A 110460-nucleotide genomic window follows, 5' to 3' on the forward strand; every position below is an offset into this window, starting at 1 on the left:
TGCTGAGGTCGCGCAGGGCGTGATAGATCTGCTGCTTGAGCCCCAGGCTGGACAGACTCATGGCCTTCAGGCTGGCCTGCACATCGGCCACCGAGGCCGATGCCCAGTCGCTTGCCAGGCCGGTCAGCGAGAAGCGCCCGCCGCTGCTGGTGAGCAGGGACAGCAGCTGCGAAAGCTCGCCGCGCAGATGCGGGGGGAAGCCGGCGATATTGGCGTCCAGCTGGTCCAGGTGCACGGCCAGCCGGGCCTCGCGCGCCGCCGCCTCGGCGGGCAGCAGGCCGTCGAACACCGCCAGCGCCACGGCGCGCATCAGCTGGCGCGCGGCCGGGCTGAGCTTGCCGTCGGCAACAAGGCCGGGTTTGAGCAGGGCCAGGCCGCCGCCGGCCACCGCCAGCACCACGCCGGAGGCGATGCCGAGCTTGAGAAGGCTGCGTCTTTTCATGGCGTCATCACATCAATCAGACAATCTTTTTCAACAGGCCCAGCAGGCGCTCGAAGGTCTTGCCGTAGGGAGGATAGAACAGCTTGGTGCCGGCGAAGGCCGACTGGATGAAGACGGGCTTTTCCTTGCTGAAGGTGCGGAAACCCCATTCGCCGTGGTAGGCGCCGATGCCGCTGGCGCCGACGCCGCCGAAGGGCTGGTCTTCCTGGCCCAGATGCCAGATGCAGTCGTTGATGGTGACGCCGCCGGCATGGGTCTGCTCCAGCACGCGTTGCTGGGCGGCGCCGTCGCGCCCGAACCAGTAGAGCGCCAGTGGGCGATCGTGGCGCCTGATATAGGCCAGCGCCTCGTCCACCGAGTCGTAGGGCACGATGGGCAGCAGCGGGCCGAAGATCTCCTCGCGCATTACCGCCATCTCGTCGCTGACGTTGAGCAGGATGTGCGGCACCAGCTTGCGCCCGCTCACCGCCTCCTCGTGGGTGGCGATCAGCTGCGCACCGCGCTCCTGCGCGTCGCGCAGCAGGCCCTGCAGGCGCGCATGGTGGCGGCTGGCGGCGATGCTGGTGTAGTCGGGGTTGGCGTCCAGCGTCGGGTACATGCCGCGCACCGCGGCCTTGAGCTCGGCCACCAGGGGCTGCACCAGCTCGCGCGGCACCAGGGCGTAGTCGGGCGCCACGCAGGTCTGGCCGGCGTTCAGCAGCTTGCCGAAGGCCAGGCGCCGGGCGCTGAGTTTCAAGTCGCAGCTGCGGTCGAACAGGGCGGGCGACTTGCCGCCCAGCTCCAGCGTCACCGGGGTCAGGTGTTGCGCGGCGGCCTGCGCCACCAGCCGGCCCACGGCGGTGGAGCCGGTGAAGAACAGGTGGTCGAAGGGCAGATTGGTGAAGGCGCGGCCGACCTCGGCATCACCGGTGATGACCTGCATCTCCTCGGGCGCAAAGAACTCGGCCACCATTCGGGCCATCAGTGCCGAGGTGGCGGGCGTCAGCTCCGAGGGCTTGATCATCACGCGGTTGCCGGCTGCCAGCGCCGCCAGGGCCGGCGCCATGGCCAGGTAATAGGGGTAGTTCCAGGGCGAGACCACGCCCACCACGCCCAGGGGCTGGGGCAGCAGGCGGTTGCTTGAGGGCAGGTATTGCAGGGCGGTGGGCACGCGCCTGGCCTTCATCCAGCCGCGCAGGTGACGCAGCGCGTGCTTGACGCCGGACTCCACCGTGAACACATCGGCCAGCAAGGTCTCCTGGCGCGCCCGGTGGCCGAAGTCCTGCGAGATCGCCGCCGCCAGTTCCTCGGCGTACTTGGCCGTCATGGCCTGCACGCGCTGCAGGCGATCGCGGCGCACCGCCAGGCTGGGCATCATCTCGGCCTGGTACGCCGCGCGCTGCTGCTCCAGCGCCAGGTGCAGGCGTTCTTGCAGGGACTGGTCCATCTCGTCTCTCCTTGGGTTCGCCCGAGGCTAACCGCAGAAGAGGGATGCAACCAGCGTGTAGTCCCTGAGATAGAGGGGGGCGTCTAGTCGCGCGGGTGACAGAGGCGCCTGTATTCCCCAGCGGAGCCCGAGGATCCGGCTCTGCCGGTCCTGCGGGCTCGCCCCCTTGAGGGGGCGCGCGAAGCGCGTAGGGGGTGGGGCATTAATGCCTGAAATGCCGCACGCCGGTGAAGACCATGGCGATGCCGCGCTCGTTGGCTGCGGCGATGACCTCGTCGTCGCGCATCGAGCCACCCGGCTGGATCACGCTGGTGGCGCCCGCGTCGACCACCACGTCCAGGCCGTCACGGAAGGGGAAGAAGGCGTCGCTGGCGACGGCCGAGCCCTTTAGCGTGAGGCCGGCGTTCTCGGCCTTGATGCTGGCGATGCGGGCCGAGTCGATGCGGCTCATCTGGCCCGCGCCCACGCCCAGCGTCATGCCAGCGGCGCAGAACACGATCGCATTGCTCTTCACGTACTGGGCCACGGTCCAGGCGAACAGCAGGTCCTGCAGTTCCTGCGCGCTCGGCTGCTTGGTGCTCACCACCTTCAGGTCGCTGGCCTTGAGGAAGTGGTTGTCGGCGCTCTGCAGCAGGATGCCCGAGCCCACGCGCTTGCTGTCCATCGCGTTGCGGCCCTGCATCCAGGGGGTCTCGCCACCCGGGGGCAGGGCGATCTCGAGCAGGCGCACATTCACCTTGCCGCCGAAGATGGCACGGGCTTCCGCGCTGAAGGCGGGGGCCATCAGCACCTCGACGAACTGCTTGGACACCAGCTGCGCGGCCGCGCCGTCCACCGGGCGGTTGAAGGCGATGATGCCGCCGAAGGCGCTGGTGGGGTCGGTCTTGAAGGCCTTGCTATAGGCCTCGGCCGCATCCGCGCCCACCGCCACGCCGCAGGGGTTGGCATGCTTGATGATGACGCAGGCGGGGGCCTCGAAGGCCTTCACACATTCCCAGGCCGCGTCGGCGTCGGCGATGTTGTTGTAGCTCAGCTCCTTGCCCTGCAGCTGCTTGGCCGTCACCAGCGAGCCGGGGGCGGGGAAGAGGTCGCGGTAGAGCGCGGCGCTCTGGTGCGAGTTCTCGCCGTAGCGCAGGTCCTGCACCTTCACGAAGCAGCTGTTCATCTGGCCGGGGTACTCGGCCAGCGAGCCGTCGTCCTGGCGCGCGCTCAGGTAGTTGCTGATGGCGGCGTCGTACTGGGCGATGCGGTTGAAGGCGGCCACGCTGCAGGCGAAACGGGTCTTGTCGCTTGTCTTGCCCGCGGCCTTCAGCTCCTCGAGCACGCCGGCGTACTGGCTGGCGTCGGTCAGCACGGTCACGTCCTTCCAGTTCTTGGCGGCGCTGCGCACCATCGCCGGGCCGCCGATGTCGATGTTCTCGATCGCGTCCTCCAGCGTACAGCCGGGCTTGGCCACGGTGGCCTCGAAGGGATAGAGGTTGACCGCCAGGATGTCGATCATGGCGATGCCGTGCAGGGCCGCGGCGGCCATGTGCTCGGGCAGATCGCGGCGCGCCAGCAGGCCGCCATGGATCTTGGGGTGCAGGGTCTTGACGCGGCCGTCCAGCATCTCGGGGAAGCTGGTGTGCTCGGCCACCTCGGTGACCGGCAGACCGGCCTCAAGCAACAACTTGGCGGTGCCGCCGGTGGAGAGCAGGCGCACATTCAGGGCGTGCAGGGCCTGGGCGAATTCGAGGATGCCGGTCTTGTCGGAGACGGAGATCAGGGCGGTGAGTTGCGTCATGGTGATGGACTCGCTAGCTAATGATTTGGTTCGGTGCGTCGGGCCTAGCTACAGCATCTGGTGGTCGCTGAGCTTGCGGCGCAAGGTGTTGCGGTTGATGCCCAGCCATTCGGCGGCCTTGCTCTGGTTGCCATCGGCGTGCTGCATCACCACCTCCAGCAAGGGCTTCTCCACCAGCTTGATCAGCATCTCGTGCATGGAATGCGGGGCCTCGCCATCGAGGTCGCGGAAATAGGCTTCCAGGTTCTCGCGTACGCAGGCGTCGATCGGTTTGGGCGTCATGCTTGTTCTTCTGAGGTTTCGTCGTTGGCCGCATTGCCAAGGGGCAGATAGGGCAAGCGTTCATGCCGCTCGGCGAGGGCGCCGAACCAGTCGCTCAAGGCGGCGATCTGCGCCTCGCAACTCTGCAGCGTGTTCATGTGCTGGCGAAAGGCCTCGCCGCCGGGCAGGCCGCGCAGCGCCCAGCCGATGTGCTTGCGCGCGGTGCGCATGCCGGTCAGCTCGCCATAGAGGCTGTAATGGTCGTGCAGGTGCTCGATCAGCCAGGACCGGGCGTCCCGCACGCGCGGCGCGGCCAGCTCCGCGCCGGTGGCCAGGTAATGGGCGATTTCGGCAAAGATCCAGGGCCGGCCCTGGGCCGCGCGACCCACCATGATGGCGTCGGCACCGGTATGGGCCAGCACCTGGGCGGCCTTGGCGGGCGAATCGATGTCGCCGTTGGCCACCACCGGGATCGTCAGCGCGGCCTTCACCGCGGCCACCGTGTCGTACTCGGCCAGGCCCTTGTAGCCCTGCTCGCGGGTGCGGCCATGCACCGTCACCATGGCCACGCCGGCGGACTCGGCGGCACGCGCCAGCAGCAGCGCGTTCTTCTCGGCCTCGCACCAGCCGGTGCGCATCTTCAAGGTCACCGGTACGCCATGCGGCTGGGCGGCGCGCACCACCGCCTCGATGATTTCAAGCGCCAGCGGCTCGTTCTGCATCAGGGCCGAGCCGGCCCATTTGTTGCACACCTTCTTGGCCGGGCAGCCCATATTGATGTCGATGATCTGGGCACCGCGGGCAATGTTGTAGGCCGCGGCCTCGGCCATCATGGCCGCGTCGGTGCCGGCGATCTGCACCGCGATCGGCGCCGCCTCGCCCTCATGGTTGGCGCGGCGCGAGGTCTTCAGGCTCGCCCACAAGTCCTTGCGCGAGGTCACCATCTCGCTCACCGCATAGCCCGCGCCCATGCGGCGGCACAGCTGGCGAAACGGCCTGTCGGTCACGCCCGCCATGGGGGCGACGAAGAGCCGGTTCGGCAACACATGGGGGCCGATGCGAAGGGGGGCGGACATGGGGGAGGGCCTGCACGAGCAATCGGCGAGATTGCTCAAAAATGAGGCAGGAGTATACCTCCCCGCGTCCTAGGGCCTGAACAGATCCTAGGGCGCCTGGTTCTGCTTGCGCCAGAGTTGGATGCTCTTGTCGATCAGTCCGTTCATCAGCTTGGGGTCGCGCGCGAGCTTGTAGAGCGCGCGCGCCAGCCGGCCGCGCAGCTCGGGCGTGTTGCAGGCCGACTTGTGCGAGAGCGTCAGATAGAGGTTCTCGTTGGCCACCGGGGGGCTCAGTTGCTGGATGTCGGCGATGCCCATCTTGGCCAGAAAGGCCTCGCCGGGGCTGTCTTCGTAGACCAGATAGTCGGCGCGGCCACGCTGCAGGATCTGGATCGCCTGCTCCAGGCTGGCCACCTGGGTGATCTTGAGCGTCTCGCGGGCGTAGCGGTCGAACTCCTCGCCAAAGCTGTTGTTGATCACCGTCACGCCCTGCTTGCCGACCAGATCGCCCCAGCGGCGGTAGTTGATCTTGGCGCCCTTGCGAGTCCAGATCACCGAGCGGGTCTCGCGGAAGGCCGGGTGGAAATAGTCCATGTACTCGGTGCGCGGCTGGGTGAAGAAGGCGCCGGCGATCAGGTCCAGCCGCCCGGCGCGCGTCTCCTCCTGCACGCGCCCCCAGGGGCCGACGTAGCGCACCTCGATGGGGATGGCGATCTCCTTGGCCAGCCACTGCATCAGCTCGGTATTGGCGCCGATCAGGCGACCCTCGTCCTCCGGATCGCGCCACAGATAGGGCGGGTACTGCGGATTGCCCGAGGCCTGCAAGACCTTGCAGTTTTCGATCGCTTGCGCCGCCACCGGCGCCTGCGCCAGCGCGGCAGCCGCGGCCAGGGCCAGCCTCGACAGCCAGTGCGCACCCGACACTTTGAACCCCAACATACCGACCTCACAGTCCACGTCGCTCTTGTTGTTTGTTGCGCCGCATATCGCGGCGCCCTGGGCGCGTTCGGTTTGACTCCCCTCGCCCTAGGTCCTCGACTCTGTCCGCTTGCGAGGCGCGACACAAGTGCAAGGTCTTACAGGCCTGGCTGCCACCCATAATCTTAGGGATGGAAGCTTGGTTGGAACAGCTGGTTTTCGCGATGTTGACAGCGCTGGCGCTGCCGCGCCTGGGGCTGGCAGCGATCTTCATCGTGTCCTTCATCTCCGCGACCCTGCTGCCGCTGGGCTCGGAGCCGGCGGTGTTCGGCCTGGTCAAGCTCAACCCCAGCCTGTTGTGGCCGGCCATTGCGGTGGCGACGCTGGGCAACACCCTGGGTGGTGCGCTCACCTGGGCGATGGGCTATGGCGCCGAGCGCGCCTACGAGCACCGCGCCCACCACGCGCCACCGCATGCGCGCGCGCTGCGCTGGCTGGAACGCTTCGGGCCCAAGGCCTGCCTGCTGAGCTGGCTGCCGCTGGTGGGGGACCCGCTGTGCGCGGTGGCGGGCTGGCTGCGCATGCCCTTCTGGCCCAGCCTGGGCTATATGGCGCTGGGCAAGTTGCTGCGCTATGTGGTGATGACGGTGGGCCTGCTGTGGTTTTTCCCGGGGCAGATCCACGCCTGAGCCCGGGCTGCGACATCCCCCGCATGGGTGGCCTTTGTCTGCGCTGGCGCCAGGCGACACAATGCCGCCACCTTCAATGCCCTCACCATCATGAGCACCACCACCGCTTACGACGACCTGTGCCGCCGCCACCAGCGCCAGCACCGCCTCGCCCATCTGCAGTCCATCGCCTCCTGGGACCAGTCCGCCAATATGCCCGCCAAGGGCAACGAGGCACGCTCGCTGGCGTTGGCCGAGATGGGCGGCCTGCTGCACCAGCTGGCCACCGACGATGCCCTCAAGGAATTGCTGGCGCGTGCCGAGGGCGAGCCCCTGGACGAGGTGCAGCGTGCCAATCTGCGCGAAATGAAGCGCGCCTGGCGCGCCTCCAACGCCTTGCCGCAGGCCCTGGTGGAGGCCAAGTCGCTGGCCAACTCGCGCTGCGAACATGCCTGGCGCAGCCAGCGCCCCGCCAACGACTGGGCCGGCTATGTGGAAAACCTGCGCGAGGTGGTGCGCCTGCAGCGCGAGGAGGCCAAGTGCCTGGCCGACAGCAGCGGCCTGGGTCTGTACGACGCGCTGATGGACCAGTACGAGCCCGGCATGCGCGCCGCCGAGGTGGATCGCGTGTTCGGCGATCTGCGCGGCTGGCTGCCCGGCCTGATCAGGGAGGTGCAGGTCAAGCAGGCCCAGGAAGTGACGCTGCAGCCGGTGGGGCCCTTCTCCAAGGCCGCGCAGCGCGCGCTGGGCCACGACGCGATGCAGCTGATGGGTTTCGATTTCGAGGCCGGCCGCCTGGATGAGAGCGCCCATCCCTTCTGCGGCGGCGTGCCCGAGGACGTGCGCATGACCACGCGCTACCGTGAAGACAGCTTCATGCAGAGCCTGATGGGCACCATCCACGAGACCGGCCATGGCCGCTACGAGCAGAACCTGCGCCGCGACTGGCTGGGCCAGCCGATCGCGAATGCGCGCTCGATGGGCTTGCACGAGAGCCAGAGCCTGTCCTTCGAGATGCAGCTGGGCAGCCACCCGGCCTTTGCCAGCCTGCTGCGCCCTCTGCTGGTCAAGCATCTGGGCGACCAGCCGGCCTTCGAGGAAGGCAATCTGCACCGCCTGCTGACGCGTGTGCACCCGGGCTATATCCGCGTCGACGCCGACGAGGTGACCTACCCGGCGCATGTGATCCTGCGCTACGAGATCGAACGCCCGCTCATCGAGGGCCAGATCGAGGTGGACGACATCCCGGCGCTGTGGGACGCCAAGATGAGTGAGCTGCTGGGCATAGACACGCGCGGCAACTACAAGGACGGCTGCATGCAGGACGTGCATTGGGGCTGCGGCCTCTACGGCTACTTCCCCTGCTACACCCTGGGCGCCATGTATGCGGCGCAATGGTTCGCGGCCATGCGCCGCGAGATGCCGGACCTGGACGCGCGCATTGCGCGCGGCGAGCTGAGCGCCGTGTTCGACTGGCTGCAAGCCAAGATCTGGAGCCAGGGCAGCCGCTGGGAGACGCCCGAGCTGGTGCAGCGCGCCAGCGGCGAGGCGATGCTCAACCCGGCGCATTTCAAGGCCCATCTGCAGAGCCGCTATCTCTGACGCCCTGAAAGCAAACAAGGCACCGAGGGCTCTCGCCCTGGTGCCTTGTGCAGCGCTCTTGGTCTCTACTCCTCGAGTGCCTTCTCTTCTTCCTCAACGACGGCCTTGTTGCTTCGGCTGCCTTGGTCTGAATTCTGGTCGCGCGCAGGGCGCGTGCCAGCCCCTCAGTTGCTGGGGCTTCGGTGCGCATTCGTGATCTGCGTCACGCTGGCGACTGGGGCAGGTAGCGTGCCTCCAGGCTGCTGAGTGCACGATCCAGCCGCACCAGGGCGCGTGCGGTGCGGCCGGCGCCGGGCAGCTCGGCCGGCAGCAGGCGGCGTTCGTTGTCCAGCAGCATGGCGGTGCGCAGGCGCAGGCCATGGCCGGCCAGGGTTTCGCTCAGCTCGGGCGCGCGCTCCAGCAGCTTGGCGCGTGTGGTCTGGTAGGCATGCTCGGCCAGATGGCGGCGTTGCGCGTAGCTGAAGGTATTGGCCAGGAACAGCTCGGCATCGCGATGGTCGGGCTCGAACAGCAGGATGTCGGTGTCGGGGTGGCTGCGCGCATAGCCCTTCATGCCCAGTTCCAGGCGCGAGTGGATCAGCGAGCGCAGGGTCTGGCTCAGCACCACCGGCAGGCCACCGTCCACCAGGCGCGGAATCCGGGCCCTCTTGGCAAAACCTGAGCCCGGCCCCTGCGGGTCGGATTCGTAGGGCACCAGCGGATTCAGGCAGATCAGCAGATCCAGGCCCTGCTCCAGCAGGACCGAGGCATGGATGGTCTTCTTGAGCGCACCGTCCACATAGTGGCGCCCGTCGATCTCGACCGGCGGAAACAGCCCCGGCAGGGCGGCGCTGGCCTGCACCGCGCGCGAGATCGGCACATGGTCGAAACCCGGCATGCCGAAGGGCACCGAATCGCCGCTGTCCAGGTCGGTGGCCACCAGCACCAGGCGGCGCTTGAGCGTGCGGAAATCGTCGCTGCGGCCGGGCAGGCTGAATTGCTGGTGCAACTGCGCGGCCAGCGCGTCGCCGGAGAGCAGGCCGGTGGGCAGGGCGCGTGCCAGGCGCTCGCAGGCGCCCAGCAGCGAGCGCCCCTGCACGGCGGTCTGCCAGATCGCGCCGCCCACCAGACGCGGCAGCTTGCGCAGGCGCATCAGGTATTCGTCCCAGGCCGGGTGCAGCAGCACCGTGGGGTCGAAGCTGTCGGGCGGTTCCAGGCTGTTTTCGATGAAGGCTGCGCAGAGCTGCTGCGGCGTCAGGCCATTGATCAGCCCGGCCGCGATGAAGCCGCCGGCGCTGACGCCGATGTAGCTGTCGCAGGCGGTGAAGTCCAGGCCCTCGACCGCCTCCTCGATGGCGCAGAGCGCGCCGATCTCGTAGATCGCCCCCAGCGGCCCGCCACCCGCCAATGCCAGACCGATGCGTGCCTTGGAAGCGTTAGGCGGGCGGGCAGAGCGGCGGCTGGGCATGCGGTACTACGGGAGCTGGAAGGTTCTGACTTCAGGCTTGCGGGCTGGCGGTTTCGGCGGCGGGCGCGGCAGGGGCGGCTTTCTTGGCGACAGCCTTCTTGGCGGGCGCCTTGGGAGCCACCTTGGGAGCCGCCTTTGGAGCCACCTTCTTGGCAGCGGCCTTCACGGCTGTCTTCTTGGCAGGGGCCTTGGGCTCTGCCTTGGCGGGCGCGGCCTTCGTCGCCACCTTCTTGGCCGCGGGCTTGGCGGCCACGGCCTGCTCGGTCTTCTTCTTGGCAGGGGCCTTGGCCGGTGCCACGCCGACCGCCACGCTGAGCGCGTCGATGCGGGCGATCAGCGAGTCGATGTCCTTGGCGCTGGGCACGCCCAGGCGATTCAGCGCGCGCGCCACGCGCTCCTCGAAGATGGACTCGAGCTTGTCCCAGTGCTGGCCGGCCTTGGCGCCGACATCGCCGGCCATGCCGGTGACCTTGCTGGCCACGGCGCTGAGCTTGGTCTCGGCGGCGGATTGAGTTTTCTTCTGCAAGTTCAGGCCCTCCTTGACGAGCGCTTCGAACACCTTGCCGCCTTCACCCTGCGCCTTGGAGAACGCGCCCAGGCCCGCGGCCCAGATCTGTTGCGCCGAATCCTTCACCGCCTGCGCGAGGTGGTTGTCCAGCAGGCCAGCGGGCAGGGCACCGCCCAGGGCATCGGCGAAGCCATTGCCGACGGCAGGCTTCTTCTTGGCGGCGAGTTTTTGCAGCTTCTTGACCATGAGTGAGTCCTTTGATGGGGTGGCGCCACCGGGCGCCTGATGCGCGGTGTGCAGGCTTCACTATAGGGCCGGCGCCCGCGGATTGGGTGCGCAAAGCTAGTGCGTGACCTCTATCCAGGGCGGGCCTGGGGAAAGCGCGCAGCAGGGGCGCGCAAGGAATCGACAAGAATCCGAGCGATCATCCAGGCTAAGAATCGTCCAACTTCAGGAGACAGCATGCAGTACTTCGTCACGGGGGCCACCGGCTTCATCGGCAAGCGTTTGGTCAAGAAATTGCTCACACGCCGCGGCAGCACGGTGTATTTCCTGCTGCGCCAGGAGAGCGCCGGCAAGCTGCCCGAACTGTTGGAGTACTGGGGCGTGGCCAAGACCCGCGCGATTCCGGTCTATGGCGATCTCACCGCCAAGAAGCTGGGCGTGAGCGCCGAGCAGATCAAGGCGCTGAAGGGCAGCATCGACCATGTCTACCACCTCGCCGCGGTCTACGACCTCAAGGCCGATGAGGAAAGCCAGATCCGCGCCAATATCGACGGCACGCGCAGCATGGTCGAGTTCGCGCAGGCCATCGACGCCGGCCATGTGCACCATGTGAGCTCGATCGCCGCCGCCGGCCTGTACGAGGGCGTGTTCCGCGAGGACATGTTCGACGAGGCCGAGAACCTCGATCACCCCTACTTCAGCACCAAGCACGAGAGCGAGAAAATCGTGCGCAAGGAGTGCAAGAAGCCCTGGACGGTGTACCGCCCCGCGATGGTGGTGGGCGACTCCAGCACCGGCCAGATGGACAAGATCGACGGGCCCTACTACTTCTTCAAACCGATCCAGCGCCTGCGCCAGATCCTGCCGCCCTGGATGCCCTCGATCGGCCTTGAGGGCGGGCGCGTCAACATCGTGCCGGTGGACTTCGTGGTCGATGCGCTGGACCACATCAGCCACCAGCAGAAGAAGAGTGGCGGCTGCTTCCATCTGGTGGATCCGGTGGGCTACCGCGTTGGCGACGTGCTGGACATCTTCTCCAAGGCCGCGCATGCGCCGAAGATGAATCTGTTCGTCAACGCCGCGCTGCTGGGCTTCATTCCAAAAAGCGTCAAGAAGGGCCTGATGGCGCTGGCGCCGGTGCGGCGCATCCGCCATGCGGTGATGAAGGACCTGGGCCTGCCCGATGACATGCTCACCTTCATCAACTACCCGACCCGTTTCGACTGCCGCGAGACCGAGGCGGCACTCAAGGGCTCGGGCGTGGCCTGCCCGAACCTGAAGGACTACGCCTGGCGGCTGTGGGACTACTGGGAGCGCCACCTCGACCCGGACCTGTTGATCGACCGCAGCCTCAAGGGCACGGTGGCCGGCAAGGTGGTGCTGGTGACGGGCGGCTCCTCGGGCATAGGCCTGGCGGCGGCGATCAAGTTCGCCGAGGCCGGCGCCATCACCCTGATCTGCGCGCGCGACGAGGTCAAGCTGGCCGAGGCGGTCAAGGAGATCAAGGCCGCCGCCGGCAAGGACGCCCAGGTGCACAGTTATTCGGCCGACATCGCCAACGAGGAAAGCTGCGCCGCCATGGTGGCCTGGATCAACGAGAACTTCGGCAGCGTCGACTTCCTGATCAACAACGCCGGCCGCTCGATCCGCCGCGCCATCGAGAGCAGCTACGACCGTTTCCACGACTTCGAGCGCACCATGCAGCTGAACTATTTTGGTTGCCTGCGCGTCACCATGGGCCTGCTGCCGGGCATGGTGGCCAAGAAGCGCGGCCATGTGGTGAACATCAGCTCGATCGGCGTGCTCACCAATGCGCCGCGCTTCTCGGCCTATGTGGCCTCGAAGGCGGCGCTGGACGCCTGGACGCGCTGTGCCTCCAGCGAATACGCCGATCTGGGCATCACCTTCACCACCATCAATATGCCGCTGGTGCGCACGCCCATGATCGCGCCCACCAAGATCTACAACAATGTGCCGACGCTGGCGCCCGAGGAGGCGGCCGACATGATCGCCCAGGCCTGCATCGGCAAGCCGGTGCGCATCGCCACGCGGCTGGGCATCACCGGCGAGCTGATGCATGCGCTGATGCCGCGCGTGGCCCAGATCGTCATGAACACCAGCTTCCGCATGTTCCCCGACAGCGACGCCGCCAAGGGCGAGAAGGATGCCAAGCCCAAGCTCTCGCCCGAGGCCATCGCGATGCAGCAGATGATGCGGGGCATTCACTTCTAAGACCCCTAGAGTGCAGGGGCGCGGCACTGGTTGCTGCGCCGGCCTGGGCGTAGCATCGGCTCCCCATGTCGCGGGCGCGGCATGGCGAACCGACTGGAACGCAAGGGGGTTCACCATGGCTTACCACCTCGAAGGGCGTTTGCTGGAGGTCTGCAACTGCAAGGTGCTGTGCCCTTGCTGGATCGGCGAGGACCCCGATTTCGGTACCTGCGACACCATCGTTGCCTGGCGTGTCGACAAGGGGCTGATCGAGGGCGTGGATGTCAGCGGCCTCACCATCGCCGCCGTGGCCCATGTGCCCGGCAACATCCTGCAGGGCAACTGGACGGCGGCCATCTTCGTCGATCAGAACGCGAGCAAGGCCCAGGAAGACGCCCTGCTGAAGGTCTACACCGGCCAGGCCGGCGGGCCGGTGGCCGACCTTGCCAAGCTGATCGGCAAGGTGGTGTCGGTGGAGCGCGCCGACATCAAGTTCACCGTGCAGGGCGGCAGCGGCAAGCTGGAGATCGGCAGCGACTACTACGCCGAGCTCGAGCCCTATGTGGGCGCCAGCGGCGCCAAGACCACCTTGGCCGAGACGGTGTTCTCCACCGTGCCGGGCGCACCGGTGTTCGTGGGAAAGGCGCCCAGCTACCGTTCCAAGAACGCGGCTCTGGGCATAGACCTGAACCTGAAGAACCACAACGCCCTGCAGAGCACCTTCGTGTTCGATGCCTGATGACGCTCGGGCCGCGCAGCACCGGCGCGTCCTCTTGCCCCTGCTGCTTGCCCTGGCCGCGCTGGCCTGGGCGGCGCTGTGGGCCTGGGTGGCCAGCCCTTATGGCCGTTATCTCGAGCATGGCGAGTGGAGCGGCGCGGGGCCGCTGGCGCAGCTCTGCCGCGCCGTGCCCGGCGCCACCTGGTTGTTGCATGGCCTGGCCTGGGTGCTGATGATCACGGCGATGATGTTGCCCACCACCTTGCCGCTGTTCAATGCCTTCGCGCGCGTCAGCAGCGGGCGCAGCGACCAGCCGCGCCTGCTGGCGCTGCTGGGCCTGGGCTATCTGGCCGTCTGGGGCCTGTTCGGCCTCGCTGCACATGGCCTGCAGGAGCTGCTGCTGGCCGGGGTGGATCGCCTGCCCTGGCTGGCCTGGAATGCCTGGGCCATTGGCGCGCTGGGCTTTGCCCTGGCTGGCGCCTTCCAGTTCAGCGCGCTCAAGCAGCGCTGCCTGGACAAATGTCGCACGCCGCTGAGCTTCGTGATCGAGCATTGGCGCGGCCGCCACCCTGCGCGCCAGGCCTTTGTGCTGGGCGCCCACCATGGGCTGTTCTGCGTCGGTTGCTGCTGGGCCCTGATGCTGCTGATGTTCGTGGTGGGCATGGGCAATCTGGGCTGGATGCTGCTGCTGGCCCTGCTGATGGCGATCGAGAAGAACCTGCCCTGGGGGCGCCGCATCAGCGCGCCGTTGGGCCTGGCGCTGCTGGGCGGGGCGCTGTGGATGCTGCTGGCGCATCTGTGATGCCGTCATGATCGAGCGCCGCACCTTTGTACTCACCGCCCTGGCCATGCTGGCCTTTGCCGCCAACTCGCTGCTGTGCCGGGCCGCGCTGCAGCAGGCCAGCATCGACCCGGCCAGCTTCGCCAGCGTGCGCCTGGCCTCGGGCGCGGCCATGCTGTCCCTGCTGATGCGCTGGCGCAGCACCGATGCCGGGGCGCAGGCCACCGACTGGCTGGCGGTGCTGATGCTGTGGCTCTATGTGGCCGGTTTTTCGTTCGCCTATCTGACGCTCAGTGCCGGCACGGGCGCGTTGATCCTGTTCGGCGCGGTGCAGCTGACCATGTTCGGTGCCGGCCTGCGGGCCGGCGAACGCTTCGCGCCGCAGGCCTGGATAGGCCTGGGCCTGGCCCTGGCAGGCCTGCTCTATCTGGTGGCGCCGGGGGTGGCCGCGCCGGCGCCGCTGGGCGCGCTGCTGATGGGGGTGGCCGGGGCTGCCTGGGGCGTCTATTCCCTGCGTGGGCGGCGCGCCAGCGGCAACCCGCTGGCCAGCACCGCGCGCAACTTCCTGTACGCCACACCACTGGCGCTCTTGATGAGCCTGCTGCTGCAGGGCCAGCTGCAGCTGCAGGCACAGGGCCTGCTGCTGGGCATGGCCTCGGGGGCGCTCAGCTCGGGCCTGGGCTATGTGCTCTGGTACGCGGCCCTGCCGGGGCTGGGCGCGCTGCGCGCCGCCAGCGTGCAGTTGCTGGTGCCGCCATTGGCGGCGCTGGGCGGCGCGCTGCTGCTGGCCGAGCTGCCCACGCTGCGCCTGGCCCTGGCCTCGCTGGCCATCCTGGGCGGCGTGGCCCTGGTGCTGCTGAGTCGTGCACGGCTGGCCTAGAAGCCCTGCAACACCAGCTTGCCGCGCGTGTGCTGCCCCTCCAGCAGCGCATGCGCGCGCTTCAGCGTGGCGGCGTCGATGCGGCCCAGCACCTCACTGAGGGTGCTGCGCAGCTCGCCGGCATCGGCCATGCGCGCCACCTCGGCGAGCAGCTTGCCCACCTCGGCGAGGTCGTGCGTGGCGTGCAGCGGGCGCACAAACATCATTTCCCAGTGCAGGGACAGGCTCTTGCCCTTCAGCGCCATCACGTTCAGCGCGTCGGGCGCGAAGTCGTCGATCATGGCGATGCGCCCCTGCGGCTCGATGGCGGCGACGATGTCGTTGAAGTGGACGGGCGTGTGGGTAAGGCTGGCGACATGGCGCAGCGGTGCCGCACCCAGGGCAGCGATCTGGGGCGCCAGCGCCTGGCTGTGATCGATCACATGGTGGGCACCCAGCTCGCGCAGCCAGGCCGCCGACTCTGGGCGCGAGGCGGTGGCGATCACCGTCAGATGCGGGGCCAGGCGGCGCGCCAGCTGCACCAGGATGGAGCCCACGCCGCCGGCCGCACCGGTGACCAGCAGGCTCACCGGCCGCGCCGGCTTGTCCTGTTGCACCTGCAGGCGTTCGAACAGCAGCTCCCAGGCGGTGATGGCGGTCAGCGGCAGGGCGGCGGCCTCGGCATCGCTGAGGGTCTTGGGCGCGAGCGCGGCGATGCGGTGATCCACGCATTGCAGCTGCGCATAGCTGCCGGGGCGGTTGATCTCGCCGGCATACCAGACGCGGTCGCCGACGGCAAAGCCGCTCACCTCGGCGCCGATGGCACGCACGATGCCCACCGCGTCCCAGCCCAGCAGCACCGGACTCTGCGCGTCGGGTGCAGGGCGGCTGGCGCGCACCTTCACATCCACCGGGTTGACGGCGATGGCGCGCACCTCCACCAGCAGGTCGCGCGCGCCTGGCGCGGGGGCGGGCAGCTCCAGGTCCAGCAGGGACTCGGCGGCGTTGATGGGCAGGGTTTGGTAGTAGGCGACAGCTTTCATGGCAGGTCCTTGAGTAAGAAAAGGTGTTTGCGATGGCCGCTATCTTGATGCTTCAATGCTTTCTGAAAAACAGCCTAGAGCGACAATCAGTTTCAAATGAAAATTGAAAATACCGATGAACTGAGGTTGCTCGTGGAATGCGCCCGCGGTGGCAGCCTGACGGCCGCCTCGCGGGTCATGCAGATCACGCCGGCGGCCGCCAGCGCCATGCTCAAGAAGCTGGAGGCGCGCCTGGGCGTGCGCCTGGTGGAGCGCAGCACGCGTGCGTTGCGCCTGTCTGCCGCGGGCGAGCAATTGCGCGACTACGGCCAGCGCGCGCTGGAGCTGCTGGACGAGGGGGTGGCCCTGGTCAGCGAGGGCCAGGGCATGGCCAAGGGCCGGCGCACCGAGGAGCGCCTGCGCGGCCGCATCCGGCTGAGCGCCTCCAGCGACCTGACGCGCCGTCAGCTGCTGCCGCTGCTCGATGCCTTCATGCATGAGCACCCCGGCGTGGAGCTGCATCTGAGCGTGAGCGATTCGCTCTTGGACATCTACAAGGACGAGGTCGACGTGGCGATACGCTACGGCCTGCTGGCCGACTCCGGCCTGGTGGCGCGCAAGCTCACCGAGGTGAACCGGCTGGCCGTCGCCAGCCCGGCCTTTCTGAAGCGCCATGGCCGGCCCGCGCATCCCAGCGAACTCAGCGCTTGCGAATGCCTGACCTTCAAGATCCGCAACCGCCACGAGCGCCAATGGCGTTTTCGGCTGAGCGAGGCGTCCACGCCGCTGGCCGTGCCGGTGCAGGGGCGGCGCAGCACCGACGACGGCGAGATCGCCCATGGCTGGGCGCTGGCGGGTCTGGGCGTGGTCTACAAGAGCGAGCTGGACGTGCGCGCCAGCCTCGCCCAGGGCCTGCTGGTGAACCTCTTCCCCGACTGGATCGGCGACCGCCTGCCCCTGCACGCGGTGATGCCCAGCCAGCGCTTCATGCCGCAGCGGGTGAGGGCCTTGGTCGAACATCTGGCGCAGGGGCTGCAGGCGCAGCCTTCCGATACAGTGGCCGCACGTCCTCAGCACCGCTAGCCATGCACTTCATTCCCGCCGTTCAAGCCGCCGAGCCCGCCAGCGCCCAGGCCTGGTACTTCGTGTTCTTCGAGGGTCAGGTCTTGCTACCCGCCGATCTGCCGCTGGAAGCCGGGCTGCGCGTGGACCCTGGAGACCTGCCGGTGCCGCGCCACTACCTGGGCCGGCTCGATGGCCTGGACTGCTGGACCTTGGCGCTGGAGGTCGCCCCGGCCGACCGTCAGCCCATGTCGCTGCGCGCCGCCATGATGGCCCTGCCCGAGCCCCTGATGGCGCTGGCTGGCCGCGCCGCCCAGGTGCTGGAATGGGATCGGGCCCACCGTTTCTGCGGCGCCTGCGGCACACCCACCGAGCGCCTGGCGCATGAGCGCGCGCGCCGCTGCCCGGCCTGCGCGCAGGTGGCCTATCCGCGCCTGAGCCCGGCCATGATGGCCCTGGTGTGGCGCCGCCCGGCTGGGCGAAGCCCAGAGCTGCTGCTGGCGCGCGGCCCGCAGTTCAAGCCGGGTTTCTTCAGCGCCCTGGCCGGCTTTGTGGAGCCGGGCGAATCGCTCGAGCAATGCCTGCACCGCGAGGTGGCCGAGGAGGTGGGTGTGCAGGTGAAGAACCTGCGCTACTACGGCAGCCAGAGCTGGCCCTTCCCGCACAGCCTGATGGTGGCCTACACGGCCGAGTGGGCGGGCGGCGAGATCGTGCCGCAGCCCGGCGAGATCGAGGATGCGGGCTGGTTTCCCATCGATGCCCTGCCCGGCGTGCCGCCGCGCTTCAGCATCTCCGGCCATCTGATCGAGGACCAGGTGCGCTGGCTCAGTTCGGCAGGATCCCCAACTCCCTGAGCATGGCCCTGGCAATCGCCTCGCGCTGCGGCGCCAGCGCGTCGCGGCGCATCTCGAGGTTGAGTGCGAAGCTGCACGCCGTGCCATCTGCGCGCTCCAGCCAGCCCACATACCAGCCCACCGCGGGTTTCACATCATTGGCCCAGCCGGTCTTGGCGTAGAGCCGCCAGGCGCCATCCTTGGCCTGTTCGCGCAGCATCACGCGCTTGCCCAGCTCCAGCGTGCGTGCCGCGATCGGCAGGCGGCCCTCGCCCAGGCGGCGCAGGAAGTCCACCTGCTCCACCGCCGAGATGCGCAGATCGCCGTCCAGCCAGAAACTGTCGAGCCGCGGGCCGATGCGCGCATTGCCATAGCGCATGGCCTGCAGATAGCGCAGCATGCGCGCTGCGCCCACATGGCGTGCGATGTCCTGGTAGACCCACACGGCCGAGGCGTGGAAGGCGCTGGTAAGCGTCTGGTCGCGGTTCCAGGCCTCGGCCCAGCGCTTGACGCCGTCCCACAGGTAGGGGTGGCGCTCGTCGATGGCCTCGCCGCTGTCCAGGGCGATCAGGGTATTGGGGATTTTGAAGGTGGAAGCCGGGATGAAGCGCTCGAAGGCGCGCGCGGCGTTCACCACCTGCCAGCGGCGCGTGGCGGAGTCGAACAGCACCAGCGTGCCCACGGTGTTGTGCTGGCCGAACAGCGCCTGCAGCTCGGGCCGCTCCTGCCAGGATTCGGCGGGTGCGTCCGGCTCGGCCAGGGCGGGGGCGGCCCAAAGGCTGCAGAGGGCGAGAAGCGTGCGACGTTGCATAGACCAGCGATTCTGCCCGGGCCTGCGGCCACAATGCGGTTCTCAGCGACGCGCGAACCCATCATGCAGAACCAAGCACCGCCCGAACTCGAATACGTAGGCTTCTGGCTGCGACTCTGGGCCTCGCTGATCGACACCGCCATCATCGCCGCGCTGATCTATCCGGCCCTGCAGCTCATCTATGGCAAGGCCTATTGGAGTGGCGCCAGCCTGGTCCAGGGGCCGGCGGACTTTCTGCTTTCCTTCGTGCTGCCGGCTGTCGCCGTTGTCTGCTTCTGGCTGGCGCGCCAGGCCACGCCCGGCAAGCTGGCGATCGGCGCGCGCATCGTCGATGCCCGCAGCGGCGGCAAGCCCGGCACCGGCCAGCTGCTGCTGCGCTACCTGGGCTATTACCTGGCCGCCATGCCGCTGTTCCTGGGCTTGATCTGGGTCGGCCTGGATGCGCGCAAACAGGGCTGGCACGACAAGCTGGCCGGCACGGTGGTGGTGCGCAACAAGCCGCGCGTGAGCTTCGAAGAACAACAAGGGAAGCAAGCATGAGCTATGACCTGATCGTCTTCGGTGCCAGCGGCTTCACTGGCCGGCTGGTGGCGGACTACCTGAACCGGCGCTACGGCGTGGGTGGCGAACTGGCCTGGGCCATGGCCGGGCGCAACGCCGCCAAGCTGGCCGAGCTGCGCGCCCAGATCGGCGCGCCTGCCACCCTGCCGCTGCTGGTGGCCGATGCGGCGGACCCGCAGGCCCTCAGGGCTTTGGTGGCCCAGGCCAAGGTGGTCATCACCACCGTGGGCCCCTACCAGCGCCATGGCGAGGCCCTGGTGCGGGCCTGCGCCGAGGCGGGCACCGACTATGTGGACCTGTGCGGCGAGCCCGGCTGGATGGCCACCATGATCCCGCAGCTGCAGGGCCCGGCCGAGCGCAGCGGCGCGCGCATCGTCTTTTCCTGCGGCTTCGACTCCATCCCCTTCGACCTGGGCGTTCTGTTCCTGCAGGACGAGGCGCTGCGCCGCTACGGCCAGCCGCTCATGCGCGTGGCCGGCCGCGTGGTGGCGCTCAAGGGCGGGGCTTTGAGTGGAATGTCTGGTGGCACGATTGCCAGCGCGTTGGCCAGTTATGAGGCGATGGGACGCGACCCCGAGCAGGCGCGCCTGATGGCCGATCCGTTTGCGCTGACTGCGGTGATGCCGGGCTTTCGCGGCCCGGCCCAGCCCGATGGCGAGCATGCCGCGTTTGACGAGCACGCCCAGGCCTGGTCGGGCCCCTTCGTGATGGCCGCCATCAATACCAAGAATGTGCACCGCACCAATGCCTTGCGCGGCCTTCCCTGGGGCAAGAACTTTTGCTATGACGAGCGCCTGCTCACCGGCCGTGGCCGCCAGGGCGAGCGCCGCGCGCGCGGGCTGGCGCGCTTGGCCTGGCTGCAGGATCGGCTGCTGGGCTTTGCACCCACGCGCGCCTTGCTGCGCCGCTTTGTGCTGCCCAAGCCGGGCGAAGGCCCCAGCCAGGCGCAGCGTGAAAAAGGCCGCTACGAGATCGTGTTCTACGGCCAGACGGCCGACGGCCGGCGCCTGGCGGCGCGCGTCAAGGGCCAGGGCGACCCGGGCTATGGTTCGACCTGCAAGCTCATCAGCGAGGCCGCGCTATGCCTCTTGCAAGACATCAGCCGCGAGATGACGGCCGGCGGTGTATGGACGCCCGGCGCCGCCATGGGCATGGCCCTGGTGCGGCGCCTGCAGGAGCGCGCCGATCTAGGCTTTGCCATCGAGGAATAGGGAGCCCAGCGATCAATGAGGCAGCTCCTGCTCACCATCACGCTGCGCCTCCTGGCCTGCGCGGCCGTGATCTATCTGCAATGGCGCTGGCTGGGCGCGGTTGGCCTGGTGCTGGGTGCGCCGCTGGTGGGCGTGGCGCTCGCCAGGCCGATCCTGGATCTGCTGGGCATGGCGCGCCACAAGACCACCGAGCTGGTCTATCGCGATGTGAGCGGCCGCCATTTCGTGCACCGCGGCCAGATGCTCGACATTGCCGACGACGCGGCGCAGTTCCGCTGGCTGCGCATCAGCGATGTGCGCAAGGTGCTGGCAGGCCTGCCCGCCGATCTGACGCTGCGACAGCTGCGCCCCGACGGCGTGCAGCTGGGCGAAATAAGTAAGGGCCAGCCCGCCCGCATCCAGGCCGAGGCCCTGCTCGAACTGCTGGCCAAGGCCCAGGACCCGGACACACTGAAGTTCAAGCAATGGCTGGCGCAGGAGGTGGTGTTCCCGGCGGCGCAGCAACGCGCGCGCCGCCGGCACTGAGTGCCGCCCGGGCGAAGCCTAGAAGAACCCCAGCTTGTTCGGCGAATAGCTCACCAGCAGGTTCTTGGTCTGCTGGTAATGGTCCAGCATCATCTTGTGGGTCTCGCGGCCGATGCCGGATTCCTTGTAGCCGCCGAAAGTCGCATGCGCGGGGTAGGCGTGGTAGCAGTTGGTCCAGACGCGGCCGGCCTTGATGGCGCGGCCCATGCGGTAGGCGCGGCTGCCGTCGCGGCTCCACACGCCGGCGCCCAGGCCGTAGCGCGTGTCGTTGGCGATCTGCAGGGCCTCGGCCTCGGTCTTGAAGGTGGTCACCGCCAGCACCGGGCCGAAAATTTCCTCGCGGAAGATGCGCATCTGGTTGTGGCCCTTGAACAGCGTGGGCTGGATGTAATAGCCGCCGGCCAGCTCACCGCCCAGCTCGGCCCGGCCGCCGCCGATCAGGCATTCGGCACCCTCGGCCCGGCCGAGTTCGAGATAAGACATGATCTTGTCCATCTGCAGGGCCGAGGCCTGGGCGCCCATCATGGTCTCGGTGTCCAGCGGGCTGCCCTGCTTGATGGCCCGGATGCGCGCGAGCGCGCGCGCCATGAATTTGTCGTAGATCGATTCCTGGATCAGCGCGCGCGAGGGGCAGGTGCAGACCTCGCCCTGGTTGAAGGCAAACAGCACCAGGCCCTCGATGGCCTTGTCGAAGAAAGCGTCGTCGGCGTCGGCGATGTCCTCGAAGAAGATGTTGGGGCTCTTGCCGCCCAGCTCCAGCGTGGCCGGGATCAGGTTGCCGGCGGCGGCCTGGGCGATCACGCGGCCGGTGGCGGTGCTGCCGGTGAAGGCGATCTTGGCGATGCGGCGGCTCTCGGCCAGCGGCATGCCGGCCTCGCGGCCATAGCCGTTGACGATGTTGAGCACGCCCGGCGGCAGCAGATCGGCGATCAGCTCGGCCATCACCATGATGCTGATGGGCGTCGATTCGGCCGGCTTGAGCACCACGCAGTTGCCCGCGCCTATGGCCGGCGCGAGCTTCCAGGCCGCCATCAGGATGGGAAAGTTCCAGGGAATGATCTGGCCCACCACGCCCAGCGGCTCGTGGAAGTGGTAGGCGATGGTGTGCTCGTCGATCTCGCTCAGCGCGCCCTCCTGCGCGCGCAGGCAGCCGGCGAAGTAACGGAAATGGTCGATGGTCAGCGGGATGTCGGCATTCAGCGTCTCGCGCATCGGCTTGCCGTTGTCCACCGTTTCGGCATAGGCCAGCTGCTCCAGATGCTGCTCCAGCCGGTCGGCGATCTTCAGCAGGATGTTGGCGCGCTCGGCCGGCGCGGTGCGGCCCCAGGCGTCGGCGGCGGCGTGCGCCGCGTCCAGCGCCAGGGCTATGTCCTCGGCGCCCGAGCGTGCGGCCTGGGTGTAGGGCTTGCCGGTGATGGGCGTGATGACCTCGAAGTACTGACCCTTGAGCGGAGGCACGAACTTGCCGCCGATGAAGTTGTCGTAGCGGGGCTTGAATTCGACCGGCGCGCCGGCGGTGTTCGGGGCTGCGTACAGCATGGTTGGTCTCCTGATTGATTGATTGCTTGCTTGACTGAACCGAATGGGCTGAACCCGCTGCTGCCATTGCACGGCCCGTGCCAGGCCCGCTTTGAGCGGCCGGAGCGGGCTTTGGCGCAAGTCCGGGGTCAGTTGCGGCGCGCAGACTGCGCTGCATGGTTCGCGTGGGCTGAACAAGCGTCACGAAACGGCACAGCCGGCGGCGCGGATCTGCCGAAACGCTTGCCGGCGCGGCGCGTCCCGCTAGGCTCGCGGGCGAGGTCCCTCAGAGGCCAAACGATGGAGACAAACCAGCATGCAGCTCTCGCCATCCCGAACCCCGGCCGCCAGGCTGCGCCAGGCGCGACGCACGCTGCTGGACGCCGGCAGCGTGGCCGAGGGGCTGATCGCCCCGGCGCTCTTGAACAGCTGGCAGCGCAGCCGCGCCTTTGGCTTGAAGCCCGAGGGCCGCATGCCGGGCGCGCCGCATGCGTCGGCGGCCCAGCTGCTGCGGGCACTGGAGCAGCAGCGCGAGCTGGTGGCGCATGCACGGCCGGTGATGGAGTTCCTCGTCAAGCAGACCATGGATAGCGACAGCATGGTGATACTGGCCGATGCCGAAGGCATGCTCTTGCAGGCGCTGGGTGACGCCACGTTTCTGGACCGCGCTCAGCGCGTGGCCCTGCGCCCCGGCGCCAGCTGGCATGAGCAATGGCGCGGCACGAATGCGATAGGCACGGCGCTGGCCGATGCCGCGCCGGTGGTGGTGCATGGCGCCGAGCATTATCTGGAGCGCAACGGCTTCCTCACCTGCACCGCCGCGCCGATACGCGATCCCGCCGGCGCCGTGCTGGGTGCGCTGGACATCTCGGGCGAGCGGCGCAGCTATCACCGCCACACCCTGGCCCTGGTGCGCACCGCGGCCGGCATGATCGAGCAGCGCCTGTTCGAGCATCGCCATGGCGCCGGCCTGCGCCTGCGCCTGCATGCCCAGCCCGAGGGCATAGGCTCCTGCGCCGAGGGCCTGCTGGCGCTCTCTGACGACGGCTGGCTTTGCGGCGCCAATGCCGCCGGCTTGCAGATGCTGGGCCTGGACTGGACGGCGATCGCCGCCTGCCGCATCGAGCGGCTGCTGCAGCTGGACATGGACACCCTGGCCGACTGGTGCCGCCGCCCCAGCGCCGCCGCGCGCCTGGTGCGCCGCCATGACGGCAGCCCCTTGTGGCTGCGGCTGGAGCCGGGGCGCAGCCTGGTGGCGGCCACGCGGCTTGCTTGCGCGCCACACGCGTCGTTACAGGCGTCGTCACACGCGCCGCCACGGGATGCGCTGGCGCGCCTGGACAGCGGCGACCCGGCCCTGCGCGTCGCGCTGGAGCGCGCCCGCCGCGTCATGGACAAGCCCATCGCGCTGCTGCTGCAGGGCGAGTCCGGCGTCGGCAAGGAGCTGTTCGTGCGCGCCCTGCATGCCAGCTCGGCGCGTGCCGAGAGGCCGCTGGTGGCGCTGAACTGCGCGGCCCTGCCCGAGGCGCTGATCGAGGCCGAGCTGTTTGGCTACCGGCCGGGTGCCTACACCGGCGCGGCGCGCGAGGGCGCACCCGGGCGCATCCGCGAGGCCGCCGGCGGCACCTTGTTTCTCGACGAAATCGGCGACATGCCGCTGAACCTGCAGGGCCGGCTGCTGCGCGTGCTGCAGGAGCATGAGGTGCTGCCGCTGGGTGGCGGCGCGCCGGTGGCGGTGGACTTCCGCCTGGTCTCGGCCAGCCACCGCGAGCTCGCCGACGAGGTGGCACAGGGCCGCTTCCGCGCCGACCTCTACTACCGCATCAACGGCCTGGCCCTGCGGCTGCCGCCGCTGCGCGAGCGCCAGGACCTGCCGGCCCTGATCGCGGCCATGCTGGCCGAGCTGCAGCCCGGGCGCGAGCTGGCCGTGCAGCCGGAGCTGCTGGCCGCCCTGCGCGCCTATGCCTGGCCCGGCAATCTGCGCCAGCTGCACAACGCGCTGCGCACCGCCTGCGCGCTGCTGGACGAGCATGAGCAGCTCATAGACTGGCCGCATCTGCCCGACGACTTAGCCCTGGCGCTGCGCCAGGCAAGACCCGACCCTGGCGGGGACGAGGCGCCCGGCGGCCTGCGCGAGCAGGCGCGCCTGAGCGTGCGCCAGACCGTGGTGGCCTGCGCGGGCAATCTGTCCGAGGCGGCGCGGCGCCTGGGCATCAGCCGCAACACCCTGTATCGCAAGCTCAGGGATGCGCAGGTGACGAGCTAGAGCAGCTGGCGCAGCGCCTGCTCGGCCTTGACGTCCTCGATCTCGCGCAGCACCTCGCCCACATTGACCGCCTTGCGGCTGTGCTCGAAGCGGCCCGTCAGCACGCTGTCAGGCTTGAGCAGGCCGCGCTCGAACAGGGCCCAGATCTCGTGGCCGTAGTCGCTGCTCAGCAGCTCGGGCGCGCTGGCGCCGAAGAACTGGCGCAGGTTCTCCACATCGCGCAGCAGCATGCGCTTGGCGTGGTTGTTGCCAGCGGCGTCCACCGCCTGGGGCAGGTCGATGATGACCGGGCCGTCCTCGGCCAGGAGGATGTTGAACTCCGAGAGGTCGCCGTGCACGATGCCGGCGCAGAGCATGCGCACCACCTCGGCGATCAGCGTGGCGTGGTGGCGGCGCGCCTCGTCGGGCGTGAAGCTGGCGTCGTTCAGGCGCGGTGCGGCGCCACCCTCGGCATCGGCCACCAGCTCCATCAGCAGCACGCCCTCGTAGAAATTGAAGGGCTTCGGCACGCGCACGCCGGCGGCGGCGAGGCGGTAGAGCGCGTCCACCTCGGCGCTCTGCCAGGCCTCTTCCTGCATGGCGCGGCCAAAGCGTGTGCCCTTGGCCATGGCGCGCGCCTGGCGGCTGTTCTTGACGCGCCGGTTTTCGGTGTAGTCCACCGCCTGGCGAAAGCTGCGCTGGGTCGCTTCCTTGTAGACCTTGGCGCAGCGCGTTTCATCGCCGCAGCGCACCACATAGACCTGCGCTTCCTTGCCGCTCATCAGCTGGCGCAGCACGCCGTCGATCAGGCCTTCTTCCATCAAGGCTTGCAGCCTGGGGGGTGTTTTCATGCCCCCATTGTCCGCTGCGCGCTCAGGCGCCCGCGGCGAGCCTGCCTTCGCGCGCCGCCTGCGCGGCGGCGGCGCGACGCCTGGCCTCGGGATAGATATAGCCTTCCTCCAGCGAAATATGCTCGTGGTAGAGCGCAGCGAACACCTCCAGCGCGTGGCGCAGGCTCTCCAGCTCCACGCCCACCTGGCCGTCGGCGATCTCGGCCAGCATCGGGCCCAGCTCCAGCCAGTCCTCCTCCAGCCAGCCATGGTCCTGCTGCAGGCGCAGCACCTGCTGGCGCAGGGCCTCGTCGCCGCTGCCCAGCAGATCGGGGAAGACGCGCTTTTCCTCGTCGGCATGGTGTTGGCGCGCATGGTGGCCGAAGAAGTCCACCGCGGCGCGGGCGATCGCGCGCGCGGCTTCGTCGACCTTGTAGCCCTCCAGCCGCGGCATCAGCCCCTGCAGCGCCTGCAGCTGGGCCAGCACCTCGCGGTGGGTCTGGTCGAGCACCGCGAACGGGTCCAGTAGTTCGACGCGATCGCGAGCGGGGCGCGACTTGCCCTTCACCAATGCAGCCATGACAGCACTCCAGCGGGTTGATCCGGAGCTTGATTCTTCGCCTGTGCGGCCGGTGCGGGTTGCGCTGGGTCAAGTCAGCGCATCGACCTGGCTCAAGGCATGAGGTACTTGTCGAACCAGGCCCGGAAGCGCGCCGACATGTCGCGCTCGTAGCTGGGCTTGCTGATGCTGTGGAACTCACCGGGGTAGATCACCAGCTGGGTCTCCACACCCAGGGTCTTGAGCGCCAGGTACATCTGCTCGCTGCCCGAGATCGGCACATTGAAGTCGAGCTCGCCGCCCATGAAGAGCGTGGGGGTCTTGATGCGATCGGCCTTGAAGAAGGGCGCCGACAGCTTCAGCCACAGCGCCGGATTGCGCCAGGGCGGGCCCAGCTCGTGCTCGTACTGCACCGCGTACTGGTCGGTGCCGAACATGGCCAGCTGGTTGGCGCTGCCGGCGCCGGCCACGGCGGCCTTGAAGCGCGTGTCGGCGGCGATCAGCGCGTTGGTGAGGATGCCGCCATAGCTCCAGCCGCCCACGCCCAGGCGCGCCGGGTCGGCGATGCCCTGGGCGACGGCCCAGTCCACCGCGCCCTGCAGGTCCAGCACCTCCTTGTTGAGCCAGTCGGCATGGATGGCGCGCTGGTAGGCGTCGCCACGGCCGCTGCTGCCCCGGTAGTTCACCTGCAGCACCACATAGCCGGCGGTGCAGAGTTCCTCGCGCAGCAGCTCGTGGCCCACCAGGCTGTGGCTGTCCTGGCCGTTGGGCCCGCCATGGATCAGCAGCAGGGTGGGGTAGCGCCGCCCGGGCAGGTAATCGGGCGGGTAGCTGATCAGGCCATGCACCTCGGTGCCGTCGGCGCTGCGCGAGGCGAAGTCCTCGCTGCGCCCCCAGCGCACCTCGGCGGCCCAGGCGTTGTGCCGGGTGATGGGCAGCAGCCTGCCCGGCGCGGCCGGCCGCAGCAGCTGCAGCTCGGGCGGCTGCTTGGCCGTGCTGGCGAGCAGGGCGATCTGGTCCTTGGCGGCCAGGCTCAGGCCGCTCACGCTGCGGCGCCCGTCGCTGAGTTTCTCGACGCGGCCGTCCAGGCCGATGCGCGCCAGCCAGACGGCGCCGTCGTCGTCCACGCTGGCGTAGAGGCTGGCGCCGTCGCTCGCCCAGGCAAAGCGCGCCTGCAGGCCGCGGTCCAGCGCCTGCGTCAGGATGCGCGGCGCGCCGCCCGCGGCCGCCACGGTGGCAAGGCGCCAGCGCTGGTAGGCCGACCAGCGCAGCTCGTCGCCCATCAGCACGGCGAGCTGGCGTCCATCCGGGCTCCAGGCCGGGTAGGCGTCCTCGTCGGTGGTGAAGCTGGCGAGCAGCTCACGTGCGGGCGCGTCGGGCCGGGCCTCCATCACATAGAGGCCGGTGGCCTCGCTGCGCTCGCGCTCGGCCATGCGCGGGCTGAGGAAGGCGATCTGCCGGCCGTCGGGCGACCAGGCCGGTTTGGACTCGCCGAACTCGCCGCGCGTCAGCTGCGTGAGCTTGGCGCCGGCCAGCTCGAACAGGTAGAGGTGCTGGCGCTGCGGCCCCAGATAGCCCTCGCGGTCCTGCTTGAAGTGGAAGCGGTCGATCACGATGGGCGGGCGGGTCTTGCGCTTCCAGCCCTCCAGTAGCTCGGGCTCGTCGGCCGGGTCGGCATCGTCGAGCACCAGCAGCAGGCGCCGGCCGTCGGGCGCCCATTGGAAATCGGCCACCCCGGTCTTCTGGCTGGTGAGCTGCTGGGCCTCGCCGCCCTCCAGCGCGATCTGCCAGAGTTGGGCATGCTTGCGTGCCGCCTCGTCGGCGCCGCGCTTGGCCAGGAAGGCGATGCGGCGCGCGTCCGGGCTCCAGCGCGGCTTGCCCTCGACGTCGCCGCCCTGCGTCAGCTGCAGGCTGCGGCCGCCGTCGCTGCGGCTGATCCACAGATCGGTGAGCGGCTGGTCCTTGTCGAGGTCCTGCCGGCGCAGCGTGTAGGCCACCCAGGCGCCGTCTGGCGAGATCTGGGCATCGCCGATATCGCGCAACTGCGCGATGTCGGCCGGCCCCAGGATGTGGGGATCGGCCCGGGCGGGCAGCTGGGGAAGCAGCAGGCAGGCGGCGAGGAGCAGGCGTTGGATCATGCCGGCATGCTAAGCCAGCCTGCGGCGCGCCTCTCAGTCGCTGTAGCGCTGCAGCACATAACTGCCCGGTGCGTCGGCCAGGCGGGCCTCGGCCGGGATGGGCGTAGCGGCCTGCTTGCGTCCGCCATGCCGGCCCAGCCATTGCGCCCAGGCGGGCCACCAGGAGCCCTCGTGCGGGCGCGCCTGGGCCAGCCAGTCGTCGGCATCCAGCCAGGCGCCGTGGGCGGGGCGGCTGGCGATGCGATAGCTGCGCTGTGGGTGGCCGGGTTCGGCGACGATGCCGGCGTTGTGACCGCCGCTGGCGAGCGCAAAGGTGATCTCGGCCTCGCAGAGGTGGTGCAGCTTGTAGACCGAGCGCCAGGGCGAGACATGGTCGCGCTCGGTGCCCACCAGGAAGATGGGCAGGCGCAGCTCGCTCAGCGAGACCGCATGGCTGTTGACGCGGTAGCTGCTGGCGGCGAGCGCGTTGTTCAGGTAGAGCGAGGTCAGGTACTCGTGGTGCATGCGCGCGGGCATGCGGGTGGCGTCGGCATTCCAGGCCATCAGGTCGCTGGGCTGCTCGCGTTCGCCCATCAGGTACTCGCGCATGCGCCGCGTCCAGACCAGGTCGCGCGAATGCAGGAACTGGAAGGAGGCGGCCATCTGCTTGCCGCTCAGATAGCCCTTGCCGCGCGTCAGGTTGTCGAGCAGGCCGATCTGGCTCTCGTCGATGAACAGGCCCAGCTCGCCGGGCTCGGAGAAATCGGTCTGCGCGGCCAGCAGCGTCAGGGTCTTGAGCGGGGGCAGGTCTTGAAAACCGAGCAGGGGCGCGCTGCCGGCGCGCGCCAGCGCCGCCGCGGCGATCGCCAGCAGGGTGCCGCCCAGGCAATAACCCGCGGCCTGCACGGCCGTGCCCTTGGGGCTGAGTGCGCCTATCGCCCGCAGCGCATCCAGCACGCCCAGGCTCAGGTAGTCGTCCATGCTGAGATCGTGGTCGCTGGCGTCCGGGTTGCGCCAGGACACCATGTAGACGGTATGCCCCTGCCCGACCAGGTAGCGCACCAGCGAGTTATGCGGCGAGAGGTCGAGGATGTAGTACTTCATGATCCACGAGGGCAGGATGAAGACCGGCGCGGCATGCACCTTGTCGGTCTGCGCCTCGTAGCGGATCAGCTCGATGAGACGGTTGCGGTGCACCACCTGGCCGGGTGTGACGGCCACGTCCTGGCCGACCCGCCCCACCTGGCCGGCGGGCGGCGACGCGGCCGCTCCGCTGGCATCCGCCAGCCAATGCCGCAGGCCCTGGGCCAGGTGCGCGCCCTGCGACTCGATCGCATCGTTCAGCACCACCGGGTTGCTGAGCAGCCAGTTGGCCGGCGCCAGCATGGCGAGCCATTGCTTGGCGAAGAACTGCGTCATCTCGGCATGGTGGGCGCTCATGCCCGGCACGCGCGCGGCCTCGCGCCAGAAGGCCTCGGCATTGCGAAAGCCCGCGCGCAGCTGGCTGTAGGGCCAGGCGGCCCAGGCCTGGTGGCGAAAGCGCGGGTCGTCGTCATGGGCGCCGGCGCCGCCCTCGGCCGTGCCATCGTGCTGGCGCAGGGTGTCGGCGCCCAGCTGCGCGGCCAGCGCGGCCAGCTCCAGCTGGCGGCCCGGCGAGACCCCCAGATGCCAGCCCCAGTCGGCCATGGCCAGCGCCAGCGAGACCGGCGAAAGCCCGCCGGTGAGCGGGGCGGCGGCCGCATGCAGCACGCGGTCTAGGCGTTGGGTGGGGGTTTCGGTCATGGGCGTTCACCAAGTGACGACCACCCATTCTTGAACGCCCGGTCTCAGCCGGGCTTGTGCTCCATCAAGCCGAGCGCGGGCGCTCGAAGCCGCTCTCAGCCCAAGCCGCGGCACTCGCCTGGCTGAGCTTGAAGCCGGGCGCCACGCGCACCTGGGCCAGGCGCTCGCCGGCGGCGTCGAAGGCCGCCAGCAGCGCATGCGGCGCCTCCTCGTCGGGCACGATGTCCAGGGTGACGAGCAGGCGGCCGGCCTCGCTGTCCAGCCTGAGCTCGCGGTGCAGCTGGGCATGCAGGGCCTGCTCGTGGCGGCGTATCACCTCGCTGGCGGTCTTCACCAGGGTGTTGAAGGCGTTCACGTCAAGCGGCTTGGGGTTCTTCTTGTCGCGCCCCATGGTCCAGGGGCCCACCAGGGCCGGCTCGGCCTCGCCGGCCTTGTACATGGCCACGGCCCAGCCTTCGTCGTCCTCGTTCTTGATGACGCGCGCGGTCCAGCCGCGGTCGCGCCAGAGGCGGGGTTCAAAGATGGCGGCGTCGGGGTCCTGCGGGAAATCGGTTTTTTCTTCACTCATGCCCACAGTGTAGGTAGGCGCCGCCGCGCGGCCCGGCGCTCAGTGCGAGGCGCTGAGCTGGGCCGTCACGATGGGCGCCGCGCAGTCCGCCGCGGCGCCGGTGCCGCGCACCACAAAGGGCTGCTCGGCCCAGGGGCCGCTCTTGGCGCCGGTGGCCTTGCCGCCGCAGCCCTTGCTCTTGACGATCTCGTCCACCGCGGCGGCCTGCTTGGGCGCCAGGCGGGGCAGCTTGGCGGCGAACACCAGCTGCATGGCCTCGGTGGGGGTGGCCGAGTCGGGCGCGGGCAGGGGGCCGAACAAGGTGTTGATGCCCTGCGTGTCCTTGATGGCGTTGCTGGACTTGGTGCTAGCGCGCAGGCGCCGCACATAGGACAGTGCCACTTCCATGGCTGCATAGCCGCGCGCCACCGAGACGGTGAAGGGCTTGAGGAAGCCGGCGCTGTAGGTGGCGGCCACCTGGTCCCAGCGCGCCTTGTCGATCGCCAGCACCGGGCACAGCACGGCGTCGTACTTGTCGGAGATGCTGGGCTCGAAATCCATCCAGCAGCTGGTGCGTGCGCTCACGCGCAGGCCGGTGTCCGAGCGCAGCTTGGCGGCCAGCTTCTCGGCCGCGAACAGCTCCACCCGGCCGAGCTGCAGCTGGCTGCTCTCCAGGCCCTTGATGCGTTCGGCATTGCTGGAGACGAAGCCGATGCCGGCGCTCCTGAGCAGCTCGGCACCGCCACCGATTTCGCACCAGTTGCCCAGCACCACATCCACCTTGGCCTCGATCAGCGCCTTGGTGGCGGCCTCGGCCTTTTTGGGGTCGCAGCCGCTGTCCTTGACGATCAGGGTGGGCAGGGGCTGCGAGGGCCAGGTCTTGAGCGCCAGCTGCATGCCGTTGCGGATCTCCTCGGCCTGCTCCTTGCTGGGCCAGCTCTCGGGCAGGATGACGCCGATGCTGCCGCCGCCGGCCTGCGCGCACATGGACGAGGCCATGGCCAGCAGGCCAATGCCAAACAGGGCTGCGCGCTTGAATTCCGTCGTCATCATCTGGTGCTCCTCGGTCGATCGGCGGGCGTTGCGGATTTCGCCCGAGCCGGTGTATCGCCCGGACTTCGGCCGGCGGCAATCGCCGTTTACCCTGGAGCTGGGGTTTGCCGTGCCTGCGCGGCGGCAAGCTGTCACGAAATTGCCACGTTCAGCCCAGCGCGAGGGCGGCCACGCCCAGCGCGATGCAGCCGGCGCCCAGCAGGCGCAGCAGGCGATCGCCCTCGCCCAGCAGGCTGCCGCCGGCGATGGCCGCGAACAGCATCGAGAGCTCGCGCGCCGGCGCCACATGGCTCACCGGTGCCATGCGCATCGCATGCAGCACCAGCACATAGCTGACCGGGCTGAGCAGCGCGATGGCCAGCGCCGCCCGCCAGCGCGTGCGCCAGACCGCCAGCGTGGCGGCGCGCCGGGCCGGCGCCAGCAGGGGCAGCTGCAGCGGCACGCGCAGGAGGTTGTTGGCGAAATAGGCCAGCGCCGGCGCGATCGCCAGCACCTTGACCGCATAGCCATCGACCAGGGTGTAGCCGGCAATGCAGGCGCCGGTGAGCGCGCCCCACAGCAGGCCCTGGCGCACGCGCCGACGCTGCTCGCTCGGCTGCGCGCGGCCGCCGCCCAGCATGGCCGGGCCGCCCGCGATCAGGAACACCCCGCCCACCACGCCCAGCGCGCCCAAGGCGCCCAGCAGGCTCAGGCGCTCGGACAGCAGCAGCAGGGCGCCGGCCGAACTCAGCAAGGGCCCGCTGCCGCGCGCCACCGGGTAGACCACGCTGAGGTCGGCCACCGCATAGCCATGCATCAGGCAGTGGTAGTAGACGACGTGCAGCCCGGCGCTGGCGGCCAGCACCAGCAACTCCTTCCAGCCCCAGTTCACGACCTGTTCCAGCTCCAGCCAGGGCAGCAGCGGCGCCCACAGCACGACGACGAGCAGGGCGATCAGCAGCACCAGGGCCTGGCCGCCGCCGGCCTTCTTGGCGATCAGGTTCCAGGCGGCGTGGCAGAGGGCGGCGGTGACGACGAGGGCGAGGGCGAGCGGGCTCATCGGCTGGCAGCGCCGCCACCGCCCTGGACCTGGCGGCGCAGCAAGGCCAGGGCCTGCTGCAGTTCTTCCTGCGCGGTGGCCGCTTCCAGCGGCAGGTCCGGCTGCAGGCCCACGCCGTGCAGGCGCTTGCCCTTGGGCGTTTCCCAGTAGGCGCTGGTGTACTTGATGGCGTCGCCACGTTCGCTCAGCAGTTGCAGCTTCTGGATGCTGCCGCGGCCTTCGGTCTTGTGGCCGGCCAGACGCGCGCGGCCATGTTCTTGCAAGGCAGCTGCGAGCATTTCGGCACCGGAGGCGCTGCCTTCGTCCACCAGCACCAGCAGCGGCAGGGACTTCAGCGCCGGCGGCAGGCCTTGCAGCGGGTCGGCCGTCGCACGCGCGGCCTCGGCACGGTACTCTTGCAGGCTGTCGGGGCTGCTGCCCACGGTGCGGCCGATCAGCTCGCCCTTGGGCAGCAGCATGGTCGCCAGGCCCATGGCGGCACTCAGCAGGCCGCCCGGGTTGCCGCGCAGGTCCATCAGCATGCCGCGCACCGGCTGGGCCTGCCATTGCGCGCGCAGCAGGGTGGCGCTCTCCTGCACGGTCTTGTCGTTCAGCATGGGCACGCGCAGCAGCAGCAGGCCGGGTTCGGGCATGCGCAGCGTAACGCCGGCGTTCTGCAGCACGGCACGCTGCAGGCGGAGCTCGCGCGGCGCGGGCTCCTGGCCGCGTTGCAGCAGCAGCTGCAGCTCGCTGCCGGCGGCGCCGCGCAGCTGCCGGGTGATCGTGTCGCTGCGCAAGCCGGCGACGCTCTGGCCGTCCAGCGCCAGCAGCACATCGCCCCGGCGCACGCCGGCCAGTTCGGCCGGCCCGCCTTCCACCGTGGCGGCGACCACCAGGCGCTGCTGGCGCTCGGCCAAGCTCAGCCCAACGCCGACGGCCTGGGCCGTGCTGCGCTCGCGCAGGTTCTTGACTTCCTCGGGGCTCAGGTAGGCGCCGTCGGGATCGGCCTCGCGCAGCACACCGCGCAGGGCAGCCTGCAGCATCTGCTCCTGGCTTGGCGGCGTGGCCAGGCCCTCGCGCAGCAGATTGAGCGCGGCCGCCAGCGGTTTCAGATCGGCCGGGGTGATGGGTTTGCCGGGTTCGACCTTGGCGACAGGGGCTGGTTGCGCCAGACCGGTGGGCGCAGCGCCGGCCAGCAGCAGGGCCAGGCAGATGGGGGGCAGTAATTTCATCGCATGGACTCGGAAGGCCGTGTAGTTTCCCAGAGTTCGCCGGCAGCCTCTGGTCCTCTGGTCCAATGTGCGGCATGTCGCTGCGGCTCAGAGGGTGTCTGCTCACGGTTCTGCTGCTCGGCCCGCCCTTGCTGCGGGCCGCGCCGGCCAGCCTGCGCGACGAGGAGATCGCCGAATGCCGCCCCGGCGAGATCAGCACCTGGGGCGACGGTGCGGACCGCCCCGCCATCGCCACCCCGCTGCTGTTCGTCTACACGCACCGCAAGGCACCTTACTGGTTCAGTGCGGCGCAGGTGGAACGGGCGCTGGAGCAGGCGCTGCAGGGCTGGGCCGGCTGCGGCGTGCCGGCGCGGCTGTTGCGCGGCGAACACCCGCAGAACGCCTGGCGCCAGGGTGCGGTGCTGGTGCAGTGGAACGAGCAGGGCGCGGCGCGCAACTTCGGCCTGGCGAACCTGAGCCAGCGCACACTCGCGCTGGGCCCGGCGGCCTTCGAGTTGCTGCACGAGCGCAACCCCGGCCACCCGGCCGAGCAAACCCTGCAGATGGTGATCTCGCACGAGATGGGCCATCTGTTCGGCGTGATGGCGCATTCAAAGCGCTGCGTGGACGTGATGTCCTACTACACCGGCGCGCAGGGCGAGCAATGCAGCATCCGCGACGGCGCGCGCCTGGCCAAGGGGGTGGAGTACCGCGCGCTTTTGCCTACCGCCTGCGATGTGCAGCGTTGCCGGGCGGCGAATGCGGGGGCACGGCCTTAAGAGGAAGACCTCAGCGGAAATCCCGGCTCCCCACCCCCAGCCGCCCCAGCCAGGGCGTGAGGTCCTCGAAACGCTGGGCGATCAGGTTGCGTACGCCGTTCTCGTGCTGCCAGCGGCCATGCACCACCAGCAGGCGCGCGGCCAGGATGGTGGCGCGGTGGGCCTTGTAGATGTCGGGCCAGACGATCACCTGCACGCTGCCGGCCTCGTCTTCCAGGCTGATGAAGAGCGTGCCCTTGGCGGTCTGCGGGCGCTGGCGCACCGTCACCAGGCCGCAGGTATGCGCGCTGCGGCCGCTCTTGCAGTCCTGCAGCTCGGCCGAGCTCTGCAGCCCGCGCCGGGCCAGGCGTGCGCGCAGCAGCGCCAGCGGATGGCTGCGCAGGGTCAGGCCCAGCGACGCATAGTCCCACAGCACCTCCTCGCCCTCGGGCGCGGCGGGCAAGGCCAGCTCGTCCTCGGCCGGCAGGCTGCCGCGCAACAGTGGCGGCAGGCGGTGCAGCGCCGAGGCCTGCCAGACCTGCTGGCGGCGGTGGCCGCTGAGCGAGGCGAGCGCATCGGCGGCGGCCAGCAGCTGCATCTCGCGCTGGTCCAGCGCGGCGCGCAGGGCCAGGTCTTGCGCATGGCTGAAGGGTGCTCCTCCCTGGGCCGGATCGCGCGCCGCCACGATGCGCTCGGCCGCCGCATCCGCCAGCCCATGCACCAGGCGCAGGCCCAGGCGCACGGCGGGCTGGGCCAGTGCGGCATCGTCGCCCAGCACCTCGGGCGTCAGATGGCTGTCCACCCCGCTGAAGCTCACATCCGCCGGCAGCACCTCGACGCCATGGCGGCGCGCGTCCTGCACCAGCTGGGCCGGGGTGTAGAAGCCCAGCGGCTGCGAGTTCAAGAGCGCGCACAGAAAGGCCGCCGGCTCGTGCTTTTTCAGCCAGCAGCTCACATAGGTGAGCAGGGCAAAGCTGGCGGCATGCGATTCGGGGAAGCCGTAGGAGGCAAAGCCCTTGATCTGCTTGAAGATGGATTCGGCGAACTCGTCGCGGTAGCCGCGCGCGCGCATGCCGTCAAGGATCTTGGCGTGGAAGCGCCCCAGGTCGCCGGGGCGTTTCCAGGCGGCCATGGCGCGGCGCAGCTGGTCGGCCTCGCCGGGCGTGAAGCCGGCCGCGATCATCGCCACCTGCATCACCTGCTCCTGGAAGATCGGGATGCCGCAGGTGCGCTGCAGTGCTGCCTTCAAGGCCTCGCTGGGGTAGATGACATCGTCCGGATGCTTGGCGCGGTTCTCCAGATAGGGATGCACCATGCCGCCCTCGATCGGGCCGGGGCGCACGATCGCCACCTCGATCACCAGGTCGTAGAACTTGCGCGGCTTGAGGCGCGGCAGCATCGACATCTGCGCGCGGCTCTCGATCTGGAAGGTGCCCACGGTGTCGGCGGCGCAGATCATGTCGTAGGTGGGCGCGTCGTCCTGCGGCGTGGTGGCCAGATCGAGCGTGCTGCCGCGCAGGCGGTTCACCATCTCGTAGCAGCGCCGCAGCGCGCTGAGCATGCCCAGGGCCAGCACGTCGACCTTGAGCAGATTGAGGGCGTCGAGATCGTCCTTGTCCCACTCGATCACGCTGCGTTCCTTCATGGTGGCGTTCTCGATCGGCACCAGGCGCGAGAGCGGCCCCTCGGTAAGCACGAAGCCGCCCACATGCTGGCTGAGGTGGCGCGGCATGCCCATCAGCTGGCGCGAGAGGGTGATGAGCTGCTGCAGCTTCACATCCTCGGCATCGAAGCCATGCTGGGCCTGCAGCTGCGCGAAGCGCTCGGGCGGCAGGATGTCCTCGCTCCAGCCCGAATGATCCTTGGCAAGCTTTTCCAGCAAGGCCTCGTCGAAGTCCAGCGCGCGGCCCACGTCGCGCAGCGCGCTGCGCGCGCGGTAGGCGATCACCACGGCGGTGAGGGCGGCGCGGTGGCGGCCGTAGCGCTGGTAGAGGTACTGGATCACCTGCTCGCGGCGCTCATGCTCGAAGTCCACGTCGATATCGGGCGGCTCGTTGCGTTCGCGGCTGATGAAGCGCTCGAACAGCAGGGTGCTCTCGGCCGGGTTCACCGCGGTGATCTCCAGGCAGTAGCAGACCACCGAGTTGGCGGCCGAGCCGCGCCCCTGGCAGAGGATGCCCTGCGCGCGCGCGAAGCGCACGATGTCGGCCACGGTGAGGAAGTAATGCTCGTAGCGCAGCTCGGCGATCAGCGCCAGCTCATGCTCGACGCGCGCCAGCCAGGCGGCGCCGCCATCCGCGGGCCAGCGCCTGGCCATGCCCTCGAAGGTGAGGCGGCGCAGATAGCTGCTGGGCGTTTCGCCGGCGGGGATGACCTCGCTGGGGTATTGGTAGCGCAGTTCGTCGAGCGTGAAATGGCAGCGCGCGGCGATCTTCAGGGTCTCGGCCAGCAAGTCGGGCGGGTAGACCTGGGCCAGGCGCAGGCGGCTGCGCAGATGGCGTTCGGCATTGGGCTGCAGCTCCAGGCCGCAGGCGTGGATGGGTTTGCCCAGGCGCGTGGCTGTCATCACATCCTGCAGCGGCTTGCGCGAGCGCACATGCATGTGGACATCGCCCGTGGCCACCAGTGGAATCTCGGTGGCTTGCGAGAGCGCGCGCAGGCGTTGCAACCAGCGCTCGTCGGAGAGTTCGCTGAGCAGCTCCACGCCTATCCAGGCACGGCCTGCGAAGGCGCCCAGCAGCCAGCGCGCCTGTTCCAGCAGCGCCGCATCGCTGCTGGTGCGCAGCGGCAGCAGGATCAGCAGCAAGCCGTCCAGCCCACCCTCCTGGCTGGCGGCGCGCAGCTGCGGCCAATGCAGCCGGTACTGGCCCTTGGTGGGGGAGGCGCGGCGCAGATCGGTGATGAACTGGCTCAGGTTGCCATAGGCCTCGCGCTGCGGGGCCAAGAGCACCAGCTTGAAGAGCGGCGCCTCGCCGTCATCATCTTCATCATCACCGTCGCGCACCAGGAACTCGCTGCCGATGATGAGCTGGGGCAGCTCCAGCTCGGGGTCCAGCTCGGGCCGCTCGCCCATCAGGCGCTTCAGGCCCATATGCGCGCGTACCACCCCGGCCAGCGAGCATTCGTCGGTGATGGCGATGGCGGCATAACCCTGATCGTGGGCGCGCCGCACCAGCTCCTCGGGGTCGGAGGCGCCGCGCAGAAAGCTGAAGTTGCTCAAGCAGTGGAGTTCAGCGTAGCCCCCCGGTCCGCGCGTTGGGCTGTTCATGCGAACACCCCATGCAGAAACCAGCGCTGCTCGTCGACGGACAGGCGTTCCTGGTAAATCCACAGCAGGCCGCTCTGGCCGCTGCTGGGGCTGCGGGCGAGGAAATAGTCGCGCTGCACCTGTTGCGGATCCGCGGCGCGCCCGCCCCACCAGCCGCCCTCGATGCGCTGCGGCCCGGCCAGCAGCTGCAGCGGCCGGCCCTGGTGCAGCGGTTGATGATCGCGGCGCGTCTTGAGCGCCAGCGGCGGCTCTAGCAGCCAGCTGGGCTGGGGCTGCAGGGCCGGCCGCACCTTGTCCGGGGGCAAGACCTGGCCCCAGGCCAGCCAGTCCTGCATGCACTCGGGCCTATGGTCCTCGCGCAGGCGGACGCGGCGCACGCGCTCGGGGCCCAGGCGCACCGCCATGCGTTCCAGCAGCTGGTTGAGCGGCTCCCTGGCCTGTTCGGGCGCGTCCGGCAGCAGCGAGGCGCTCAGCTCCTGCAGGGCCAGCACCTCGTCGGCGCGCAGCTGCAGCTCGCCCACCGGGGCCTGCAGCGTCAGCTGGGCCAGATGCTCGCGCATCAGGCGAGAAAGGTGAGCGAAATCGCGCGTGGTGTCGGCCGTGCCCAGGCTCAGCGCGCCGCCGCTGCCGGCCTCGCGCGCGCGCATCGCGTCGTGCTGCCAGGCGAGCGTGAGCCGCTTGACGCCGGCATGCCGCGCCGCCAGCCAGGCGCAGAGCTGGCGCAGCAGCAGCTCGACGTAATGGCTCAGCGCCGGCGCGTTATCGATGCGCCAGGGCAGCTCCAACCGCGCCTGGAACTGCTCGGGCGCCACCACCCAGGCATGGGCCTCGGGGGCCCGGCCATAGGCCTGGTCCAGCGCCTGCAGCAGGGCCGCGCCAAAGCGCCGCGCCATGGGCCCGCGCGGCAGCGCGCGCACCTGCCCCAGGCGCTGGCAGCCCAGCCGCGCCAGCATGGGCGCGTGCGCGGCCACCGCGCTGAGACTGTCCAGCGGCAGGCCGTCCAGCAGCGGGGTCAGGTCTTGCGTGAGGCCGGCGAGGGCCTGCAAGTCGTTCGCCGGGCCGCTCCCAAGAACGACTTGGCCCCCTCGGGGGGCCGCTCGCGTACCCGCGGGCGAGGGGCTGACGGTACGCGCCAGCGCCAGCGCGGCCAGGCTGGTAGGGGCCCAGGCCAGGGCCTGCACGCCGTAGGCCGGGCCTTCCTGCAGCACGCGCCGGTGCAGGGCGCGCAGGCCGCCGAACAGGCGCAGGCTGGCGCCCAGCTCCAGCAGCACCGCATGGTCCTCCAGCAGGGCCACGCGCGGCGTGAACTGCAGGCACCACCAGGCCAGGGTCTGCCGCGCGGCCGGGTCACTGCAGGCTGCTGGCGGCGCGAGCAGCAGGGCGAGCCAGTACAGCGGGGGTGGGCTCATGGTGGGGCTCCTTGGGAGCGGTGACAGGGGTGGCGGGCCGCAGATGTCGAGGGGCCAGCAGCCCGGCCAGCTCGGCCGGCAGGGCGTCCAGCCGCAGCGCCTGGGCGTGCGCCGGCCCGCGGCGCTTGAGGATCAGCAACTCCAGACTCCAGTCGGCGCCGGGCTTGAGGATCAGGCGCAGCGGCGCGGCCGAGGACTGGGCTTGCACCGCCAGCGGCCGGAACAGGAACACCGGCGCCGCCGAGCCCAGGGCCGCGGCCTGCAGGCGGCGTATCTGCGCCGGCCCGGCCTCGGGCAGCCAGGCCAGCACGGCGCCGGCGGCATTCGCCTTGATGGCCTGCTCGGTGGCCCAGAGCGCCTGCAAGGCATTGGCGGGCGCGACCCAGACCAGTTGCTGCGGCGCGATGCCATGCGCGCGCAAGCCCGGCAGATGGGGCTGCTGCGGCGGGTTCACCAGCAAGAGCGGGGGGCGCGCCGCGGGTGCCGGCGTGGCGGGCCGGCGGCGCGTGGGCTGCGGGGCTTGTTGTTGTTGTTGTTGCTGCAGCAGCAGCCGGCCCAGTGCCGGCCCCAGCAAGCGCCATTCGCACAGCCCGGCCTGGGGCTGCAGGATCTCGCTGAGCATGCGCGTGGGCCAGCCACCGCCGGGCAGCTGGGCGTCCAGGGCAGCGAAGCCGCTGGCGATGCAGGGGTTGGCGCTGGCGCCCAGGCTGGTGGCGCGCCACAGCCGCGCATCGGCCAGCAGGGCGGCGTGGCCGGGATCGGCGGCGGGAGCGGTGGTTGGCATGATAGCTGTACAAAAACACAGTATATGCAATCGACAGCCGCTCGCCAGCATCTGAACGCGGCATCCGCTGCGCGCACAGGCCCCCAAGGCCAGGGGGGCTGACCCGGCTCGGGCTGCCGTCATAATCAGGGAAAACCCCGAACCCAAAGGCTTTGGCAAGGCATGAGTTGGCAAACAGGTCCTGTTGCGAATGCGCATCCCATGGCAGCACCGCTGCTGCTGGAAACCGAGCGCCTGCTGCTGCGCGCACCCGCCGATGCCGACCTGGACACGCTGTTCGAGGTGCATGCCGACCCGGTCACCAACCATCACAGCCCGCACGGGCCCCTGCATGAACGGGAGGAAGCGCAGGAGCTGTTGCAGCAGTGGCAGGCCCATTGGCAGCAGCGCGGCTTTGGCTACTGGGTGATTGCCCTGCGCGAACTGCCCGGCGAGGTGCTGGGCTTCGGCGGCATCATGGCCAAGCCCATCGATGGCCAGGAGGGGCTGAACCTCTACTTCCGCTTCCGCCCCCAGGCCTGGGGCCAGGGCTATGCCTCGGAGATGGCGCTCACCGCCCTGGGCCTGGCCTTCACTCATTTGCAGGCCCCCGCCGTGCTGGCGGTGGTGCGCCCGGCCAACACGCCCTCGCGCAAGACCCTGGAGCGCATCGGCATGCGCCTCAAGGGCTCGCTGGCCGACGTGCCCGGTCAGGCCCCCAGCCTGCTCTATGAGCTGACCGCGGCGCAATACGCCAGCAGCCCCCGCCAAAAACCCGAACCGACGCCGTTTGGTGCTTGAGCAGGATCGAGGCAAGGCTGCTGCGCTTGCAAGCGCAGCAGCCTTCGCCAGGCATGGGCAGCACGCTGCCCAAGTCCGGGCTCAGCACCTGCGTGCTGTCCGACGCCTGCGAAAGGATTGGGCACCTGCCCGCACCCACTCAGCAGCCCTGCCGTCTTGCACCCAGCTCCAGCAGGGCGCGCGCCGCCTCCAGACCTTCGGGCCTGCGCAGCGCGCCGCCATGGCCGACCTCGGGCCCCTCCACCAGGCGCAGGCAGCTGTCGCGGTGGCGCATGGCCTGGGCCAGGCCGTGGCTGAAGCGGGGCGAGGCGGTCTGGTCTGGTCCTGCTTGCCCACCAGCGGCAGGGCGTCCTCCTGCATGCCTGCGACGCCGCCGCTGCCCTCCGACAGGCCCATGTCGCGATAGTCCCAGACCAAGACATTCATCAGCGGCAGCCTGGCGCTGTGGCGCAGCAGGGCCGCTTAGCGCGGCAAGGTCAGCGGCGTCTCGACCCAGGACGACCAGTAACTGCTGCCGGCTGGCTTGCTGCGGGTGGCGCCGGCATACCAGTTGGGCTCGGGCGCGGTATCGCTGTCTTCGCCGTAGCTCACGGTCACCTGGGCACCGTATTTGAAGTACCAGCGCGGGTTCCAGCCCAGACCGGCCAGGTCCGGGAAGCTGTATTCAAGCGTCTTGGCGCCCTTGGTCCAGCCGGCCGAGAACCTGAAGTACCAGAACGGGTCCTGCCCGCTCGGGTCCGGGTTGTCAAAGGTGTCGACGCGCAGCGTGCTGATCAGGCTGCCTGCCAGCGGCGACCACTTGACGAGCGGACGCGGATAGGCGCTGTTGGGCACCAGCCCGACGGCGACGGGATTGACATTGGGCGGCAATTGCACCGTTTGCCCCGCGCCATCGAGCGAGCGGTAGCCGGCCTGCCGGAACGCTCTGCCATCGCCCTGCGCCAGGCTGGCGGTCACGGCCGTTGAGTAATAGCCATTGGGAAGCGCGGTGCCGGCCGGCAGCGTCGGGTAGGCGCCCGAGCTCGTCGAGCGGTTCAGGGCAATCGAGCCCTGCGCCGAACGCCAGGTGACCGAGTACGACAGCGATTCGCCCGCACGCGCGGCGTCCGCGGCCAGGCCGATGCGCTGCGTCGCCGTGAGCGCTGTGCCACGGGCAAGGTCGAAGCTGATCGGCAGATCGGTGCTGGTCTTCAGATCGCGCAGGTAGACGAACAGATCCGCCACATTGCTGCTGTCAAAACGGCTCAGCGAGGCATCGAAGGCCGCGTCGCCGACCATGAAGGCATGGCGGTCCGCCTGCCAGCTGTTGCACGCCTCATTGGCCGTATAAGCCTGTACCCGGACATGGCAGCGCGCGCTGCTGCCGGCATTCAACACACTGGCACGGATGGTGTGATTCGCATCGCGCGAGGACTCGGACGCCGAGAGGTCGACCACCGCCGCTTCCTCGCGGGTGAGGTGGAGCGCGTTGACGGTCGCGGCTTCGTTGGGCTGCTCGGCTACCACCAGCACCGCATAGCGCCCCTCGGCGTTGTCGACCTGGAAGCTGTAGTTCCCGCCCGATGGCTGCGCCAGCTTCCAGGGCCCATCGCCATCCTGGTAGGCGACCCAGACCTGCAGATTGCGGGCCTTGGGGGGCAGCACGGTCACGCTGCCTGCATGGCTGGTCGAACTTGGCCCGCCGGTGCTCGGCGCCACTGGCGTCGAGCCGGCGCCGCCCCCACCGCCGCAGCCCACCAAACCCGTCGCGGCCAGCAGTGCCGCCAGTGCCGTCACGGGCGCCAGCGCGCCCTTGCTTCGAATCATCAGTGCCTCCTCGTTCACTTGCTGCCCAGTGCAGCTGGGCGAATGGCGCGCGATTCTGTCACAGCCCTTTTGGGGCGCGCTCAGCGCTCGGCGCCGGGCGGAAGCTGACGCAGCGGCTCGCTGGCCTGCAGCGCCAGCGGCTGGTCGAACTGCAGGCGCAGATAGCGCGGCAGCGGCGCCATGTCGGTGGGCCGGTCAAGCGTCTTGAGGCTGGGGGGCGCTGTGACGCTGCCAGCGCGCGCTTCAGTTCACGAGGGAGAAGGTGATGAAGCCGCTACCTGCCTCGGCCAAGGTCTTGATTCCCACTGTGCCGGCACTGATCGCAATGAACTTGACGTGCCGTTGGGTTTCCTTGGCATGCTTCGCAAGCGCCAAGGCCGCAGCCATCCTGTCGCTGGCATGAGGGGCCAGGTCGTTGTACGAAAGTTCAAGGTTCGCTCCGGCACTCATGAGCGAATTCAGGAATGCGGCTTGGAGCGTGTTGCTGTGCATGTGATATCTCCATTGGGATGGGACAGCATAGTCCTGCCCCGGCAGCTTCCTCTGCTGGGGAAACTCTAGGGCTGCGGATAGCGCCTCAAGCCGTTCAGCTCCAGCACCCGCACTCCGCCATATTCCACGCTGATCAGCCCGCGTTCCTGCAGATGGCTCAAGGCCTCGTTGACACGCTGGCGCGACAGGCCGACCAATTTGGCCAGTTCCTGCTGGGTGATGCGCAGGATGCCGCCCACGCCGGGGTAGAGCTGGGGGTGGAAGAGGGCGGCGAGATTGCGTGCCACGCGCAGGTCGGGGTCGGAGATGCGGTCGATCTCGCGCGCGGCGATGAACTGGCCGAGGCGCTCGTTGAGCTGGTTCAGCACGAAGCGGTTGAAGCCTATGCTGTGCTCCAGCAGGTCGTGGAAGGTCTCGATCGGCAGGCCCGCCACCACGCTGCGGCGCAGCGGCTGGATGTTGTAGCGGTAGACCTCGCGCTTGAGCAGGGTGCCCTCGCCGAACCAGCCGCCCGGCGGCACGCCGGTGAAGGTGATGGACTGGGCGGCGGCATCGTCGTTGCTCATCTTCAGGAGGCCGTCGATCACGCCGAACCAGAAGTTGGCGGGCTTGCCGATGCGGCAGATGCGCTCGCCCACCTCGGCGTCGGCCACCTGCAGCTGGGCGACCGCGGCCTCGCGCTGCTCGGGCGCCAGCACCGCCAGCCAGGGAATGGCCGCCAGCTCGGCGGCACTGGGTGCGCGCGCGCGCTGGCGCAGGGTCAGGTGTTGCGTCTTGTTCATACCCCGTTCATCGCCGTTCAGCATGACGTGACGCTGACATGCGGTCTCAGGGAAAACTCCCCCTGTGATTTTGATCAAATGTCGTCGCAACGACAACACGGCGTCAAAGTAAAAGCCTAGGATTGCACCGCAACAAGGCATGCACCGCCTTACCTGCCCGCTGGTGGGGCGCCGTGCACCGAGGAGACACAAGGTGACCAGCACGACTTTTCCCAGGCTCTTGCTTGACCATGCGGCGCAGCGTCCGAACGACGCCGCGCTGCGCGAGAAGGAATACGGCATCTGGCAGGCGCTCAGCTGGGCGCAGCTGGCCGAGCTGGTGTGCGCGCTGGCCCATGGCCTGCACCAGGCCGGCGTGCAGCGCGGCCAGCATCTCATCGTGGTGGGCGAGAACCGTCCGCGCCTGGCGGCCAGCATGCTGGCGGCCCAGGTGCTGGGCGCGATTCCGGTGCCGCTCTACCAGGACGCGGTGGGTGCCGAGTTCGTGTTCCCCATCAACAACGCCGAGGTGGCCTTCGCGATCGTGGAGGACCAGGAGCAGGTCGACAAGCTGATCGAGATCCGCGGCCAATGCCCGCAGCTGGCCCATATCTGGTACGACGACCCGCGCGGCCTGCGCAATTACGACGAGCCCGGCGTGGCGCCGCTGGACAGCCTGATCGCCGCCGGCGCGGCCGCCGCGAAGACGCAGCCGCAGCTGTTTGGCGAGTGGGCCGAGGCCGTCAAGCCCGATGATGTGGCGGCGATGTTCTTCACCTCGGGAACCACCGGCAACCCCAAGGGCGTGGTGCACAGCCATGCCACCTTGATCGACCGCGCGCAGGCCGGCGCGCGCTTCGACAAGCTGGGCAGCCACGAGGAGGTGCTGGCCTATCTGCCGCCCGCCTGGATTGGCCAGAACATCTTCAGTTATGCCCAGTGGCTGGCCTGTGGCTACGTGGTGAACTGCCCCGAGTCGGCCAGCACCGTCTCCATCGACCTCAAGGAGATCGGGCCCACCTACTACTTCGCGCCGCCGCGCGTGTTCGAGGGCCTGCTCACCAGCGTGATGATCCGCATGGAGGATGCCGGCACCTTCAAGCGCTGGCTGTTTGCGCGCTGCATGGCGCTGGCGCAGCGCGTCGGCCCGGCGCTGATGGACGGCAAGCCGGTGGCCGCGCTCGACAAGCTGAAGTACGCGCTGGGCAATCTGTTCATCTACGGGCCGCTGCGCAACACCCTGGGCTTTTCGCGCGTGCGGGTGGCCTATACCGCGGGCGAGGCGATCGGCCCCGACCTGTTCAGCTTCTACCGCGCCATCGGCATCAACCTCAAGCAGCTCTACGGCTCCACCGAGACGGCCGTGTTCGTGTGCCTGCAGCCCGACAACGAGGCGCGTGCCGATACCGTGGGCGTGCCGATCGACGGCGTCGAGATCAAGCTGGACCAGAGCGGCGAGATCCTGGTGAAGTCGCCCGGCCTTTTGAAAGGTTATTACAAGAACGAGGCCGCCACCAACGAGGTGCTCACGCCCGAGGGCTGGTACCACACCGGCGATGCCGGCTTCATCGACGCCAGCGGCCACCTCAAGATCATCGACCGCGCCAAGGACGTGGGCCGCCTGCTGGGCGGCCCCTTTGATGGCGCCATGTTCGCGCCCAAGTATGTGGAGAACAAGCTCAAGTTCTTTGCCCACATCAAGGAGGCGGTGGCGCTGGGCGACCGGCGCGAGCGCGTCTGCGCCTTCATCAACATCGACTTCGAGGCGGTGGGCAACTGGGCCGAGCGCCGCAACCTGCCCTATGCCGGCTACACCGATCTGGCGCAAAAGCCCGAGGTCTACGAGCTGATCCGCGAATGCGTGGAGAAGGTCAATGCCGACCTGGCGCAGGACGAGCTGCTGGCCGGCAGCCAGATCACGCGCTTCCTGATACTGCACAAGGAGCTGGACGCCGACGACGGCGAGCTGACGCGCACCCGCAAGGTCAGGCGCGGCGCGATTGCCGAGAAGTACGCGGTGCTGATTGATGCGCTCTACGGCGGCAAGAGCTCGCAGTTCATCGAGACGGCGGTGAAGTTCGAGGACGGTCGCACGGGCTCGGTCTCGGCCGATTTGCGGATCATGGACACCAAAACATTCCCGGCTGTCAGGAGGGCTGCTTGATGGCCAAGAAGATTGGCGAGGTCATCCTCGAGGTCAAGAACATCTCGCTGAGCTTCGGCGGCGTGAAGGCGCTCACCGACATCAGCTTCGATGTGCGCGAGCATGAGATCCGCTCCATCATCGGCCCCAACGGCGCGGGCAAGAGCTCGATGCTCAACTGCATCAACGGCGTCTACCAGCCGCAGCAGGGGCAGATCAGCTTCAAGGGCCAGACCTTCAAGCACATGAATTCGCGCCAGGTGGCCGAGATGGGGGTGGCGCGCACCTTCCAGAACCTGGCGCTGTTCAAGGGCATGAGCGTGCTGGACAACATCATGACCGGCCGCAACCTGCACATGAAGAGCAATCTGCTGCTGCAGGCCCTGCGCTGGGGCCCGGCCGAGCGCGAGGAGATCGCGCAGCGCGAGAAGGTCGAGCGCATCATCGATTTCCTCGAGATCCAGGCCTATCGCAAGACCCCGGTGGGCCGCCTGCCCTACGGCCTGCAAAAGCGCGTGGACCTGGGCCGTGCGCTGGCCATGGAGCCCAAGGTGCTGCTGCTGGACGAACCGATGGCCGGCATGAATGTGGAGGAGAAGCAGGACATGTGCCGCTTCATCCTCGACGTGAACGACGAGTTCGGCACCACCATCGTGCTGATCGAGCACGACATGGGCGTGGTGATGGACATCTCCGACCGCGTGGTGGTGCTGGACTACGGCAAGAAGATCGGCGACGGCGAACCCGATGCGGTGCGCCAGAACGAAGACGTGATCCGTGCCTACCTCGGCACTTCACATTGAGATGGAGCAGTGATGGGATTCGTCATCGAAACAATCTTCGGCGGCCTGATGACGGGCATGCTGTATTCGCTCATCGCCTTGGGCTTTGTGCTGATCTACAAGGCCTCGGGCGTGTTCAATTTCGCCCAGGGCGCGATGGTGCTGTTCGCCGCGCTGGCGATGGCGCGCTTTGCCGAATGGATTCCGCAGTGGACCGGCATCAGCAACCCCATCGCCGCGAATGTGCTGGGCTTTGCCGCGGCCTTCGCGGTGATGATCGCGGTGGCCTGGCTGATCGAGCGGCTGGCGCTCTCCAAGCTGGTGAACCAGGAGGGCATCACGCTCTTGATGGCCACGCTGGGCATCACCTACTTTCTTGAAGGCGCGGGCCAGATGCTGTTCGGCTCGGACATCTACAAGATCGACGTGGGCATGCCCAAGGACCCGATCTTCCTGTTCGAGCAGGCCTTCCAGGGCGGCGTGCTGGTCAACAAGGAAGACCTCTATGCGGCGCTGATCGCCGCCGCCATGGTGGCGCTGCTGGCGCTGTTCTTCCAGAAGACCGCCACCGGCCGCGCGCTGCGCGCGGTGGCCGATGACCACCAGGCCGCGCAGTCGATCGGCATTCCGCTGTCCACCATCTGGGTGATCGTGTGGAGCGTGGCGGGCTTCGTGGCCCTGGTGGCCGGCATCATCTGGGGCAGCAAGCTGGGCGTGCAGTTCTCGCTCTCGCTGGTGGCGCTGAAGGCGCTGCCGGTGGTGATACTGGGCGGCCTCACCTCGGTGCCGGGCGCCATCATCGGCGGCCTCCTGATCGGGGTGGGCGAAAAGGTCTCCGAGGTCTATCTGGGCCCCATGCTGGGCGGTGGCATCGAGATCTGGTTTGCCTATGTGTTGGCGCTGATGTTCCTGCTGGTACGGCCGCAAGGGCTGTTCGGCGAGAAGATCATTGACCGCGTCTGAGGGAGTGACAGAGCATGCTTTACCGTGAGAACGGCCAGTTCAAGACCTCCTACCGGGCCGACAACCAGATCTTTCCGATCCGGCAGGACCAGATCGCCATCGGGATGATCCTGGTGCTGGCCTATGTGGTCATGCCGCTGCTGGCCTCGGAGTATTTCTTCCGCGCCATCCTGATCCCCTTTTTGATCCTGTCGCTGGCGGCTCTGGGGCTGAACGTGCTGGTGGGTTATTGCGGCCAGATCTCGCTGGGCACCGGTGCCTTCATGGCGGTGGGCGCCTATGCGGCCTACAACTTCCAGGTGCGCATCGAGGGCATGCCGCTGATCGCCGCGCTGCTGCTGGGCGGGCTGTGTTCCACCGTGGTGGGCGTGCTGTTCGGCATCCCGTCGCTGCGCATCAAGGGCCTGTACCTGGCGGTGGCCACGCTGGCCGCGCAGTTCTTCTGCGACTGGGCGTTTCTGCGCATCCAGTGGTTCACCAACGATTCGCCCTCGGGCAATGTCTCGGTCTCGAATCTGCAGGTCTTTGGTCTGGCGGTCGAATCGCCGGTGCAGAAGTATTTGTTCTGCCTGGCCCTGGTGAGCGTGTTCGCGCTGCTGACCAAGAACCTGGTGCGCTCGTCGATCGGCCGCGAGTGGATGGCGATGCGCGACATGGACGTGGCCGCCGCGGTGATAGGTATTAGGCCTGTGTATGCCAAGCTCACCGCCTTTGCCGTGAGCAGTTTCATCGTCGGCGTGGCGGGCGCGCTGTGGGGCTTTGTGCACCTGGGCTCCTGGGAGCCGGCGGCGTTCTCGATCGACCGCAGCTTCCAGCTGCTCTTCATGGTCATCATCGGCGGCCTGGGTTCGGTGATGGGCAGCTTCTTCGGCGCCGCCTTCATCATCTTCCTGCCGATCTTGCTGAATCAGGTGCCGCATTGGCTGGGCATCCCGATCGGCACCGAAACCGCCTCGCACCTGGAGCTGATGGTGTTCGGCGCCCTGATCGTGTTCTTCCTCATCAAGGAGCCGCACGGGCTGGCGCGCCTGTGGTCCACGGCCAAGGAAAAGCTGCGCCTGTGGCCCTTCCCTCATTGATTAAAACCGCACCACGAGTGCATCCAACTGGAGACGAAGCATGAGCGACAAGAGACTCAAGTCCTTTGCATTGGCGATTACCCTGGCCGCCGGGCTGGCCGGCGTGGCCGGGCAGGCGCAGGCGGCGGCCGAGCAGTTCTTCCCGGTGCTGGTCTACCGCACCGGCGCCTTTGCCCCCAATGGCACGCCCTGGGCGAATGGCTATGTCGACTACCTCAAGCTGGTGAATGCGCGTGGCGGCATGAACGGCGTGAAGATCACCTACGAGGAATGCGAAACCGGCTATGCGACCGACCGCTCGGTGGAATGCTATGAGCGCCTCAAGGGCAAGGGCGCCACGCTGTTCCAGCCGCTCTCCACCGGCGCCACCTTTGCGCTCACCGAGAAGGCCCCGGTCGACAAGATCCCGCTGGTGACCGCCGGCTATGGCCGCAGCGAGAGCGCCGACGGCAGCGTGTTCAAGTGGAACTTCCCGCTCTTGGGCACCTACTGGGTGGCCGCCGACGTGCTGCTGCAGCATGTGGTCAAGAAGGAGGGCGGCTGGGACAAGCTCAAGGGAAAGAAGTTCGCCCTGGTCTACCACGACAGCCCCTATGGCAAGGAACCGATCCCGCTGCTGCAGGAGCGCGCCAAGCTGCATGGCTTCGAGCTGCAGCTGCTGCCGGTGACCTCGCCTGGCGTCGAGCAGAAGGCCACCTGGCTGCAGGTGCGCCAGAGCCGCCCCGACTATGTGTTTCTGTGGGGCTGGGGCGTGATGAACTCCACCGCGCTGAAGGAGGCCCAGGCCACCGGCTACCCGCGCGAGAAGATGTTCGGCGTGTGGTGGGCCGGTGCCGAGCCCGATGTCAAGGACGTCGGCGATGGCGCCAAGGGCTATAGCGCCGTCACCATCCAGCATGGCGCCGAGCCCAACTCCAAGGTGGTGCAGGATGTGCTGAAGGAGCTGCATGCCAAGGGCCAGGGCACGGGCCCCAAGGAAGAGGTGGGTCAGGTGCTCTATATGCGCGGCATGTTGTCGGCGATGCTGGGCGTGGAGGGCGTCAAGCGTGCGCAGGAGCGCTTCGGCAAGGGCAAGGTCATGAGCGGCGAGCAGACCCGCTGGGGCCTGGAGAACCTGGCGCTGGACCAGAAGAAGCTCGACGCGCTGGGCTTTGCCGGCGTGATGCGCCCGGTCTCGACCTCCTGCGTCGACCACATGGGCTCCAGCTGGGCGCGCGTGCATACCTGGGACGGCAAGGCCTGGAAGTTCGCCTCCGACTGGTACCAGGCCGACGAGCAGATCATCAAGCCGATGGTGAAGAGCACGGCCGACAAGTACGCGGCCGAGAAGAAGCTCGAACGCCGCACGCCGGCTGACTGTCAGTCCTGACGGACTGACAGTCCCCGGCGCGGCAGGCAGAGCCTGCCGCCGGTGACCCTGGGGCTCCCACCCCCATCCCCGCCCTCCGAGAGGGCGGGGCGTCCTAACGAGGCAAGTCATGAGTAATGTGCTTCTGAACGTCAACGGCATCGAGGTCATCTACAACCATGTGATCCTGGTGCTCAAGGGCGTGTCCCTGCAGGTGCAGGAGGGCAGCGTGGTGGCCCTCCTGGGCGGCAACGGCGCGGGCAAGACCACCACGCTGCGCGCCGTCTCCAATCTGCTGGCGGGTGAGCGCGGCGAGGTCACCAAGGGTTCCATCGAGCTGCGCGGCGAGCGCATCGAGAAGCTCTCCACCGCCGAGATGGTGAACCGCGGCGTGATCCAGGTGATGGAGGGGCGGCATTGCTTTGCTCACCTCAGCATCGAGGAGAATCTGATGACCGGCGCCTACACGCGCGGCGACGGCAAGGCCGCGGTGGCGGCCACGCTGGAGAAGGTCTACAACTACTTCCCGCGCCTGAAGACGCGGCGTAGCTCGCAGGCCGCCTACACCTCGGGTGGCGAGCAGCAGATGTGCGCGATCGGCCGCGCGCTGATGGCCAACCCCAAGATGGTCTTGCTGGACGAGCCCTCGATGGGCCTGGCGCCGCAGATCGTCGAGGAGGTGTTTGAGATCGTCAAGGACCTGAACGCCAAGGAGGGCACCACCTTCCTGCTCGCCGAGCAGAACACCAATATGGCGCTGCGCTATGCCGACTACGGCTACATCCTGGAGAACGGCCGCGTCGTCATGGATGGCGAGGCCAAGGCCTTGCGCGAGAACGAGGACGTCAAGGAGTTCTATCTCGGCATGGGCGGCGGCGACCGCAAGAGTTTCAAGGACGTGAAGAGCTACAAGCGCCGCAAACGCTGGTTGGCCTAAGGAAGGTGCACGGCCATGTCGGACGAATTCTTCGCCCCACCCCCCTTCAATCCCGAGCAGGCCCTCTTGCAGTTGAAGCGCCATCTGCGCGACCAGCGCCCGCTGGCCGAGCGCGGCAACAGCTTCACCCTGCAGGGGCAGCCGGTGATCGAGCTGGCGGCTGATGCCGAGCATCTGAATGTGCGCCTGGCCAAGAAGCCGGCGCGTGCGCCCGAATGGGAGCTGCGCGCCTGCCGCAACAGCGCCGACGTGCGCGCCCTGCAAGAAGAGATCAAGCGGCGCCTGGCGCGCTGGACGGACGAGACATGAGCCACACCTTCCACGATGCCCTGGAAACCCGCGACCCGGCCGAGCGCGAGGCCGCGCTGCTGGCGGCGCTGCCGCGGCAGATCGCTCATGCGCAGCGGCAGGCGCCGGCATTCGCCGAGTTGCTGGCGGGGGTGGACGCCGCCAGCATCGCCAGCCGCGCCGCCCTGGCGCGCCTGCCGGTGACGCGCAAGCATGAGCTGCTGGAGCGCCAACAGGCCCGGCGCGCCAGCGATCCCTTCGGCGGCTACTCGACCATCGGCTGGGCCGGCTGCGTGCGTGCCGGCGGCGCCAAGCGGGTGTTCCAGTCGCCCGGCACGATTTACGAGCCCGAGGGCCATGCCCCCGACTATTGGCGGGTGGCGCGTGCCATCCATGCGGCCGGATTCCGCCCCGGCGAGCTGGTGCACAACAGCTTCAGCTACCACCTCACGCCGGCCGGCTCGATGATGGAAACCGGCGCCCATGCGCTGGGCTGCACGGTGTTTCCTGGCGGCGTGGGCAATACCGAGATGCAGCTGCAGGCGGTGGCCGAGCTGCGCCCGCAGGGCTATATCGGCACGCCCAGCTTTCTGAAGATCCTGCTCGACAAGGCGGCGGAGCAGGGCCAGCGCCTTTCATTTGCCAAGGCGCTGCTGAGCGGCGAGGCCTTCCCACCCTCGCTGCGCGACTGGCTCGCCGAGCGCGGCGTGCAGGGCTATCAATGCTATGCCACCGCCGACATCGGCCTGATCGCCTACGAGACCGCGGCGCGCGAGGGCCTGGTGCTGGACGAGGGCGTGATCGTCGAGATCGTGCGCCCCGGCACCGGCGACCCGGTGGTCGAGGGCGAGGTGGGCGAGCTGGTGGTCACCACCCTCAACCCCGACTACCCGCTGGTGCGTTTCGGCACCGGCGACCTCTCGGCGGTGCTGCCGGGCCGCTGCCCCACCGGCCGCAGCAATCAACGCATCAAGGGCTGGATGGGCCGGGCCGACCAGAGCGCCAAGGTGCGCGGCATGTTTGTGCATGCCTCGCAACTGGGCGAGCTGCTCAAGCGCTTTCCCGAGCTGGGGCGTGCCCGCCTGGTGGTGGAGGGCGAGATGGCCAGCGACCGCATGAGCCTGCTGCTGGAGCTGGCCGGTGCGCCCGAGGCGGTGCCCGAGGGCCTGGCCGAGCGCGTGGCCGGCGCGGTGCGCGACATCACCAAGCTGCGCGCCGAGCTTCGCTTCGTGGCGCCCGGCAGCCTGCCCAATGATGGGCGCGTGATCGAGGATGCGCGCAAGTACGAGTAAGGCCTCTCAGCCGCGACCCTGACGCTCGCGATCCTCGCGCGTCAGGATGAAGGCCTGCACCAGGCCGCCCAGGCGCAGCGACTGATCCTTCAGCGATTCCGCCGCGGCGGCCGATTCTTCCACCAGCGCGGCGTTCTGCTGCGTCATCTGGTCCAGCTGGGCCACCGCCTGGTTCACGCGCGTCAGGCCCTGGCTCTGTTCGCCGGAAGAGGCGGTGACCTCGCCGATGATGTCGGCCACGCGCTGCACGCTGCTGACAATCTCCTGCATGGTGCTGCCGGCGTCGCCCACCAGGCGTGCGCCGGCGTCGACGTTCTCCAGGCTGTGGCCGATCAGGGTCTTGATCTCCTTGGCCGCCTCGGCCGAGCGCTGCGCCAGCGAGCGCACCTCGCTGGCCACCACCGCGAAGCCGCGGCCCTGCTCGCCGGCGCGCGCCGCCTCCACCGCGGCATTCAGCGCCAGGATATTGGTCTGGAAGGCAATGCCGTCGATCACGCCGATGATGTCGCCGATCTTGCGCGCGCTGTGGCTGATGCCATCCATGGTGCTGACCACCTCGCCCACCACCTGGCCGCCGCGCGTGGCCACCTGGGCGGCCGAATGCGCGAGCTGGTTGGCCTGGGCGGCCGAGTCGGCCGACTGGCGCACCGTGCCGGTCAGCTGCTCCATCTGCGAGGCCGAGGTCTGCAGGCTGCTGGCGGTCTGCTCGGTGCGCTGCGACAGATCCAGATTGCCACTGGCCACCTCCTGGCTGGCGGTCTGGATCGATTCCGCGCTGTGGCGGATCTCGCCCACCAGCTCGCGCAGCTTGTCCTGCATCGCGGCCAGGCCGGCCAGCAGCTGGCCCAACTCGTCGTCCGATTCGGGTACGAAGCTGGACGACAGATCGCCCTGGGCGATGCGCTCGGCCACCACGATGGCGCGGTCCACCGGGCGCTTGATGCTGCGCGTGATGCGCCAGGCCAGCAGGGCACCCAGCGCGAGCGCGACCAGGCTGAGCACGCCGAGCACCCAAATGGCCCGGCTGGCAGCCGCCGCAACCTCCAGGCTGGCGTCTTGGCTCAGGCGTTCCTGTGCCTCGATCACTTCACTCACGCCGCGCCGCCACTGGCTTTCCACCGGCTTGACGGCCTGGGTCAGGGTTATGGTGGCCTCGACGTTGGAACCATCCGCGCCTTCCTTGGCCGCACGCAGCAGCAAGGGGATGGTTTTCTGGGCGCCATCCAGCACGGCCTTCATCAAGGTCTGCTCATCGGCGCTGCCATGCCGGGCCATCAGTTCCGCCAGCTTCTGCTCGTGCCCCTTGTAGCGTTCGAGCGCGGCGTTCAGCACCTTGACCTCGGCGTCGATTTCCTTGACCTCGGTGAGCAGGGTCACCGAGCGGGCCTGGATGGCCATCTCGTTGATGGCGTGCAGCATGCTGTTGGCCTGGGCACTCTTGGCATTGTTGATCTGCACCAGCTGTTCGACCCTGGCGCCTACCGAGCGCATCTGCGTTGCCGCGAGCAGCGCCAGCAGCAGCAGCAGGGCCAGCACGGCCCCAAAGCTCAAGCCCAGCCTGCGGCCTACCGACATCTTCAACCTGTGCATGCCCATGTCTCATCACCCCAGCCGATGTTTTGTGGATTGCATCCGGACGGACGCTTATCCAAGGTCTTATCGGCAGGGCGGGCGGGAAGTTGAGCTTACGTAGTTTCCGTAACATCAGTCCCGGTGGGCGGGCCTAGCATGCGGCATCACCCCATCCTTCGACGAGGCAATATGAACAAGCTGCTGCTCGCCTGCCTGATGGCCCTGGGCGCCACCGCTGCCTGGGCCGACTATCCGGAAAAGCCCATCACCATCGTCGTGCCCTTCGCTGCCGGCGGCCCCACCGACAAGGTGGCACGTGATCTGGCCGAGGCCCTGCGCAAGCCCCTGGCCGCCACCCTGGTGATTGAAAACGTGGGCGGCGCCGGCGGCACCCTGGGGGCGACCAAGGTGGCCAAGGCGGCGCCGGATGGCTACACCATCCTCTTGCACCATATCGGCATGTCGACCTCGCCGGCCCTGTACCGCAATATGCAGTACAAGACCCTGGAAGATTTCGAATACCTGGGCATGGTCAACGAAGTGCCTATGACCCTGATCGCCAGGCCGAGCATGGCGGCGAGCAGCTACGCCGAGCTGAGCAAGTGGATCGCGGCCAACCAGGGCAAGATCAATCTCGCCAATGCCGGCCTGGGCTCGGCCTCGCATCTGTGCGGGCTGCTGTTCCAGAGCACCCTCAAGGTGGACATGACCACCGTGCCCTACAAGGGCACCGGCCCGGCCATGACCGACCTGATCGGCGGCCAGGTGGACCTGATGTGCGACCAGACCACCAACACCACGAGCCAGATCGAAAGCGGCAAGGTCAAGGCCTATGCGGTCACCACCAGCAAGCGCCTCAGCGCGCCCGCATTGGCCAAGCTGCCGACGCTGGACGAGGTGGGCCTGAAGGGCTTCAACGTCTCGATCTGGCATGGCGTCTATGCGCCCAAGGGCACGCCCAAACCGGTGCTGGACAAGCTCAATAACGCCTTGAAGATCGCCCTCAAGGACGCCGATTTCCACAAGCGCCAGGAAGCCCTGGGCGCGGTGATCGTCAACGACGCCCGCAACAACCCGGCCGATCACAAAAAGTTCGTCGAGGCCGAGATCAACAAATGGGGCCCGGTCATCAAGGCGGCGGGGCAGTACGCCGACTAGGGACAGGCAAGCCGCCTGCGCGGCTTGACTCGCCCTAGGAGGGGCCCGACCAGTCGCCTGCATGCGACTGGTCCTTCGCCAGCCCTGAAGCAGCCTGCTGCTTCAGGCGCGGGCTCAGAGCTCTGCGAGGGCGCGGCCTGCAAGGCGTTTGATGCTGGCTCAGCCCGCCAACTCCACCACCACAAACTGCTTGCGCACCGGCGTCACGACCTCGAACTCACCCTCGAAGCCTGGCGGTATCACCGCACCCTGGCCGGCCCGCACGTCCTGCACCTGGCCAGCGGGTCCATGCAGGCGCGCATGGCCTTCGAGTACGAAGAAGTACTCCTGCTCGGTGGCCGGGAAGGCGATGCGCCAGCGGCCCGGCTCGCATTCCCACACGCCCGCGCTCACCGGGCCGCTCTCGTGCAGCAGCCAGGTCTTGCGCCAGGGCGCGCCGACCACGCGGCGCTCCTCGCGCGGCTGGTCCAGGCTGGGGGTGAGGGCGGCGGTGTCGTCAATCAGCACGATCTTGGGCATGGCGTCTCAACCCTCGGCACGGCACACCAGCGCCAGCTTGTTGCCGTCCAGGTCGCGAAAGTAGGCGGCGTAGAAGTTGGGGGCGTATTGCTCGCGCAGGCCGGGGGCGCCCTCATCGCGCCCACCCTGGGCCAGGGCGGCGGCGTGTACCGCGTCCACCTGGGCGCGGCTGGCGGCCTCCAGGGCCAGCATGCTGCCATTGCCCACCGTGGCGTCCAGGCCGTTGTAGGGCTTGCAGATCCACAGCTGGGTCTTGGCATCGGGCGCGTCGGGGCCATAACCCACAAAATCGTCGTCCGCATAGCTGGCTTTCAGGCCCAGGGGTTGCAACACGGCGTCGTAAAAGGTCTTGGCAGCCTGGCGGTTGTTGCTGCCAAGGGTGGCGTAGCTGATCATGGTGCGGCTCTCCTTATTGCTTGATGCGCATCGGGATGGTGACAGGTCCGTCGTTGACGAGGCTTACTTGCATGTCTGCCCCGAACTCTCCGCCTTGTACCAAGCCATGCCGGGCGCGGGCAAAAGTCAGGCAATGCTCGTAGAGCTTGCGCCCGAGTTCGGGTCCGGCCGCGCCACTGAAGCTGGGTCGGTTGCCGCCGGACAGGTCGGCCGCCAGGGTGAACTGCGACACGATCAGGAGGCCGCCGTCAACATCCTGCAGGCTCAGGTTCATCTTGCCGGCCGCGTCGCTGAAGATGCGCAGCTTGAGCAGCTTGGCGATGAGCTTCTCGGCCTGCGCCTCGCCGTCGCCCGGCTCGGCACAGACCAGCAGCAGTAGGCCGGGGCCGATCTCGCCCACGGTCTGGCCGGCCACCTCCACCTTGGCGTGCTTCACGCGCTGAATCAGTCCAATCACAGCAAGTCTTTCGGATCGTCAAAGTGCGCTTCCACATCCATGGGCAGCAGCTGGATGGTGGCACGCAGGCCGGGCACGGCGCTCATCAGCGCCTGCTCGACCGAGGCGCGCACCGCGGCGGCGCGCCCCAGGCTCCAGGCCGCGGGCATGTGCATATGCAGATCGACGAAGCGGCGCTGGCCGGCGCAGCGCGTGGCGATATGGTCGAAGCGTATGGTTTGGTGGGCGAAGTCATCCAGCACCTGCTGGATGGCGGCGCGCGACGCGGCGTCCAGCGCCTGGTCCATCAGGCCGTCGGCCGATTTCCAGATCAGCAGCGCACCCTCGCGCATGATGTTGAGCGCCACCATCACGGCCAGCAGCGGGTCCAGCCAGAGCCAGCCGGTGGCCATCACGCCCAGCAGGCCGGCGACCACGCCGGCCGAGGTCCAGACGTCGGTGAAGAGATGGCGCGCGTCGGCCTCCAGTGCCATCGAGCGGTGCTCGCGCGCCTTGCGCAGCATCGCCCAGGCCAGGCCACCGTTGAGCGCCGAACTCAGCACGGAGAGGGCAATGCCCAAGCCGAGTGCCTGCACCGGTTGCGGGTCCAACAGCCGGTGCACGGCGGCCCAGATGATGCCGGCGGCGGCGGCAAAGATCAGCACGCCCTCGAAGCCACTGGAGAAGTACTCGGCCTTGTGATGGCCGAAGGGGTGGTCTTCGTCGGGCGGGCGCTGCGCCACCGTCACCATCGCGAGAGCGAAGATCGCACCGGCCAGATTGACCAGTGATTCCATCGCGTCGGACAAGAGGCTGACCGAATCGGTCCACCACCAGGCGCCGGTCTTGAGCGCGATGGTCACCAGGGCCACGCCCACCGAGATGCGCAGATAGGAGCTGACTTGCATGGCTGTCATTGTCGCCGCGGCCGTGGCCGGGAAGGGCCGATGCAGGAGGGGGCGGGTCCTACAATCTCCGGCAGCCCGAACTCCTCTTGATCCAGCGCAGCACCATGAACCAAGAAGCACAGCACCAGACGGACGTCTCCCACATCGCCCCGCGCGAGAAGGCCGAGATCCTCTCGCAGGCCCTGCCCTATATCCGCAAATACCATGGCAAGACCATCGTCATCAAATACGGCGGCAACGCGATGACCGACCCGGCGCTGCAGCAGGACTTTGCCGAGGACGTGGTGCTGCTCAAGCTGGTGGGCCTGAACCCGGTGGTGGTGCATGGCGGCGGCCCGCAGATCGAGGGCGCGCTGAGCCGCCTGGGCAAGAAGGGCCAGTTCATCCAGGGCATGCGCGTCACCGACGAGGAGACCATGGAAGTGGTCGAGTGGGTGCTGGCCGGCCAGGTGCAGCAGGACATCGTGGGCCTAATCAATGTGGCCGGCGGCAAGGCCGTGGGCTTGACCGGCCGCGACGGCGGCATGATACGAGCCAGGAAGCTCAAGATGGTGGACAAGGACGACCCCGCCAAGGAGCACGATGTGGGCCAGGTGGGCGATATCGTCAGCATCGACCCCAGCGTGGTGAAGGCCCTGCAGGATGACCAGTTCATTCCGGTGATCAGCCCGATCGGCTTTGGCGAGCACAACGAGAGCTACAACATCAATGCCGATGTGGTGGCCGGCAAGCTGGCCGAGGTGCTGAGGGCCGAGAAGCTGGTGCTCCTGACCAACACCCCCGGCGTGCTGGACAAGGCCGGAAACCTGCTCACCGACCTGTCGGCGCGCGAGATCGACGGCCTGTTCGCCGACGGCACGCTTTCCGGCGGCATGCTGCCCAAGATCGCCTCGGCGCTGGACGCGGCCAGGAGCGGCGTGAACGCGGTGCACATCATCGACGGCCGCGTGCCGCATGCGATGCTGCTGGAGATTCTGTCGGACCAAGCCTACGGCACCATGATTAGGTCGCACTGAGACCGGAGGCAGCTGCCCCCGGGGCAAACCCCAGTGGGGCAGGGGCCACGTTCCTCCAAGCGTGGGATTGCGGGCGCCCTGGTGGCTGCCAGAATGGGGTTCCATCACGTGGCGACCCTCGCATGTCATTGTTCAGTGTTCTGATCGTTGAAGACCAGCTCAGGTTCCGAGAGGCTTTCGCGCATGCGCTCGAGAAGGCGCCGGATATACGCCTGCTGGGCATTGCCACCGACCTGCCGCAGGGGCGCAAGCTGTTCGACCAAACGCGGCCCGATGTGCTGTTGGTCGACCTGGACCTGCCCGGCGGCAGCGGCATCGAGCTGATACGCCATGCCGCCCACACCATGCCCGAGTGCGAGGTGATGGTGATCTCGGTGTTCGGCGACGAGCAGCATGTGCTCTCCAGCATCGAGGCCGGCGCCACCGGCTATTTGCTCAAGGACAGCCTGGCGCTGGACCTGCCGGGCCAGTTGCGCTCCCTGCGCGCTGGCGGCAGCCCGATCAGCCCGGTGATCGCGCGCCGCCTGCTGATGCGGCTGGCGCCGAGCCACGCCGGCCATGGCGCCGCGCCCGATACCGGCAGCCTGCCGCTGGACGATGAGACCGTGGTGGCGCTGTCCGAGCAGGAATCGCGCGTGCTGCACCTGGCCGCCAAGGGTTTTACCTTCGACGAGATAGCGCAGTTCATGAGCGTCTCGCCGCACACCATCATGACCTATGTGAAGCGCACCTACCGCAAGCTGCAGGTGCGCTCCAAGGTCGAGGCGATCTACGAGGCGCGCCGCCTGGGCTGGCTGAGGGATTGAAGGCGAGCTCGGGCGCTATGCCAGAATCGGCGCACTCAACCCGCGCCAGCGCACCGATGCACGCCACCCCCGACGACCTGAGCGACGCCGAATCCGCGCCTGCTGCCTCCGGCAGCGCGCCGCGCAAGCGCCCGCGCCCGGGCGAGCGCCGCGTGCAGATTCTGCAGGTGCTGGCCGGCATGCTGGAGCAGCCCGGCGCCGAGCGCGTCACCACCGCGGCGCTGGCGGCCAAGCTGGAGGTGAGCGAGGCGGCGCTGTACCGGCATTTCGCCAGCAAGGCGCAGATGTTCGAGGGCCTGATCGAATTCATCGAGACCAGCATCTTCAGCCTGGTGAACCAGATCACCGAGCGCGAGGGGTCAGGTCTTGCGCAGGCGCAGAAGATCGTCTCGGTGCTCTTGCAGTTCGGCGAGCGCAATCCCGGCATGACGCGGGTGATGGTGGGCGACGCGCTGGTGACCGAGAACGAGCGCTTGGTGGCGCGCATGAACCAGTTCTTCGACCGCATCGAATCCTCGCTGCGCCAATGCCTGCGCAATGCGGCCGAGGCGAACGGCTCGGCCACGCCCACGGTGGACGCGAACGCCCAGGCCTCGGTGCTGGTGAGCTTCGTGATCGGCCGCCTGCAGCGCTATGCGCGCTCGGGCTTCAAGCGCGCACCCACCGAACAGCTGGAAGCCGCGCTGCGCATGCTGCGCTGAGCGGAGTCTTTACACTGCGGCACATGTCTGCAGTTGAACACCTGATGGCACGCGCCGAGGCGCTGCTTGGCCGGCTCGAAGCCGTGCTGCCCCAGCCGCTTGCGGCCCCCGATTGGCAGGCCTCCACGGCCTTTCGCCTGCGCAAGCGCGCCGGCCGCATGGTGCTGGAGCCGGTGCGGCATGTGGCCGCCATCCGCCTTGCGGACCTCAGGGAGGTCGAACCGCAGAAGCAGCGCCTGCTGCGCAATACCGAGCAGTTCGTGGCGGGACGCCCGGCCAACAATGTGCTGCTGACGGGCGCCAAGGGCACGGGAAAAAGCTCGCTGATCAAGGCCTGCCTGAACGAATTCGCACCCCAGGGCCTGCGCCTGATCGAGGTGGACAAGGCCGATCTGGTGGAGCTGCCCGATCTGGTGGATCTGGTGGCCGAGCGGCCCGAACGCTTCGTGATCTTCTGCGACGACCTGAGCTTCGACGAGGGCGAGCTCGGCTACAAGGCGCTCAAGTCCATGCTGGATGGCTCGATCGCCGCTGGCAGCGATAACGTGCTGATCTACGCCACCAGCAACCGCCGCCACCTGCTACCCGAGCAAATGCGCGACAACCTCGGCTATTCGCACACCGAGCGAGACGGGAATGTCGAGGTCCACCCAGGCGAGGCGGTGGAGGAAAAAATCTCGCTGTCCGAGCGCTTCGGCCTGTGGGTCAGCTTCTACCCCTTCAGCCAGCAGGAATACCTGGCCATCGTGGCGCAATGGCTCAGCCATTTCGGCCTGGATGAGGGCCAGATCGAGGCGGCGCGCCAGCCCTCGCTGGTGTGGGCGCTGGAACGCGGCTCGCGCTCGGGCCGGGTGGCCTACCAGTTTGCGCGCGATCTGGCCGGGCGCGCCGAGGCCCTGCCCGCCGCCACCCGCGCCAGCGATGCCGCTCCGCCCGAGGGCCTGGACCATGTCTGAGCGCGTGCCGGTGGATGTGGCCGTGGGCGTGCTGGTGGAGCGCGATGCGCAGGGCCGGGAAGGGCGCTTTTTGCTCACCTCGCGCCCGGTGGGCAAGGTCTATGCGGGCTACTGGGAATTCCCGGGCGGCAAGCTGGAGGCCGGCGAAAGCGTCGAGCAGGCGCTGCAGCGCGAGCTGCACGAGGAGCTGGGCATCCAGATCGGCGCCGCCCACCCCTGGAAAGTGGAGCTGATGGACTACCCGCATGCGCGCGTGCGCCTGCATTTCTGCAAGGTCTACGACTGGCGGGGCGAGTTCGAGATGCGCGAGCAGCAGGCCATGGCCTGGCAAAGCCTGCCGGTGCAGGTGCAGCCGGTGCTGCCGGGCACGGTGCCGGTGCTGCAGTGGTTCGCCGCGGAGCGTGGCCATCTGGGAGATACCCATGCCGGCTAAACTGCGGGCATGAATTGCCTGGATCAAGTCAAGTGGGATCGCGACGGCCTGGTGCCGGTGATCGCCCAGGAGCGCGACAGCGGCGACGTTGTCATGTTCGCCTGGATGAACCGTGAGGCCCTGGCGCTCACCATCGCCAAGGGCCAGGCGGTGTACTGGAGCCGCTCGCGCGCGCGCCTCTGGCACAAGGGCGAGGAGTCCGGCCATGTGCAGCAGGTGCACGAGATCCGCCTGGACTGCGACAGCGATGTGGTGCTGCTGAAGATCACGCAGCTGGGGCATGAACCTGGCATAGCCTGCCACACCGGCCGCCATTCCTGCTTCTACCAGCGCCTGGAGAACGGCGTCTGGCAGAGCGTTGAGCCGGTGCTCAAGGATCCGGCCAGCATTTACGCGGCTCAGCAAGCAAGATGAACGGCAACGACATCCTCAGCCGCCTGGCCGACGTGATCGACTCGCGCCGGCCCGAGGCCGGCGGCGACCCCGCCACCAGCTATGTGGCCAAGCTTTTCCACAAGGGTGGCGACGCGATCCTGAAGAAGATCGGCGAGGAGGCCACCGAGGTGGTGCTGGCCGCCAAGGACGGCGATGCGCAGAAGCTCGTCTACGAGGTGGCCGACCTCTGGTTCCACTCGATGGTGGCGCTCTCGGCCCAGGGCCTGCGCCCCGAGCAGGTGCTGGCCGAGCTGGCGCGGCGCGAAGGCCTGTCGGGCCTGGAAGAATTTGCCCAGCGCCCGCATTCCTGAAACCTCTCCTTTATTCGCCTATGTCGCACGACGCCAACTGCATTTTTTGCAAGATTGTTGCCGGTCAGATTCCGTCCAAGAAGGTCTTCGAGGACGAGCAGCTGCTGGTGTTTCACGACATCCACCCCTGGGCGCCGGTGCACATCCTCTTGATTCCCAAGCTGCACATCCCCAGCTTGGTGGAGGTGGGCCCCGAGCATGCGGCCCTCTTGGGTCATATGAACACGCTGGTGCCGCGCCTGATGAAGGAGCTGGGGGTGACGAACGGCTTTCGCACCGTCATCAACACCGGCGCGGACGGTGGGCAGGAGGTCTACCACCTGCACATGCACGCCATGGGCGGGCCGCGGCCCTGGCTCAAGGGCTAAGCTGGTTCAAGGTCATGTCATTGCACGCCGCCTAGAATGGTGGCTTCGTTTCCAGGAGAAGACATATGGGTTCGTTCAGCATTTGGCACTGGCTCATCGTGCTGGCCGTGGTGGTGCTGATCTTCGGCACCAAGAAGCTCAAGAACGTGGGCTCTGACCTCGGTGCCGCAGTGAAGGGTTTCAAGGACGGCATGAAGGACGGCAGCAGCACTTCCGACGCGCCGCCCCAGCAGGTCACCAGCAACAGCAAGGTGGCGGACGCCAACACGGTCGACGTTGAAGCCAAGACCCGCCAGTGATCGATTTCGGTTTTGACAAGCTGGCCCTGATCGGCGCGGTGGCGCTGATCGTGATCGGGCCCGAGCGTCTGCCGCGCGTGGCCCGCACCGTGGGCCATCTGCTGGGCAAGGCGCAGCGCTATGTGGCGGATGTCAAGGCCGAGGTGAGTCGCTCGATCGAGCTCGAGGAGCTCAAGAAGATGAAGGGCCAGTTCGAGGACGCGGCGCGCGAGGTCGAGCAGAACGTGCAAAGCGAAATCAACTCGGCCAACCAGGCCTTTGAGCAGACCTGGGGCGAGGTGAGCGGGCAGACCTCGCTGGAAGGCAGTTATGGCAGCGTTGCCAGCTACAAGCCGCCGAAGAAGAACTGGCGTGTGAAGCGCGGCGCCACGCCGATCTGGTACAAGCAGCGCCAGGGCGTGCGCCGTCATGCCCAATCCGGCGCCGCCCGCGTGGCGCGCTTTCGCCCGCCCCGCAGAGCAGCATGAGCAGCAACAGCCCCCAAGAAGACGAACTCGCCGGTACCGAACAGCCCTTCGTCTCGCACCTGATCGAGTTGCGCGACCGCCTGATACGCGCGGTGATCGCGATTGCCTTGTGCTTCGGCGCGCTGTGCATCTATCCCGGCCCGGCCGGGCTCTACGACATGCTGGCCGCACCCCTGGTGGCGCACCTGCCGCCGGGCTCGACGCTGATCGCCACCAATGTGATCTCGCCCTTTCTGGTGCCGCTCAAGATCACCCTGATGGCCGGCTTCCTGCTGGCCCTGCCAGTGGTGCTGTACCAGATCTGGGCCTTTGTGGCGCCGGGCCTGTACACGCATGAAAAACGCCTGGTACTGCCGCTGGTGGTGTCGAGCACGCTGCTCTTCATCGTCGGCGTGGCCTTCTGTTATTTCTTCGTGTTCGGCCAGGTGTTCAAGTTCATCCAGAGCTTTGCGCCCAAGAGCATCACCGCCGCGCCCGATATCGAGGCCTATCTGAGCTTCGTGCTGTCGATGTTCATCGCCTTCGGTGCCGCCTTCGAGGTGCCGGTGGTGGTGGTGGTGCTGGCGCGCATGGGCCTGGTGAGCGTGGACAAGCTGCGCGAATTCCGCGGCTACTTCATCGTGCTGGCCTTCATCATCGCTGCCGTGATCACGCCGCCGGACATCGTCTCGCAGCTGGCGCTGGCGATTCCCATGTGTCTGCTTTACGAGGCTGGCATCTGGGCCGCCGGCATCTTTGTGCGCTACTCCAAGGTGCCCGATGAAGAGCGGGAAGTCCCCGGCTCTTAATTCACTCGGGCTCTTCTGACAGCGGTTGGGGCTTGGGGCGCTGACCCACCAGCAGCTTGAGCTCCAGGCTTTCGCTGCCGCGCTGCAGCGCCAGCAGCACCTGGCTGCCGGGCTTGAGCGCCGCCGCCGCGCTGAGCAGCTCGGCCGGGCTCAGCACCGGCTTGCCGGCCACGCCGGTGACCACGTCGCCGGGCTTCACGCCCGCCGCGGCCGCCGGGCTCTTGCCCACTACGCCGCTCACCAGCACGCCCTGCTTGGTACTGAGCTTGAAGGCCTCGACCATCTCGGGCGTGAGTTCGCGCGTCTGCACGCCGATCCAGCCGCGCGCCACCTGGCCGTCCTTCACCAGGGCATCGAGCACCTGGCTGGCGGTGCTGATGGGGATGGCGAAACCTATGCCCAGGCTGCCACCGCTGCGCGAGAAGATCGCCGTGTTGATGCCCACCAACTGGCCCTCGGCATCCACCAGCGCGCCGCCCGAATTGCCGGGGTTGATGGCGGCATCGGTCTGGATGAAGTTCTCGAAGGTGTTGATGCCCAGCTGGCTGCGCCCCAGCGCGCTGACGATGCCCGAGGTGACCGTCTGGCCGACGTTGAAGGGGTTGCCGATCGCCAGCACCACATCGCCCACCTGCAGGGTCTCGGCCCGGCCCAGCCGTATCACCGGCAAGCCGGGCAGCCGGATGCGCAGCACCGCCAGATCGGTCTCGGGATCGGTGCCCACCAGCTCGGCGCGCGCCTCGCGGCCGTCGCTGAGCAGCACCTCGATGTCGGAAGCGCCGGCCACCACATGGTTGTTGGTGAGCAGATAGCCCTGCTCCGACACGATCACGCCCGAGCCCAGGCCCACCTGGGGTCGGCCCGCGCCGCGCCGGTTCAGCGGGAAGGGGTGCCAGGGAGCCTCGCCGCGCGCACTGCGTGCCGGCGGTTTGCTGGCGGTGATGCTCACCACCGCGGGCGTGGCCAGCCGCGCCGCCTGCGCATAGCCGATGCGCGTGGGGCTGGAGGCCGCGGGTGCGGCTGCCGGCAGCGGCGCCGCGGAATGCAGCCATTGCGGTTTCAGTGTGCCGACCACGAAGTACGCGGCCAGGGTCACCGTCGTGGCCTGGGAGAATAGCAACCAAGTCCTTTTCAAACCGACCCCCAAGCCATGGCGCAACGCACCGACATCGAACGCACAATCGGCAACTGGCTGGAGCCGGGCCGCTTCAAGGATTATGGGCCGAACGGCCTGCAGGTCGAGGGCCGCGACGAGATCGGCCGCATCGTCTGCGGCGTCACCGCCAGCCTGGCGTTGATCGATGCCGCCATCGCGGCCCGGGCCGATGCCATCCTGGTCCACCATGGCCTGTTCTGGCGTGGCCAGGATGGGCGCGTGACCGGCTGGATGAAGCAGCGCCTGGCGCGCCTGCTGGCGGCCGACATCAGCCTGTTCGCCTACCACCTGCCGCTGGACGCGCATGCCGAGCTTGGCAACAACGCCCAGCTGGGCCTGCGCCTGGGCTGGCAGGCGGATGCGCGCTTCGGCGAGCAGGAGCTGGGCTTTGCGGGCGAGCTGCCCGCCGGCCAGCAAGACCTGACCCTTTTGCAAGCCCATGTGCAGGCGGTGCTGGGGCGTGCGCCCACGGTGCTGGCCGGCGACGGCCGGCCGCTGCGCCGCGTGGGCTGGTGTACCGGCGGCGCGCAAGGCTATTTCGAGGCTGCCATCGCCGCCGGCGCGGATGTCTTCCTCACCGGCGAGCTGTCCGAGCCGCAGGCGCATATCGCCGCCGAGACCGGCGTGGCCTTCATCGCCGCCGGCCACCATGCCACCGAGCGCTATGGCGTGCAGGCCCTGGGCGAGCGCCTGGCCGCCAAGCTGGGCCTGGCGCAGCAGTTCATCGACATCGCCAACCCAGCATGAACAAAAAGCCGCTGCTTCTCACCATGGGCGATGCCTGCGGCATCGGCCCCGAGATCATTGCCAAGGCCTGGGCGCGCGAGCATGCGCGGGACATTTGCGTGGTCGGCGATGTGGGCGTGCTGCGGCGCGCGCTGGCCTGGGCGGGCGTGGCCGTGCCGCTGGCCAGCCTGAGCGCGCCCGACGAGGCCGCACCGCCCGGCGCGCTGCCGGTGTGGCAGCCGCCCGGTCTGCCCGTTGGGTTGCTGGACTGTGCCGTCGGCCGCGTCGATGCGCGCGCCGGCGCTGCCGCGGCGCTGTGCATCACGTCCGCGGTGCGCGCCATCCAGTCCGGCCAGGGCCGCGCGCTGGTGACGGCGCCCATCCACAAGGAGGCCCTGCACGCCGCCGGCTCGCCCTACCCGGGCCACACCGAGATGCTGCAGGCGCTGGCGGCGATCAACGGCCGGCTGGCGCCGGTGCGCATGATGCTGGCCAACGAGGAGCTGCGCACCGTGCTGGTGACTATCCATGTGTCGCTGCGCGCGGCGATCGAGCTGATCAGCCGTGCGCGCGTGCTGGAGACCATTGGCATCACCGACGCCGCGCTGCGTGCCTGCGGCATCGCCGCGCCGCGCATCGCGGTGGCGGGCCTGAACCCGCATGCGGGCGAGGGTGGGCTGTTCGGCGACGAGGAGATCCTGCACATCGCGCCCGCCATCGCCGACGCCCGCGCCGAGGGCATCGCGGCCAGCGGACCTTATGCGCCCGACACCGTCTTCATGCGCGCCCGCAACGCGCCGGGCCACCCCGGCGAGTTCGACGCGGTGGTGGCGATGACGCACGACCATGGCCTGATCCCGGTGAAATACCTGGGGGTGGAGCAGGGCGTCAACGTCACCCTGGGCCTACCCTTTGTGCGCACCAGCCCGGACCATGGCACGGCCTTCGACATTGCCGGCAGTGGCCGCGCCGACCCGTCCAGTCTGCTGGCTGCGCTGCGCATGGCGCGCCGGCTCAGCAGCAGTGACTCAGTGGCGTGAATTGAGGGCGGCCAGCTGCTTGCGGGCCCGCGCGGTGGCGCGCTCGATCAGGTAGGCGTTCTCGAAGGCGCGCAGGCGGCCGGACTCGCACAGCTTGCGCAGCATGCGCGCCGTCATGGTGACGGTTTCCTGGTGCTTGTGGCCCTGGGTGAAGATGAAGAAGCTGCGGCCGGCGCTGATATGGGCCAGGCGCACCTTGTGCCATTGCTCGCCGGTGTGCATCTGGTAGGCGAAGCCGAGCTGCAGATGGTCGATCAAGAGGCCTCCCGAGCTGGGCTCGGCCTCGCCCTCGACGGCGGGCAGGCCGTCGATGCTGATGTCTACCGACTGCAGCGGCGCCTCTTCGGCACCCAGGTCGATGTCGACCTGGCCGTTCCAGTCCACCGCGGCCTCGTTCACCAGGCCCAGGCTCTTGGCCTCGTCGGCGCTCAGCCGGCTGCCCATGTCGAGCTCGGCCGGCACGGTGATGGCGCCGCCGGCGGGCAGGTCTTTCTCGCTCGGCGGGGCGCAGGCAAACACGCCCTCCAGCTGCTTTGCCAGCAGGTTGTATTCCAGCGGGGTCAGGGCTTGCCCCTTGAGCGAATCGGCATGTGCCGGCAGCAGTTCGCCGAAGAACTGCTTGCGCGCGGCCTCCGGCCAGCGGATCAGGTCCAGCCCCTCGTTGAGCGTGGTCATCAGCTTGGGCAGCGAGGCCAGGAAGGCCTGTCGCTGCGTCGAGCCGGCCTTGGGCTGCACGCTCAGCACGATGTCGCGGCCGAACTGGCGGTAGCGTTCGGCGCGCTCCGGCGGCGACTTGGGGTCGCGCGCCGCCAGCACGATGGCCTGGCTCCAGATCTGCGCCAGGAAGGCGCGCAGGAAATCCGGCATGCCGACGGGCGCCAAGGCCGCCTGCAGCTGCTGCATATAGCGCTGCTGCAGGCGCAGATCGGTTTCCTTGCGCTCCAGCAATTCGGTCGCATTGCCCTGCGCCTGCAGCGCCGCGCTGGTCTGTTCGCCGATGAAGCGCTCCAGCGCGTCCAGCTTGGTCTCATAGAGATCCATGCGGTCGAAATCGCCGTTGGCGACTTCCTGCACCAGTTCGCGCACCAGGGCCAGGAAGGCCTTGCCCGGGTCTTCGGAGAAATCGTCGTAGGCGCAGGCCAGCGAGGCGATGCGGTTGACGAAGCGCCGCACCGGGTGCTTGCGCGAGGAGAAGAAGCTGTTGTCGCCCAGCGCCGCGCGCAGCACCGGCAGTTGCAGGCGCGCGATCTGGCGCGCCATCTGCGGCGGCACCTTGGGGTCGGAAAGAATCTGGTCGAACAGGCTGCCGACCACGTCGATCACCATGTGGTCGAGCTTGCCGCTGGCCGCCTCGCGCAGTTCCTCGCGATGCGCATGGATCAGATTGGGCGGCAGCTGGCCGGCCCAGCCGGGTTCGCCGTAGTCCTCGTCCCAGCCGGTCATGCGGCCGCGGCCGGGTACGCCGTCGGCGCTGCCGTAATGGCCGGACTGTCCGTAAGCGCTGTCGCCTTGCGGCGAGCCCGACGCGGCCATTGCCGGCATATGCGCCAAACGCCGAAGCAGATCCATCATGCGCGGATCGACCTCGCCGATGGCGCCCGCGCCGGCCATGCCGCGGCCGGCCCAGCCGGCGGGCATGCGGGGCAGGCCGCCGCGCGGCATCGCCAAGTCGCCATAGGCGCTGTTGCCGGCCTCGGGGGGCGCCATGCCGCCGGCGGCGCCGGGCGCGCGCGCGGACGCGGTGCCACGCACGCGCAGGTCCTGCGGGCGCAGGCCGCGGCTGCGCAGCAGTTCGGCGATGTCGGCATAGCAGGCGCGCATCTCCTGCGCCAGCGAGCGCGTCAGCTCGTCGGACAGGATCTGGCGCGTTTCGCTGTCGTCGCTGACGGCCTGAATGCCGTCCAGCAGGGCCTGGGCGATCACCTGGGGACGCAGTGGGTTGCGGTCCTCGGGGCGCTCGGAAGCCGGTGCGAGATTGCCGATATAGGACTCGACCTCGCGCAGCTCCCACTCGCTCTGGTGGCCGATCGCCAGGCCGATGCGGTCGGCCGCGACCATGGCGTTGACCTGGTCGTCGTCCATCAGCGAGAGTTCACCCCAGTCCTTGCCGCTGGCCTTGGACGCGGGCTCGGGCACCCTGGCGGTGGCCGGCGCGGTGCTCGACGCCAGCTGGCCGCGCAGCGACTGGTAGAAGCCGTTGGCAAACAGCGCCTGCTGCTTGCGGAACAGGAACTGCGCCGCCAGCAGCGCGTCGCGCCGTTTGGCCTGACCCGCCGAAAGTGCGGCCATGCCCAGCCCTTCGGCCGCCCGTTCGGCGGCCTGCTCGGCGGCCGTGCGTACACGCTGCAGCGCGGCTTCCAGGTGCGGGTTGAGTCGGAGTTCGGGCGGGTTCATGGCGGGTTAGGGACCTCGCTGTGGGTTTCAAGCCACAAGCTATGCCAGCAAGTATCGCGCCATTCCCGGGGTGGCAATGCCGCCCGCTGCGCATGGCGCACAGGCGGTGCGCAATACCTGACGGATCGGGCCTGCCTTACGCTTTGTCACGCTTGAGCGAATCGCGAATTTCGCGCAACAGCACGATGTCTTCCGGCGTCACCGGCGCCTCCACCGGCGCGGGCGCCGGGGCGTCGTTGCGCTTGAGGCGGTTGATCTGCTTGATCATCAGGAAAATGATGAAGGCCAGTATCAGGAAGTTCAGCAGCACGGTGAGGAAGCTGCCATAGGCGAACAGTGGCACGCCCGCCTTGGTGAGCGCCTCATAGGTCATCGGGCCCTTGAAGTCCGCCGGTGGGCTGCTGAGCATGACGAAGTAGTTGGAGAAGTCCAGGCCGCCGACCACCTTGCCGACCAGGGGCATGATCAGGTCCTTCACCACCGAGTCGACGATCTTGCCGAAGGCGCCGCCGATGATCACGCCCACCGCCAGGTCCACCACATTGCCCTTGACGGCAAACTCCCTGAATTCGCTCATGAAACCCATCGATGACTCCTGGTTTGGCCGTGCTGGCCGGGTTGCTTGGATGGTCGCTATTGTGCTTGTTTGAGGCGCGCGCGCGTTAGGCCAAACCAGGGGTCAGATCATGCCTGGCGCGCTCGTCGCTCAAGGGTTTTTGCGCTCGCCCGGCTCAAAGCCGGCTCGGGGGCTTGACGGCGTCCGTTAGAATCCCCGGTTGCCCCTGATCAGAAGTCTCCATTGAGGACCCACATGAGTGACCAGCAAGTGGACCAAGGCAAGCGCACCTGGCTGATTGCCACCGGTTGCGCCGGTGCCGTTGGCGGCGTCGCCACCGCCGTGCCCTTTGTCAGTACTTTTTCGCCCTCCGAGCGTGCCAAGGCCGCTGGTGCTGCCGTTGAAGTCGATATCAGCGCCGTCAAGCCCGGCGAAAAATTGACCGTCGAATGGCGCGGCAAGCCGGTGTGGATCGTCCGCCGCACGCCCGAGCAGCTCGAAGCGCTCAAGAAGAACGACGCGCAGCTGGCCGACCCGATGTCGGCCCGCACCGCCTATCCGACGCCCGAGTACGCCAAGAACCCGGCGCGCTCGATCAAGCCCGAGTTCCTGGTGGTGGTGGGCATCTGCTCGCACCTGGGTTGCTCGCCGAGCGACAAGTTCCAGGCCGGTGCCCAGCCCTCGCTGCCCGACGACTGGACCGGCGGCTTCCTGTGCCCCTGCCATGGCTCGACCTTCGACCTGGCGGGCCGCGTGTTCAAGAACAAGCCGGCGCCCGACAATCTCGAAGTGCCGCCCCATATGTACCTGTCCGACACCAAGCTGCTGATTGGTGAGGACAAGGCTGCCTGACGCTAGAGCACAGAGGTCAATCAATATGGCTGAATTCAAAGAAGCTCCCGCAGGCGCATCCATGGGCGAGCAGCTCATGACCTGGGTGGACAACCGGTTCCCGGCCACCAAGATGTACAAGGAGCATATGTCGGAGTACTACGCTCCGAAGAACTTCAACTGGTGGTACATCTTCGGCTCGCTGGCGATGCTGGTGCTGGTGATCCAGATCGTCACCGGCATCTTCCTGGTGATGCACTACAAGCCCGACGCGGCCCTGGCCTTCGGCTCGGTCGAGTACATCATGCGCGATGTGCCCTGGGGCTGGCTGATCCGCTATATGCACTCCACCGGCGCTTCGGCGTTCTTCGTGGTGGTGTATCTGCACATGTTCCGCGGCCTGATCTATGGCTCCTACCGCAAGCCGCGCGAGCTGGTCTGGATCTTCGGTTGCGGCATCTTCCTGTGCCTGATGGCCGAGGCCTTCATGGGTTATCTGCTGCCCTGGGGCCAGATGTCCTACTGGGGCGCCCAGGTGATCGTGAACCTGTTCGCTGCCGTGCCCTTCGTCGGTCCGGACCTAGCGCTGCTGATCCGTGGCGACTATGTGGTGGGCGACGCCACGCTGAACCGCTTCTTCAGCTTCCACGTCATCGCGGTGCCGCTGGTGCTGCTGGGCCTGGTGGTGGCGCACATCATCGCGCTGCATGAGGTGGGTTCCAACAACCCGGACGGCGTCGAGATCAAGGCCAAGAAGGATGCGCAGGGCCGCCCGCTGGACGGCATTCCTTTCCATCCCTACTACACCGTACACGATGTGTATGGCGTGTGCCTGTTCCTGATGGTGTTCACCGCCATCATCTTCTTCGCACCCGAGCTGGGCGGCTATTTCCTGGAGTACAACAACTTCATCCCGGCCGATCCGCTCAAGACACCCGCGCACATCGCGCCGGTGTGGTACTTCACGCCCTTCTACTCGATGCTGCGCGCCACCACCGATCCGATGGTGAACGTGCTGGCTGGCGTGGTGGGCCTGGGTGCGGTGCTGACGGTGCTGAAGGGCAACTTCTCCGGCAAGGGCAAGATCGCCACGCTGGTGATCGCCGCCGTGGCCATCTTCCTGCTCAAGACCTTCGACGCCAAGTTCTGGGGCGTGGTGGTGATGGGCGGCGCGGTGGTGATTCTGTTCTTCCTGCCCTGGCTGGATCACAGCCCGGTCAAGTCGATCCGCTATCGCCCCGACTGGCACAAGACCATGTACGGCGTGTTCGTGGTGTTCTTCCTGGTGCTGGGCTATCTGGGCATTCAGCCGCCGACCGACATCGGCACCCTGATCGCACAGATCGGCACGCTGTTCTACTTCGGCTTCTTCCTGCTGATGCCCTGGTGGAGCAAGCTGGGCACGCCCAAGGCGGTGCCCGAGCGCGTGACCTTCCACCCTCACTGAGCCAACAGCACCGGAGTCGAACGATATGAAAAAAATCATCGCTACGCTGCTGCTGGGCCTGAGCCTTGTGAGTGGCGCTCATGCCTCCGCGGGCGGCATCGAGTGGGACAAGTTCCCCAAGGAAAAGATGACGGACGTGGCGGCGCTGCAGAACGGCGCCAAGATCTTCGTCAACTACTGCCTGAACTGCCATGCGGCGGCCTTCATGCGCTACAACCGCTTGCGCGACCTGGGCCTGACCGAAGCGCAGATCAAGAGCAATCTGCTGTTCGCGTCGGAGAAGGTGGGCGAGACCATGAAGGTGTCGCTGGACCCCAAGCAGGCCAAGGAATGGTTCGGCGCGCTGCCGCCTGACCTGACCGTGATCGCACGTTCGCGTGCCGATGGCGCCAAGGGCTCGGGTGCAGACTACCTCTACACCTATATGCGGACCTTCTACCGCGACGAGACCAAGGCCACCGGCTGGAACAATATGGCCTTCCCCAGCGTGGCCATGCCGCATGTGCTGTGGGAATTGCAGGGCCAGCGTGCCGCCAAGTTCGAGGAAGCCGCCGATCCGCACGACGCGAGCAAGAAGGTGCATGTCTTCAAGGGCTACGAGCAGCTCACGCCCGGCACCCTGAGCCCGCGCCAGTACGACGAGGCCGTGGGTGATCTGGTGGCCTATCTGCAGTGGATGGGCGAGCCCGCCCAGGCGCAGCGCTTCCGCCTCGGCGTGATGGTGCTGCTGTTCCTGGCCGTGCTCACCTTGTTCGCATGGCGTCTGAATGCGTCTTTCTGGAAAGACGTGAAATAAGCAGCATGTGAGGCCCGGCATCCGCCGGGCCCAGTACGCAGTGGGGCGCCCTCGGGCACCCACTGCGTTTGCCTTTTGTGATCGGGCCCGCCGCCCGGGCATGAAAACTGTCCTAGACCTGAACTTCAGGAGTCCGCCGCCATGATGGTGCTTTATTCTGGAACCACTTGCCCCTACTCGCACCGCTGCCGCTTTGTGCTGTTCGAGAAGGGCATGGACTTCGAAATCCGCGATGTGGACTTGTTCGCCAAGCCCGAAGACATCGCCTTGATGAACCCGTACAACGAGGTGCCCATCCTCGTCGAGCGCGACCTCATCCTGTACGAGTCGCACATCATCAACGAGTACATCGACGAGCGCTTCCCGCATCCGCAGCTGATGCCTGGCGACCCGGTGGCGCGTGCGCGCGTGCGCCTGTTCCTGCTCAACTTCGAGAAGGAGCTGTTCGCGCATGTGAACGTGCTGGAAGGCCGCTCGCAAGCCGTCAAGGCGACCGACAAGCAGCTCGAGAAGGCGCGCTCGCAGATCCGCGATCGCCTCACCCAGCTGGCGCCCATCTTCCTGAAGAACAAGTACATGCTGGGCGACGATTTCTCGATGCTCGACGTGGCCATCGCGCCGCTGCTGTGGCGCCTGGACTATTACGGCATCGACATGTCGAAGAACGCCCTGCCGCTCTTGAAGTACGCGGAGCGCATCTTCTCGCGCCCGGCCTATATCGAGGCGCTGACGCCGTCCGAAAAGGTCATGCGCAAGTAAGCAGACGACGAAGCCCCGCAGCATGGATCAAAACTCTGATGGCGGTTCGACCGCCGGCACGCCCAGCACGTCGACCCGGCCCTATCTGATCAGGGCCTTGCACGACTGGTGCACCGACAACGGCTTCACGCCCTATATCGCGGTGCATGTGGATCGCCATGTGCAGGTGCCGATGGAGTACGTCAGCAACAACGAGATCGTGCTGAACGTGGGCTTCGAGGCCACCAGCAGCCTGGACCTGGGGAACGAGTTCATCCAGTTCAAGGCCCGCTTCGGCGGGGTGGCGCGCGAGATCCATGTGCCGGTCGATCACGTGGTGGCCATCTATGCGCGCGAGAACGGGCAGGGCATGGCCTTCCCGGCGCCCACGCCCGAGGAGCCTAACGCCGTGGCTACGCCGGCGGCACCGGGCTCGGCAGCGCCCAGCCCGCGCCCGGTCACGCCGCTGCGCGGCCTGCGCCTGGCGGGCCAGGCCGAGCCGGAGGCGCCCGCCGCTGCACCGTCCGAGCCCGCCAAGGATCAGGGTAGCGATGGCGACGACACGCCGACCGGCCCGGGCGGTGGACGGCCCTCGCTCAAGCGCGTCAAGTGACGCCTGCATTTGCGTCTAGAATGCGCAGCTCTTGAAGAAGAAGCCGTGCCGGCTTAGCTCAGTTGGTAGAGCAACCGCCTTGTAAGCGGTAGGTCATCAGTTCGAATCCGATAGCCGGCACCAAAAAACTTAACGGGATCAAGCGCATACGCTTGATCCCGTTTTCTTTTGATTGCTTGCGCTTTCCAAATTTGGGCCAGTCAGTTGGCCCAAATTTGGCCCAGAGTTGATAGCTTTTAGGAAAGCGTCTGATGCGCTTAGGCCTGAAAACTGAGACCTGTTTGGAATTGAGCGGTCCTGTGCGAAGATATTTACGTCGATTGAGGACTCCACTACCCTTCGTATCGTGTCCAGGGGGGGGTAGTTAGGCAGATAGCCCGATGGCGCGGTAGTAATGCCGATAGCCGGGCGGAGGGTAGATCGGCCGGGACCCAGTAGAACATGGCCCAAGGCTGTGTGAAGCTATGTCGGCTTGGTGCGTATTCAAGTACCAGGTTGCAAAAAGAAAGGGTTGGCCACCAAGCCGTGGCCTCGCGGCTCTGCCGTGACAGATGGGCAAGGGTATGACTAGTAAAACTGGTCGCGTCCACTTGGTTGGCAGGGCGCGCGCTGATGCAGAAATGCCCAGCGTCGCGTCGCAGTACTGATCCAACCTCGGAATCCTGGCGCATGGGCACACCATCCTTACTGAAGGAGGTGTGCTGCTGTGCCAACACCCACCCATTCCTACTCAAAGCATGCGCGCTGCGCACTGCCCACGCCAACCATCAGAACCCTTGACAGCCACGGGCTGGGGTTGGTGCTGGGAAAGACTGCATCTTCTGTGCAGGCAGACCTTAGCCGAGCACCGCACCGGCTGCCGCCGCCAATCCGGATCCGTGGTGCACGCGGCGCGCTATGGCTTGAATCTACGGTTCTTGCGTGGCTGCAGGAGCATGAGCGGGCCGCCCTCATGGGGCGTCCTCGGCGCGGCAGGCCAACCAAAGTCGAGCAGGCAAGGCGCCAAGCCGCAGGTGCTGGCGCGGAGGTGCAGTCATGAGCGGCATTGATCTGACCACCACCTTGGCGCTTGCCTGCGAACGCCGCGCTATTCATGTGACCGAGGAAGCGGTCAAGAAGACGCTGCAGCGTTGGAGGCGACGGTGCGCGGTAGCGGAACAAGCGGGCGCTTCTGTTCCCTCCAACCCTTGGCCTTGCGTTCTGCCCGCTGCCCGCGCAGGCCGTGGCAACCAACTGCGTGTCGATTTGCGCGAGCTGGAGAAGCTCATGCGAGCCATGGGACGGGTGCACTGCGTCACGCGCTGCCTAGAGCTGATGGGTGAACTGCGGCCGCAAATGGAGGCTGCATGAGCGGCATGTCCAACCGCGCAGCGCAGAGGCTCGTCACCGCCGGCAGATTTCTGCAGTCGCGAAAGCGCCGGATCATTGTTCAACCCGGTGAGTCGTATCCGGCCGCAGTGCTGCGGGAGCTGCAAGCGCTTCCCGAAGCCGAGCGGCTGCACCTCAAAGGTCTCGTTGACTGGGTGGAGCAGTACGACATTCAGGCCGAATCAGAGGCGAACGCGCAGCAGCGTGCAGCCCGGGGGCGACGATGAACTCCCCAACCAGCAGCGGCAGACATGGCCGCAAAAAGCCGCAGGTGCGGGGAAGCGGGGCAATCAAAATCAAGCGGCCGACGGCCAACTACTCAATCGTGCCGGATTCGATCCTGGTCGACGGTGCGCTGTCGCTGGATGCAAGGCTCGTGCTGGCTTACCTGGCTGGCCGCCCAGCCAACTGGACGCCGCTTGTTTCAGATATCTGCGGCAGACTCAAGGTCACAGACTGGGGATGGCGGCGCATCCGGCGAGAACTGATCGCCGCCGGCGTGATGCGGCACACGCGAGAATCCAGGGGCTATCAGCAGCTCGAGTGGGTCCTTGAGGTAGACCTGGAGCGCTACTTCTCCTAAGCGGGCATCGTGGAAATCGATCTGGTGGAAATCAACGGATGAACTACACCGGGTGAATCTCAGCGGATAAGCAAGCTCACCTAGCAGTACGAAAGAGCATCTGGGCTGCCGCCCTTGCCCCGCTGGGGGCCTCGCCGCCCCCTTTCCCCCCAGCACATGTCGCCGGTGTGAGCTGTGGGCGGTCACTACCTCGTTGGGCCTCCGCGACGGTCGCTGTCGCGACCTGCAGGTGGTCAAGTTTTGACAGGGGAGGGGCCTGTCGGCCTTGTCTGGACCATCGCGCCGTGAAACACGGCCGACAGGCCGGCTGCCTTCCTCAAGACCATCGGAACATTGCAGGACGCGACAGCGGCCGTCGAGTTGCCCCAATCGCTGAGCATCAGGAGCAGCCCTTCAGCGGTCATTTGGCGGGGGAAGCGTCTGAAAGAGATTGGGCGCGAAAAATTTTGATGAAGCGCAGCCTCTCTTACTGCGACTGATCGAGTTCAGGCGATTGCAGCGACTCGTGCAATGCTCGGCGGACATGCGGACTGAGCCGCATGTCGAGGGCCCTTAGCGTGAGCGGTGACTCCGGCAGTAGCGAGTCAAGGCGCGCAGCCATGGACTGCACCTGACCGTCCTTTGTCCATCCTTTGTCCGTTCTTCAAAAGGGCAACAGGACTCAGAGTTCGTTCATCTAAAGCAGGCCGGCAAGCCGACCCATGTCTACACACCCGAAGGGTGCTTTGACATGGGGCTTGCGAGAGGCCTGCAGCCCCTTCGATCCCCGCTCCCGCTCAGTACAACATGCGACTCCCCGCCGATCACCCAGCAGCACTGACCAAGTCGAACTCGATCGTTTACAGCGCTCGAGTGCCGAGAAGCGTAGCGATGGCATGGGACAGCGAGGCCGCGCGCGCGGGCATGTCGCGATCCGACTGGCTGCGTCAAGCGGTGGACCCCGAGCGCGCCCGCTTGACCGGCGCCCGTCAGCCCAAGCGGTTGCATCGCACGGCAGACCCTGCGTTGCTGTTTCAGATCGGCAGGGCCGGCACGCTGCTAAACCAGCTTGCGCACCAAGCGAACGGCGCGGCCATTGCAGGTAGCAAGGCCGACGTCCTGCAGACGCTTTTTCAGATTGAGCGCCACCTCGATGAGCTGCTACATCGCGAGGGCGTGTGTTGATTTCCTACGGCAGGCACGGCGCCGGCAGTTGTATCAAGGCCTGCAGGTACGTGCTCGACTCCCTCGACCACAAAGGCCGCGAGCGGAGTGCGGTCGAGGTGCTGGCCGGCAACTGGCGCCAGGTGGCAGCATTGGCCGAATCGTCGTCAGCGAAGCTCAAGTACCGCTCAGCGCTGATCGCATGGGCGCCGTCAGATCAGCCCACAGACGATCAGATCCTCGAAGCGCTGCAGAGTTGGGAGCGCTTGGCGTTTCCAGACATCAGCCGCGATCTGTTCACATACCTGGCCGTGCTCCATCGCGACGACCGCGATGGGTGCCACATCCACATCATCGTCCCCCGCCGTCTGCTTGACGGCAGGTCATACAACGTCGCGCCGCCAGGCTGGCAGGCAACCGGCCACGACCAGCTACGCGACTACCTGAATCACAAGTATGGCTGGTCCTCGCCGGTTGATCCTTCGCTCGCTCGCGTCGCGCAGACCGGCCGTTGGGCTGTCGTTGCTGCTGACCGCCAGCGCGACGGCCTTGCCGTCTCCGCCGGGGACAACCCTCGCAAGGCGCTCGCTGACTACGTCCTTGGCCAGATTGCTTCAGGTCAAACCGAGTGCTCACGCACCGGCGTCGTCGCAGCGCTCGCGAAGCTAGGCGCGGTGACGAGGCAGGGCAAGGACTATGTCTCGATCCGGGTCGAACCAGGTTCCAAACCAATCAGGCTGAAGGGCCTGCTCTTCAATGAAAGCCTTGACCGAAGCGCTCTCGCACCGCCTGCAGCAGGCAGAACGCTTGCAGGTCCAACAGCTTGCCGCGCTGACCGCAGAAACCCAGCAGCTGCTGAAGCAGCACGTATCGAGCTTGAGCGTCATATCGAGCGCCGTGCTCTTTACAACCGAGAACGCTATGGCGGCCAACCAGGAACGGCTGCGACAGATCTCGGCCGAAACGACGGCGCTACTGGTCAAGGATCTGACCGCGTTGCACCGCACGACGCTTCGTCAGGTCAAGCGTTTGCTCATGTTGCCGCTGTTCGCGGCGCTGTGCTTGTCGCTGCTGACTCTGACCGGCGCGGCGAGCTGGGCTTGGCTGACGGTTCGCCAGGCCAACGCCGAGGCCGCTCAAGCGCGGCGCGAGCTCCCGGCCATCCAGACGCGCTTCTGCGCCAGCCCGGCCGGCCGGCAGTACTGCCGGCCGGCCCCCTCTCCAACGCCATCCAGGTAAAGGGACGATGTGAATCACCCAACCCAAATTTCGACGTTGCTCGCCGCGGCCCTGGCCGAGGCGGCGAACGATACCCCCTCAGCGTGGCCCAGCTGGCCGCCCGCAGGCGTGCGGCCGCTGCGGCCAGTGATCGCCACCATGCCGGCCGATCAGCGGCCCGTGACGTGTTGCAGCACATGTCCCGCCTCGCTCTGGTGGCTTACGCCGCAGGGCCCCGCGGCGTACTGCCGGGTCGTTCACGCGATGTCGTACAGCCCCGCAGACCCTACCACCTACCTGGACTGCGACCAGCTCCACGAACAACTTCCCGACTGACCAACCCAACCGACGAAAGAGCAACCATGAGTGAAATCCTCGTCCCCGGTGAGGACAACAAGCCAGACCAGCAACGTCACAGGCCCAGCAGCCGTGTGATCGCGCAGTTGCTTGGCGAACCTGTACCGCTGGACTATCCAGAGCGACTGGCGCAAGCGCAGGCCTGGCGTGACAAGGCGCAGAAGGACCTCACCAGCGCGGAAGCCGCTCAACGTGCGGGCCATTTCGAACTGGCTCAGCAACTCACCGGCCAGGCCGCCGCGACAGAATTGGCTGCGACGCTGCGAGCCGCCACTCCGCGGCAGCTGGACGCTATGCGGCGGGAGGCTTGGGCTGAGATTGTCGCGGTGGACGAGGAGGAGCGAGCCGGCGACCGATTCGCGGGACAAGGCGGCCTCGCCCTTTTGCTGGTCAGCCTTATCCGCCGCCTGGTGGCTTGGCTGTTTGGTGTGGACATCCTCGCCACCGATGCTGACAAGGGCCAGGCAGACGCCGACGTGAAGGCGTCGATCCTCGAGGCCTTGGACCTCGAAGGTGCCGCCCGCGTTGAGCAGCGTGCTGAGCTTGCCGCTCGCGACGAATACACCGCCCTGAAGCGTTCGAACGCGTCGGCCGCCCGCGGTGCTCGCGTTGACGTGGCCATCGTCAACCGGATTGCGGGCCTGTTGACTGGCGACAACGAGAAGTTCTCCGCTTGGCTGCCCGCCCTTCGGGTTGCTGTGCCGGTCGCGATCGAGTACGCCATGCGCAGGTCGCACATGAAGTTTCCGACTGAGCTCGAGCGGGCCGAGGTCGTCTTCGATGCTGCTGCATCTCGAGGGCTTCACGTGCCGGTCGAGCAACGGAAGGCATTGGTCGAGCAGATGATCGCGCGCGACCGGCGAGAGGCCCAGGAGCAGTTCAAGGCCGACGTCGAGGGCGGTGATGACGAAGGCGGCGACCGTGACCGCGGGCTCAAGGGCTGAAGCTTTGTGGACCGCATTGCACTGAGGCATGCCGGCCTTTTGCCAGCACCGGACGCCCGTTCCAGCGTCGCGCAGTTGCGCTCGGTCCTGCGGACCGCTGGCCTGTGGCCAGCGCCCTCCAGGCCGCCTTGCCGCGCTCCTGGGGCCGGCCTTCGGCCCGCCCCGCCGCTGGGGCGTCCCCAAACAGCCCGCAGACGCAAGTTGCGACTGCGAATGCATCGGTCCGTGGGCCAGCGGCCCAAGGATGCGCCGCTGACGGCGCTGCGGGCCCGCCGCTCTGCGCGCTATTGGCCCTGATTCGCCGCGCCTGCCTTGATCGTTCCGCCACTTCGCTGAGTCCTGCGCCTTTTCAGCGACCGTAGTCCGGCTTGGCCGGTGGACAAGGCGCGCCGCCCGTTCCGGCTCGCTTCGCTGCGCGGGCTGCGGCCTACACGCGGCCCTGCGGGCGACCCTGTCCACCGGCCAAGCCGGACTCTTTTGGTCGCACGGCGAGGAACTCAGGGAAGCAGTAGCAGTACTTGAACGGTCGAGGTAGCCACGGTGAACGCACACCGACTCGGCTCTGAATCTAGGGAAGCAACATTTTCTTTTCAACACAGGGCCGAGGCCCGATCACAAGGAGTGACAAGGATGAACACCATGACCGCCACAGCTGCAGCAGCGTGCGCGCACGAGATGCAGATCGTTCAAGAAGCGCTGACCGAGCTGCAAACCCTGGCCACCACTGAGCCCAAGTTTTATGCCCGGCTCGACGACACGGACCTTGACAGCTGCCCGCGCGGCGAGCTGGTGTCACTCTTGGCCGACGCACCCAACGCAGCAGCCCGTCAATACGTTTTCAGCAAGTACACGAGCCGGGTAGCGCTTGCGTCGATCGCGGGCAGGCCTTTTTGCTAACTCGACAACAGCGCGAACGCGCCAGGAGAAACGTATGCGACCCGGCACCAAGGACCCCACGGCGTTTCGCCGCCACTGCCTGATGGCCTTTTCGTCCACCGGACAAAGCGGCCTGCTGGCCGCGCTTGTCCGCTTGCAGGCGCTGCTCGTGATCATCGCTGTAGTCGCCGCCTGGCAACTGTTGGCCTTCACGTTGCGTGCTTGTCTCTGCGGTGCCAGGGCGCTGCGCCGAGCAGTTGTTACCCGGAGACACTCATGAGCGCCGGCCGCCTCGACTTCAAGAAGCCAGGACGGCACTGCTCAAATGAGCTTGAAGGTCATCGCGCGAAGTGCAGCAGCCTGGCCGCTGCCGGCCTCCAGTTTTCGCATCGCGTTGCCAAGATGAAACTTGACGGTGTTTTCGCTGACGCCAAGGATCTGCCCGATGGCCCAGCGGGACTTGCCGTCGCGAATCCATCGCAGCACCTCGCGTTCCCGCTCGCTCAAGTCCGGGATCTGGGCCGTCGCCCGCTTCGCCGGGAGCAACAAGCGCATGGCCGCCTCCTGGGCGTGAGTGGCCAGCAGTTGCAGATCAGCGAGCAGTCGCAACCGACGCTGCTCGGCTGCAGGCAGCGCCTGTTCGCGGTCAAAGCCAAGAAGAAAGCGCCATCCGTGCGGCAAAGACACGGCCGTGGCCACCCCCGTACGGTAGCCATAGGCGGCCTGCTGCTCCCACAGATCTCCGGCAGCCGCGTCCGCATAGGTCTGGGAATCGTAGGCGATCGGCGTACTGCGTTTCTGCACCCACTGAAGCACGGGATCCCGCTGCCCGTCCTCAACGCTGTGAAATGCCTCGGCCCAAGCTGCCGGTACGTTGTCCACGCTAGCACTCGTTGGCGGTTTATCCACTTGCTCCAGAAGCAGGATCGCCGACATCAGGCCGAAGTCAAGGTAATTGGCAAAGCGCAGAACTTGCGTTCTGAAACTCTCGATGTCGGGCGCCTGGCTGACGTCCAGGTAGTCGGAATATTTCATCGGCGCAGCTACCCCCCTGGGTAGTTATGTGGTGGCCAGCATTCTTGCAGACTGGCCGGTATGGCGGTCATGAGCCAGCACAAGGCGCGCTCGGGCCACGCCCTCCTCATTTCAACGACTCTTCAGGACCCTTCATGACCGTTCACTCGTCGCGCCTGAGCCGCAGCATCCCGCTTTTTGCCAGTATGTCAGCCGTCGCAGTCTTGTCCGCCTGCGGCGGCGGTGGTGGCGGATCGCCGGCCCCCGCGCCTGCACCGGCTCCCACGCCGGCACCTGCCCCCGCTGACTGTGTGGCCAAGGTCCAGACCGTGGATGCTTGCGGCTACTCCATCCCCGCTCTGAAGTCCGGCACGAGCCTGACCGTCACCACCAACACGCAAGGCTACAGCGGCACGGTGGCCGCCAGCTGCTCCATCGCGGGTGCGCTCTCGGTGTCGACCACCAACGCCTGCACCAAGACCGGACCGACCCAGGCCGAACTGGCCATTCAAACCAGCGTGCCCACGCCCACCTACGCTGTCGGCTCGGCACAGTTGGAGTATTTCAACTATGTGAACCGCCAGCGCGCCCAGTGCGGATTGGGCCTGCTGTCTCAGAACGCTGCGCTTGACGCGGCGGCGGCGAATCATGCCGGCTATGTAGTGAACCGCGAGAAAGTGGCATCCGAAATGGCAGCTTACGCCGCCAACCCTCACTATGAGATCAATGGGCTCTCAGGATTCTCCGGCGTGTCCAACAGCGATCGAGCCAAGTCTGCCGGCTATCTGGGCCAGACTGCAGGTGAAGTGGCCACTTTCAGCTGGTTCCCCATTGCGGACAGCATCTCGGACGCTGGTGCCGGCATGTACACGGCCCGGGGCCTTGTCGGATCTGTCTACCATATGGCGACCGTAATGAACACGGCTCGTGAAGTCGGCATCGGCGCCGTGATTGGCGCAAGTCGCTTCGCTGACTCGAAGTTCAATTCGATCGTCATTGACCACGGCGTGAACGGCTACGAGCAAGACGCCCGCCAATTCAAGCAGTTCCCTTGCCAGGGGTCCAGCGATGTCCCGCCTGAATTTACTGGCGAAGCCCCCGATCCCGTCTCGGCGCTCGGCCTGAAGTTCCCTGTCGGCACCCCCATCTGGCTGCAAGTCCCGACTGTAGGCCCGGACATGGTTGTGAAGTCAGCCTCGGTGACGCCTACCACGGGAGGCACTACGTTCTCGACGGCAACGGGCAACCTCTTGGTACTGACCAAAGACAACGATCCGAACAAGCGTCTTGGCAGCGGCAAGGCGTTCCTGATCCCTCATCAGCCACTACAGTCGGACACGGCCTATGCGGTGACCGCCGTGGTGAGCATTGATGGTGTGGAGCACACTCGCAGCTTCACCTTCACGACCGGCAAGACCTGGGGATCCCTGGTTCAAAACTACCTGGTCAAGCGCTGAGTATCTGGTACTGCACGAGTTACAGATAGAGGAAAGCCTATTTGTCCTGGTCCGTCAGGATGTCGACGGCATGCCGAGATCCAGTTGCCGCACCAATCTCAGAGGAGACCCCGCCGGGAATGCGAGGGTCGCCGGACATCGAGATGCCGCCATAGAACTTCATGCGCCAGACCGTCAGCTCGGGTGTCGTGGGAGACTGGGCTCCCATATAGCGGACTGCGCCGCGGCCCAAATCGCAATGCACGCGACGAGCAGCGTTCATGGCGAAGACGCGCGAGTAGTACTCCTGGCCCGTGCTGGAAAGGAAGATTGCCCCGCTCGCGTGCTCGGGCAGCAACGTTACGCCGAAGTGCAAGGATGCCAATGCCCTGGCGATCATGCCGAATAGTGAAGTTGCTTGCTCGCTATCGATGGGAATCACCATGGCTAGCCGCATCACGCCGTTCTCCATGTGCCAAACATGACCCCGACCAGCATTTAGGTCCCGTGCGAGGTTGAGGTTTTTGGCGAGGCGGCCGGGTACGAGAGTTGTCAGCGTTTCGGCTGCCTGCACATGGCGCCCGCCGAATGGCAGCACCGTGGCCAAGTAGTGTTCAAGCTTGCTCTTCTCGTTGTTGCAAGTTTCGCAAGCAGGAGCCTGGGGCAAATTCTGGCGCGCCGATTCCATAAAGAACTGACGGGCGAACACGTGATCGCCCGTTGTTGATGGGCGTGACGAACAATACACGCAGAGCTTGCCCTTGAAACGCTTGCTGGCCACGGTGAGTCCTCAGGAAGCTTCACAAGCTGGATGCTGCGTGCTCTTCAAGTCACTGCACGCCATGCCAATGACTCAGCATGAGCATCGATGAAGCGCCGGAGACTGGCGATTTGTTCGACAGAGGGGGAGGGCTGCTCGCAGTGCATTGGGCTTATCGCGGTCGCATCCGAGGCCGCTCGGGTTCCGCATCTTGGTCGTTAGACCTAGCGGCAGCAATCTGCTGAGCCCTCGTCATCGCCAACGCGTAAACGTGCTCTAGTGTCCCCGTGAACTCCTTGCCCTGGATGACGATGGTGAAGCTCCCGTTATCGTTTTCTCGAATGGAGATCGCGCCAGACGGGAGCCCAGAAGCTTTGGACAGGTTCGCGACGATGGCCGCCAGCTTTTCGGGTGCAGTGGGCAATTTCGGATCCGGTCTGATATGCGTTTTCCTACTCTACCCTAGCTTCGTCGCCAGCTTTTCCGCCTCAACGTGTGTATACCGCTTGAGCATCTGCATGCTTTTGTGCCCCGTCATGCTCGCTACCTCGAATGGGTTGAGGCCCCGTTCGAACAATCTCGACGTGCCCTCGTGGCGTGTCGTGTGAAACGGAAGATCGGCCAGCACCCTGGCATCGGGCTTCGTGCCTGCTGCTGCGCAGTCAGTCTGGTAAAGCGCGCGGGCGCGCTCCAGGCATCGCTTCCAAGCCTTCTCAAACGAGTCGGACCGCGACCATTGAAAGACGCGGCCCTCCTTGCGCATCCTGAACAGCGCTAGAGCCTGCGGCGCCTGCGACGACGCCTTCGCTGGCCTGTCTTCGCCAGCCTGGTGGACAACCTGGAGAGTTGTACTTGCTGCCTTGAGGTCTTTCAGGATGGCTACTGCAGCAGTCGACAGGGCGACGGTTCGGGACTCGCCGTTCTTGGTCTCGGTCAGGTGCGCCGTGCGCTTCTGAAGATCGACAGCCGCCCAACGGAGGGACAGCAATTCACCCAGCCGCATCGTGGTCTCAATGGCAAGACTGATGATCTCTCGCATCCCGAGGCTCGCGGCGCCCGCGCGCTGCAGGTAGCCTAGTTCGACAGGGCTAATGCGCCGCTCTCGCGGCTTGGCTCGCACCGGCTTGCGCGTGGCGCTTACCGGGTTTTCGGTCAAGGGAATGGACCACTCCCCGCGGGCGTGCTCAAAGATCGCGCTCAGGGTGTTCAATTCGTGAATGACGGTTTGGGCTGAAACCTTCCGACTCGGCGCCGTCTTGTCTGCATGGACACTCTTGCCAGGCACTTTGGCCGGCTCCTTTGCGCGCCGGTCGCGGAAGGCCGCCACGTGGGCGGCCTGTATTGTTCCTATGGGCCGACGCAGCTCAGGGGCGGCAATCAGCGTCTTGATTCGGTACTCCTCCGATTTTGCCGAACGCTTCAAGCATGTGACTTCTTCGAGGTAGCGCTTGGCGACTTCGGCGAACGGCTTCTCAGCCGCGCTTGTGTCGCGCCACTGGCCGCGGCTGATGGCAAGCTCAGTCTCCTGCGCCCAGGCGACCGCGTCAGCCTTCGTCAAGAACGTCCGGGACTCTTCGATGCCATCGCGCCGCACGCGTGCGCGCCACTGCAGATCCCCGCGCTTTTCAATGCGTGCCATGTCCCACCCTTCTTATCTTGTGGCCCAAATTTGGCCCAACAATACAGAAGATTGTGCTGAACATCAATGCTGATGCTGGTTGTGGCTTTACGTGCTAGGGGCCTTGTAAGCGGTAGGTCATCAGTTCGAATCCGATAGCCGGCACCACCTATTGCTGCTGCACCTTGATGCGCAGCTTGCCCTGCATCAGGCCCTGTTCCTGCAGTAGTAACTCCAGCCGGGGTTGCAGCTGACGCAGCTTGGCGGCCACCGCGGCATTCGCCGCCAGCATGGTCCAACCCTCCTCATCCAGCGGCCCCGCGAACACGAAGCGTGCCAACGCGCCTGGCAGGGCCACGCGCACGACGGCCATGCGCCGGTTCGATTCCTGCATCAGCAGGCCCAGCCTTGCCAGCCCACTGTGCTGGCTCAACGCCGTGGCAATGGTGAGGGGCGCGGGCACGGAAGGGCCCTTGGACTGAGCCAGCCGAGCCGGGTAGGGGGACGAGCGGGAACGCATGGCCTCAGTGTAGTCCCGGGGCCGGCGCGGGCGGTGCGCGAGGGGCCGGGTGCTAAACTCCGCGGGTTTTTCTGGAGCGAGAAGCTGCCGGGCGCGCGCTTGCATTTGCACGGGGGCGCCCCCAGTTTGTTCCGGCGTCAGAAATTTCCAAACCAATAAACAAACCCGCCACGGCCTGAGCGCGACCGCATTCCGGTGCGCCTGGCGCCGCCGAACATCTTGATGAGCGCCCAGGCCCCGTGCCGGGGCGCACGCTACCGAACCACTACGCTGCATGTTGCCCAAGCTTCTCACCCAGATTTTCGGCAGTCGCAATGACCGCCTGCTCAAAGGCTACCGTCGCATCGTCCAGCAGATCAATGCGCTGGAGCCGCAGTTCGAACAGCTGAGCGACGAGCAACTGCGTGGCAAGACGGCCGAGTTCAAGCAGCGTGTGGCCGGCGGCGAGAGCCTCGACGCGATCCTGCCCGAGGCCTTTGCGGTCTGCCGCGAGGGCAGCAAGCGCTCGCTGAAGATGCGTCACTTCGATGTGCAGCTGATCGGCGGCATGGTGCTGAATGCCGGCAAGGTGGCCGAAATGCGCACCGGCGAGGGCAAGACCCTGATGGCCACGCTGCCCGTCTACCTGAATGCACTCACCGGCCGCGGCGTGCATGTGGTGACGGTGAACGACTACCTGGCACGCCGCGACGCCGAGTGGATGGCCAAGCTCTACAACTTCCTGGGCCTCACGGTGGGCATCAACCTGCCGCAGATGCCGCGCGAGGAGAAGCAGGCCGCCTACGCTGCCGACGTTACCTACGGCACCAACAACGAATACGGCTTCGACTATCTGCGCGACAACATGGTCTACGAGACCAAGGACCGCGTGCAGCGCGGCCTCTCGTACGCCATCGTCGACGAGGTCGACTCGATCCTGATCGACGAGGCGCGCACACCGCTGATCATCTCGGGCCAGGCCGATGACCAGACCGATGTCTACCTGGCCATCAACAAGGTCTCGCCGCTGCTCAAGAAGCAGATCGGCGAACTGGACCCGCGGACCGGCGAGGGCGTCGAGGTGCCGGGCGACTTCACCGTTGACGAGAAGTCGCACCAGATCTACCTGACCGAAGATGGCCACGAGAACGCCGAGCGCCTGCTCGCCGAGGCCGGCCTGCTGGCCGAGGGTGCGAGCCTCTACGACGCCGGCAACATCACGCTGATGCACCACCTGTACGCCTCGCTGCGCGCCCAGCATGTGTATCACAAGGACCAGCATTACGTGGTGCAGAACGGCGAGGTCATCATCGTCGACGAGTTCACCGGTCGCCTGATGACCGGCCGCCGCTGGAGCGACGGTCTGCACCAGGCGGTGGAAGCCAAGGAAGGCGTGGCGATCCAGAGCGAGAACCAGACGCTCGCCTCGATCACCTTCCAGAACTATTTCCGCATGTACGGCAAGCTGTCGGGCATGACCGGCACGGCCGATACCGAGGCCTATGAGTTCCAGGAGATCTACGGCCTGGAGACCGTGGTGATCCCGCCGAACCGCCCGACCATCCGCAAGGACGAGCTGGACCTGGTCTACAAGACCTCGAAGGAAAAATTCGATGCGGTGATCCAGGACATCCGCGACTGCCACGAGCGCGGCCAGCCGGTGCTGGTGGGCACGACCTCGATTGAGAACTCCGAGCTGATTTCCGAGCTGCTGAAGAAGGCCAAGCTGCCGCACCAGGTGCTGAACGCCAAGCAGCATGCCCGCGAGGCCGAGATCGTGGCCCAGGCCGGCCGCCCCGGTGTGATCACCATCGCCACCAATATGGCGGGCCGCGGTACCGACATCGTGCTGGGCGGCAATGTCGAGAAGCAGATCCAGTTCATCGAGGCGGATTCGGCCATCGCCGAATCCGAAAAATCAGCTCGCATCCAGCAGCTGAAGGACGAGTGGCAGGGCCTGCACGACAAGGTCAAGGCCGAGGGTGGCCTGCGCATCATCGCCACCGAACGCCATGAGAGCCGCCGCATCGACAACCAGTTGCGCGGCCGCTCGGGTCGCCAGGGCGACCCGGGCTCCTCGCGTTTCTATCTGTCGCTGGACGATGCACTGATGCGCATCTTCGCGGGCGACCGCGTGCGCGCCATCATGGACCGCCTGAAGATGCCCGAGGGCGAGGCGATCGAGGCCGGCATCGTGACGCGCTCGATCGAGAGCGCGCAGCGCAAGGTCGAGGCGCGCAATTTCGACATCCGTAAGCAACTGCTCGAGTACGACGACGTCTCCAACGACCAGCGCAAGGTGATCTACCAGCAGCGCAACGACATCCTCGAGGCCGAGACCCTGGTGGCCCAGATCGGCAATCTGCGCGCCAGCAGCCTGAGCGACGTGGTGCGCACCTTTGTGCCCGCCGAGAGCCTGGAAGAGCAGTGGGACCTGCCCCAGCTCGAGCGCGTACTGAAGGACGAGTGGCAGCTTGAGGTGCCGCTGGTGGCCGAGCTCAAGAAGAGCGACTCCATCACCGACGAGGACATCGTCGCGCTGGTGGTGAAGGCCGGCGACGCATCGTTTGCCGACAAGCTCGAGCGCGTGGGCCTGGAGCAGTTCACGCCCTTCATGCGCATGGTGCTGCTGCAGTCGATCGACCAGCATTGGCGCGAGCATCTGGCGGCGCTGGACTATCTGCGCCAGGGTATCCATCTGCGCGGCTATGCCCAGAAGAATCCCAAGCAGGAGTACAAGCGCGAGGCCTTCGAGCTGTTCTCCCAGCTGCTGGACGTGGTGAAGATGGAAGTCACCCGCACGCTGCTCAATGTGCGCATCCAGTCGCAGGAAGAGGCCAGCCGCGCCGCCGAGGCGATCGAGGAGCGTGCCGAAGCGGTCAGCAATGTGACCTATACCCACCCCAACGAGGACGGTTCGGTCTCGCAGGACCGCGACCCGGCTTCCCAGTTCGGTCATGTCGGCCGCAACGATCCCTGCCCCTGCGGCAGCGGCAAGAAGTACAAGGCCTGCCACGGCAAGCTGAGCTGAGCGGCTGTCCGCCCCCGGGAATGCGGGGTGTGTGCGCTATTTGGCAAATTACAAGGACGTTCCACACATGTGGGGGGTGCACTTTAGGGGGGTACCCCCCTACAGTGAAGTCCAACGGTGCGGGAGGTATGCGCCGTAGCCGCACCAACGCCACGATCGCCAAACAGACAAGATATGAAGCTCCTCAACACCGCCATCGCCGCTCTCGCGTTGTGCCTGACCGGCTTGCAGGTTTCTGCCGCGCCGATCGCCTTCGCCGATGTCTTGCCGCAAAAGCAGACCTTCACGCGCTATGTCCACTTTCATGTCGACTTCGGACAGCAGTTTGTGGGGCAGTTCGAGACGGCCAGCGAGGAAGCCAACGATGTGGTGATCGAACACCTGCTGCTGACCGGCCCGGGCAACTTTTCCTTCGGCAATCCGGTCCAGTCGGTGCGCGAGATCGACGGCTGGGACATGAATGTGGAGCGCTGGAGCCTGCCCAGCAGCTTCCTCGCCGCGGGCGACTGGACCCTGGAGATCAAGGGCGAGGACAAGTTGCGCAAGGCCGGTGGCCAATATGAGTTCTCGCTGACCGGCGTGAGCAACAGGGTGCCCGAGCCCGCATCGCTGGGCCTGGCCACGGGCGCCATCGCCGCCATGCTGCTGGTGTCGCGTCGGCGCAAGTCCCAGTAAAACGCCAACCAGAACGACGAACAGGGAACATCCATGATCTTCAGCAAGAACGTTCTGATCGCAGCGATCGCTATGCTGGCTGCGGGGGCCGCCAGCGCCTCGAACGCCGTGAACATCAAGTTCGATTCCGATGGGCTTGGCCTGGTGCTCTCGACCTCGGGTACCGCCAATTACGAAACCGGCGCGCTCAACTACCTGACCCAGGGCGGCAAGAGCTTTTTGGCCTATTGCGTTGAACTGCAGCAGGATCATGCGGTGGGCGCTGACGGCTTCCAGAGCTACACCATCGGCCAGTTCACCGGCAACCAGGCCAACCGTCTGCAGGGCTTGTTCTCGAGCAGCTACGCTGGCGTCGACACGGCGCAAGAGCAGGCCGCCTTCCAGACCGCCATCTGGGAAATCACCCACGAGACCGCCGCGACCCTGAGCGTGTCGCCCAAGAACGGCAGCTTCTATGTGAAGTCGCTGCAGGGTGCCAACGGCGCGACCAACAGCGCGTTCTCCAGCCTGGTGAACGGCTACCTCAGCGCGGCCAGCAGTTACAACGGTACCCCCAAGTACACGGTGACCAAGCTTAGCAACGGCAGCTACCAGGATCTGGTGACGGTCTCGGCCGTGCCCGAGCCCAGCAGCTATGCCATGCTGGCCGCTGGCCTGGTGGCGGTTGGCTTCATGTCGCGGCGCCGCCAGCAGCGCTGAGCGCCGCTGCTCCATCCACATCACAAAGGGCTTCTTCGGAAGCCCTTTGTCATGCCGGGGTGCCTACAATTCGCGCCATTCCCTTCCGTCAGAGCAGCAGCCCCATGCCCGTCAACCTCAGCGCCCCCGATCCCGCCTCCCTGTTCGCCGTGCCCGGTGTGCGCCTGGGGGTCGCGATGGCCGGCATACGCAAGGCCAACCGGCGCGATCTGAGCGTGATCGCGCTGGACGAGGGCGCTGCCGTGGCCGGCGTGTTCACCAAGAACCGCTTCTGCGCCGCGCCGGTGCAGATCTGCCGCGAGCACCTGGCCGCGCACAGCGGCATCCGCGCCATCCTCATCAACACCGGCAATGCCAATGCCGGCACCGGCGAAGACGGCCTGCAGCGCGCGCGCCAGAGTTGCGAGGCGCTGGCCCGGCTGATGGGCGTGCAGCCCAGCCAGATCCTGCCCTTCTCAACCGGCGTGATCATGGAAACCCTGCCGGTGGAGCGCATCATCGCGGGACTGCCGGCCGCGCTGGAGGCGCTCAAGCCCGATGCCTGGGCCGATGCCGCCGCCGGCATCATGACCACCGACACCTTGCCCAAGGCGGCCTCGCGCCGTGTGCAGATCGCGGGCAAGACGGTCACCATCAGCGGCATCTCCAAGGGCGCCGGCATGATCCGCCCGAATATGGCCACCATGCTGGGTTTCGTCGCCACCGACGCGAACATTGCGCCCGAGTTGCTGCAAAGCCTGGTGCGCGATGCGGCGGATGCCTCCTTCAATCGCATCACCATCGACGGCGATACCTCGACCAACGATTCCTTTGTGCTGATCGCCACCCAGCAGGCGGCTCACCCGCGCATCGAGAGCCTGGCCAGCGCCGAGGGTCAGGTCTTGCGCGAGGCCGTCATCGCGGTGTCGCAGCAACTCGCCCAGGCCATCGTGCGCGACGGCGAGGGCGCCACCAAGTTCATCACGGTGCAGGTGGAGGGCGGCCGCGACGAGGCCGAATGCCAGCTGGCCGCCTATGCGATCGCGCATTCACCGCTGGTCAAGACGGCCTTCTTCGCCAGCGACCCGAACCTGGGCCGCATCCTGGCGGCGGTGGGCTATGCCGGCATCGCCGACCTGGACCAGACCCTGATCGATCTGTTCCTCGACGAGGTGCATGTGGTGCGCCAGGGCGGCCGCCACCCCGACTATCGCGAGGAAGACGGCCAGCGCGTCATGCAGCAGGCCGAGATCACGGTGCGCGTGAAGCTGCACCGCGGCCTGGCCCACACCACGGTGTGGACCTGCGACCTGAGCCATGACTACGTGAGCATCAACGCCGACTACCGCAGCTGATCACGATTCAGTGCTTACACCCCGGCCCGTGCACATGTGGGACCTGCGCGTGGCCATGCGCGTGATCGTGATGATCGTGGGCATGTGAGGCGCTGCATGCGCCGGGCTCGTGGTGCAGCGGCGACTGCACCAGGATCAGCGAGCCATCCTCGGCAACCAGCACATCGCCGTCGCGCAGCAGGCTGCCCTCGGGCAGGGCAATGTCCAGCGCGCGGCCCTGCTGGTCGCTGAGCTGAAGCCGGCTCTGCCGGCATTGCTGCGCATCCAGGCTGAGGCTGCTTGCGCGCTTGACGAGGGCCGGGGCCAGGCCCTGGCCGCGGGGGATGAGTTTGTTGACGGTGATCATGGCTAGAAGTCTACCGCCCGCGTCTTCATACCCCTCGCGATCAGGGTGGCATTGATCAATTGCGCTTCCTCGCGCGTGGCAAAGGGCCAGACGGTGGCGCGCCAGCCCTCGGGTGTGCGCATCACCTCGGCCTGCAGGCGGCTGCGGTCGCCCACGGTTTGCGCCACCATCGCGCGCATGCGCGCCAGCATCGCCTCGGCATCGCTCTTGCTGGCCAGGCTGGGGCCCACCAGGGCCACCACCGCCTGCCTGCGCGTGGCGAGTCGGGCGGTGGCGGTCTTGGCAGCCTCCGACGGCGCCTCGCCCGAGAGCGTGCCGGCCGCCACCGAGGCCGCGGGCGCCGGCTGCGTTTTCTTGGTCGGCGCCGGGCTGGGCGCAGTTGCCGGTGCCGGCGCTGGTGTCGGCACTGGTGCCGGCGCGCTCGCCGCGGCCGCCATCGCCGGTCTGGCCGGCTGGCTGGCGGCCTGACTGGCAGCTTCAGCGGCCGCCTTGCGGGTGCGCGGCGTGCTCACCATATTCGGCCTGATGCTGGCTATGGTGCCCGCCGGCGCGAGCTCGTTCGGCAGCTCGGACGCCGTCACGCCTGCGGCCGCTGGCGGTGACTGCGGCGCGGCTGCCGGTGCCGATGCCGGCGCAGTTGCCGGCGCAGTTGCCGGCGAAGACGCTGGCTCCTCGGTCGGCGCCGGCGTCGACACGGCCGACGCCGGCGTGGCGGCCGCCGCCGCGCTCGCTGGCGCGGGCGCGGGCGCGGCGCTGGCGGCCATGGGCGGCGCGGAGGCGGCGGCAGACGCTGAGGCTGGGGCTGGGGCTGGCGCCGGGCGTGGCCCGGCCGCGGGCCAGAGCAGCCAGGCCGGCAGGGCCAGCAGGGCGGCCAGCAGCAGGCCCAGCGCGGCGACGCGACGCTTGTCGAGGCAGCGCCGGCCCAGCATCAGCAATTCGCTGCCGTGGCCCTGGCCGATCAGCACACGCGTGCGGCTGGCACCGGCATCGATGCCGGCGCTGGCCAGGTAGAGCTCCATCGGCCAGGCCCCCTGGCCGGCCTTGGCCACCATGCTTTCGTCGATAGCGACGATGCGCTGCGGCCAATCGGCCTCGCCGGGCTGGACGGTGTAGGCATGGGCAAGCGCAAACCGGGCCACCTGGGCGGGCCGCAGGCCCGGGATGAAGCGCTCGCTGAAGACCGGCCAGGGCAGCTCGCCCAGCAGGCCGCGGCTCGGGCTGGCAAACAGCTGGCGCGGGTCCAGCGCCCGCCACCAGGGCTGCGCCGCGGCGGGGGCAGCGGCCTTGCCGCTGGCCGCATCGGCCGCGCGTGCCAGTGCCTCCTCCTCGCTGACCTCGTCGGTCAGGGTCGGTTCGCTCGCCTCCGCCGGCCGGCTGCTGCGCATGAAGGGCAGGGCCACCACACCCAGGGTATGCACATCGCCCGCGGCGATGCGCAAGGCCAATGGATGCCGGTTGTGCCAGGCCACCAGCTGTTCGACCAAACGCTCCATGCTCTCCCTATTCACACCGTCAATGCCGGATGATGGAGTATCGGCAGATTGGGGTCAGGTCTGAATATCACGGCAACTCACGCACCAGCCGCATGCCCACCAGGGTGTAGCGCGTGTCCGGGTCGTTCCAGTTGCGGTAGGCCGCGCGCGCATAGAAGCTCCAGCTGTGCCAGGAGCCGCCGCGCCGCACCTTCACACCGCCCTCGGTCGGGCCCTGCGGATCGTCCACCGGCGACTGCGCGTAGTAGTCGTCGCCATGCCAGTCCGACACCCATTCCCAGGCATTGCCATGCATGTCGTACAGGCCCCAGGCATTCGGCGCGAAGCTGCCCACCGGGGCGGTGAAGGCGTAACCATCGTGGTGCGGCAGCGCAAAGGCGCGCCATTGGGGCCATAGGCGTGCGCTGTCCTGGTCGAAGACATTGGCTACCCGGGCCAGGCTCTCTGGCGCGTTGCCGCCGTGATAGCGGCCGCGGCCGCCGGCGCGGCAGGCATATTCCCATTCGGCCTCGGTGGGCAGGCGGTAGGTCCGACCCTCGGTCTTGCTGAGCCAGGCCGCCAGTGCCTGGGCATCGTGCCAGGTCACGTTTACGACCGGATGGTCGTCGGTCTGCGCAAAGCCGGGGTTGCGCCAGGAATAGCGCGGCTGCCGCCCCTCGAAGGCGTCGCCGCGCACGCTGCTGGCGGGGTCGTAGTCGGGGTTGTAGCCATAGCCGCCGGTGCCGTCGCGCTCGGCGTCGGGCACATAGCCGGAGGCGAGCAGAAAGCGCCGGAACTGGCCCACCGTCACCTCATGCTGCCCCATCTGGAAGGCGCGGGTGATGCGCACCTTATGCACCGGCGCCTCGTCGCCCAGCTTGAGAAAGCGCTCGCGTGGGTATTGCGGATAGGCCTCGGCCAGTGCCTCCGGGCTCTCGTCGCTGCCCATCAGGAACTCGCCCGCCGGGATGGTGACGAAGCGCATGCCCAGCGAGTTGGTCCAGGCCGGCGTGGCGAGCGGGGCGGCACAGCCGCCGCACAGGCCGGCAAGCAGGAACGCGAGGCAGAGGCTGGTTCTCATGGCGCCATGATGGCGCGGCGTCGGCCGGCTCCGCCCTGCCGATTACCCGCAGGCACGATGACGGACAATCAGGGCCCGCCATTTCCCCGATTCCAAAGCCGTGTCGCTCTTCCAGCAACTCCTGCGCAATGATGCCGAGGCCGCTGCCGACGCCACCCAGCGCTTCATGCATGTGCTGGCCCTGGCCCTGCAATCCGGCAGCTTCAGCAAGCTGATGCTGGGCAAACCCCAGGGAGGCGAGCCCGATCTGCAGCGCCTGCTGGTGCGCGAGGTGGAGTTGCGCGGCGAACGCCAGCTCTGCCTGCTGTGGCGCCATCGCACCAAGGACATCACCAAGAACCACGGCCTCGACGAAGGCCTGGCCCTGCTGCAAGCGCTGCTGGGCAAGCAGTTCCTGCATGCCCACCTCATCACGCAAGGCGAGGATGTGCAGCTGAGCTTCAGCCGCAAGGGCAAGGCCAGCCTGCGGGTGGGTATGTTGAAGGCGCCGATCAAGTCCGAGGCAAGCACCGAGCACAACCGCGACAAGCAGCGCTGGCTGGAGCTGGAGCGCCCCTTCTGGGCCGACCTTGGGCTGACCCATGCGGGCAAGAACGGCGAGGCGCAGCTGGTGCCGGCGATGTCGCGCAAGTGGAAGCAGATCAACAAATTCATCGAGGTCTTCGCGGCCGCGCTGAAGGCCTCGCGCCTGGCCGACAGCCCCGATGTGCATGTGGCCGATTTCGGCTCGGGCAAGGGCTATCTGACCTTTGCCACCTACGACTACCTGCGCGGCCTGGGCAAGGACGCGCAGGTTACCGGCGTGGAGCTGCGCGACGACATGGTCAAGCTGTGCGGCGCGGCCGCCGCGCGGCATGGGCTGACGGGCCTGCGCTTCGACCAGGGCGATGTGCGCTCTTACACCCCGGCGCGGCTGGACGTGATGATCGCCCTGCATGCCTGCGACATCGCCACCGACTACGCCATCCACCTGGGCCTGCGCGCCGGCGCCGCCATCATCATGTGCTCGCCCTGCTGCCACAAGCAACTGCGCCCGCAGCTGCGCTCGCCCGCCATGCTGCGGCCGCTGCTGCAGCATGGCATCCACATGGGCCAGGAGGCCGAGATGGTGACCGACGGCCTGCGCGCCCTCTTGCTCGAGGCCGAAGGCTACGACACCCAGGTGTTCGAGTTCGTCTCCCTGGAGCACACCAGCAAGAACAAGATGATTCTGGCCGTGAAACGCGCACAGCCCCTGCCGGCGGCGCGCCGCCAGGAGCTGCTCGACCAGATCGCCGAGATCAAGCGCTTCTACGGGGTGAGGGAGCAGGCGTTGGAGAGCTTGCTGCTGTGTGCTGCCTGAGCTCAGCCAGCCGACGCTGATTCACTCCGGTAGGCCCAAAACTTCGGCAACGCAAACCCCGTCGCGATCACCGCCGCCAGGCAGATCAGGCCGCCCAGCCAGATCGCCGCCGACACCCCCCAGGCCTCGGCCATGAAACCGGCGCGCGCATTGCCGATCAAGGGGCCGGTCAGGTAGCTGATCATTTCGATGCCGGCCAGGCGCCCGCGCAGCGCGTTGGGGATGGTCTGGTTCCAGATCGTGCCGCGGAACACGCCGCTGACCATGTCGGCGGCACCCGCCACGGCCAGGCACAGCAGGCCCAGCATCAGCCCCGGCGCAAAGCCCAGCGCCACAATGCCCAGCGCCCAGGCCGCCGCGGCGATCACCACCGCGCGACCGTGGCGCAGCACCTTGCCGGTCCAGCCGCTGAACAGGCCGATGATGAGCGCGCCGACCGACATCGCCGACAGCAGCCAACCCACCGACTCGGTGCGGCCATAGGATTCGGCCATGGCCGGAAACAGCGCCACCGGAAAGGCAAAGGCCATGGCCACGATGTCGACGATATAGGTGCCCATCAGTGCCGGCCGCGCCCAGGCGAAGCGCAGGCCCTCGCGCAGATCGGCCAGCAGGTGGGGGCGCTCGCTTGGCGCCTCCAGCATGCCGACGGCCGCGCGCGGGATGCGCGCGATGAAGAACAGCGCCGCCAGGAAGGTACAGAAGTCGAACAGATAGGCGCCCATGGCGCCCCATTGCGCCAGCAGCAGACCGGCCAGCGCCGGCCCGCCCACCATGCCCACGGTGCCGCGCACCGAGGACAGCGCCGCCACCGCGGCGAACTCCTCGGGCCGTGCGAGCTTTTGCGTAAGGGCCTCCAGCGCCGGGCGGTGAAAGCCGGTGGCGCCCTGCAGCACCGCCACCAGCGCATAGATGGCCAGCAGGCTGGGCCGGGCGGCGCTGGCGTTGATGAGCAGGCCCAGCAGGCACAGCGCCATCAGCGCTTCGGAGACCAGCAGCAGGCGCTTGCGGTCCACGCGGTCGGCCACCGCGCCGCCCAGCAGTCCGCACAGCAGCACCGGTACGAGCTGCACCAGGCCCAGCAGGCCCACCTGGGCATTGGAGCGGGTCAGCTCGTAGACCTGCCAGGGCACGGCCACATAGCTGACCATGGTGCCCAGGCCTGAGATGAACTGGCTCAGGAAGAGGTGACGAAATGCGGCGTTATGGCGCAGCGGGCCGATGTCTAGCAACATGGCGCGGATTATCCGAGCGGCGGCTCGCTGGCGCCCGCAGGCGTCTCGCGGCGCTGCTGCAACCAGGCCTTGGGCGGCGCGCCGGCGATTTGCAAAAAGGCGCGCGCAAACGATGCGGCGCTGGCGTAGCCCAGGCGCTCGCTCACCTGCTTGACCGACATGCCCGCGAGCAGCATGGGCTGCGCGAGCGACACCCGCAGCTGCAGCAGGTAGTCGGCGGGCGTGGTGCCGAGCTGACGCTTGAACTCCGCGGCAAAGGCGCTGCGTGACATCGCTGCGGCCTCGGCCATGGCCGCCAAGGCCCATGCGGCCCCCGGGTTTTCGTGCATCGCGGTGAGCGCGCGCGCCAGCTTGGGATGCGCCAGGCCCTGCATCAGGCCGGGGTTGATGCCCGCCTGCTCCGGGTGATCGAGCAGCCAGCGCAGCAGTTGCAGCAGCAGCACCTCGAACAGCCGGTCGGCCAGCAGCCGATGGCCGCAGCGCACCCGCTCGGTCTCAGCGAACAGCAGCGCCAGCGTCTGCTCAAGCCCTTGGAGCTCACGCAGCGGCAGCATCAGCACGGGCGGCAGCGCGGCGACCAGAGGGTGCCGGTCGCCACCCTCGAAGTCCACCGTGGCGCACACGAAATCCGCCCCCTCCGACGGGGCGTTATGGAACTGGTGTTCCAGCGGGCGAGGGTAGAACAGCAGCGTCGGTTCGCTGAGGCGGGTCTTGCGCGGGGCGCCGCTGCGCAGCGGGTGCGTGAGCACCATCTCGCCACGGCGCAGCACATGCAGGAAGCCACGCCCGGCCTGGGCATCGAAATGCGTGACTCCGCACAGGGGGCCGGTGTGGAACAGGTGCGCACGCACCCGGAAGCGCTCCAGCAGCGCCGACAGGCGGTCCACATGGCCGAGTTGATCGGGCGGCATAGTGGTCTAATTTTGGACGAATTGGATCAATACGTGGACTCTATGGCGCGAATCATATTGCACGGCGGCGGAAACTGGGCTGGCCGACCGAAGTGCGGCAGCATGTCAAGTCCTGAAAGCCCAGCACCATGAGCCTCCACCACCCTGTTGCCGAGCCCCTGCATGTCAGCCAGTGGTTCAACTCGGCGCCCATCACGCTCGCCGGCCTGCGCGGCAGCGTGGTGGTCCTGCATGCCTTCCAGATGCTGTGCCCGGGCTGCGTGTCGCACGGCCTGCCCCAGGCCATGCGTCTGCATCGCCTATTCCCTGCCGAAAGCGTGCGCGTGATAGGCCTGCACACGGTGTTCGAGCACCACCACGCCATGGGTCCGCAGGCCCTGCAGGTCTTTCTTGATGAATACCGGATTGCGTTTCCGGTCGGGGTTGACCAGGCCAGCACGGACGGCCCTGTGCCGATGACCATGCAGGCCTACCGGCTGCGCGGCACACCCAGCCTGGTGGTGGTCGACCAGGCCGGTCGCGTGCGGCTCAGCCACTTTGGCCAGCTTGACGATCTGCCACTCGGTGCCCTCATCGGGCAGTTGCTGGCCCAGCCTGCAGCGTCTCCCATGATCGCGTCGCCACCACCAGCAGCGTGAGGCCGCCGGCTAGCGCAAAGCCGTCCAGCAGGCCCGAGGCGAACTCGGGCGCCAGCCAGGGGCTGAACTTCTCGACGTGGTAGCGCGCATGCATGGCCAGCAGCAGCGGCGCGGTCCAGAACGCCGTGCGGGTGAGTGCCGAGGCGCCCAGCAGAGCCGAGCCGGCCAGCAGGAAGAGCGCAGAGCTCACGAACACCAGGGTGAACAGCGTTCCCAGGATGGGCGCGGCGGCGCCGGCCCAGTCGGGATGGTGGTGCAGCAGCGGCCAGGTCAGGCACAGCAGACCCAGCGTTAGCGCCACCTTGCGGGCGCGCCCGGCGGCTTGGGGCTCGCCGAGTGCGGTGCCCTCGGTTTCTTTCTTCATCATCGGCAGCAAGGCGATGCAGGCCAGGCCGAACAGCGCATCGATCAGCATGGTGCGCGGATAGCCCAGGGCCTCGATCGCCAGGCCCTGCCAGGTGGCACTGTAGGAAATCGCCAGATTCATCAAGGCCATATAGGCGGTGAACTGGGTGGCGGCGACCTTGGGATTGGTCACGTCCATGAAGATGGCGGTGCGCGTGCCATACATCAGGCCCTGCAGCGCCGCATAGCTGAGGCTGGCGACCCACATCGCCCACACCACCGCCTGCGGCACCGGCCCACCGGCGGGGCGCGGCATGATCCAGCCATGCTGTTGCAGCACCCAGGCCAGGTAGAGCACCGGCAGGCTCATCGAGGCCAGGTACACGAGCAGGGTGCGGCGTCGCCCCAGGCGGTCCGAGAGCCAGCCGCCCGCCACGCAAAAACCGGCAGAGAGGATCGACGACCAGAGCTGCAGCCAGCCCACCTGCTCGTCGTCGAAACCCAGCTCCACCGAGAGATTGGTCTGCAGCGCCAGACCCAGGCACATCGCGCCGGCCGGTAGCAGGGCAAAGAACAGGCCGGCAAAGGCGCCGCGCGAGCCCAGGAAGGAGCGGAAGGACTGGATCGCGAAGTCGCGCATCTCGGCGCCCGCCGCACGCAGGCGCGCGCCCGGCTGCGCCGGCGGCGCGGCCTCTGCCATGGCCTCCTTCATGGGCAGCACCACCAGGCCGGTCACCATCAGGATGGCCGCCGCCACGATCAGGAAACTGGGCTGGAAGCCGGTGTAGGCGCTCAGGAACAGCACGCCCGAGCCGCCCAGGGCCTGGCCCACATAGGCGCCGGCGAACATCATGCCGTTGGCAACGCCGCGTTCGTCCTCGGGCAGGGTGTTGCAGGCCAACGCGTCGATGGCCACGTCCTGCATCGCGCCGAAGCTGTTGTGCACCAGGAGGATGGCGGTGAACAGGCCCAGCTGGGCCGGCAGGTCCAGCAGCAGCAGCGAGACCAGGGTCAGCGCCATCATCAGCTGGGTGCCCAGGATCCAGCCCCGCCGGCGCCCCAGGCGCGGCGACGAGAACACATCGATGATGGGGCCGAAGGCCCATTTGAAGGCCCAGGGCAGGTAGAAGCTGCCGACGAAGGCGCCGATCTCGGCCGGCCCCACACCCTGACGCCGCAGCTGCGTGGCCACCGCGATGGCGGCGAAGCCCAGCGGAATGCCTTCCGTCATGTAGAGAAGGAAGAAGGCCGACAGGCGACCCTTGCGGCTGCCCAGCAGGTTTGGAAGTTTCTTTTTCATCATCGCGGTGCTGCGCCCGATGGCGCACCTAATGTGTGGCGCGGATTATGGCGATGGCGCGCGGCCCGCGACAAAAAGAAGGGCGGACCCCGCGAAGGGTCCGCCCAAGTGCGCTGAACAAAACACCGCCCTGTGACGTGGCTCATCGCCCGTGGGGCTGCGGCGTGGGTGGAGCGCAAATGCGCAGGCAAGAGCGAACCGCCGGGGCGGCACGCGGCCCGGGCGCTATGAACTGAGCAGGCGCATGCCAGTTCCAGCAGGCCCGGCCGGGACGCGTGGCGCGCTGCATGGCGCGGGGCGGGCAGTGCGTAGAGCGTGGTCGTGGGGGCTGTTGCCGGGGTTCATGCTGCGCATCATCCCCCAGCGGGCCGGCGGCCATAAAGGCAAAGAATGGCCGTCAAACCAAGCAATCTTGATGACCGGGTTTTGCCGCTATTTCCTCGCCTCAGTGCTTGTGTTCGGCCGGCAGGGCCGGCGCGGCGACGACATCCAGGCGCACCGCCGGCGCCTTCAGGCCCTTGGTGGAGCCGCCGCTGGCCGGCACCTCGCTCCAGTCCCATTCGCCCTTCACGCAGCTCTGCCTGACCTTGAACCAGAGCGTGCCGGGCGCGGCCGGCAGGCTGCCGCGCACCACGAACTCGTCGAACCAGTCGTCCTGCAGATGGAACTCCTCGCTCCTGGCGGTCCAGCTCACCTCGGCCAGCTCCTCGCCGATGCTGCGGCCATGGCTTTCATAGGGCGTGGCGAGTTTTTCGCGGCGCAGCGCCAGGGTCCAGCCCGGCTTGGGGACAGGTTTTGCTCCCCGCAAGCCGGGCGGCAGCAGCACGCTCACGCGCGTGGTGGCCGAGCCCTCGCAGCCATGGCCGATGCGCAGCACCGCCTTGTAGGCGCTGCCGGCCACGGCCTCGGGCTGCTCCAGCGTGACATGGGCCTGGGCGGTTGCGGCGTTCAGCAACAGCAGGGCGCCGCACAGCAGCATGGGTTTGATTCGCATGGTTGGTGTTCCGTTCAAAGGCTGAAGCTCAGTTCCGCGTGGAAGGTCCGCTGCGGATAGGGGTGGAAGGCCCAGTACTGGTAGTTGTTGAGGTTGTCGATGCCGCCGGCCAGGGTCCATTGCTTGGCCAGCTGCCACTGCAGGCGCACATCGCTGGTGAAGAACTTGGAGAAGCCCTGGTAGGCGAAGCCGTTGCTGTCGCTGTTGTTGAGCGTGCCGTACTGGCGGCCCGAGTAGCGCAGGCCATAGCTGGCCGAGAGCGCGGGCGTGAGCGCGTAGCTCAAGAGCGCCGTGGCGCGCCACTTGGGCACGCGCGGCTGTTGGCGGCCGATGGTGTCGCCCGGCACGGCCACATAGCCCTCGTTGGCGAGGATCTTGGAGTCCGCATAGGTCAGGCTGGCGATCAGCTCCAGGCCCTTGGCGAACAGATCGCTGCCCTGGTAGGACAGCTCCAGCCCCAGGGTGCGCATATGGCCGATGTTCTGGGTGTTGCTGACGCTCTTGCCGTCGACGATGGCGGCCTGCGCATACAGCGCGTCGCGCGTGTCCTCGTGGAACAGGGTGCTGCGCAGCTGTTGCTCGCCGCGTGCCCAGGTCAGGCTCAGCTCGCTGGTCCAGCCCTTTTCCGGCTTCAGGCCCGGGTTGGTGACCGGGTCGTTGGGCACATAGGCGCCCGTGGCGCTCAGGCCGCCCTGGTAGAGCTCGCCCGCGGTGGGGAAGCGCACGGCCCGGCCGGTGGAGAGCTTGGCGCTCCAGTCGGGGTTGAGCTCCATGCCCAGCGCGGCCTTGGGCGAGAGGTGGCGCTCCACCCGGCCGGCAAAGCCCAGCGTCTTGTTGCCGCTGGCGAGCGAGGCGGTCTTGCTGCCCTCGCTGGCCAGCCATTCCTCGGCGCGCAGGCCCAGCACCGTCTTGATGCCGGCGCTGGGCGTCCAGGCGTCCTGTGCGTAGGCACTCCTGAGCTCGGTGCGGCCGCTGAAGGCAGTGAACAGCGCCGTGGGCGCGCCGCTCATCCAGTCGGCCAGCTCGCTGACGCGCTGGCGCCAGCGGTAGCTGTCCTGCTGCAGGCCAAACTCCAGCACATGCGGCAGGCCCTCGGGGCGCAGCACGCCCTTGGCCGCCAGCGTGGACCAGCCGGTGCCGCCCTGGTCGCTGAGGCGGCCGTTGCCGCCGATGTCAGCGCCGGGGCGTGCCAGCAGCGGCGTGCGCGACTCGTCGCGCTGGTACTGGTAGGCGCTGGCGGCCAGCTCGAAATCGAAGGCGCCGCCGCTGTGGCTCTTGATCGAGAGGCCCTGCATCAGGTGCTGCAGCGCGTCGCGCGACTGGCCGAAGTCGTTCGCGCCCAGGCTGTAGCCCTTGCCGCCCATGCTGACGGGGGTGGCCTTGGCCGTGCCGCTGTTGGCGGCCGCGGCATAAAAGGGCAGGCCGGCGGCATCGCGCAGATAGCTGACGCTTTGGTTACGCGTGTCGTTGCCCCACCAGCCCAGTGTGTAGCTGGCGCGCAGGCTGGGGCTCAGCTCATAGGCGAGCTTGAGCTTGGCGTGCTCCTGGCGCGTGTGCAGCTGGGTGCCGGCGCCCAGCAGCAGCCAGGGCGTGTTGCTCTTGTCGGCGCCCAGCACGCTGCCGCTCAGCACCGGGGCACCGGCGGCCGGCGCGCTGCTGGAGAGCGGCTTGGTGATGAAGGTGAGCGGCTGGCCGTCGCTGTCCAGGCGGTTCACATTGATCCACCAGGAGAAGGCGCCGGCGCGGTCGCCCAGCGAGGCGCTGGCATGCGTGCCGCCGTAGTTCGCCTCGCTGCTGTAGAGCTTGAAGGGCTGGTGGAACAGGCCCACCTTGGCATGCGCCTCGAAGGCCTTGGGGCTGCGGGTCTGGTAGTCCACCACCGCGCCCACCGAGTTGCCGGCATAGGCGGCCGAGAAGGGGCCGTAGAGCACGTCCACGCGCGCGATCTCCTCCGGCGTCACCAGGCCCCAGCGCGGCGTGAAGCTGGCGCCGTTGCCCAGCAGGTTGGAGAGCTGGATGCCATCGGCAAACACCAGCGAGCGTGCGCTGTTGCCGGTGCCCGAGGCGCGGGTGGAGAGCACGGCGTGGTTGTAGTCGCCGATATAGCGCTTGCGCACCAGCAGGCTGGGCAGGTATTTGAGGGCATCCTCGGCGTCGGTGGCATTGATGCTGCGCGCGATCTCCTCGGCCGTGATGCCTTCCATGGTGGTGGGGATCAGGGTCGGCAGCGAGGTGGGCGCCATGCCGACCACGGTGACGATGCCCAGCTTGGCGGGCGCAGAAACGGGCGCAGATGAGGGCGGCGTGGCGCTCTCGATGACGGCGTCATCGTCATCGGCGCAGTCTTCACAGGCCTGGGCGGCCGAAAAGGCGGTCGACAGGGCGGCCGCGAGTGCCAGGCACAAGAGCCTGGGCTGGCAAGGGAACTTCTTCATATCGATTCGGGTGAGCGCGGCCCAGGCGGACTGACGGACGCGCAGACAGGGGTCCCGGGCGCAAGCGCCGGGGATGGCTGGGGAATCAGGCCAGCGGTGGTGGCGCGCGTGACTGCGCCGGGCGCCAGACATGGGCGCCCTGAGGCGCGCTGTAAAAGCGCGCAGGCATCTCAAAGTGCAGCGGCAGCAGCTGCAGCGGCGGCAGCGCGGTCGCCGGCGGCGGGGCCAGGTCTTGCGCCTGCAGGCCGCAGCAAGGGCAATGCGCCAGCAGGCCATGGGCGGGGTCCTGCTCGGCCTGGCCGGCGTCAATCTTTTCGGCGCGCGGCGCCACCACGCTGCTGCGGCAGACCTGGCTCCAGGCCAGCGCATCGCCGCGCGCCCAGGCCAGCGCCTGCGAGGCGGCCGGGGCCAGCAGCGCAAACAGCAGGCACAGATTGACCAGCCAGCGGCTCGTCAATCCGGGGCGGCGCAGCATGGTCATCTTTTCTTCAATGTGCGGGCATACCCAGCTGGCGTGCCTCGGCCTGCACCTCGACGCTCTCGCGCTGCTTGCTGGCCTTGTCCTCGAACACCAGGGTCAGCGCCAGCTTGTCGCCGGCCTTGATCGGCTGCTTCAGGTCCATCAGCATGACATGCAGGCCGCCGGGCTTGAGTTCCACCAGCTGACCGGCCGGCAGCTCCAGCGCCGGCACCGCGCGCATCTTCATGGTGCTGCCGTCCATCACCATCTCATGCACCTCGACCACGCCGGCCGCCTTGCTGTGCGCCTCGACCAGGCGGCTGTCGCGCTTGGCCTTGAGCTGCAAAAAGGCGCCAGTGGCCTTTTGCTGCGCCACGGTGGCGCGCACCCAGGCCTGGCTGACCTCGACCTGGGCCCAGCTCAGGCAGGGCAGGGCGCACAGAATGGCGAGCAGGCGGGGCAGCAGGGTTCGGATCACGTGGGCCGATCGCAGAGGTGTGGGGTGGTGGGATTCTATCGGCCGCCCTCAGGCCTGGCGTTGATCTGGTTCATGTTCGCTGCGGCCCGGCAGCCGCGCCTGCGCCTCGAGACCGTAGCGCGACAAGGCCGTCTGCCAGGCGCTGTCTCTATGCATGTGGGCTATGGCATCGAGCAATTGCCCTCGCAGCGGCGCGGGCAGCTGTGCGGACAACAGCATGCGGCGCTGGAAGTGCAGGCGTGGCGTTGCTGCGACATGCAATTGCTCACGAAACTCGGGCAGTTTCTGCAACCACCAGGGCAAGCCGCTGCGCGACAGGAAGACGAAGTCGACACGGCCTAGCAGCAGCTTGCGCAGGTTCTGCTCGGTGTTGAGCGCATCCTCGCGCCTTAAGCGGCCCTGCGCGATCAAGCCGTTCATGTCCGCGTATACATGGCCCAGCACCGCGCCGAAACGCAGACCGCGCAAGCGGGTCGGCGTGAGTTCGTCGACCGGGCTGCTGCGCAGCGACAGCACCAGGTCGGCGTCCTCCAAGACCGGCGGCGACCAGTGGTAGCGTTGCATGTCTGTGTCGCCGAACCATTCCGGGATCACCCAGGGCACGATGCCCTGCCAATGTGGCTGGTTCATCAGCAGGTCCAGGCGCTTGCGCGGCAGGATGTGCAGCCCCGGGGCGGGTATGCCCAAGCGGGTGCTCAGCCAGTCCGCCCAGTCGTGGCTCAGGCCCTCGGCGTGGCCGGTCACGAATGGCGGGTAGTCATAGTGGCTGAGAATCTCCAGCGCCTCGGACGACACCGGCTCTGCGGCCTTGACCGGGGGCGGGCTGCGCAGTGCAGCGCTTGCCCGGTCGGCGAACACGGCCAGGCCGGCACAGGCGTTGCGTCGCCTCACGCCAGCCTCCGTGGCGACTTGCGTCGCGCTGGCGCAGCCTGGCAGCAAAACGTCGGAGCGTTGGGAACAGAGACTGGCATGGCTATGAGTGTGGCACGGCTGGCAGCGACGGGCCACGTCCGCTGCGGCGCAAATGCCTAGGCCTGGCCCAGCAGGTCGTACAAGCTGCGCGCCACCACCTTGGTGGCGCGGCGCAGGTCTTCCAGCACCAGGTGTTCGTCGGCGCGCTTGGCATTGCTTTCCAGCACGGTGCGCGGGCCGGCGCCGTAGATGGCGGCCGGGATGCCGCGCTCGCCATAGAGCCGCACATCGGTGTAGAGCGGCGTGCCCGAGGTGGGGATGGGCTCGCCGAACAGCGCCTCGCCATGCTTTTGCAGCGCCGCCACCAGGGCCGCGTTGCCGGGCAGCGGCTGGAGCGCGCGCGCCAGCAGCAGGCGTTTGATCTCGACCGTGATGCCGGGCATGGTGGCGGCGGCCTGGGCGATCACCTCGCGCAGCGCGGCCTCCACGGCTTCCGGCTGCTCCTCGGGAATCATGCGGCGGTCGAACTTGAACGTGACCTTGCCGGGCACCACATTGGTATTGGTGCCGCCCTCGATGCGGCCCACGTTCAGATAGGGGTGGCTGATGCCCGCCACCTGGCTGCTCACTTGCTCGTATAGCTGGTTCTGTGCGTACAGCGCATTCAGGATCGCCACCGCGCCCTGCAGCGCATCCACGCCGGTGTGGGGGATGGCAGCATGGGCCATGCGGCCGTGCACGGTGACCTCCATCTGCAGGCAGCCGTTGTGCGCCGTCACCACCTGGTAGCTGAAGCCGGCGGCCAGCAGCAGGTCGGGCTTGGTGAGCCCCTGCTTCAAGAGCCAGCCGGGGCCCAGCTCGCCGCCGAATTCCTCGTCGTAGGTGAAGTGCAGTTCGACTCCGCCCTTCAGTGGCATTGCCAGCGCTTCGAGCGCGCGCAGCGCAAAGGTGTAGGTGGCGAAGTCGCTCTTGCTGACGGCGGCGGCACGGCCATAGAGCCGGCCATGATCCACCTCCCCGCCATAGGGGTCGTGGCTCCAGCCCTCGCCGGGCGGCACCACGTCGCCATGGGCGTTGAGCGCGATCACCGGGCCGCCCGGCTGGAACTTGCGGCGCACTATCAGGTTGGTGATCGAGGCCATGCCCTGGGCCTTCACCAGCTCGGCGGGCACCGCATGCTTCTCGGTGGCCAGGCCCATGGCCTCCAGCAGCGCGGCGCTGCGCTCGGCATGTGGCGCGTTATTGCCCGGCGGGGTGTCGGTGGGCACCTGCACCAGGGCCTGCAGAAAGCGCACCTCCTCGTCGAAATGCGCGTCGACCCAGGCATCCAGGCGTTCGTAAGGGAGGCTCATTGGCTTACTTCCAGAAGGTTCATGAAGGCCCGCACGCACAGCTCGGTGTCGTCGTTGCTGATGGCTTCCAGGGGGTTGTGGCTGATGCCGGCATTGGCGCCGCGCATGAAGAGCATGGCCTGGGGCATGAGCTCGTGCAGCTTCATCGCGTCGTGGCCGGCGCCCGAGGGCATGCGGTGCACAGGCAGGCCCAGCGCCTGCACGGCGGCCTCCCAGCGCTGCTGCCAGGCCGGGTCGCTGGGCGCGGCATCGGCGGCCAGCGTGGGCGTGACCTTGTACTGCAGGCCGCGGCGGGTGCAGATCTCGTCCAGCCTGGCCAGCACATCGCGGCCCAGCGCGTCGCGCGCGGCATTGCTGGTGGCGCGCAGGTCCAGGCTGAACTGGCAGCGCCCAGGCACCACATTGATCGAGCCGCCGGGCACCGTGAGCATGCCCACCGTGCCCACCAGCTCAGGCGCAGCGGCGGCAGCGCGCTGTTCGACATAGAGGATCAGCTCGGCCACCGCGGCGGCGGCATCGCGGCGGCTGTCCATGGGCGTGGTGCCGGCATGGCTGGCCATGCCGCTGACCTCGCACAGATAGCGCAGGCTGCCGTTGATGGAGCTGACGACGCCCAGCGGCAGGTCCAGCGCATTCAGCACCGGCCCCTGCTCGATATGCACCTCCACGAAGCCGCGGTAGCGCGCCGGGTCGCGCCTGAGGGCCTGGATCGCGTCCAGGCTGCCGGGCAGGCCGGCGGCCTGCATCGCATCCTGCATCGTGATGCCCTCGGCATCCTGCTGCGCCAGCCAGGCCGGATCGAAGCGGCCCACCAGCGCGCCCGAGCCCAGGAAGGTGGCGTTGTAGCGCTGGCCTTCCTCCTCGGCAAAGGCCACCAGCTCGATGCCGAAGGGCAGGCGGCGGCCGGCGCGCCGCAGCTCGCGCACGCAGGCCATGGGCACCAGGATGCCCAGCCGCCCGTCGTACTTGCCGGCATTGCGCACCGTGTCGTAATGGCTGCCGGTGAGCAGGCACGGGGCCCCGCGGTCGCTGCCATGGTAGATGCCGACCACATTGCCCACCGCGTCGATCTGCACCTCGTCGAAGCCGCAGTCCTCGCGCATCCATTGCCCAAGCTGGGCCGCCACGGCCCGATGCGCCTCGGTGAGATAGGTGACGGTGAGCCGGCCCTGTTCCTTGTAGCCGGGGTCGGAATGCACGGCCAGCTGCTCGGCCCAGTCCCACACCAGATTGCCCAGGGTCGGCACGAAGCCGAACTTGTCGCCGAACTTGTCATTGAGCCGGATCTCGGCAATGCGGTGGATGTTGCGCAGGCATTCGGCCAGCTCGAAGTCGGGGTGGCCCTGCAGGCGACGCGCAAAGGTCTCGATGATTTCGGCGCGTGTCAGCCCCAGTCCGCGCGGGCCGCGCACCGCCAGGATGAAGGGCCAGCCGAAGCGCGCCTGGTAGTCGCGGTTGAGCTGCTGCAGGCGTTCGAACTCGGCGGCCGAACAGTCCGTCAGGCCGGCCTTGCGCTGCTCATGGCTGGACTCTTTGGTGAGCGTCTTGCTGAGCATGGCCTTGCCCGCGAGCTCGGGGTGGGCGCGTATCAGGCCCAACTGCTCATCGCGCGTGGCGCCGCGCACCACGGATGCCAGCGCATGCTTGAGCTGGGCCAGCGACACAAAGGGCCGCTGCGCCGCCGCGCGCGCGGCGATCCAGGGCGAATGCTCGTAGACGCCGTCCAGCAGGGCGACGAAGCCGGCTTCATCGGCCGCGTTCAGTTCGGTGAGCGTCATTCCCATACGAAGGCCTTGTTTGCGTCGAAGGGATGGGTGGCGCGCCAGTGGCGCGCGATGTCCACGCGCCGGCACACCCAGACGCGCTCGTGCTTCTCTACGTGATCGAGAAAGCGCTGCAGCGCGCGCATGCGGCCGGGCCGGCCGAGCAGCCGGCAGTGCATGCCTATGCTCATCATCTTGGGCGCCTCGTTACCCTCGGCATAGAGCAGGTCGAAGCTGTCGCGCAGGTACTCGTAGAACTCGTCGCCATGGCTGAAGCCCTGGGGCAGGGCGAAGCGCATGTCGTTGCAGTCCAGCGTGTAGGGCACCACCAGATGCGGGGCCAGCGCGCCATCGCTCTTGCGCACGTTCAACCAGAAGGGTAGCTCGTCGCCGTAGTAGTCGCTGTCGTACTCGAAGCCGCCGTAGTCGGCCACCAGGCGGCGTGTGTTGGGGCTGTCGCGGCCGGTATACCAGCCCGAGGGCCTTTCGCCGGTGAGGCGCTGCAGGATGTCCATGGCCTGGTCCATATGCTGGCGCTCCTGGTCCTCGTGCATGGACTGGTAATGGATCCAGCGCCAGCCATGGCAGGCGATCTCGTGGTTCAGCTCCACCAGGGCGCGGGTCAGCTCGGGGTGGCGCTGCAGCGCCATCGCCACGCCAAACACGGTGAGCGGCAGGGCGCGCTTCTCGAACTCGCGCAGCAGCCGCCACACGCCCACGCGCGCACCGTATTCGTAAATGCTCTCCATGCTCAGATGGCGCTCGGGGTAGGCGGCCGGGTTGAACATCTCGGATAGAAACTGCTCGCTGCCGGCATCGCCATGCAGCACCGAGTTCTCGCCGCCCTCCTCATAATTCAGCACGAACTGCAGCGCGATGCGCGCCTGGCCGGGCCATTGCGCATGCGGCGGATGCTCGCCGTAGCCGATCAGGTCACGCGGGTAAGGGCTGGTGTTCATGTGTGGAGTACCGCCTTCAAGTCCTGCACGCGCGGCTTGAGCCGCAGGTTTGATTCGACATGGCCCAGGTGCGCCTGCATCAGCTTCAGGAGCGCGCGCTGGTCGCCGGCCTCCAGCGCGTCGACGATGGCCTCGTGCTCGGCCTGCGATTCGGCCGCCGAATGGGCGCTCTGGTACATCAGCGCGATCAGCGAGCAGCGCGAGAGCAGTTCGGTGAGCAGCTCGGCCAGCACCTGGTTGCCCTGCAGGCGCGCCAGCAGCACATGGAAATCGGCCAGCAAGCGCGTGCGCCCGCTCACGTCGGTGCGCGCCACCGC

The 110460-nt window shown here is 67.7% G+C and carries 110 protein-coding genes and 1 tRNA gene (2 of these 111 only partly in view); 57 read left to right on the forward strand and 54 right to left on the reverse strand.

Features of this window, described 5'->3' with window-relative positions:
• From WG898_RS10110 to WG898_RS10135, 6 genes are all read right to left on the reverse strand, one after another.
• Positions 1 to 442 carry the 5' portion of a hypothetical protein gene (locus WG898_RS10110; RefSeq protein ID WP_339602658.1) on the reverse strand. Its footprint begins 71 nt before the window's first position, so the window shows 442 of its 513 coding nt (coding positions 1-442); the start codon lies at positions 440 to 442; its stop codon lies off the left edge, out of view.
• Positions 443 to 458: 16 nt separating this feature from the next.
• On the reverse strand, positions 459 to 1868 hold the full coding sequence (locus WG898_RS10115) for a coniferyl aldehyde dehydrogenase (RefSeq protein WP_339602659.1): 1410 nt from the start codon (positions 1866 to 1868) through the stop codon (positions 459 to 461).
• Positions 1869 to 2070: 202 nt separating this feature from the next.
• Positions 2071 to 3651, reverse strand: coding sequence for a bifunctional phosphoribosylaminoimidazolecarboxamide formyltransferase/IMP cyclohydrolase (purH, locus tag WG898_RS10120; RefSeq protein ID WP_339602660.1), 1581 nt, complete (start codon positions 3649 to 3651; stop codon positions 2071 to 2073).
• Between the two features lie 48 nt (positions 3652 to 3699).
• Complete coding sequence (locus WG898_RS10125) at positions 3700 to 3933, reverse strand: helix-turn-helix domain-containing protein (RefSeq protein ID WP_339602661.1); 234 nt, start codon at positions 3931 to 3933, stop codon at positions 3700 to 3702.
• Entirely contained in the window at positions 3930 to 4988 is a 1059-nt protein-coding gene (gene dusB, locus WG898_RS10130; protein WP_339602662.1) for a tRNA dihydrouridine synthase DusB, read from the reverse strand. The genes WG898_RS10125 and dusB overlap by 4 nt, the downstream gene beginning before the upstream one ends.
• Before the next feature lie 87 nt (positions 4989 to 5075).
• A complete protein-coding gene (locus tag WG898_RS10135) occupies positions 5076 to 5906 on the reverse strand; it encodes a substrate-binding periplasmic protein (RefSeq protein WP_339602663.1) in 831 nt (276 codons plus the stop codon).
• A gap of 170 nt (positions 5907 to 6076) precedes the next feature.
• Between WG898_RS10135 and WG898_RS10140 the strand changes: the two genes are divergently transcribed.
• Together WG898_RS10140 and WG898_RS10145 are read left to right on the forward strand one after the other, a co-directional pair.
• Positions 6077 to 6574, forward strand: a complete 498-nt coding sequence (locus WG898_RS10140; RefSeq protein WP_339602664.1) for a YqaA family protein — start codon at positions 6077 to 6079, stop codon at positions 6572 to 6574.
• Between the two features lie 90 nt (positions 6575 to 6664).
• Positions 6665 to 8155, forward strand: coding sequence for a carboxypeptidase M32 (locus tag WG898_RS10145; protein WP_339602665.1), 1491 nt, complete (start codon positions 6665 to 6667; stop codon positions 8153 to 8155).
• A gap of 202 nt (positions 8156 to 8357) precedes the next feature.
• Here WG898_RS10145 and WG898_RS10150 read toward each other — a convergent pair whose 3' ends face one another.
• Positions 8358 to 9602, reverse strand: coding sequence for a patatin-like phospholipase family protein (locus WG898_RS10150; RefSeq protein ID WP_339602666.1), 1245 nt, complete (start codon positions 9600 to 9602; stop codon positions 8358 to 8360).
• A 31-nt stretch (positions 9603 to 9633) separates the two neighbouring features.
• Positions 9634 to 10356: a phasin family protein gene (locus WG898_RS10155; RefSeq protein ID WP_339602667.1), complete on the reverse strand. Its 723-nt coding sequence runs from the start codon at positions 10354 to 10356 to the stop codon at positions 9634 to 9636.
• 216 nt (positions 10357 to 10572) lie between these two features.
• Here WG898_RS10155 and WG898_RS10160 point away from each other — a divergent pair, with 216 nt between their 5' ends.
• The 4 genes from WG898_RS10160 (at position 10573) to WG898_RS10175 (ending at position 14925) form a co-directional block, all read left to right on the forward strand.
• Complete coding sequence (locus WG898_RS10160; RefSeq protein WP_339602668.1) at positions 10573 to 12567, forward strand: SDR family oxidoreductase; 1995 nt, start codon at positions 10573 to 10575, stop codon at positions 12565 to 12567.
• Between the two features lie 115 nt (positions 12568 to 12682).
• Positions 12683 to 13285, forward strand: coding sequence for a DUF1326 domain-containing protein (locus WG898_RS10165; protein WP_339602669.1), 603 nt, complete (start codon positions 12683 to 12685; stop codon positions 13283 to 13285).
• Positions 13278 to 14066, forward strand: coding sequence for a DUF2182 domain-containing protein (locus WG898_RS10170; RefSeq protein ID WP_339602670.1), 789 nt, complete (start codon positions 13278 to 13280; stop codon positions 14064 to 14066). The genes WG898_RS10165 and WG898_RS10170 overlap by 8 nt, the downstream gene beginning before the upstream one ends.
• 7 nt (positions 14067 to 14073) lie before the next feature.
• Entirely contained in the window at positions 14074 to 14925 is an 852-nt protein-coding gene (locus tag WG898_RS10175) for a DMT family transporter (RefSeq protein ID WP_339602671.1), read from the forward strand.
• Here the strand turns inward: WG898_RS10175 and WG898_RS10180 are convergent.
• Positions 14922 to 15947: a zinc-binding alcohol dehydrogenase family protein gene (locus WG898_RS10180; RefSeq protein WP_339602672.1), complete on the reverse strand. Its 1026-nt coding sequence runs from the start codon at positions 15945 to 15947 to the stop codon at positions 14922 to 14924. The two genes, WG898_RS10175 and WG898_RS10180, sit on opposite strands and share 4 nt — an antisense overlap.
• A 96-nt stretch (positions 15948 to 16043) precedes the next feature.
• Here WG898_RS10180 and WG898_RS10185 point away from each other — a divergent pair, with 96 nt between their 5' ends.
• Both WG898_RS10185 and nudC read left to right on the forward strand, forming a co-directional pair.
• Positions 16044 to 17009, forward strand: coding sequence for a LysR family transcriptional regulator (locus WG898_RS10185; RefSeq protein ID WP_339602673.1), 966 nt, complete (start codon positions 16044 to 16046; stop codon positions 17007 to 17009).
• A 2-nt stretch (positions 17010 to 17011) separates the two neighbouring features.
• Positions 17012 to 17842, forward strand: a complete 831-nt coding sequence (gene nudC, locus WG898_RS10190) for an NAD(+) diphosphatase (RefSeq protein WP_339602674.1) — start codon at positions 17012 to 17014, stop codon at positions 17840 to 17842.
• On the opposite strand, the gene blaOXA is transcribed toward nudC, so the two are convergent.
• Positions 17814 to 18632 (reverse strand): class D beta-lactamase, encoded by an 819-nt coding sequence (gene blaOXA, locus WG898_RS10195; RefSeq protein ID WP_339602675.1) that lies wholly within the window; start codon positions 18630 to 18632, stop codon positions 17814 to 17816. The genes nudC and blaOXA overlap by 29 nt on opposite strands.
• 63 nt (positions 18633 to 18695) lie before the next feature.
• Here blaOXA and WG898_RS10200 point away from each other — a divergent pair, with 63 nt between their 5' ends.
• From WG898_RS10200 to WG898_RS10210, 3 genes are read left to right on the forward strand one after another with little or no spacing between them, the layout of a single operon-like run.
• Entirely contained in the window at positions 18696 to 19172 is a 477-nt protein-coding gene (locus WG898_RS10200; RefSeq protein ID WP_339602676.1) for an RDD family protein, read from the forward strand.
• A complete protein-coding gene (locus WG898_RS10205; RefSeq protein ID WP_339602677.1) occupies positions 19169 to 20404 on the forward strand; it encodes a saccharopine dehydrogenase family protein in 1236 nt (411 codons plus the stop codon). Before WG898_RS10200 ends, WG898_RS10205 begins: the two co-directional genes overlap by 4 nt.
• A gap of 15 nt (positions 20405 to 20419) precedes the next feature.
• Positions 20420 to 20929 carry a hypothetical protein gene (locus tag WG898_RS10210; RefSeq protein ID WP_339602678.1) on the forward strand — a complete coding sequence of 170 codons (510 nt, stop codon included), beginning with the start codon at positions 20420 to 20422 and terminating at the stop codon, positions 20927 to 20929.
• Between the two features lie 18 nt (positions 20930 to 20947).
• On the opposite strand, the gene adh is transcribed toward WG898_RS10210, so the two are convergent.
• Positions 20948 to 22468: an aldehyde dehydrogenase gene (gene adh, locus WG898_RS10215; protein ID WP_339602679.1), complete on the reverse strand. Its 1521-nt coding sequence runs from the start codon at positions 22466 to 22468 to the stop codon at positions 20948 to 20950.
• 295 nt (positions 22469 to 22763) lie between these two features.
• On the opposite strand from adh, the gene WG898_RS10220 reads away from it, so the two are divergent.
• Complete coding sequence (locus tag WG898_RS10220; protein WP_339602680.1) at positions 22764 to 24713, forward strand: sigma-54-dependent Fis family transcriptional regulator; 1950 nt, start codon at positions 22764 to 22766, stop codon at positions 24711 to 24713.
• Here WG898_RS10220 and WG898_RS10225 read toward each other — a convergent pair.
• The 8 genes from WG898_RS10225 to WG898_RS10260 form a co-directional block, all read right to left on the reverse strand.
• Positions 24710 to 25543, reverse strand: a complete 834-nt coding sequence (locus WG898_RS10225) for a PA4780 family RIO1-like protein kinase (RefSeq protein ID WP_339602681.1) — start codon at positions 25541 to 25543, stop codon at positions 24710 to 24712. The genes WG898_RS10220 and WG898_RS10225 overlap by 4 nt on opposite strands.
• Before the next feature lie 22 nt (positions 25544 to 25565).
• Positions 25566 to 26102 carry a hemerythrin domain-containing protein gene (locus tag WG898_RS10230; protein ID WP_339602682.1) on the reverse strand — a complete coding sequence of 179 codons (537 nt, stop codon included), beginning with the start codon at positions 26100 to 26102 and terminating at the stop codon, positions 25566 to 25568.
• Between the two features lie 92 nt (positions 26103 to 26194).
• Positions 26195 to 28219, reverse strand: coding sequence for a S9 family peptidase (locus tag WG898_RS10235; RefSeq protein WP_339602683.1), 2025 nt, complete (start codon positions 28217 to 28219; stop codon positions 26195 to 26197).
• A gap of 33 nt (positions 28220 to 28252) precedes the next feature.
• Positions 28253 to 29980 carry a PHA/PHB synthase family protein gene (locus WG898_RS10240; RefSeq protein WP_339602684.1) on the reverse strand — a complete coding sequence of 576 codons (1728 nt, stop codon included), beginning with the start codon at positions 29978 to 29980 and terminating at the stop codon, positions 28253 to 28255.
• Between the two features lie 64 nt (positions 29981 to 30044).
• A complete protein-coding gene (locus WG898_RS10245) occupies positions 30045 to 30548 on the reverse strand; it encodes a hypothetical protein (RefSeq protein WP_339602685.1) in 504 nt (167 codons plus the stop codon).
• 39 nt (positions 30549 to 30587) lie between these two features.
• Positions 30588 to 31580 carry a hypothetical protein gene (locus WG898_RS10250; RefSeq protein WP_339602686.1) on the reverse strand — a complete coding sequence of 331 codons (993 nt, stop codon included), beginning with the start codon at positions 31578 to 31580 and terminating at the stop codon, positions 30588 to 30590.
• Positions 31581 to 31728: 148 nt separating this feature from the next.
• Entirely contained in the window at positions 31729 to 32619 is an 891-nt protein-coding gene (locus WG898_RS10255) for an EamA family transporter (protein ID WP_339602687.1), read from the reverse strand.
• Positions 32616 to 33830 carry a S41 family peptidase gene (locus tag WG898_RS10260; protein WP_339602688.1) on the reverse strand — a complete coding sequence of 405 codons (1215 nt, stop codon included), beginning with the start codon at positions 33828 to 33830 and terminating at the stop codon, positions 32616 to 32618. Before WG898_RS10260 ends, WG898_RS10255 begins: the two co-directional genes overlap by 4 nt.
• Positions 33831 to 33904: 74 nt before the next feature.
• Between WG898_RS10260 and WG898_RS10265 the strand changes: the two genes are divergently transcribed.
• Entirely contained in the window at positions 33905 to 34588 is a 684-nt protein-coding gene (locus WG898_RS10265) for a hypothetical protein (protein ID WP_339602689.1), read from the forward strand.
• A 10-nt stretch (positions 34589 to 34598) separates the two neighbouring features.
• Here WG898_RS10265 and WG898_RS10270 read toward each other — a convergent pair whose 3' ends face one another.
• The 3 genes from WG898_RS10270 to WG898_RS10280 are packed head-to-tail and all read right to left on the reverse strand — an operon-like array spanning position 34599 to position 40028.
• Positions 34599 to 37835 (reverse strand): error-prone DNA polymerase, encoded by a 3237-nt coding sequence (locus WG898_RS10270; protein ID WP_339602690.1) that lies wholly within the window; start codon positions 37833 to 37835, stop codon positions 34599 to 34601.
• Entirely contained in the window at positions 37832 to 39244 is a 1413-nt protein-coding gene (locus WG898_RS10275) for a Y-family DNA polymerase (protein ID WP_339602691.1), read from the reverse strand. The genes WG898_RS10270 and WG898_RS10275 overlap by 4 nt, the downstream gene beginning before the upstream one ends.
• The gene (locus WG898_RS10280; protein WP_339602692.1) at positions 39183 to 40028 is read right to left on the reverse strand and encodes a recombinase RecA; all 846 of its coding nucleotides are present in this window, start codon (positions 40026 to 40028) and stop codon (positions 39183 to 39185) included. Before WG898_RS10280 ends, WG898_RS10275 begins: the two co-directional genes overlap by 62 nt.
• A gap of 201 nt (positions 40029 to 40229) precedes the next feature.
• Between WG898_RS10280 and WG898_RS10285 the strand changes: the two genes are divergently transcribed.
• Positions 40230 to 40808, forward strand: coding sequence for a GNAT family N-acetyltransferase (locus WG898_RS10285; RefSeq protein ID WP_339602693.1), 579 nt, complete (start codon positions 40230 to 40232; stop codon positions 40806 to 40808).
• A 139-nt stretch (positions 40809 to 40947) separates the two neighbouring features.
• On the opposite strand, the gene WG898_RS10290 is transcribed toward WG898_RS10285, so the two are convergent.
• The 4 genes from WG898_RS10290 to WG898_RS10305 all read right to left on the reverse strand — a co-directional run bounded on the left by WG898_RS10290 (position 40948) and on the right by WG898_RS10305 (position 43888).
• Entirely contained in the window at positions 40948 to 41082 is a 135-nt protein-coding gene (locus tag WG898_RS10290) for a hypothetical protein (protein WP_339602694.1), read from the reverse strand.
• Positions 41083 to 41270: 188 nt separating this feature from the next.
• A complete protein-coding gene (locus WG898_RS10295; RefSeq protein ID WP_339602695.1) occupies positions 41271 to 42614 on the reverse strand; it encodes a hypothetical protein in 1344 nt (447 codons plus the stop codon).
• A 243-nt stretch (positions 42615 to 42857) separates the two neighbouring features.
• On the reverse strand, positions 42858 to 43106 hold the full coding sequence (locus WG898_RS10300; RefSeq protein ID WP_339602696.1) for a hypothetical protein: 249 nt from the start codon (positions 43104 to 43106) through the stop codon (positions 42858 to 42860).
• A gap of 65 nt (positions 43107 to 43171) precedes the next feature.
• Positions 43172 to 43888 (reverse strand): Crp/Fnr family transcriptional regulator, encoded by a 717-nt coding sequence (locus WG898_RS10305; protein ID WP_339602697.1) that lies wholly within the window; start codon positions 43886 to 43888, stop codon positions 43172 to 43174.
• 193 nt (positions 43889 to 44081) lie between these two features.
• Here WG898_RS10305 and WG898_RS10310 point away from each other — a divergent pair, with 193 nt between their 5' ends.
• From WG898_RS10310 to WG898_RS10345, 8 genes are all read left to right on the forward strand, one after another.
• Positions 44082 to 46031 carry an AMP-dependent synthetase/ligase gene (locus WG898_RS10310; RefSeq protein WP_339602698.1) on the forward strand — a complete coding sequence of 650 codons (1950 nt, stop codon included), beginning with the start codon at positions 44082 to 44084 and terminating at the stop codon, positions 46029 to 46031.
• Positions 46028 to 46813, forward strand: a complete 786-nt coding sequence (locus WG898_RS10315) for an ABC transporter ATP-binding protein (protein ID WP_339602699.1) — start codon at positions 46028 to 46030, stop codon at positions 46811 to 46813. The genes WG898_RS10310 and WG898_RS10315 overlap by 4 nt, the downstream gene beginning before the upstream one ends.
• 12 nt (positions 46814 to 46825) lie before the next feature.
• Positions 46826 to 47755, forward strand: a complete 930-nt coding sequence (locus tag WG898_RS10320) for a branched-chain amino acid ABC transporter permease (protein WP_339602700.1) — start codon at positions 46826 to 46828, stop codon at positions 47753 to 47755.
• Between the two features lie 14 nt (positions 47756 to 47769).
• Complete coding sequence (locus tag WG898_RS10325) at positions 47770 to 48834, forward strand: branched-chain amino acid ABC transporter permease (protein WP_339602701.1); 1065 nt, start codon at positions 47770 to 47772, stop codon at positions 48832 to 48834.
• A gap of 40 nt (positions 48835 to 48874) precedes the next feature.
• Complete coding sequence (locus WG898_RS10330) at positions 48875 to 50203, forward strand: ABC transporter substrate-binding protein (RefSeq protein WP_339602702.1); 1329 nt, start codon at positions 48875 to 48877, stop codon at positions 50201 to 50203.
• A 109-nt stretch (positions 50204 to 50312) separates the two neighbouring features.
• Entirely contained in the window at positions 50313 to 51119 is an 807-nt protein-coding gene (locus WG898_RS10335; protein WP_339602703.1) for an ABC transporter ATP-binding protein, read from the forward strand.
• Between the two features lie 15 nt (positions 51120 to 51134).
• A complete protein-coding gene (locus tag WG898_RS10340) occupies positions 51135 to 51428 on the forward strand; it encodes a hypothetical protein (protein WP_339602704.1) in 294 nt (97 codons plus the stop codon).
• The gene (locus tag WG898_RS10345) at positions 51425 to 52699 is read left to right on the forward strand and encodes a phenylacetate--CoA ligase family protein (RefSeq protein ID WP_339602705.1); all 1275 of its coding nucleotides are present in this window, start codon (positions 51425 to 51427) and stop codon (positions 52697 to 52699) included. The genes WG898_RS10340 and WG898_RS10345 overlap by 4 nt, the downstream gene beginning before the upstream one ends.
• Before the next feature lie 6 nt (positions 52700 to 52705).
• Here the strand turns inward: WG898_RS10345 and WG898_RS10350 are convergent, their stop codons facing one another.
• Positions 52706 to 54289: a methyl-accepting chemotaxis protein gene (locus WG898_RS10350; protein WP_339602706.1), complete on the reverse strand. Its 1584-nt coding sequence runs from the start codon at positions 54287 to 54289 to the stop codon at positions 52706 to 52708.
• A gap of 171 nt (positions 54290 to 54460) precedes the next feature.
• Here WG898_RS10350 and WG898_RS10355 point away from each other — a divergent pair, with 171 nt between their 5' ends.
• Positions 54461 to 55429, forward strand: coding sequence for a tripartite tricarboxylate transporter substrate-binding protein (locus WG898_RS10355; RefSeq protein WP_339602707.1), 969 nt, complete (start codon positions 54461 to 54463; stop codon positions 55427 to 55429).
• Positions 55430 to 55588: 159 nt separating this feature from the next.
• On the opposite strand, the gene WG898_RS10360 is transcribed toward WG898_RS10355, so the two are convergent.
• From WG898_RS10360 to WG898_RS10375, 4 genes are read right to left on the reverse strand one after another with little or no spacing between them, the layout of a single operon-like run.
• Positions 55589 to 55948, reverse strand: coding sequence for a cupin domain-containing protein (locus tag WG898_RS10360; protein ID WP_339602708.1), 360 nt, complete (start codon positions 55946 to 55948; stop codon positions 55589 to 55591).
• 6 nt (positions 55949 to 55954) lie between these two features.
• A complete protein-coding gene (locus WG898_RS10365; protein ID WP_339602709.1) occupies positions 55955 to 56344 on the reverse strand; it encodes a VOC family protein in 390 nt (129 codons plus the stop codon).
• A 13-nt stretch (positions 56345 to 56357) separates the two neighbouring features.
• Positions 56358 to 56801, reverse strand: a complete 444-nt coding sequence (gene dtd, locus WG898_RS10370; protein WP_339602710.1) for a D-aminoacyl-tRNA deacylase — start codon at positions 56799 to 56801, stop codon at positions 56358 to 56360.
• On the reverse strand, positions 56798 to 57688 hold the full coding sequence (locus tag WG898_RS10375) for a cation diffusion facilitator family transporter (RefSeq protein WP_339602711.1): 891 nt from the start codon (positions 57686 to 57688) through the stop codon (positions 56798 to 56800). Before WG898_RS10375 ends, dtd begins: the two co-directional genes overlap by 4 nt.
• Positions 57689 to 57792: 104 nt before the next feature.
• Here WG898_RS10375 and argB point away from each other — a divergent pair, with 104 nt between their 5' ends.
• The 11 genes from argB to tatC all read left to right on the forward strand — a co-directional run bounded on the left by argB (position 57793) and on the right by tatC (position 64268).
• A complete protein-coding gene (gene argB, locus WG898_RS10380; RefSeq protein WP_339602712.1) occupies positions 57793 to 58704 on the forward strand; it encodes an acetylglutamate kinase in 912 nt (303 codons plus the stop codon).
• Between the two features lie 122 nt (positions 58705 to 58826).
• Positions 58827 to 59510: a response regulator gene (locus tag WG898_RS10385; protein ID WP_339602713.1), complete on the forward strand. Its 684-nt coding sequence runs from the start codon at positions 58827 to 58829 to the stop codon at positions 59508 to 59510.
• 56 nt (positions 59511 to 59566) lie between these two features.
• The gene (gene slmA, locus WG898_RS10390; RefSeq protein ID WP_339602714.1) at positions 59567 to 60211 is read left to right on the forward strand and encodes a nucleoid occlusion factor SlmA; all 645 of its coding nucleotides are present in this window, start codon (positions 59567 to 59569) and stop codon (positions 60209 to 60211) included.
• 23 nt (positions 60212 to 60234) lie between these two features.
• A complete protein-coding gene (locus WG898_RS10395) occupies positions 60235 to 61167 on the forward strand; it encodes an ATP-binding protein (RefSeq protein WP_339602715.1) in 933 nt (310 codons plus the stop codon).
• Positions 61160 to 61600, forward strand: a complete 441-nt coding sequence (locus WG898_RS10400; protein WP_339602716.1) for an NUDIX domain-containing protein — start codon at positions 61160 to 61162, stop codon at positions 61598 to 61600. The genes WG898_RS10395 and WG898_RS10400 overlap by 8 nt, the downstream gene beginning before the upstream one ends.
• Before the next feature lie 9 nt (positions 61601 to 61609).
• On the forward strand, positions 61610 to 62014 hold the full coding sequence (hisI, locus tag WG898_RS10405) for a phosphoribosyl-AMP cyclohydrolase (protein ID WP_339602717.1): 405 nt from the start codon (positions 61610 to 61612) through the stop codon (positions 62012 to 62014).
• The gene (locus WG898_RS10410; protein ID WP_339602718.1) at positions 62011 to 62346 is read left to right on the forward strand and encodes a phosphoribosyl-ATP diphosphatase; all 336 of its coding nucleotides are present in this window, start codon (positions 62011 to 62013) and stop codon (positions 62344 to 62346) included. Before hisI ends, WG898_RS10410 begins: the two co-directional genes overlap by 4 nt.
• Before the next feature lie 20 nt (positions 62347 to 62366).
• The gene (locus WG898_RS10415) at positions 62367 to 62714 is read left to right on the forward strand and encodes a histidine triad nucleotide-binding protein (protein ID WP_339602719.1); all 348 of its coding nucleotides are present in this window, start codon (positions 62367 to 62369) and stop codon (positions 62712 to 62714) included.
• 65 nt (positions 62715 to 62779) lie between these two features.
• Positions 62780 to 63013, forward strand: a complete 234-nt coding sequence (gene tatA / locus WG898_RS10420) for a Sec-independent protein translocase subunit TatA (protein ID WP_339602720.1) — start codon at positions 62780 to 62782, stop codon at positions 63011 to 63013.
• On the forward strand, positions 63010 to 63480 hold the full coding sequence (tatB, locus tag WG898_RS10425; protein ID WP_339602721.1) for a Sec-independent protein translocase protein TatB: 471 nt from the start codon (positions 63010 to 63012) through the stop codon (positions 63478 to 63480). The genes tatA and tatB overlap by 4 nt, the downstream gene beginning before the upstream one ends.
• A complete protein-coding gene (gene tatC, locus WG898_RS10430; RefSeq protein WP_339602722.1) occupies positions 63477 to 64268 on the forward strand; it encodes a twin-arginine translocase subunit TatC in 792 nt (263 codons plus the stop codon). The genes tatB and tatC overlap by 4 nt, the downstream gene beginning before the upstream one ends.
• A gap of 1 nt (position 64269) precedes the next feature.
• Here tatC and WG898_RS10435 read toward each other — a convergent pair whose 3' ends face one another.
• A complete protein-coding gene (locus WG898_RS10435; protein WP_339602723.1) occupies positions 64270 to 65403 on the reverse strand; it encodes a S1C family serine protease in 1134 nt (377 codons plus the stop codon).
• Positions 65404 to 65418: 15 nt separating this feature from the next.
• Between WG898_RS10435 and WG898_RS10440 the strand changes: the two genes are divergently transcribed.
• Both WG898_RS10440 and pdxA read left to right on the forward strand, forming a co-directional pair.
• Positions 65419 to 66171 (forward strand): Nif3-like dinuclear metal center hexameric protein, encoded by a 753-nt coding sequence (locus tag WG898_RS10440; RefSeq protein ID WP_339602724.1) that lies wholly within the window; start codon positions 65419 to 65421, stop codon positions 66169 to 66171.
• A complete protein-coding gene (pdxA, locus tag WG898_RS10445; RefSeq protein ID WP_339602725.1) occupies positions 66168 to 67190 on the forward strand; it encodes a 4-hydroxythreonine-4-phosphate dehydrogenase PdxA in 1023 nt (340 codons plus the stop codon). The genes WG898_RS10440 and pdxA overlap by 4 nt, the downstream gene beginning before the upstream one ends.
• On the opposite strand, the gene WG898_RS10450 is transcribed toward pdxA, so the two are convergent.
• Complete coding sequence (locus WG898_RS10450; protein ID WP_339602726.1) at positions 67179 to 69584, reverse strand: DUF1631 family protein; 2406 nt, start codon at positions 69582 to 69584, stop codon at positions 67179 to 67181. The genes pdxA and WG898_RS10450 overlap by 12 nt on opposite strands.
• Positions 69585 to 69720: 136 nt before the next feature.
• A complete protein-coding gene (mscL, locus tag WG898_RS10455) occupies positions 69721 to 70170 on the reverse strand; it encodes a large conductance mechanosensitive channel protein MscL (protein ID WP_339602727.1) in 450 nt (149 codons plus the stop codon).
• A gap of 225 nt (positions 70171 to 70395) precedes the next feature.
• Between mscL and petA the strand changes: the two genes are divergently transcribed.
• From petA to mobC, 10 genes are all read left to right on the forward strand, one after another.
• Positions 70396 to 70992: a ubiquinol-cytochrome c reductase iron-sulfur subunit gene (gene petA, locus WG898_RS10460; protein WP_339602728.1), complete on the forward strand. Its 597-nt coding sequence runs from the start codon at positions 70396 to 70398 to the stop codon at positions 70990 to 70992.
• 25 nt (positions 70993 to 71017) lie between these two features.
• The gene (locus tag WG898_RS10465) at positions 71018 to 72418 is read left to right on the forward strand and encodes a cytochrome b (protein ID WP_339602729.1); all 1401 of its coding nucleotides are present in this window, start codon (positions 71018 to 71020) and stop codon (positions 72416 to 72418) included.
• 25 nt (positions 72419 to 72443) lie between these two features.
• On the forward strand, positions 72444 to 73214 hold the full coding sequence (locus tag WG898_RS10470; protein ID WP_339602730.1) for a cytochrome c1: 771 nt from the start codon (positions 72444 to 72446) through the stop codon (positions 73212 to 73214).
• Between the two features lie 141 nt (positions 73215 to 73355).
• A complete protein-coding gene (locus tag WG898_RS10475; protein ID WP_195793978.1) occupies positions 73356 to 73973 on the forward strand; it encodes a glutathione S-transferase N-terminal domain-containing protein in 618 nt (205 codons plus the stop codon).
• Between the two features lie 22 nt (positions 73974 to 73995).
• Positions 73996 to 74565 carry a ClpXP protease specificity-enhancing factor gene (locus tag WG898_RS10480; RefSeq protein ID WP_339602731.1) on the forward strand — a complete coding sequence of 190 codons (570 nt, stop codon included), beginning with the start codon at positions 73996 to 73998 and terminating at the stop codon, positions 74563 to 74565.
• Between the two features lie 47 nt (positions 74566 to 74612).
• Positions 74613 to 74688, forward strand: a tRNA-Thr gene (locus tag WG898_RS10485).
• 912 nt (positions 74689 to 75600) lie between these two features.
• Complete coding sequence (locus tag WG898_RS10490) at positions 75601 to 75915, forward strand: hypothetical protein (RefSeq protein ID WP_339602732.1); 315 nt, start codon at positions 75601 to 75603, stop codon at positions 75913 to 75915.
• Positions 75912 to 76160 carry a hypothetical protein gene (locus tag WG898_RS10495; RefSeq protein ID WP_339602733.1) on the forward strand — a complete coding sequence of 83 codons (249 nt, stop codon included), beginning with the start codon at positions 75912 to 75914 and terminating at the stop codon, positions 76158 to 76160. The genes WG898_RS10490 and WG898_RS10495 overlap by 4 nt, the downstream gene beginning before the upstream one ends.
• Positions 76157 to 76516: a hypothetical protein gene (locus WG898_RS10500; protein ID WP_339602734.1), complete on the forward strand. Its 360-nt coding sequence runs from the start codon at positions 76157 to 76159 to the stop codon at positions 76514 to 76516. Before WG898_RS10495 ends, WG898_RS10500 begins: the two co-directional genes overlap by 4 nt.
• 870 nt (positions 76517 to 77386) lie before the next feature.
• Positions 77387 to 77680 (forward strand): plasmid mobilization relaxosome protein MobC, encoded by a 294-nt coding sequence (gene mobC, locus WG898_RS10505; RefSeq protein ID WP_339602735.1) that lies wholly within the window; start codon positions 77387 to 77389, stop codon positions 77678 to 77680.
• Positions 77681 to 77871: 191 nt separating this feature from the next.
• Here mobC and WG898_RS10510 read toward each other — a convergent pair whose 3' ends face one another.
• The gene (locus tag WG898_RS10510) at positions 77872 to 78003 is read right to left on the reverse strand and encodes a hypothetical protein (protein ID WP_339602736.1); all 132 of its coding nucleotides are present in this window, start codon (positions 78001 to 78003) and stop codon (positions 77872 to 77874) included.
• Between the two features lie 412 nt (positions 78004 to 78415).
• Between WG898_RS10510 and WG898_RS10515 the strand changes: the two genes are divergently transcribed.
• From WG898_RS10515 to WG898_RS10530, 4 genes are all read left to right on the forward strand, one after another.
• Positions 78416 to 78898 (forward strand): hypothetical protein, encoded by a 483-nt coding sequence (locus tag WG898_RS10515; protein ID WP_339602737.1) that lies wholly within the window; start codon positions 78416 to 78418, stop codon positions 78896 to 78898.
• 341 nt (positions 78899 to 79239) lie between these two features.
• Positions 79240 to 80178, forward strand: coding sequence for a hypothetical protein (locus WG898_RS10520; protein WP_339602738.1), 939 nt, complete (start codon positions 79240 to 79242; stop codon positions 80176 to 80178).
• A 630-nt stretch (positions 80179 to 80808) separates the two neighbouring features.
• Positions 80809 to 81075, forward strand: coding sequence for a hypothetical protein (locus tag WG898_RS10525; RefSeq protein ID WP_339602739.1), 267 nt, complete (start codon positions 80809 to 80811; stop codon positions 81073 to 81075).
• Positions 81076 to 81109: 34 nt separating this feature from the next.
• Positions 81110 to 81334 carry a hypothetical protein gene (locus WG898_RS10530; RefSeq protein WP_339602740.1) on the forward strand — a complete coding sequence of 75 codons (225 nt, stop codon included), beginning with the start codon at positions 81110 to 81112 and terminating at the stop codon, positions 81332 to 81334.
• 41 nt (positions 81335 to 81375) lie between these two features.
• Here the strand turns inward: WG898_RS10530 and WG898_RS10535 are convergent, their stop codons facing one another.
• A complete protein-coding gene (locus tag WG898_RS10535) occupies positions 81376 to 82089 on the reverse strand; it encodes a helix-turn-helix transcriptional regulator (RefSeq protein WP_339602741.1) in 714 nt (237 codons plus the stop codon).
• Positions 82090 to 82379: 290 nt separating this feature from the next.
• On the opposite strand from WG898_RS10535, the gene WG898_RS10540 reads away from it, so the two are divergent.
• Positions 82380 to 83525 (forward strand): spore germination YkwD domain-containing protein, encoded by a 1146-nt coding sequence (locus tag WG898_RS10540; RefSeq protein WP_339602742.1) that lies wholly within the window; start codon positions 82380 to 82382, stop codon positions 83523 to 83525.
• A 37-nt stretch (positions 83526 to 83562) separates the two neighbouring features.
• Here the strand turns inward: WG898_RS10540 and WG898_RS10545 are convergent, their stop codons facing one another.
• From WG898_RS10545 to WG898_RS10555, 3 genes are all read right to left on the reverse strand, one after another.
• Positions 83563 to 84285: a hypothetical protein gene (locus WG898_RS10545; RefSeq protein WP_339602743.1), complete on the reverse strand. Its 723-nt coding sequence runs from the start codon at positions 84283 to 84285 to the stop codon at positions 83563 to 83565.
• A gap of 436 nt (positions 84286 to 84721) precedes the next feature.
• On the reverse strand, positions 84722 to 85903 hold the full coding sequence (locus tag WG898_RS10550) for a tyrosine-type recombinase/integrase (RefSeq protein WP_339602744.1): 1182 nt from the start codon (positions 85901 to 85903) through the stop codon (positions 84722 to 84724).
• Between the two features lie 148 nt (positions 85904 to 86051).
• Positions 86052 to 86402, reverse strand: a complete 351-nt coding sequence (locus WG898_RS10555) for a hypothetical protein (protein WP_339602745.1) — start codon at positions 86400 to 86402, stop codon at positions 86052 to 86054.
• Positions 86403 to 86676: 274 nt separating this feature from the next.
• Here WG898_RS10555 and secA point away from each other — a divergent pair, with 274 nt between their 5' ends.
• The 4 genes from secA (at position 86677) to argJ (ending at position 92120) form a co-directional block, all read left to right on the forward strand.
• The gene (gene secA / locus WG898_RS10560; protein ID WP_339602746.1) at positions 86677 to 89412 is read left to right on the forward strand and encodes a preprotein translocase subunit SecA; all 2736 of its coding nucleotides are present in this window, start codon (positions 86677 to 86679) and stop codon (positions 89410 to 89412) included.
• A gap of 174 nt (positions 89413 to 89586) precedes the next feature.
• Positions 89587 to 90087 (forward strand): PEP-CTERM sorting domain-containing protein, encoded by a 501-nt coding sequence (locus tag WG898_RS10565; RefSeq protein ID WP_339602747.1) that lies wholly within the window; start codon positions 89587 to 89589, stop codon positions 90085 to 90087.
• A 33-nt stretch (positions 90088 to 90120) separates the two neighbouring features.
• Positions 90121 to 90786, forward strand: a complete 666-nt coding sequence (locus WG898_RS10570; RefSeq protein WP_339602748.1) for a PEP-CTERM sorting domain-containing protein — start codon at positions 90121 to 90123, stop codon at positions 90784 to 90786.
• A 104-nt stretch (positions 90787 to 90890) separates the two neighbouring features.
• Positions 90891 to 92120, forward strand: a complete 1230-nt coding sequence (gene argJ / locus WG898_RS10575; protein WP_339602749.1) for a bifunctional glutamate N-acetyltransferase/amino-acid acetyltransferase ArgJ — start codon at positions 90891 to 90893, stop codon at positions 92118 to 92120.
• Positions 92121 to 92127: 7 nt separating this feature from the next.
• Here the strand turns inward: argJ and WG898_RS10580 are convergent, their stop codons facing one another.
• The 3 genes from WG898_RS10580 to WG898_RS10590 all read right to left on the reverse strand — a co-directional run bounded on the left by WG898_RS10580 (position 92128) and on the right by WG898_RS10590 (position 95019).
• Complete coding sequence (locus WG898_RS10580) at positions 92128 to 92466, reverse strand: urease accessory protein UreE (RefSeq protein WP_339602750.1); 339 nt, start codon at positions 92464 to 92466, stop codon at positions 92128 to 92130.
• Between the two features lie 2 nt (positions 92467 to 92468).
• Complete coding sequence (locus WG898_RS10585; RefSeq protein ID WP_339602751.1) at positions 92469 to 93959, reverse strand: hypothetical protein; 1491 nt, start codon at positions 93957 to 93959, stop codon at positions 92469 to 92471.
• A gap of 67 nt (positions 93960 to 94026) precedes the next feature.
• Entirely contained in the window at positions 94027 to 95019 is a 993-nt protein-coding gene (locus tag WG898_RS10590) for a formylglycine-generating enzyme family protein (RefSeq protein ID WP_339602752.1), read from the reverse strand.
• A 100-nt stretch (positions 95020 to 95119) separates the two neighbouring features.
• Between WG898_RS10590 and WG898_RS10595 the strand changes: the two genes are divergently transcribed.
• Positions 95120 to 96361 carry a class I SAM-dependent methyltransferase gene (locus WG898_RS10595; protein WP_339602753.1) on the forward strand — a complete coding sequence of 414 codons (1242 nt, stop codon included), beginning with the start codon at positions 95120 to 95122 and terminating at the stop codon, positions 96359 to 96361.
• Between the two features lie 2 nt (positions 96362 to 96363).
• On the opposite strand, the gene WG898_RS10600 is transcribed toward WG898_RS10595, so the two are convergent.
• The gene (locus WG898_RS10600) at positions 96364 to 97596 is read right to left on the reverse strand and encodes an MFS transporter (RefSeq protein ID WP_339602754.1); all 1233 of its coding nucleotides are present in this window, start codon (positions 97594 to 97596) and stop codon (positions 96364 to 96366) included.
• Between the two features lie 8 nt (positions 97597 to 97604).
• Positions 97605 to 98507, reverse strand: coding sequence for an AraC family transcriptional regulator (locus tag WG898_RS10605; protein WP_339602755.1), 903 nt, complete (start codon positions 98505 to 98507; stop codon positions 97605 to 97607).
• 128 nt (positions 98508 to 98635) lie between these two features.
• Between WG898_RS10605 and WG898_RS10610 the strand changes: the two genes are divergently transcribed.
• On the forward strand, positions 98636 to 99145 hold the full coding sequence (locus tag WG898_RS10610) for a thioredoxin domain-containing protein (RefSeq protein ID WP_339602756.1): 510 nt from the start codon (positions 98636 to 98638) through the stop codon (positions 99143 to 99145).
• On the opposite strand, the gene WG898_RS10615 is transcribed toward WG898_RS10610, so the two are convergent.
• The 10 genes from WG898_RS10615 to WG898_RS10660 form a co-directional block, all read right to left on the reverse strand.
• Positions 99078 to 100790, reverse strand: coding sequence for an MFS transporter (locus tag WG898_RS10615; RefSeq protein WP_339602757.1), 1713 nt, complete (start codon positions 100788 to 100790; stop codon positions 99078 to 99080). The genes WG898_RS10610 and WG898_RS10615 overlap by 68 nt on opposite strands.
• 445 nt (positions 100791 to 101235) lie before the next feature.
• Positions 101236 to 101784, reverse strand: coding sequence for a YcnI family copper-binding membrane protein (locus WG898_RS10620; protein WP_339602758.1), 549 nt, complete (start codon positions 101782 to 101784; stop codon positions 101236 to 101238).
• A gap of 14 nt (positions 101785 to 101798) precedes the next feature.
• Positions 101799 to 104219, reverse strand: a complete 2421-nt coding sequence (locus WG898_RS10625) for a TonB-dependent receptor (RefSeq protein WP_339602759.1) — start codon at positions 104217 to 104219, stop codon at positions 101799 to 101801.
• A gap of 85 nt (positions 104220 to 104304) precedes the next feature.
• Positions 104305 to 104700, reverse strand: a complete 396-nt coding sequence (locus tag WG898_RS10630) for a DUF2946 family protein (RefSeq protein WP_339602760.1) — start codon at positions 104698 to 104700, stop codon at positions 104305 to 104307.
• A gap of 7 nt (positions 104701 to 104707) precedes the next feature.
• Positions 104708 to 105154, reverse strand: a complete 447-nt coding sequence (locus WG898_RS10635; protein ID WP_339602961.1) for a copper chaperone PCu(A)C — start codon at positions 105152 to 105154, stop codon at positions 104708 to 104710.
• A gap of 51 nt (positions 105155 to 105205) precedes the next feature.
• On the reverse strand, positions 105206 to 106048 hold the full coding sequence (locus WG898_RS10640; protein WP_339602761.1) for a substrate-binding periplasmic protein: 843 nt from the start codon (positions 106046 to 106048) through the stop codon (positions 105206 to 105208).
• A 137-nt stretch (positions 106049 to 106185) separates the two neighbouring features.
• Positions 106186 to 107421, reverse strand: a complete 1236-nt coding sequence (locus tag WG898_RS10645; RefSeq protein ID WP_339602762.1) for a M20 family metallopeptidase — start codon at positions 107419 to 107421, stop codon at positions 106186 to 106188.
• Positions 107418 to 109205, reverse strand: a complete 1788-nt coding sequence (gene uraD / locus WG898_RS10650; protein ID WP_339602763.1) for a 2-oxo-4-hydroxy-4-carboxy-5-ureidoimidazoline decarboxylase — start codon at positions 109203 to 109205, stop codon at positions 107418 to 107420. The genes WG898_RS10645 and uraD overlap by 4 nt, the downstream gene beginning before the upstream one ends.
• The gene (gene puuE, locus WG898_RS10655; protein ID WP_339602764.1) at positions 109196 to 110143 is read right to left on the reverse strand and encodes an allantoinase PuuE; all 948 of its coding nucleotides are present in this window, start codon (positions 110141 to 110143) and stop codon (positions 109196 to 109198) included. Before puuE ends, uraD begins: the two co-directional genes overlap by 10 nt.
• Positions 110140 to 110460: the 3' portion of a GntR family transcriptional regulator gene (locus WG898_RS10660; RefSeq protein ID WP_339602765.1), read on the reverse strand. It continues 363 nt past the right edge of the window; the window shows 321 of its 684 coding nt (coding positions 364-684); its start codon lies off the right edge, out of view; the stop codon is at positions 110140 to 110142. Before WG898_RS10660 ends, puuE begins: the two co-directional genes overlap by 4 nt.

This window comes from Paucibacter soli, from assembly GCF_037482845.1.
GTDB lineage: Bacteria > Pseudomonadota > Gammaproteobacteria > Burkholderiales > Burkholderiaceae_C > Paucibacter_B > Paucibacter_B soli.

Bases quoted from the DNA above. Each gene is read 5' to 3' on its own strand.
- WG898_RS10115 (WP_339602659.1), bottom strand. From the start codon at position 1,868: ATGGACCAGTCCCTGCAAGAACGCCTGCACCTGGCGCTGGAGCAGCAG.
- purH (WP_339602660.1), bottom strand. From the start codon at position 3,651: ATGACGCAACTCACCGCCCTGATCTCCGTCTCCGACAAGACCGGCATC.
- WG898_RS10125 (WP_339602661.1), bottom strand. From the start codon at position 3,933: ATGACGCCCAAACCGATCGACGCCTGCGTACGCGAGAACCTGGAAGCC.
- dusB (WP_339602662.1), bottom strand. From the start codon at position 4,988: ATGTCCGCCCCCCTTCGCATCGGCCCCCATGTGTTGCCGAACCGGCTC.
- WG898_RS10135 (WP_339602663.1), bottom strand. From the start codon at position 5,906: ATGTTGGGGTTCAAAGTGTCGGGTGCGCACTGGCTGTCGAGGCTGGCC.
- WG898_RS10140 (WP_339602664.1), top strand. From the start codon at position 6,077: ATGGAAGCTTGGTTGGAACAGCTGGTTTTCGCGATGTTGACAGCGCTG.
- WG898_RS10145 (WP_339602665.1), top strand. From the start codon at position 6,665: ATGAGCACCACCACCGCTTACGACGACCTGTGCCGCCGCCACCAGCGC.
- WG898_RS10150 (WP_339602666.1), bottom strand. From the start codon at position 9,602: ATGCCCAGCCGCCGCTCTGCCCGCCCGCCTAACGCTTCCAAGGCACGC.
- WG898_RS10155 (WP_339602667.1), bottom strand. From the start codon at position 10,356: ATGGTCAAGAAGCTGCAAAAACTCGCCGCCAAGAAGAAGCCTGCCGTC.
- WG898_RS10160 (WP_339602668.1), top strand. From the start codon at position 10,573: ATGCAGTACTTCGTCACGGGGGCCACCGGCTTCATCGGCAAGCGTTTG.
- WG898_RS10165 (WP_339602669.1), top strand. From the start codon at position 12,683: ATGGCTTACCACCTCGAAGGGCGTTTGCTGGAGGTCTGCAACTGCAAG.
- WG898_RS10170 (WP_339602670.1), top strand. From the start codon at position 13,278: ATGCCTGATGACGCTCGGGCCGCGCAGCACCGGCGCGTCCTCTTGCCC.
- WG898_RS10175 (WP_339602671.1), top strand. From the start codon at position 14,074: ATGATCGAGCGCCGCACCTTTGTACTCACCGCCCTGGCCATGCTGGCC.
- WG898_RS10180 (WP_339602672.1), bottom strand. From the start codon at position 15,947: ATGAAAGCTGTCGCCTACTACCAAACCCTGCCCATCAACGCCGCCGAG.
- WG898_RS10185 (WP_339602673.1), top strand. From the start codon at position 16,044: ATGAAAATTGAAAATACCGATGAACTGAGGTTGCTCGTGGAATGCGCC.
- nudC (WP_339602674.1), top strand. From the start codon at position 17,012: ATGCACTTCATTCCCGCCGTTCAAGCCGCCGAGCCCGCCAGCGCCCAG.
- blaOXA (WP_339602675.1), bottom strand. From the start codon at position 18,632: ATGCAACGTCGCACGCTTCTCGCCCTCTGCAGCCTTTGGGCCGCCCCC.
- WG898_RS10200 (WP_339602676.1), top strand. From the start codon at position 18,696: ATGCAGAACCAAGCACCGCCCGAACTCGAATACGTAGGCTTCTGGCTG.
- WG898_RS10205 (WP_339602677.1), top strand. From the start codon at position 19,169: ATGAGCTATGACCTGATCGTCTTCGGTGCCAGCGGCTTCACTGGCCGG.
- WG898_RS10210 (WP_339602678.1), top strand. From the start codon at position 20,420: ATGAGGCAGCTCCTGCTCACCATCACGCTGCGCCTCCTGGCCTGCGCG.
- adh (WP_339602679.1), bottom strand. From the start codon at position 22,468: ATGCTGTACGCAGCCCCGAACACCGCCGGCGCGCCGGTCGAATTCAAG.
- WG898_RS10220 (WP_339602680.1), top strand. From the start codon at position 22,764: ATGCAGCTCTCGCCATCCCGAACCCCGGCCGCCAGGCTGCGCCAGGCG.
- WG898_RS10225 (WP_339602681.1), bottom strand. From the start codon at position 25,543: ATGAAAACACCCCCCAGGCTGCAAGCCTTGATGGAAGAAGGCCTGATC.
- WG898_RS10230 (WP_339602682.1), bottom strand. From the start codon at position 26,102: ATGGCTGCATTGGTGAAGGGCAAGTCGCGCCCCGCTCGCGATCGCGTC.
- WG898_RS10235 (WP_339602683.1), bottom strand. From the start codon at position 28,219: ATGATCCAACGCCTGCTCCTCGCCGCCTGCCTGCTGCTTCCCCAGCTG.
- WG898_RS10240 (WP_339602684.1), bottom strand. From the start codon at position 29,980: ATGACCGAAACCCCCACCCAACGCCTAGACCGCGTGCTGCATGCGGCC.
- WG898_RS10245 (WP_339602685.1), bottom strand. From the start codon at position 30,548: ATGAGTGAAGAAAAAACCGATTTCCCGCAGGACCCCGACGCCGCCATC.
- WG898_RS10250 (WP_339602686.1), bottom strand. From the start codon at position 31,580: ATGATGACGACGGAATTCAAGCGCGCAGCCCTGTTTGGCATTGGCCTG.
- WG898_RS10255 (WP_339602687.1), bottom strand. From the start codon at position 32,619: ATGAGCCCGCTCGCCCTCGCCCTCGTCGTCACCGCCGCCCTCTGCCAC.
- WG898_RS10260 (WP_339602688.1), bottom strand. From the start codon at position 33,830: ATGAAATTACTGCCCCCCATCTGCCTGGCCCTGCTGCTGGCCGGCGCT.
- WG898_RS10265 (WP_339602689.1), top strand. From the start codon at position 33,905: ATGTCGCTGCGGCTCAGAGGGTGTCTGCTCACGGTTCTGCTGCTCGGC.
- WG898_RS10270 (WP_339602690.1), bottom strand. From the start codon at position 37,835: ATGAACAGCCCAACGCGCGGACCGGGGGGCTACGCTGAACTCCACTGC.
- WG898_RS10275 (WP_339602691.1), bottom strand. From the start codon at position 39,244: ATGAGCCCACCCCCGCTGTACTGGCTCGCCCTGCTGCTCGCGCCGCCA.
- WG898_RS10280 (WP_339602692.1), bottom strand. From the start codon at position 40,028: ATGCCAACCACCGCTCCCGCCGCCGATCCCGGCCACGCCGCCCTGCTG.
- WG898_RS10285 (WP_339602693.1), top strand. From the start codon at position 40,230: ATGGCAGCACCGCTGCTGCTGGAAACCGAGCGCCTGCTGCTGCGCGCA.
- WG898_RS10290 (WP_339602694.1), bottom strand. From the start codon at position 41,082: ATGCGCCACCGCGACAGCTGCCTGCGCCTGGTGGAGGGGCCCGAGGTC.
- WG898_RS10295 (WP_339602695.1), bottom strand. From the start codon at position 42,614: ATGATTCGAAGCAAGGGCGCGCTGGCGCCCGTGACGGCACTGGCGGCA.
- WG898_RS10300 (WP_339602696.1), bottom strand. From the start codon at position 43,106: ATGCACAGCAACACGCTCCAAGCCGCATTCCTGAATTCGCTCATGAGT.
- WG898_RS10305 (WP_339602697.1), bottom strand. From the start codon at position 43,888: ATGAACAAGACGCAACACCTGACCCTGCGCCAGCGCGCGCGCGCACCC.
- WG898_RS10320 (WP_339602700.1), top strand. From the start codon at position 46,826: ATGGGATTCGTCATCGAAACAATCTTCGGCGGCCTGATGACGGGCATG.
- WG898_RS10325 (WP_339602701.1), top strand. From the start codon at position 47,770: ATGCTTTACCGTGAGAACGGCCAGTTCAAGACCTCCTACCGGGCCGAC.
- WG898_RS10330 (WP_339602702.1), top strand. From the start codon at position 48,875: ATGAGCGACAAGAGACTCAAGTCCTTTGCATTGGCGATTACCCTGGCC.
- WG898_RS10335 (WP_339602703.1), top strand. From the start codon at position 50,313: ATGAGTAATGTGCTTCTGAACGTCAACGGCATCGAGGTCATCTACAAC.
- WG898_RS10340 (WP_339602704.1), top strand. From the start codon at position 51,135: ATGTCGGACGAATTCTTCGCCCCACCCCCCTTCAATCCCGAGCAGGCC.
- WG898_RS10345 (WP_339602705.1), top strand. From the start codon at position 51,425: ATGAGCCACACCTTCCACGATGCCCTGGAAACCCGCGACCCGGCCGAG.
- WG898_RS10350 (WP_339602706.1), bottom strand. From the start codon at position 54,289: ATGCACAGGTTGAAGATGTCGGTAGGCCGCAGGCTGGGCTTGAGCTTT.
- WG898_RS10355 (WP_339602707.1), top strand. From the start codon at position 54,461: ATGAACAAGCTGCTGCTCGCCTGCCTGATGGCCCTGGGCGCCACCGCT.
- WG898_RS10360 (WP_339602708.1), bottom strand. From the start codon at position 55,948: ATGCCCAAGATCGTGCTGATTGACGACACCGCCGCCCTCACCCCCAGC.
- WG898_RS10365 (WP_339602709.1), bottom strand. From the start codon at position 56,344: ATGATCAGCTACGCCACCCTTGGCAGCAACAACCGCCAGGCTGCCAAG.
- WG898_RS10375 (WP_339602711.1), bottom strand. From the start codon at position 57,688: ATGCAAGTCAGCTCCTATCTGCGCATCTCGGTGGGCGTGGCCCTGGTG.
- argB (WP_339602712.1), top strand. From the start codon at position 57,793: ATGAACCAAGAAGCACAGCACCAGACGGACGTCTCCCACATCGCCCCG.
- WG898_RS10385 (WP_339602713.1), top strand. From the start codon at position 58,827: ATGTCATTGTTCAGTGTTCTGATCGTTGAAGACCAGCTCAGGTTCCGA.
- slmA (WP_339602714.1), top strand. From the start codon at position 59,567: ATGCACGCCACCCCCGACGACCTGAGCGACGCCGAATCCGCGCCTGCT.
- WG898_RS10395 (WP_339602715.1), top strand. From the start codon at position 60,235: ATGTCTGCAGTTGAACACCTGATGGCACGCGCCGAGGCGCTGCTTGGC.
- WG898_RS10400 (WP_339602716.1), top strand. From the start codon at position 61,160: ATGTCTGAGCGCGTGCCGGTGGATGTGGCCGTGGGCGTGCTGGTGGAG.
- hisI (WP_339602717.1), top strand. From the start codon at position 61,610: ATGAATTGCCTGGATCAAGTCAAGTGGGATCGCGACGGCCTGGTGCCG.
- WG898_RS10410 (WP_339602718.1), top strand. From the start codon at position 62,011: ATGAACGGCAACGACATCCTCAGCCGCCTGGCCGACGTGATCGACTCG.
- WG898_RS10415 (WP_339602719.1), top strand. From the start codon at position 62,367: ATGTCGCACGACGCCAACTGCATTTTTTGCAAGATTGTTGCCGGTCAG.
- tatA (WP_339602720.1), top strand. From the start codon at position 62,780: ATGGGTTCGTTCAGCATTTGGCACTGGCTCATCGTGCTGGCCGTGGTG.
- tatC (WP_339602722.1), top strand. From the start codon at position 63,477: ATGAGCAGCAACAGCCCCCAAGAAGACGAACTCGCCGGTACCGAACAG.
- WG898_RS10440 (WP_339602724.1), top strand. From the start codon at position 65,419: ATGGCGCAACGCACCGACATCGAACGCACAATCGGCAACTGGCTGGAG.
- pdxA (WP_339602725.1), top strand. From the start codon at position 66,168: ATGAACAAAAAGCCGCTGCTTCTCACCATGGGCGATGCCTGCGGCATC.
- WG898_RS10450 (WP_339602726.1), bottom strand. From the start codon at position 69,584: ATGAACCCGCCCGAACTCCGACTCAACCCGCACCTGGAAGCCGCGCTG.
- mscL (WP_339602727.1), bottom strand. From the start codon at position 70,170: ATGGGTTTCATGAGCGAATTCAGGGAGTTTGCCGTCAAGGGCAATGTG.
- petA (WP_339602728.1), top strand. From the start codon at position 70,396: ATGAGTGACCAGCAAGTGGACCAAGGCAAGCGCACCTGGCTGATTGCC.
- WG898_RS10465 (WP_339602729.1), top strand. From the start codon at position 71,018: ATGGCTGAATTCAAAGAAGCTCCCGCAGGCGCATCCATGGGCGAGCAG.
- WG898_RS10470 (WP_339602730.1), top strand. From the start codon at position 72,444: ATGAAAAAAATCATCGCTACGCTGCTGCTGGGCCTGAGCCTTGTGAGT.
- WG898_RS10475 (WP_195793978.1), top strand. From the start codon at position 73,356: ATGATGGTGCTTTATTCTGGAACCACTTGCCCCTACTCGCACCGCTGC.
- WG898_RS10480 (WP_339602731.1), top strand. From the start codon at position 73,996: ATGGATCAAAACTCTGATGGCGGTTCGACCGCCGGCACGCCCAGCACG.
- WG898_RS10490 (WP_339602732.1), top strand. From the start codon at position 75,601: ATGAGCGGCATTGATCTGACCACCACCTTGGCGCTTGCCTGCGAACGC.
- WG898_RS10495 (WP_339602733.1), top strand. From the start codon at position 75,912: ATGAGCGGCATGTCCAACCGCGCAGCGCAGAGGCTCGTCACCGCCGGC.
- WG898_RS10500 (WP_339602734.1), top strand. From the start codon at position 76,157: ATGAACTCCCCAACCAGCAGCGGCAGACATGGCCGCAAAAAGCCGCAG.
- mobC (WP_339602735.1), top strand. From the start codon at position 77,387: ATGGCATGGGACAGCGAGGCCGCGCGCGCGGGCATGTCGCGATCCGAC.
- WG898_RS10515 (WP_339602737.1), top strand. From the start codon at position 78,416: ATGAAAGCCTTGACCGAAGCGCTCTCGCACCGCCTGCAGCAGGCAGAA.
- WG898_RS10520 (WP_339602738.1), top strand. From the start codon at position 79,240: ATGAGTGAAATCCTCGTCCCCGGTGAGGACAACAAGCCAGACCAGCAA.
- WG898_RS10525 (WP_339602739.1), top strand. From the start codon at position 80,809: ATGAACACCATGACCGCCACAGCTGCAGCAGCGTGCGCGCACGAGATG.
- WG898_RS10530 (WP_339602740.1), top strand. From the start codon at position 81,110: ATGCGACCCGGCACCAAGGACCCCACGGCGTTTCGCCGCCACTGCCTG.
- WG898_RS10535 (WP_339602741.1), bottom strand. From the start codon at position 82,089: ATGAAATATTCCGACTACCTGGACGTCAGCCAGGCGCCCGACATCGAG.
- WG898_RS10550 (WP_339602744.1), bottom strand. From the start codon at position 85,903: ATGGCACGCATTGAAAAGCGCGGGGATCTGCAGTGGCGCGCACGCGTG.
- WG898_RS10555 (WP_339602745.1), bottom strand. From the start codon at position 86,402: ATGCGTTCCCGCTCGTCCCCCTACCCGGCTCGGCTGGCTCAGTCCAAG.
- secA (WP_339602746.1), top strand. From the start codon at position 86,677: ATGTTGCCCAAGCTTCTCACCCAGATTTTCGGCAGTCGCAATGACCGC.
- WG898_RS10565 (WP_339602747.1), top strand. From the start codon at position 89,587: ATGAAGCTCCTCAACACCGCCATCGCCGCTCTCGCGTTGTGCCTGACC.
- WG898_RS10570 (WP_339602748.1), top strand. From the start codon at position 90,121: ATGATCTTCAGCAAGAACGTTCTGATCGCAGCGATCGCTATGCTGGCT.
- argJ (WP_339602749.1), top strand. From the start codon at position 90,891: ATGCCCGTCAACCTCAGCGCCCCCGATCCCGCCTCCCTGTTCGCCGTG.
- WG898_RS10580 (WP_339602750.1), bottom strand. From the start codon at position 92,466: ATGATCACCGTCAACAAACTCATCCCCCGCGGCCAGGGCCTGGCCCCG.
- WG898_RS10585 (WP_339602751.1), bottom strand. From the start codon at position 93,959: ATGGAGCGTTTGGTCGAACAGCTGGTGGCCTGGCACAACCGGCATCCA.
- WG898_RS10590 (WP_339602752.1), bottom strand. From the start codon at position 95,019: ATGAGAACCAGCCTCTGCCTCGCGTTCCTGCTTGCCGGCCTGTGCGGC.
- WG898_RS10600 (WP_339602754.1), bottom strand. From the start codon at position 97,596: ATGTTGCTAGACATCGGCCCGCTGCGCCATAACGCCGCATTTCGTCAC.
- WG898_RS10605 (WP_339602755.1), bottom strand. From the start codon at position 98,507: ATGCCGCCCGATCAACTCGGCCATGTGGACCGCCTGTCGGCGCTGCTG.
- WG898_RS10610 (WP_339602756.1), top strand. From the start codon at position 98,636: ATGAGCCTCCACCACCCTGTTGCCGAGCCCCTGCATGTCAGCCAGTGG.
- WG898_RS10615 (WP_339602757.1), bottom strand. From the start codon at position 100,790: ATGAAAAAGAAACTTCCAAACCTGCTGGGCAGCCGCAAGGGTCGCCTG.
- WG898_RS10620 (WP_339602758.1), bottom strand. From the start codon at position 101,784: ATGCGAATCAAACCCATGCTGCTGTGCGGCGCCCTGCTGTTGCTGAAC.
- WG898_RS10625 (WP_339602759.1), bottom strand. From the start codon at position 104,219: ATGAAGAAGTTCCCTTGCCAGCCCAGGCTCTTGTGCCTGGCACTCGCG.
- WG898_RS10630 (WP_339602760.1), bottom strand. From the start codon at position 104,700: ATGACCATGCTGCGCCGCCCCGGATTGACGAGCCGCTGGCTGGTCAAT.
- WG898_RS10645 (WP_339602762.1), bottom strand. From the start codon at position 107,421: ATGAGCCTCCCTTACGAACGCCTGGATGCCTGGGTCGACGCGCATTTC.
- uraD (WP_339602763.1), bottom strand. From the start codon at position 109,205: ATGGGAATGACGCTCACCGAACTGAACGCGGCCGATGAAGCCGGCTTC.
- puuE (WP_339602764.1), bottom strand. From the start codon at position 110,143: ATGAACACCAGCCCTTACCCGCGTGACCTGATCGGCTACGGCGAGCAT.